The following is a 108,072-nucleotide window of genomic DNA, read 5'->3' as shown; positions in this document are numbered from 1 at the left end:
GCCGGCGCGCGTCGGCCCCGGCGGGCGCCCCGGCCCCGCAGGCCGAGTCCGCTCAGCCCGAGGCGCCGGACGCGACGGCACGGGAGGAGACCGAGCGCCCGGCCCAGCCCGCGCCGGCCGCCGAAGCCCCGGCCGCCGAAGCCCCCGTTGCCGAGGTGCCGGTCACCGAGGCCGCTGTCAGCGAGGTGCCCGTCGCCGAGGCGCCCGTCGAGGACGCCGCGCCCAAGGGCGGCCGTACGCGGCGCAGGGCGACCCGCAAGGTGTCCGCGCCCGCCGGTTCGCCGGCCGGTGCGGAGGCCGCCGTGGTGACGGTCCCGGAGACCGCCGCACCGGTGGAGCAGCCCGAGCCGCAGGCCGCTCAGCCCGAGCAGCCCGAGCCCGAGCCCGAGCCGGCCGCCGCGGAGCCGGCGCCCCCGGCCCGGCCGCGCCGCCGTGCCGTGCGCAAGGCCACCGCGCCCACCGCCGACGCGGAGGCCGCCGTCGTGGTCGTGCCGTCCACGGAGGCCCCGGCCGCCACGGAGGCCCCGGCCGCCGAGGAGACCCCGGCCGCCGCCGAGGAGGCCGCCCCGGCCAAGAAGACCGCCCGCAAGGCGGCCAAGAAGGCCCCGGCGAAGAAGGCCGCCGCCAAGAAGACGACGGCCACCAAGACGGCCGCCACGAAGAAGACGGCGGCGAAGAAGACGACGACGGCCAAGAAGGCGGCGAAGACCACCAAGTCGACGACCAAGTCGGCCGCCAAGAAGACCACGTCGAAGAAGACCGCGGCGGCCGAGCAGCCGGCACCGTCGGTGTCGGCCACCACGGAGGACTGAGCCGGAGCGGACCGGGCCGGACGGAACGGGGCGGACGGAACGGGGCGGGGCGGCGGCGGACCTTGAGGGTCCGTGGCCGCTCCGCCCCGGCGTCGGCCGCCCGCACCCGGTTTGACCGGCGGATGCCGCCCCCGTAACCTTGGGCGTCGGCGTGTCCATAGACTCGCCACATCCCCGTAAACCTCATCCTCCCGGGCGTCCGGCGCCCAGGAGAGGCGGCCCGTCATGTCGGGCGGCTGGCCTGCGGGGGTGCCGTTCTCCGAGCGAAAGAGAGATCCGCGTGTACGCCATCGTGCGCAGCGGTGGCCGTCAGCACAAGGTTGCTGTCGGTGACATCGTTGAGGTTGACAAGATTTCCACTGCCAAGGTTGGCGACACGGTCGAGCTCTCGACCCTGCTCGTTGTCGACGGCGAGGCTGTGACCAGCGACCCGTGGGTGCTGGCCGGCATCAAGGTCCAGGCCGAGGTCGTGGACCACCACAAGGGCCAGAAGATCGACATTCTGCGCTACAAGAACAAGACCGGCTACCGCCGTCGTCAGGGCCACCGCCAGCAGTACACGGCGATCAAGGTCACTGAGATCCCCGCGGCTGCGAAGTAAGGGACTGAGGAGAGATGGCACACAAGAAGGGCGCATCGTCCACCCGGAACGGTCGCGACTCCAATGCCCAGCGGCTCGGCGTGAAGCGCTTCGGCGGTCAGGTCGTCAACGCGGGTGAGATCATCGTCCGCCAGCGCGGCACCCACTTCCACCCGGGCGCCGGTGTCGGCCGCGGTGGCGACGACACGCTGTTCGCGCTCCAGGCCGGTTCGGTGCAGTTCGGCACCGCCCGTGGCCGCAAGGTCGTGAACATCGTCCCGGTCGCCTGACCGGAGACTTTCGCGAGGCGGACCTCACTTCCCTGCGGGGAAGTGGGTCCGCCTTTCGCGTGTTGGACCAGGAAACACCCGTACGTAACTGGAGGCACATCCCATGACCACCTTCGTGGACCGCGTCGAGCTGCATGTCGCCGCGGGTAACGGAGGCCACGGCTGTGCCTCCGTGCACCGGGAGAAGTTCAAGCCGCTGGGCGGTCCGGACGGCGGCAACGGCGGCCGGGGCGGCGACGTCATCCTCACCGTCGACCAGTCCGTGACCACCCTGCTCGACTACCACCACTCCCCGCACCGCAAGGCCACCAATGGCAAGCCCGGCGAGGGCGGCAACCGGTCCGGCAAGGACGGGCAGGACCTGGTGCTGCCGGTCCCGGACGGCACGGTGGTGCTGGACAAGGCGGGCAACGTGCTGGCCGACCTGGTCGGGCACGGCACGTCGTTCGTCGCCGCCCAGGGCGGGCGCGGCGGGCTCGGCAACGCGGCGCTGGCCTCCGCGCGGCGCAAGGCGCCCGGGTTCGCGCTGCTCGGCGAGCCCGGGGACCTCCAGGACATCGTCCTGGAGCTGAAGACCGTCGCCGACGTGGCGCTCGTCGGCTACCCCAGCGCGGGCAAGTCGTCGCTGATCTCGGTGCTGAGCGCCGCCAAGCCGAAGATCGCGGACTATCCGTTCACCACCCTGGTGCCGAACCTCGGTGTCGTCACCGCCGGGTCGACGGTGTACACGATCGCGGACGTGCCGGGGCTGATCCCGGGCGCCAGCCAGGGCCGCGGGCTCGGTCTGGAGTTCCTGCGGCACGTGGAGCGGTGCAGCGTGCTGGTGCACGTGCTGGACACCGCCACGCTGGAGTCCGACCGCGACCCGCTCTCCGACCTCGACATCATCGAGGAGGAGCTGCGGCAGTACGGCGGCCTCGGCGACCGGCCGCGGGTCGTCGTCCTCAACAAGACCGACGTACCGGACGGCAAGGACCTCGCCGAGATGGTGCGGCCCGAGCTGGAGGAGCGCGGCTACCGCGTCTTCGAGGTGTCGGCGGTGGCGCACATCGGGCTGCGCGAGCTGTCGTTCGCGCTCGCCGAGCTGGTGGCCGGGGCGCGGGCCGCCCGGCCGAAGGAGGAGGCGACCCGGATCGTCATCCGGCCCAAGGCCGTCGACGACAGCGGTTTCACGGTGGTCCAGGAGGAGGACGGGCTGTTCCGGGTGCGCGGCGAGAAGCCGGAGCGCTGGGTGCGGCAGACCGACTTCAACAACGACGAGGCGGTCGGCTACCTCGCCGACCGGCTCAACCGGCTCGGCGTCGAGGAGCGGCTGATGAAGGCCGGCGCCCGCTCCGGCGACGGCGTCGCCATCGGCCCCGAGGACAACGCCGTCGTCTTCGACTGGGAGCCGTCGGTGATGGCCGGGGCGGAGATGCTCGGCCGGCGCGGTGAGGACCACCGCCTGGAGGAACCCCGTCCCGCCGCCCAGCGCCGCCGCGACCGGCAGGCCGAACGGGACGAGGCGGACCAGGCGTTCGAGGGCTTCGACCCGTTCTGACCGGTCCAGAGGTGAGCGTGGTGAACGCGACCTGAACTCGCACCACCTTCCAGGACAACCACCCCGTCGACCGGTGAGTCGTACTGGGCAGCGTGGGACGGCTCTTCGATCCGTCCCACGGCCGACTGCCGTCCGACTCACCGGAGATGACGTGCCCCAACGCCTCGACGCAGCGAAGTCCGCCCGAGCCCTGACGATCGCCCTCGCGCTCCTCGCCGCGACCACGGCCATGTCGCCGCTCGCCCAGGCCCGGCCCGCCGGGGCGGTGGAACCGGCGCAGGACTTCAACGGCGACGGCTACGAGGACCTGGCCGTCGCCGCTCCGTTCGGCACCGTGAACGGCATCACCAAGGCCGGTTATGTCGCTGTCCTGTACGGCTCGGCGTCGGGTACGTCGACCTCGGCGAAGAAGGTTTACTCGCAGGCCACCGTCGGCATACCCGGCTCCCCCGAGAAGGGCGACGCGTTCGGGTCCCACCTGGACACCGCCGACCTCGACGGCGACGGCTACACCGATCTGCTGGTGCTGACGGCGGAGGAGGAGTGGACCTCCGGCGGCGCGGAACGGCTGGCCAGCCGGACCGTGCTGTGGGGCGGCCCCGGGGGCCTCACCTCGGCGACGACCCTGCCGGCCGCCGGTGACCGCGCCTACCAGGACGGTCCGCTCGCCACCGGTGACTTCGACGGCGACGGCCAGGACGACCTGATCCGCGAGGGGATGCTGGAGGCCGGCCCCTTCGGCCGGGACGGCACCCCCGCCGCCACCCGGGGGACCGCGCTCACCGGTCCCGTCAACGAGATCGTGACCGACCTCGCCGCCGGCGACGCGGACGGCGACGGCCGCACCGATCTCGTCGCGCGCGTCACCGTGTACGAGGAGAGCGAGGAAGCGGGCAGCTACCAGGAACTGCACTACCTGCGCGGCGGTGCCGACCCGCTCGCGTCGGCCACCGTCCTCGCCAACGGAGACGGCGACCCCGCCAACGCGACCGGCTCCGCGCTCACCCTCGGCGACGTGAACGGCGACGGCCGGGCCGACCTGCTCCTGGGTTACCAGAACATCCGGATCTCCTACGGCACCGCGAACGGCCCGGACACCGCCCGCATCCAGGTCATCGACCAGGACACCCCCGGCGTGCCCGGCACCCAGGAGCCCGAGGACACCTTCGGCAGCCACCTGACCGTGGGTGACGTGAACGGCGACGGCTACGGCGACATCCTGTCGGGCAACCCCGCCGAGGGCGTCGGCACCGTCCAGCCGTCCGGTTCCGTCGCCGTGATCCCCGGCGGACCCGGCGGACCCACGGGCGTCGGCGGCAAGGTCTTCCACCAGGACACCGCGGGGGTGCCCGGCGCGGCCGAGAAGGCCGACGCGTTCGGCTCCGCCCTCGACCTGGTCGACGGCAACGGCGACGGCCGCGCGGAGCCGGTGGTGGGGGCGCCCGGGGAGAACAGCGGGGCCGGCGCGGTGTGGGTCTTCCCCGCGACCGCCGCCGGTGCCACCGCCACCGGCTCCTTCGTCTTCGGCCCCGGCACCCTCGGCATGCCGACCGACGGGGGCTGGCTCGGCGACAGCTTCCCGAACTGACCGGCCCCCGCCTCACCCCAACACCCGTCCTTGAAAGCTTCGTTGCGACCGTCTCCCGTTCACCGTGAGGTCCCCGCGTCGCAACGGGACCCCGCCTGTCCACGTACTTGTCATGCACGCGAACGACTTGGTTCAGCGACCCGACCACCCCGGAGCGTGAGCTTCCTGGGTGTCCACGCGGCTCGCGACACCAGGGAGTTCAGCCATGACCGGAGCAGCATCCACCGACCGACGCCGTTTCCTGGCCGGCGGCGCCGCCGTGCTCGGCGCCGCGGCCACCGCCCAGCTGTGGCTGCCCGGCACCGCGCAGGCGGCCGAGATCCCGCTGTCCGAGGACGTGTTCAGCCTCGGCGTCGCCTCCGGCGACCCGCTCCCGGACGGCGTCGTGCTGTGGACCCGTCTCGCCCCGGACCCGCTGAACGGCGGCGGCATGCCCGACCGCAACGTGTCCGTGCAGTGGCAGGTCGCCTCCGACGCGCGCTTCCGCGACATCGTGCGGGCCGGCTTCACGGTGGCCCGGCCCGCCCTCGGGTACAGCGTCCACGTGGACGTACGCGGGCTGCGCCCGGGACGTACGTACTGGTTCCGGTTCCGGGCCGGCGGGCAGCTCTCGCCCACCGGCCGCACCCGCACCGCGCCCGCCGCGACCGCCACCGGCGCCCTGCGGGTCGCGCTGGCCTCCTGCCAGAACTGGCAGCACGGCTACTTCACCCCGTACGCCGACATGCTCGAACAGGACCCGGACGTCGTGCTGTTCGTCGGGGACTACATCTACGAGTCCACCCCGTCGGCCACCGCCGTACGCGAGCACGAGGGCAGCGGTGAGCCCTACACCCTCACCCAGTACCGCAACCGCTACGCCCAGTACCGCAGCGACCCCGACCTCGCCGCGATGCACGCAGGCGCGCCGTTCGTCGTCACCTTCGACGACCACGAGGTCGACAACGACTACGCCGGCCAGGTCCCGCAGGACCCCGACAAGCAGACCCACGACGCCTTCGTGGACCGCGTCACCGCCGCCTACCAGGCGTACTACGAGCACATGCCGGTCCGTGCCACCGCGGTCCCCAGCGGCCCGCACATCCAGATGTACCGCCGCCTGGAGTTCGGCCGCCTGGCCCGGCTGAACGTGCTGGACACCCGGCAGTTCCGCAGCGACCAGGCCACCACCCAGGCCGGCGCCCAGGACCCGTCGATGACCATGCTGGGGGCCGAGCAGAAGCGGTGGCTGCTGAAGGGGCTGCGCGGCTCGCCCGCCCGCTGGAACCTGATCGCCTCCCAGATCATGATGGCCGAGACCGACCTCAAGGTCGGCGAGGGCAAGCTCTGGTACTACGACGCCTGGGACGGCTACCAGGTCGAGCGCAACGCCCTGCTGAAGGAGTTCCAGCAGGTCCGCAACCCGGTGGTGCTCACCGGCGACCGCCACCTCACCATGGTCAGCGACCTGCGCACCGACTACGCCGACCCCCACTCCCCGGTCGTCGGCGCCGAGTTCGTCGGCACCTCCGTCTCCAGCAACGGCGACCAGGACCAGGCCGCCTTCCGCGCCCAGTTCGACCCGCTGAAGAACGACAACCCGCACTGGAAGCTGGTCGACGCACACCGCGGCTACCACCTCTTCGACATCCGCAAGGACGGCATCGACGCCCGGGTGCGGACGGTGGACACGGTGCTCAAGCCCACCGCGACGGCTACCACCCTGGCCCGGCTGCGGGTGACGGCGGGCCACCCCGGCGTCTCCCTGGCGTGATCCGTGCCACAGCGTGACGCAGCTCTTAGCCAACGCTCAGAAAGACCTCTTACCGTCTCCTAACCATGGAGACGGACTGTACGAGAGATGACGTCCCGGCCAACAGCGGGGTGTCCCCGTTCCCCGCCGGGACCCGACTGCTGCACATAGGCCCGCACAAGACCGGGACCACCTCGATCCAGGGCGCGCTGTTCGCCGCCAAGGACGCCATGAAGGCGCACGGCGTGGAGTTCCCGGCGGACAGCCGGCACCCGATGTCGGCGGCCCTGGCGGTCTGCGAGCGCCCCGGCATGCTGGGCAACAGCAAGCCCAAGGAGCGGCACTGGGAGACGTTGGTCTCCCAGGTCGCCGCCACCGGCCGGCGCACCTCCGTGGTGAGCAGCGAGTTCTTCGCCGACGCCCCCGACGACGAGACCGTCGAGCGGATCGTGCGGGAACTGGGCGGCGACCGGACGCACGTCATGGTCACGCTGCGCCCGCTGGCCAGGATCATGCCCTCGCAGTGGCAGCAGTACGTGCAGAACGGCCTGCGGATGGGCTACGAGAGCTGGCTGGAGCACATGCTCAGGAAGCCGCCGTACGAGAAGCCCAACCCCAGCTTCTGGCGGCGGCACCGGCACGACCGGCTGGTCGAGCGGTGGGTCCGGGTGGTCGGTCCCGAGCGGCTCACCGTCGTCGTGGTCGACGACCGCGACCGCGGCGGACTGATGCGCACCTTCGAGACGCTGCTCGGCCTGCCCGACGGGCTGCTCCAGCCGGTGCCGGACACGGCGAACCGGTCGCTCACCCTCGCCGAGACCGAAATGCTGCGGAAACTCAATGTGGAATTCCGCGGCAATGAACTTCCCGAGGAGCTGTATTCCTCGCTGGTCCGCTACGGCGCCGTCATGCATATGAAGAACGCGTGCGCCCCGGGCCCGGACGACGTGAAGATCCACACCCCGCGCTGGGCCGCCGAGGCCGCCGCGGAGATCGGCGCGGAGATGGCGGACCGGATCGCCGCCATGGGCGTACGGGTGCTGGGCGACCCGGCGTTGCTGTCCGCCGTGCCCAAGCCCCCGCAGGCGGCCGGCAGCAAGCCGCGGATCGACCCCGAGGTGGCCGCCCAGGCCCTCTACGGGGCGCTCGCAGCGGCCGCCGCGGCACCCGTGCGCAACACCGCGCCGGTCAAGTCGCGTACGGTGCACCAGACGTCCTCCAGGGACCTGGTGCGGGTGCTCGGACACCGGGCGCTGAAGAAACTGCGCCGGCACTGAGGCGTTCCTCACAGCACGCACACGGACCCAGCGGTGCAAGGTGAATGACAGGTTGCGCGCACATATGCGTCAGAGGTCGCTCACCTTGCACTGCGGTAACCACAAGTGGGACCATTTCGAAGTTCCCTGTCGCCCCAAGGTAGGTCACCTGTGTCCCAGCACATAGCCAAGCCCCGTACCACCGCAGTGATCCTGGCCGGTGGCACCGGTCAGCGGGTGGGTCTGTCGATCCCCAAGCAGCTGCTGAAGATCGCCGGCAAGGCAGTCATCGAGCACACCCTGACCACCTTCGAGAACGCCGACTCCATCGACGACATCATCGTCCTGATGGCGCCCGGGTACGTGCCCGACATCGAGAAGATCGTCGCCAAGGCCGGCTTCACCAAGGTCAAGAAGATCATCGAGGGCGGCTCGACCCGGAACGAGACCACCGAGCGCGCCATCGCCGCGCTCGGCGAGGGGCTGGGCGACGGCGAGGACCGCAACGTCCTCTTCCACGACGCGGTGCGCCCCCTGCTGTCGCAGCGGGTCATCGACGACTGCGTGAGCGCCCTGGAGCGCTACCAGGCCGTCGACGTGGCCATCCCGTCCGCCGACACCATCATCGTGACCCGCACCCACGGCTCGGACGGCGAGTTCATCACCGACGTCCCGGACCGCTCCCGGCTGCGCCGCGGCCAGACGCCCCAGGCGTTCAAGCTGTCCACCATCCGCCGGGCCTACGAGGTCGCGGCCGGCGACCCGAACTTCCAGGCCACCGACGACTGCTCGGTCGTGCTCAAGTACCTGCCGGACGTGCCGATCCACGTCGTGGCGGGTGACGAGTACAACATGAAGGTCACCCAGCCGGTCGACGTCTTCATCGCCGACAAGCTCTTCCAGCTGGCCTCCGGCGCCGCCCCCGAGCAGGTCGGCGAGGACGCCTACCGCGAGCTGCTCACCGGGAAGACCATGGTCGTCTTCGGCGGCTCCTACGGCATCGGCAAGGACATCGCCGAACTGGCCGAGTCCTACGGCGCGAAGGTCTACGCGCTCGGCCGCTCCACCACCGGCACCCACGTGGAGAACCCGGAGGAGGTCGACGACGCGCTGTCCAAGGCGTACGCCGAGACCGGGCGGATCGACTACGTCGTCAACACCGCCGGCGTGCTGCGCATCGGCAAGCTCGCCGAGACCGACAACGCCACCATCGAGGAGGCGCTGAAGGTCAACTACCTGGCCCCGGTGCAGATCGCCCGGTCCTCGTACAAGTACCTGGCCGAGACCCGCGGCCAGCTGCTGCTGTACACCTCCAGCAGCTACACCCGCGGCCGCGCCGAGTACAGCCTGTACTCCTCCACCAAGGCCGCGATGGTCAACCTCACCCAGGCGCTGTCCGACGAGTGGGCCGGCGACGGCATCCGCGTGAACTGCGTCAACCCCGAGCGGACCGCGACGCCGATGCGCACCAAGGCGTTCGGCCAGGAGCCCGCGGGCAGCCTGCTCTCCTCCGACGCGGTGGCCCGCGCCTCCCTCGACGTCCTGCTGTCCGAGCTGACCGGTCACGTCATCGACGTACGCCAGCAGGACCCGACGGCCGGCGCGGCCAAGGCGTCCGGCTTCGAGCAGGCGCTGGCCGCCGTGCTGGACCGTCAGGACGGCGTGTAATAATCGACGGCAAATAGATTTCTGTAATTCAGGCCTCTGTGGTCGCTCGTTAATGTGGTACATGCCGTTAACGCAGCGAAGGCAGGGGCCTGAATCAGTACCTTCACGACCTCCACGAAGCGTCCAGACCCTTCACCAAGCAGGTTCTCCGTGATATCCACCGCTATTCGCGTGGCCCGGGTGGGCAGCGCGGCCGAGCTGGCCGCGGCGGTCCTCATGATTCTGGGCTTCCCCGGTCTCATGGTGGCCGCGCTCGTCCCGAGCGTTCCCGCCTTCGCGGCCGCGGCCGCCGTGACGTACCTGGCGGACCACTTCCTGCACCGCAGGAACAGTTACCTGATCAACCGGCTCAGCAAGGTCCGGGCCGGTCTGTCGATCCGGTTCCTGATCCGGCAGCTGCTGCTGGTCCTCCTGCTGGCCCGGCTGTCCCTCGCGGACAATCTGATCTATTACGGGGCCATCGCCTGCTTCATCGCCTTCTTCGGTCTCCAGGCCCCGCACGGCGCCCTGGTCACCCTGATCCGCAACCGCCGCCGGTTGCCGGTCGCCACCCGCAACGTCGACCTGGTCTCGCGGATCCGCATCCCCGACGCCCCGCCGCGCGGGCTGCTGCACCGCTCCGCCGAGAAGATCCTGCACCTCGACCTGTTCGCCGTCGTCGGCATACTGGTCGCCGCCGAGCTGGACAGCTCCGCGGCCGGCTACACCGGCATCGCGGTCACCCTGGTGCTGGGCGCGCTGTACGTGCTGGCCCTGCTGCCCTACGTACGCGGCCGCAAGGTCCCGCCGAACGCCGAGAAGGTGCTGGCCGCCGTCGACGACTGGCTCGGCGAGTACCGGCCCGAGACGGTGCTGTACTTCTCCGGCTCCAAGGACTCCGCGTACCAGGTCAACATGTGGCTGGAGACCATGGAGCAGCTGGCGACCCGGCCGCTGGTCGTCCTGCGCGAGCGGGTCATCCTGCAGAACCTGGCGCCCACCACGGTCCCGGTGATCTGTGTGCCCGGCGGGGTGCACCTGATGAACATGGACCTGTCCACGGTGCGCGTCGCGCTGTACGCCGCCAACGTCGGCAAGAACATCCACCTGCTGCGCGTCCCCACCATGAAGCACGTCTTCATCGGCCACGGCGACAGCGACAAGCTGGCCAGCGTCAACCCGTTCAGCAAGGTCTACGACGAGGTGTGGACCGCCGGGCGCGCGGGCCGCGACCGGTACGCCATCGCCGACGTCGGGGTCCGCGACGACGACATCGTCGAGGTCGGCCGCCCGCAGCTGGCCCCCATCCAGGGCTGGCACGGGGTCCCCGAGGGACGGATGCCGACCGTGCTGTACGCGCCGACCTGGGAGGGCTGGGACGGCGCCCCCGGCAACACCTCCCTCGTGCTGGCCGGCGAGAACATCGTGCGCCGTCTGGTGACCGCCGACCCGCCGGTCCGGGTGCTGTACAAGCCGCACCCGTTCACCGGCACGGTCAGCAAGGAGGCCGGCGCCGCCCACCGGCGGATCACCGCGCTGGTCGAGCAGGCCGCCGCCGAGCGCGCCGCCGACGCCCGCTTCACCGTGGACGCCGCCGTCCAGGCGAAGGCCAAGGCGGAACTGGCCCGTATCGAGGCCCGGCTCGCCGAGCTGGCCGGCGGCTCCGACAAGGGCGACGAGGCCGAGGCCAGCCGGGACGGCGTGGTCGACGCCCGCAAGCACGCGGAGGTCGCCCGGCTGCGCGCCGAGTGGAACGACGCCTACTGGGCGGCGATCCCCAACTGGGAGCACCGGGTCATCACCGGCGCCGAGCCGCGCCTGTACGACTGCTTCAACGTCTCCGACGCGATGGTCTCCGACATCTCCAGCGTGGTCTCCGACTTCATCGCCAGCGGCAAGCCGTACGCGGTCACCGACTCGGCGGAGCTGGGCGCGGAGGAGTTCAAGCGGCAGAACACCGCGGTGCGCGCCGCGGTGATCCTCGACAACACCGCCGCCGGGCTCGGCGCGCTGCTGGCCGCGGTCGCCGACCCGGCCGGGGACCCGCTGGCCGCGGACCGCGGGGAGCTCAAGCGCTACCTGCTCGGTCCGGACGAGCCGACCTCCATCGAGCAGTTCAACGACGCGGTCGCCGACCTCGCGGTGAAGGCGGAGACGCGCAACGCCGGCCAGGAGTCCCGGATCGTGGCCGGCGGCCCCGACGTGGAACTGGCGGACGCGCTGCCCACCGCGCGGGCCAACACCGCGGGCGAGGCGGACGGCATCAACGCCGGCTGACCCCTGGCACCCCGCACCGGACGGCCCGGCCCCTCGTGGGCCGGGCCGTCCGCGTTGCCGAAACCATGACGTCCATCACAAGGACTCATGGGTGACGCAACCACTTCCCCCGGTCACCCGTCTAACCGGTGACCAAAGAGGTAACGCAGCATCAACGCGGGGAAAAATCCCATGACCAGGGGGAACAAGTGACCGTGCCGCAGCCTGATGTCACTGTGATCATCGGCGCGTACGAAGCGATGCCGTATCTGGTCGAGTGCCTGGCGTCCGTCGAGGCACAGACCATCGACCCGACGCGCGTCGAGGTCATCACGGTGGACGACGGCTCCACCGACGGCACCGGGGACTACCTGGAGCAGTTCGCCGCCCGCGCCCCCATGCCGGTCACGGTGATCCGGCAGGAGAACTCCGGCGGCCCCAGCGGCCCGCGCAACGTGGGCCTGGCCAGGGCCACCGGACGCTACGTGTTCTTCCTCGACGCCGACGACCGGCTCGGCCCCGAGGCGCTGGACCGGATGGTCGCGCTGGCCGACCGGGCCGGCACGGACGTGGTCGTCGGCCGCATCGAGGGGATCAACCGCAAGGCCCCCAAGTCGGTGTGGCGCACGTCGCTGGAGCGCACGGACGTCTTCTCCTCCAACATCAAGTTCACGCTCACCGCCCAGAAGCTGTTCCGCCGCGCGCTGCTGGAACGGCACGGCATGCGCTTCGACGAGTCCCTGTTCAGCGGCGAGGACGCGCTGTTCACGATGGAGGCGTACCTGCGGGCCGACGGTGTCTCCGTGCTCGCCGACTACACCTGCTATTACCTGGTGGGCCGCGACGACGGCAAGCACGTGACGAAGACCTCCACCTACCCCGGGCGGTTCGGCCACGCGCGCGCCCTGATGGATCTGATCGCCGAGCTGGTGCCCGCCGGCGCCCGGCGCGACCAGCTCATGGTCCGCCCCTTCGGCGTCACGCTGCTGGCCCAGTTCGGCCCGCGCTGGCTGAAGGACACCGAAAAGGTCCGGCAGCACAAGCTCGACCTGGCGAAGCCCCTGCTGGACGCCTACTGGACCCCGGGCATCGCCGACCGGCTGAAGGTCAACGAGCGGCTGCGCATGCACCTGGTGGCCACCCGGCAGACCGAACTCCTGGACGACATCGTGGAGTTCATCCGGGCCAAGAAGCAGGCGGCCGCCCTCCTTGAGAAGGGCGGGCGGCACCTCTACTTGGTCTACCCGCACTTCCGGGACCGGAAGGCGGGCATCCCCGACGAGCTGTACCGGGCCCGCGGCCGCGAGGCCCGCCCCTTCCTCGGCTACGTGGAACAGCCGGCCGGCTCCCTGCTCCGCCGCGCCCTGCACCGCGCCCGCCGGACCCTCCCGCCCTCCCGCGACCCCAAGAGCGGCGACCGGCCGGCGGCGGCGTGACGGGCGCGGGAGCCTGTCGCGGCTGACCCGGTGATTCCGCGGTCGGGGCCCGGAGTTCCCGGGGCGACTCGCCCCGGGCGGGGCGGCTGCTGCCGGCCGCCTCGCCCGACGTCGTCGGCGGGGGCCGGCTCTTGGCGGTGTGACGAGGTGGATACATACCGGAGCCCGCTGCCACGGACCGGGCGGGCGGGCCTCCCCGGCCGCCCGCGGCGTCAGCGGTGCCGGCCGGCCCTCGGCGGGGTGCCGGGGGCGGCGGCCCCGGGTGTCGGCGGCTGCTTCTCCTGCCGCTGACCGGGCAGGTCCGCCGTCAGCCGGCCGGCCGTGCGGGTGCGGTGGTCGCGGGCCGACTCCGCCAGGGCCCGTACGGCCGCGCCGAAGCGCTGCTGGGCGGGCGGCTCCGCCGGGCCCAGCAGCCGCAGCGCCAGCGCCGCGCGGGCCGCGGCGAAGGTGTCCCGCTCCGGCTGCCGCACCGCCGCGAGCAGCGCCGGGACCCCGGCCGCGTCCGGCGTCAGCACGGTCGCCGCCGCCACCGTCGGGAACGCCACCCGGAACGCCTCCTGGGACAGCCCGCTGGTGTTGGCCACCGCGTACGGCTTCCCGCTCGCCAGGAAGTCGCTGATCACGCTCGACACATCGCTGATCAGCAGATCGGCCTGGTCGAAGCAGGAGTACAGCGCGGGCCGCGCCTCGGTGACGATCCGGTGCTCGCCCTCCGGCAGCGCCGCCCAGTACGCCGCGTTCCAGCCGGCCGCCGCCTCGGCCACCGCCGCGGCCCGCCCCGGCTCCGGCGCCGCCTGCGCGAGCATCCGCTCCACCTGGTCCGCCCCGGCCCGCGGCACCGACCTGGTCAGCCGCTCCAACCGGGCCGCGTGCTCGGCCAGTTCCGCCGAGTGGGCCGGCCGTGCCGCCGACCGCCCCCGGTCCGCCGCCCGGATCAGCTCCCGGATGCGCAGATCGGCGGCCCCGGCCCGCGGGTCCACCGTCCCGGTCAGCGGATGCGGCTTGTACACCAGCCGGACGCCCGGATCGGCGAGCAGCGCCCGGACCAGGTTCTCCCCGGCCGCGATCACCGAGGTGTTGCCGGGGTTGCCGTCCCAGCCCTCCCAGGTCGGCGCGTACAGCACGGTCGTGTACCGGCCGGCCGGCGGCCCCGCGTACGGGCGTACCGCGTCCAGCTGCGGGCGGCCGATCTCCACGACGTCCTTGTCCTCGACGCCGACCTCGGCCAGCGCGTACCGCTCGCGCGCCGCCGGGCCGGCCACCCACACCTCGTCGTACGCCTTGGCGTAGGGGTTGCAGGAGGACAGCTTGTCGCTCTCGCCGTGGTTGACGAAGGCGTGCTTGATGGTCGGGATGCGCAGCACCTGCGAGGTCTTGCCGGAGTTCGAGGGGTGGATGAGGACCTGGAGCGTGGAGTGCTCAAGGCGCATCAGCGTGGACACCTTCGGCAGGCACACCACCGGTACGTCGGTGGCCGCGATCTTCTGCACCATGAACCGCTCCCGCAGCACCACCACCGGCCGGCCACCGAGCCGGGCCAGCGGCTCCAGCCACATGTTCGCCTGGTACGCGGAGTCCTTGGAACCGGAGAAGTACAGCCCGACCGTCGGTTCGTACTCCGCCAGCCACGCGTCGAACCAGTCGAGCACCTCCTGCTCACCGGCGGGCCGGCGGCCCGGCAGCAGCCGCAGCAGCAGGGCACCGAGCCCGGCCACCGAGCACAGCAGCGACACGGCCAGGCCCGCCGCCCCGCACAGCGGCGCGTCGGTCGCCACGGTGGCCAGCAGCCCGCCGGTGGCCGGCAGCCCGAAGACCAGCAGCCGGTGCCCGGGGCGGCGCAGCAGGACCGGCGGCGCCGGGGACAGCCGCAGCGCCGAGGCGTCGATGTTGCGGGTCACCACCGGCAGCGCCCGGCTGCGCCGGACCAGTACGGAGACCGCCTGGATCGCGCAGTGCAGCACGTAACAGGCCAGCAGACCGGCCACCAGCGGGGCGTACACCGTCTCGCGGGGCTGCTCGCCGAGCCGCAGCAGGCCCACCACGAGCAGCAGGTCGCGCAGCACGTGCCGGACCGTGACGTCCGCGTGCGACTTGGTCAGCAGCGACAGCATGCCGCGCTGCCAGCGGTACACCGCGCCCTCGGCGGCCAGCGAGGCGGCGGTGGCGAGGAGCAGCAGCGGCACGTTCGGCAGCAGCGCGCCGAGCGCCTGTGCGGTGAAGGCCGCCGCCAGAGCGGCCAGAACGAGCAGTTTGGCGGTGAACGGGCGGCGGCGGGGCCGCGCCACGAGCCACCGGCGGGACGAGGGTTCGGGCACTGCGGTCACTCCAGGGTCGTCGCGAAGCGGGCTCCCCGGTTAACGCGCGCCCACCTTCCGACGACACGCGCGTGTCGTCGGAACCCTGGAGTGAGGGCCGTGCTATGCACCCCGCCGACGGTCCGGCGGGGTGCGTCCAACAGGCCCTAACGGCCCGACTGGAAGGCGCGGCCCACCACGCGGCGGGCCCGGCGGATCACCGAACTGTCGGTCGGTGCGGGCTTCCGCGTCGCGGCAGCCGTCGCGGCCTTCGCCTGCGCCTTGGCCTTGCTCTTCGCCTGGCTCAGCTCCCGCTTCAGCTTGTTGTTCTCGGAGGTGAGCGCGGCGACCCGGCCGTACAGGAAGCCCACCCGCTCGGTGACGGAGGCGGGCTCGCCGAGCCACGGCCGGACGCCGGGCGGGAAGGACAGCGAGCGCAGCTTCTTCTCGAAGGCCACGCCGCCGTCGCCGTGCGTGAAGGTGTTCTCCAGGCCGTTCTTGTCGAGGAACCCGGTGAACCGGTCGAAGCGCTCGGCGTGGTTGCCGACCAGGCCGCTGAAGTCGGCCTCCTCGTACAGCCGGGCGGGGTCGAGGTCGGCGGGGAGCTTGTCTATGCGCTGGTGCGGTATCTCGAAGTACCGGCACAGCTCCAGCGTCCGCGAGTCGGCGGTCAGCACGGTCGCGGGCGTTCCGGCGAGCAGGGCGGCGATGTTGCCGTGGATGCGGGAGCCGAAGGAGAAGTCGTAGCCGCGCAGGTCGTCGATCCAGGTGACCGGGTCGATGTAGACCCGGACCTTGTCCTCGGCGTACATCGGGTGGTCCGGGTGCGACGGCATCCCGGTGACCTTGGCGTTCGAGTCGGACATGTCCCGCCAGTGCAACTGCCGCGCGTCGCTGAGGTTCTGGCAGATGAAGGTCAGGTTCGGGTAGCGCTCGTGGGTGCGCCGGATGATCTGGTCCAGGCCCTGGCCCTTGACGGCGGAGTGCGAGCCGTTGATGGCGATGCGGGAGGCGGTGGTCACCTCGGACACCCGCTTCTCCACGCGCAGTTCCCGGCCGTGCATGAACAGCGAGGGGCAGCCGATCACCTCGACGTCCCGGAAGCCCATGTTCCGCAGGTACTGCTCGGTGAACTCGCCGCGCACGCCGATCGACGCACTCCGGTCGAGCACCGCCGAGACGAACGAGCGGACGCTCGCCTCCAAGGGCTTCAGCCGGGCCGGATCCTGGTCGAGGCCGGCCTGGGCGCCGACGCCCAGCACCACCACGGGGATCCGCAGCTTGCGGATGAACTGGGTCATCCGCTGGAGCACGGGCTCGAACGACGGGCGGAAGGCGTTGGCGAGGGGCACCACGAAGGCGTCGTACTCCTCGTTGATCCGGGCCGCCGCGGTCACGTCGATCTTGTTCTTGTTGGAGAACACCTCGACGTTGGGCGTCTGGAGGATCTTGTGCGAGGCGTCGCTGAAGATCAGGTTGCCTGCGTTGGTGAGGATGACGTCCCGGTGGAGGGCCTGCTCGACGGGGACGACATCGAAGGGGCTCTTGCCGGAACGAAGCAGGATGCGTTTCGTGCGGGGCGCCGCGGAGTCTGATGGTGACACGGTGTTCACAGTATGTTTGTCAGCCTTTTGATTTCTACTGGCATTCGGCACAACTTTCTGGCCAAGTGCGTTGCGTGAGCGAACGGTCACGGGATGTCTGTCCGCAGCGTGGACCGCCGCACGGCGCCGGACCGGGTTCGCGTAGATTGCTGGAAAGGTCGGACGCGAGGGGAAAGAGTACAGGTGGCTGGGGCAAGGCAGGCCGTGGGTGCGGCCCGCAGGATCGTGGTCAAGGTCGGCTCCTCGTCGCTGACCACGGCGGCCGGCGGCCTGGACGCCGACCGGGTCGACGCGCTGGTCGACGTACTCGCCAAGGTGCGCGGCACGGCGGGGGAGCGGGAGATCGTGCTCGTCTCCTCCGGCGCCATCGCCGCCGGCCTCGCGCCGCTCGGTCTGACCCGGCGCCCCAAGGACCTGGCCCGCCAGCAGGCCGCCGCCAGCGTCGGCCAGGGCCTGCTGGTCGCCCGCTACACCGCCTCCTTCGCCCGCTACGGCGTCCGGGTCGGCCAAGTCCTGCTCACCTCCTACGACATGAGCCGCCGCTCGCAGCACCGCAACGCCGCCCGCACCCTGGACAAGCTGCTCGCGATGGGCGCGTTCCCGGTCGTCAACGAGAACGACACCGTCGCCACCGACGAGATCCGCTTCGGCGACAACGACCGGCTCGCCGCCCTCGTCGCCCACCTGGTCCGCGCCGACCTGCTGGTGCTGCTCTCCGACATCGACGGCGTCTACGACGGCGACCCGAGCCGCCCCGGCACCGCCCGCATCGCCGAGGTCGCCGGACCCGCCGACCTGGCCGGCATCGAGATCGGCAGCGCGGGCAAGGCCGGGGTCGGCACCGGCGGCATGGTCACCAAGGTCGAGGCGGCCCGGATCGCCGCCGCGGCCGGCATCCCGGTGGTGCTCACCAGTACCGTGCGCGCCGCCGACGCGCTCACCGGCCAGGACACCGGCACCTACTTCCCCCCCACCGGCAAGCGCTCCACCCACCGCCTGCTGTGGCTCCAGCACGCCTCCGCGCCGCAGGGCGCGCTCACCCTGGACGACGGGGCGGTGCGCGCGGTGGTCGAGGGCCGCAAGTCGCTGCTGCCCGCCGGGATCGCCGCCGTCGAGGGCGAGTTCGGCGCGGGCGACCCGGTCGAACTGCGGGACGGCACGGGGCGCGCGGTCGCCCGCGGCCTGGTCTCCTTCGACGCCAAGGAGATCCCCCGGCTGATCGGCCGCTCCACCCGGGAGCTGGCCCGCGACCTCGGACCCGCGTACGAACGTGAGGTCGTACACAGGGACGATCTGGTGATCCTGCACCCGTAATGGGTCGAAACGTCCCCGCACCGGTGGTGGACGTTCCGCAAAATCGCCCCGCGATGCCGTGCGGCCTGCTCAACTTTGTCCAAGGGGCTCGCCGCAGGGACAAAAGCGGCGACAAACAGCCGCAAGCGGTGACATACAGGCGACATGCAGGCGACAAGCAGCGACAAGAGTCCGGGCCGACCGCGCCGGGGCGACGCGCGAGCGAGAAGGAGGCCGTCGTGAGACGAGTGCGCCCGGGGGCGGCGGCGTCCCGCGGCGGTGCCGGTTCCCGCGCGGCCGGCGAGGAACGCGCCCTGACCAGCGTCGCGGCCGGCGACCGCTTCCCCGACCAGGGGTCCGAGGAGGTGCCGCGCCTGTGGCACGTCACCCTCAGCGTCTCCGGCGCCCGCACCCCGCTGCCCGAGGTGCGCCGCGCCCTGGAACAGCTCGCCCACGACCACCCCTTCCTGCTGACCAGCCGCTACGCCGACGACCACGCCGAGATCCGGTACTGGGAGGAGGCCCGCGACCTGCACGACGCCGCGGCCGTCGCGCTGCGGCTGTGGGGCGAGCACCGGCAGACCGCGGGCCTGCCGCCCTGGGAGATCGTCGGCCTGGAGGTCATCGACCGCGTCACCTACCACCAGCGCATCGCGGCGGGCTACGGACCGGCCCCGGCCACACCGGTCGGAGTGCATCCCTTCTGACCGCGGAGTGCATCCCGGCCCCGCCGTACCACCCCCCGAACCCCCCGTCTCGGGGTGTGGGACACGCCCTGAACGGGCCCGCCCCGCGCACTACCCTTCCCCCATGACCACGCTCTCGCCGTACGACTCGATGACCCCGGTCACCCAGGCCGCCTACCGGGCCAAGGCCGCCGCCGCCGACCTCGCGCCGCTGCCGCGGGCCGTCAAGGACGACGCGCTGCTCGCCGTCGCCGACGCCCTGGAGGTCCGGACCAGCGAGATCGTCGAGGCCAACGCGCAGGACGTGGCCAAGGCCCGCGAGGCCGGCACCCCCGAGGCCATCATCGACCGGCTGACCCTCACCCCGGAGCGGGTGCGGGCCATCGCCTCCGACGTACGGGACGTCGTCGCGCTGCCCGACCCGGTCGGCGAGGTGGTCCGCGGCAACACCCTGCCCAACGGCATCGACCTGCGCCAGGTCCGGGTCCCGCTCGGCGTGGTCGGCATCATCTACGAGGGCCGGCCCAACGTCACCGTCGACGCCGCCGCCCTCTGCCTGAAGTCCGGCAACGCGGTCCTGCTGCGCGGCTCGTCCTCCGCCTACCGGTCGAACACCGCCCTGGTCCGGGTGATCCGCGACGCGGTCGGCGGCGCCGGCCTGCCCGCCGACGCCGTCCAGCTGGTCCCCGGCGAGAACCGGGACAGCGTGCGCGAGCTGATGCGGGCCCGCGGCCTGGTCGACGTACTGATCCCGCGCGGCGGCGCCTCGCTGATCAACACCGTCGTCCAGGAGTCCACCGTCCCCGTCATCGAGACCGGCACCGGCAACTGCCACGTCTACGTCGACGCCGCCGCCGACCTCGACATGGCCGTCGACATCCTGGTCAACTCCAAGGCCCAGCGGGTCGGCGTCTGCAACGCCGCCGAGACCCTGCTGGTCCACCAGGACATCGCCGCCGACTTCCTGCCCCGCGCCCTGGACGCCCTCGCCGACGCCGGCGTCACCGTGCACGCCGACGAACGGGTGCTGGCGTACGCCAAGGACTCCCGGGCGACGATCGTCGAGGCCACGCCGGAGGACTGGGAGACCGAGTACCTCTCCTACGACATCGCCGCCGCCGTCGTCGACTCCCTCGACCGGGCCGTCGAACACATCCGGCTGTGGACCTCCGGCCACACCGAGGCGATCGTCACCACCTCGCAGCAGGCCGCCCGCCGCTTCACCCAGCTGGTCGACTCCACCACCGTCGCCGTGAACGCCTCCACCCGCTTCACCGACGGCGGCCAGTTCGGCTTCGGCGCCGAGATCGGCATCTCCACCCAGAAGCTGCACGCCCGCGGCCCGATGGGCCTGCCGGAACTGACCAGCACCAAGTACATCGTCACCGGCGACGGACACGTACGGCGCTGAACCGTCGTCTCGCCGGCGGATGAGACCGGATGAATTTCCACACCGTCTGCCCAAAATGACCCCCCAGGTCTACTCTGGAACGGTGCCGGAGGACGTGGGGGGCACGCCGTTCCCTGACGGCTGGGAGCCCGACGACGACCACGACCGCGGGGTGTCGGACGAAGAGTTCGCCTCCGTGGTCTTCGACGAGGACTTCGTCCGGGCGGCCCGGGTCCACGAGCCGACCGCGGTCGAACGGCTGCTGGCCGCGGCCCAGGCCAGAGCGGAGGCCTCCGAGGCGGAGGCCGCCCGCCGCGCCCGCACCAGGGGCGAGCGCTACGACGACGGCTACGGCGAGCCCGGCCACGACCCGGCCGACCCCGACTACGACGACCCCGACGAGGACGTCGACCCCCTCGACCGCCCCTACGGCGCCCCCGCGAGCTACGGCAAGCAGGTCCGCTGGCACCGCCCGGTCGCCTGGATGCTCGCTCTCGTGATGGGCATCGGCATGGTCGCGCTGGCCTTCTCCGCCGTCTACCGGGGCGCCGCCGCGGACCGCGACCGGGACCAGGGACCGCCGCCCGCCTCCACCGGCCCCGAGCAGAGCGGCGCCGCCACCCCCTCGGCCTCCGCCGACTACTCCCAGCCGGCCGTCCCGGTCATCCCGCGCACGCCCTGAGCGGCGCTCGGGCAAGTTGTCCTGTACCACGGCGTTTACCCGGGGGTCCGGAGACCTACCCTGAAGATATGGGAGGGCCCTCAGACCCGCCCGAGGGGACACCCGAGGGCGCCCCCGGAGGCGGCGACGACGAATACCGGTCCGTCGTCTTCGACGAATCGTTCGTCCGCGCTGCCCACCTCCAGGAGTTCTCCGCCCAGGAACGCATCGCCGACCACGCGCCCGCCGTGCGCCGCCGCCCGCCGCTGCGCCGCGGCGGACTGTCCCGGCAGGCCCTGATCCTGGTCGTGCTGATCGCCGTCGCCTTCGGTACCGCCGTCTACATGGGCGTCCGCCACCCCTACCAGAGCCCGGCCGCGCGGCAGCCCGCCGAGCAGGTGCGGATGACCGTCGTCCCGCTCGCCCCGCGCGGCAAGGTGCCCGGCGGCGCCGACGCCGGGCAGCTGTTCGCGCACAGCCCCGCCGCGCAGTTCCGGGCCGGCGCCGCGGGCGTCACCCTGCCGCCCTACCGCAGCACCGCCCACTTCGCCGACGAGCAGGTCAGGAACGCCCTGCTCACCGCCAAGGAGTACGTCGTACGCTCGGCGCTCGATCCCGCGGTGCTGGTCGGCGGCGAGACCCGCGCGGTGCGGATACTGCTCGACCCCGACCAGACCGGCCAGTTCGACGAGAGCATCGCCGAGCCCGCCGCCGACGGCCGGCACGCGGCCACCGGATGGCTGATCCGCTTCGACCCGGCCCGGGTGGAGCTGGCCGGCACCGAGATCCGGGTCCGGGGCTCGCTGCGGGCCCAGGAGAGCGACTCGGCCACCCTGGAGGTGGTCGCCACCCACACCGTCGTCTACCCGCTGCGGCCCACCGGCGACAGCCGCGCCGAGGTGTCGCTGTTCACCGTCCGGCGCGAGCTGCGCTTCCGCTTCGACCGGGACGACCTGCGGCTGCACCAGGCCCGGCTCACCCTCACCTCGGTCCAGGCCGGCCCGCTGTCCTGCGCCGAGGACTCGGCCGGGTACCTGCGCCCGCTGCTCGCCGGACAGACCGCCAAGGAGGGCGGCCCGGCCGGCACCGACCCGTACGCCACGGGCGACGCCACCGCCCTGTGCGGCACCCTGGCCGAGAGCGCACAGCCGAAGGCGTGACCGGCCTGACCGGCCTGACCGGTCGCGGGTCCCCGGGGTCAGTCGCGCGGTTCGCGCGGGCCGTCCGGTGATCCGCCCGAGGAGTCCTCCGGGCCCGCCGAGCCCCCAGACCCCTCGGAGCCCCCGGAACCCTCAGCCCCCTTGGCCGGCCCCGGCTGCCCGGCGCCGAATCCGCCGAAGCCCCGCCGCACCCGGCCGCCGAGGTCCCCGGCGCCGCCCGCGATGTCGTTGACCAGCTTCATCAGCGGGTCCTTGGAGGTGCGCACATGCGTGGCGTAGCTGGACGCCGACTCCCGCCAGGAGTCCCGTACCGAGGTGTCCTTGTCCTCGTCGCGCCGCGGGTAGTGGCCGTCCATGATCCGCTGGTAGTCCCGGGACGCCGCCCACTTCTTCAGCTCGGCGGCGCGCACGGTGGTGAAGGGGTGGGAGCGCGGCAGCACGTTCATGATCTTCAGGACCGAGTCGCGCAGGTCGCCGCCGGCCTCGTACTCCTCGGCCTGCTCCAGGAACGCGTCCACGTTCATCTCGTGCAGGTGGTTGCCGCCCGCGATCTTCATCAGGCCGCGCATCGACGCCGTGAGGTCCTGCCCCACCAGCAGCCCCGCGCGGTCGGCGGACAGCTCCGACTTGCGGAACCACTCGCGCAGCGCGGTCACGATCGCCATGATCGCCAGGTTGCCCAGCGGGATCCAGGCGACCCGGACCGCCAGCGAGGTCAGGAACAGCAGGATGGTCCGGTAGACCGAGTGCCCGGACAGCGCGTGCCCGACCTCGTGCCCGACGACCGCCCGCATCTCCTCCTCGTCGAGCAGCTCGACCAGCCCCGTGGTGATCACGATGATCGGCTCGTCCAGGCCGATGCACATCGCGTTCGGTGTCGGGTCCTGGTTGACGTACATCGGGGGGACCTTCTCCAGGTCCAGGATGTAGCAGGCGTCCCGCAGCATGTCGTTCAGATGGGCGAACTGCCGGTCCGAGACGCGCACCGAGTCGGACAGGAACAGCAGCCGCAGACTGCGCTCCGGCAGCAGCCCGCTGAGCGCCTTGAACACCGTGTCGAACCCGCTCAGCTTGCGCAGCGCCACCAGGGCGCTGCGGTCGGCCGGATGCTCGTACGCGCGCGAGGAGATCCCCGGGAAGCGCCTGCGTGACCTGCCGGGCACCTGCTCGTGCCCGTTGCTCTGGTGGCCGTCGGCCATGTCTTCCCCCAGGTACGTCCTAGTGACCTTTGCGAACCCTTGTGCGGTCCTTTGTGCCCCCGAAGCAGAGCCCAGCCTAGGCGGAGATACCGTGGACGGGCAGTACACCGAAGGAGTCCGTGTCATGGAGCATGTCCCCCACCCCGCCTGGCTCGCCGGGGCCGCCGCCGAGCAGCCCGGGTCGAGTCACCTGCTCCAGATCGTGCTGATCGTGATGGTGCTGGGCTGTGTGCTCACCGCGTGGTTCCTGCTGCGCGGCTACAAATCGAAGGACGACTGAGGCGGCCGGAAGGTTCCCCGGGCGGCCCGGACCCTCTCCAACGGCGGAGTCGGCGTGATCGCGCGCGGGGTGCCCGCATACGATGAGTCCACGTCTTTATCCCGCCCACACGCGATAGGTCCTGCCGAAGATGAGCTTCCACAGCACCGCTGCCCAGTTGGTCACCCTTGCCGCCGAGGGCGAGGAGCACGGCGGCAACCACGAGAGCCTCAGCCCCTACCTCACCGGCGGCGGCGCCTTCGTCATCCTGCTGCTGCTGCTGTGGATCACCACGCGCTTCAACCGGGACCGCTGAGCGGCGTCTCGGGGGAACTGGCGGCCGAGACGTATCGCCGGGGCCGGTAGGGTCTGCACGCATGGGAGAGCAGGACATGCCTACCGGTCCGGTGAACGGCCCGGAGAGCGGCACGCCAAGCGGCACACCGCACCGCCCGGGGCCCGGCAACGGCCCGTCGACACCGGGCAGACGGCGGCTCGGCGTCATGGGCGGCACCTTCGACCCGATCCACCACGGGCACCTCGTCGCGGCCAGTGAGGTCGCCACGCAGTTCCACCTCGACGAGGTGGTGTTCGTGCCCACCGGGCAGCCCTGGCAAAAGAGCCACCGCGCGGTCTCCGCCGCCGAGGACCGGTACCTGATGACGGTCATCGCCACCGTCGAGAACCCGCAGTTCTCGGTGAGCCGCATCGACATCGACCGGGGCGGTCCCACGTACACCGTGGACACCCTGCGCGACCTGCGCTCGCTCAACCCGGACACGGACCTGTTCTTCATCACCGGCGCCGACGCCCTCGCCCAGATCCTCACCTGGCGCGACAGCGAGGAACTCTTCTCTCTGGCCCACTTCATCGGCGTCACCCGTCCCGGCCACACCCTGACGGACGCGGGCCTGCCCAAGGGCGGCGTCTCCCTGATCGAGGTCCCCGCCCTCGCCATCTCGTCCACGGACTGCCGGGCGCGGGTCGCCAAGGGCGATCCGGTCTGGTACCTGGTGCCCGACGGAGTCGTGCGCTACATCGACAAGCGTCAGCTGTACCGCGGCGAGTGAGCCGAGAGGGGCACCGGTGAACGACCGATACGACGCGGGACACGGCGGCGGCCAGGACGGCCCGTACGAAGTCGTCGGCTACGACGAGTACGGCCGGCCGGTCTACCGCCAGGCCCCGGCACCGCAGCAGACGTACGACCCCTACGCGCAACAGGGGCAGCAGGGTCAGCAGGGCTACGGCTACGACCCGTACGGCACCGGCGGCCGGCAGCAGCCCGCCGCCCCGTACGACCCCTACGGGAACGGCAACGGCTACGACACGGGCCGGCAGGACCCCGTTCCCCCGCAGAGCCCCTACGACCCGTACGACACGGGCCGGCAGGCTCCCGTCGCCCCGCAAACCCCCTACGACGCCCACGACCCCTACGCCGCCGCCGGCGGGCAGCCCCGGGTCGCCGAGCAGACCGCCCGCATCCCGCAGCAGGCGGGCCCGCGCGAGGAGCCGGAGGGCCCCGGCGCGGCGGAGCCGGAGTACCGCACCGAGCAGTTCGCCTTCGTCGAGGAGCCGGACGGCGACTCCGAGGACGTCATCGACTGGATGCAGTTCACGGAGAACCGCACCGAGCGCCGCGAGGAGGCCCGGCGCCGGGCACGCGCGCGTGCCGTCGCCCTGGTGGTCGTCCTCGCCCTCGTCGCCGCGGGCGGCGTCGGCTACCTCTGGTACGCCGGAAAGCTCCCCGGCCTGTCCTCGTCGGACTCGAAGACCGGCGGTACGACGGCGGCGGGCGCCCAGAAGCGCGACGTGATCGCCCTCCACCTGCACGACACGGACGGCGGCTCCACCTCCACGGCGCTGCTCGTGAACAACACCACCACCAAGACCGCCACCACCGTGCTGCTGCCCAACTCGCTGGCGCTGTCCGGCGACGACGGCTCCGTCACCACGCTGGCCAAGTCGGTCGACGACGACGGCCCCGACGCCACCCAGGACGCGCTGGACTCCGTGCTCGGCACCGACATCGAGGGCACCTGGCGGCTGGACACCCCCTACCTCCAGAACCTCGTCGACCTGGTCGGCAACATCGAGGTCGACGCGGACACCGACGTCCCCGACCCGGACGCCAAGGACGCCAAGGACGCCGCTGTTCTGGTCCACAAGGGCGAGGGGCAGACCCTCAGCGGCAAGATGGCCGTCGCCTACGCCACCTACCAGGCGTCCGGGGAGCCGCAGTCCGCCCAGCTGGAGCGGTTCGGGCAGGTCATGCACGGGGTGCTGCGCAAGCTGTCGTCCGACGCGCAGGCGGCGACGACCACCGTGCAGACGCTGGGGATGATCCTCGACCCGCCGCTGACCGACAAGGACCTCGGTTCGTTCCTCGCCTCGCTCGCCGACCTCGCCAAGGGCGGCGACCACAAGACGGCCCTGCTGCCCGTCCAGGACGACGGCACGCTCAGCGCCGAGGACAGCTCCGGAGTCGTCAAGGACGTGCTCGGCGGCACCGCCAAGAGCCCCGACGAGGGCGCGGCGGTCAGTGTCTCCGTGCAGAACGCCAGCGGCGACAAGGACAACACCGCCAAGGTCCGGGTCACCCTGGTCAACGGCGGCTTCACCTTCGTGGAGGGTGGCACCGCCTCCACCGCCCGGGCCACCTCGCAGGTGCGCTACGCGGACGCCGCCGACAAGGAGAACGCCACCGAGGTCGCCAAGACCCTCGGCCTGCCGACCAGCACGGTCGCCAAGGGCGAGGTGTCCGGCAACGCGCGGGTGTCGGTGATCCTCGGCCAGGACTACGAGCCCGCGTCGTGACCGGACGGTGAGCGCACGGGGCGCGGTCGGCGGTCGTGAGACCCTTGGTGTCAAACGACCGTCGACCGAAAGCCTGGTAGTGACCGCGACCGACCGCTCCCTGGAGCTCATCAACACCGCCGCCCAGGCGGCCGCCGACAAGCTGGCGCACGACGTCATCGCCTATGACGTCAGTGACGTGCTGTCCATCACGGACGCCTTCCTGCTGGCCTCCGCCCCCAACGACCGACAGGTCAAGTCGATCGTCGACGAGATCGAGGAACGCCTCAGCAAGGAGCTCGGCGCCAAGCCGGTGCGCCGCGAGGGTGACCGCGAGGCCCGCTGGGTCCTGCTCGACTACGTCGACATCGTCGTCCACGTCCAGCACAGCGAGGAGCGAGTCTTCTACGCCCTGGAGCGGCTGTGGAAGGACTGCCCCGAGCTGGAGCTGCCCGCCGACGCGAAGGCGACCCGCGGCAAGGCCGAGGAGCACGCCCGGACGCAGGCCGCCGAGCCGGGCCTCGACGGGGACCGGTGATGAGCGCCACCGGTGAGGTGACCGACCGGGGGGCCGGCCGGGGGCGCCGCGTCATCCTGTGGCGGCACGGCCAGACACTGTGGAACGTGGAGCGCCGCTTCCAGGGCACCACGGACGTCGAGCTGACCGGGACCGGCGTCGCCCAGGCCCGCCGGGCGGCCCGGCTGCTGGCCGGCCTCCAGCCCGACGCGATCGTCGCCTCGGACCTGCGGCGGGCCGCCGACACGGCCGCCGAGCTGGCCGCGCTGACCGGCCTGGAGGTCGCCCACGACGAGGGCCTGCGCGAGACGTACGCGGGTGTCTGGCAGGGGCTGACGCACGAGGAGATCATCGCCCGGCACGGCGCGGAGTACGCGGCGTGGAAGCGCGGCGAGCCGGTCCGGCGCGGCGGCGGCGAACTGGAGACCGAGGTCGCCGACCGCGCCGCCCCCGTGGTGCTGCGGTACGCCGACAAGCTGCCCGCGGACGGCACGCTCGTCGTGGTCAGCCACGGCGGCACGATCCGCACCACCATCGGCCGCCTCCTCGGCCTGGACGCGCACAGCTGGGAGGCCCTGGGCGGTCTGACCAACTGCTGCTGGTCCGTCCTCGGCGAGGGCGCGCGCGGCTGGCGGCTGCTCGAGCACAACGCCGGCAGTCTGCCGGAGCCGGTGCTCGGCGACGACGACTGAGCGGCGTCCCGGCCTGGATTTCACTTTCCGGCAGGTCGCAGGCTAAAGTTCTTCTTGTTCGCCCCGCCGAGCGGGAAGAACACCGGCCCGGGGCTATAGCTCAGTTGGTAGAGCGCCTGCATGGCATGCAGGAGGTCAGGAGTTCAATTCTCCTTAGCTCCACAGAAGGATCGCATCACAGGATCCCGGTGAATCCCGTCCCGCAAGGGGCGGGATTTTTCGTTGCTTCCTTGAGCGCCAGGAGCCCCTCGGACGTATAGCCCGGTGGAGATCCGCGCCGGTCACCGTGTCCGTACCGGTACTGAGGCGTCGCTGACCGTGTCGGTCCGGCCGTGGCAGAATCAAACGGCCCGGAGGGGGCGCGGCCCGACGGGAGGGAGGCTGGAGCTGATCCATGGGGGCACACAGGCGGAAGTGCGACTGGTGCGGCAGCGGCACCCCGATCGTCCGCGACATGGAACCGGTCAACCCGGAGTACCAGTACTGGTGCGAGGAGTGCGCGCGGGCGCTGATCATAAAAGGCGACCCCATCGAGACGTACCGCGAACTCGAGGGCGAGCCGATCTACGGGCGCCTGCTGGAGGAACACTGCACGCTCAAGCGGTTCTACTCCTTCGTGACCGCGTGACCGCGTGACCGCGTGCGACGGGCAAAAGGGGCATGCCGGGCGGAGCGGAAGCGATTTGGTGTTGGGCCCGGGTGACCGTGTAATGTTGGCGTCGCCGCCAGGGAAACCCGGCGGAGCGAAGCGGTAAAGCGCGGGGCTATAGCTCAGTTGGTAGAGCGCCTGCATGGCATGCAGGAGGTCAGGAGTTCAATTCTCCTTAGCTCCACAATCACAGGAACCCCCCGGATCGATGATCCGGGGGGTTTCTTCGTCAGTCAGTCAGCCGGCCGGCCGGCTCAGCGGCCCAGCGCGCGGCGGCCGCGGCCCTGCGAGAGCACCGGCAGGTTGGTCCGGGCGGGCGCCTGGGCGCGGGTGTCCTCCTCGATGCGCAGGGCGAGCGCCGGACAGCGGCGCACCGCGCGCAGCGCCTTGGCCTCCGCGTAGCGCGGCACCGCCGCCTGCGCCACGGTCGGAAAACCGTCCGCGCCGAGTTGGAAGACCTCCGGCAGGATGTCCGCGCACAGCCCGTGGCCGCGGCACAGCGTCCAGTCGACGTAGATCTTCTGGCGGCTGGGGCCGGTCTCCTCGGACGCGCCGCCGCCCGGGACGCCCGTCGGGGCCCGGCCCCCCTCGAAGAGCGGCAGGACGCCCGCCACGGGCCGTCCGCAGCCGTTGCCGAGGACATGGGCGGCCAGGTCGTCGGTGAACGCCTTGACGGTCGACTCCAGGAACATCGCCGAGCCGTCCGGGTGCGAACACGCGCCGCGCCGCTTGACGTTCTGCGCGACCTGCTTGACCGCCTCCAGGGCGGCCGGGCCGCCGCCGTTCAGGATGTCCTCCAGACCGCGCGCGGCGGCCGGCAGCCCCAGGTAGCAGGGACCGCACTGGCCGGCGCTCTCCTCCGCCAGCCACTGTGCCACCCTGAGCGACTCGCCCAGCGGGCACGTCTCCTGACCGATCGGCAGGATGGCGCCGGCGCCGAGCGAACCGCCCACCGCGTCCAGCGAGTTGCGGGAGACGATCGCCTCGTCGACGGTGGCCGAGTCGATCCACTTGCCGTGGTAGCCGCCGGTCAGCACCCCCTGGGGGACCGGCGGGGCGCCGGCCAACTGGAGGACGTAGCGCAGCGGTACGCCGGTGGGGACCTCGATCACCATGGGGCGGGCGACCGCCCCGGAGACGGTGAGCATCACGGTGCCCGGCTCGTCGTACAGGCCGGTGTTGCCGTAGCGCTCCGGGCCGATGCGGGCGGCGATGGCGAGCTGGGCGAAGGTCTCGGCGTTCGACAGGAGGGTCGGGGCGCCGCCCACGCCGCTCTTCGACGCGCTGATCTTGCGGCCGGGCGGGATCGCCGGGCCGCCGTCGATGGAGCGGATCAGCGAGGCGGCGGCGCCGGTGACCATCCGCACCGGATTGCGCTGCACGCGCGCGCGGAGGGCGGAGCGGCGGCCGTTGCTGAGGCCGCGTTCGGCGAGCGCGGCCTCCATGGAGCGCTGGGTGGACTCCCGGGTGACGCCGATGACCAGGGTGCGCGCGCCCATCGCCTCGGCGCACAGCAGCGCGCCGTCCAGGATCAGGTGCGGGGCCCGGTTGATCAGGACGGTGTCCTTGCGGCAGGCCGGTTCGTCCTCGCTGCCGTTGACGACGACGACCGGGCGGACGCCGCGCTTGATCGCCGCCTCGGCGACCGAGCGCAGCTTCTTGTGGAAGGGGAAACCGGCGCCGCCGCGGCCCCGGAGATTGATCGCCTCGGCGAGTTTGGCGAGCTGTTCACCACCAAGGGGTTCAAGCGGGCCGTGCACCTTCAGGTGCATGGGCAGATCCAAACGTTCGACAAGGTCGAAGCCCGACGTGAGCTGCGGAAGTCCGACGACGCGGACTTCGGGGACGTCGGGCAGGGCCTCGTTCACTAGATGCCTCCGGAAGGCGTGTTCCAGGGTTCACCCGGCCCCGGTGCGTCGAAGTCGTAGGACGCGCCGGGGGCCGGTTCGGGGGCGGGACCGCTCGTGTACGTGTCATCCGGGTAGTACGGGCCGGGCACGGTGTTCGTCTCACCGGTGTCGTACACGTCACTCGACCGGTAGCCGTAGGGGTCCGGATTGCCATAGGCCGGGATGGTGTGTCCGGTGTCGGTCAGCGGGTCGTACGCCGACGGCGGGGCCTCGCCGACCGGCGGCGGGGACGGGACCGGCCAGCCGCCCGGGGGCATCGCACCGGCGGGCGCCGCGGCCGGCCGGATGTCCGGCGGCAGGTCCATGGGGGCGGTGCGGTCGGGCGCGGCGGGCTGCGGCCGGCCGTGCTGGGGGGTGGAGACGGCGCGGTAGGCGGCGGCGAACCCGTTCACGGGCTCCCGGGCGGCGGCGGACGCGGGCGCGTAGGGCGCGGAGGTGGTTGTGTACGGCGCGGTGGCTTCGTACGGCGCGGTGGCTTCGTACGGTGCGGCGGCGGGGGCATACGGCGCGGCGGCGGCCTCGTACGACTGCGGGTGGGCGGCCGTGCGCTGCCGGGGGACGCCCGCCGTCTCGTACCCCGGCAGGGTGGCGTTGGACGCCGCGCGGGCGCCGTCCTTGGCCGGTTCCTCGCGCTCCGCCCGGCGGCCGCCCTGGTCGAGGAGGGTCGCGACGCGGTCGGCGATCCGGCGCTTGACCGGGCCCGGGGCGGCGCGCAGCGCGAGGGCCGCCATGACGCCGGCCAGGGACAGGCCGTACAGGACCATGAAGACCGGCTTGGCGGCGCGGCCCGCGTACAGGCCGTGCAGCAGGGCAGCGCTCCAGGCCGGGTAGGCCAGCATGTGCATGGCCCGCCAGCGGGCGGCGACCGGGGCGGGGGAGGCGAAGCGGTTGCGCAGGGCGCCGGTGACGCCCACGAAGATCATGAGCAGTCCGGCCAGGGTGCCCAGGCCGATGAGGAAGGCCCGGCCGCCGAACTGCTCGTCGTCGGTGAGGAGCAGGCCGAACGGGATCACCGCGGCGACCCAGGTGGTGTGCGCCAGCGCCAGCTTGACCCCGACGTGCACCAGCAGGAAGACGATCGAGGCGACGGCGGTGCCGCGGTGCACCGCCTGGGCCAGGATGCGCTGGCGGGCCACGAGCAGGATCCGGTCCTGGGCGACCAGACCCCAGATCACCGAGCAACTGAGGCAGACCAGCGCCAGGACGCCGGCGCCGAAATCGAGGAACTCCGCGAACGAGTCGTCCGCCGTGGCGGCGAGGGATGGGTTCATGGGGGCACTCCGAGCGGTTCGGGGAAGCGGTCCCGGTGCCGCACTCTAAGTGGCGCCATACCTGTGAGTACCAGGTTTGAGTTATTGCGTCGTTACCAAATGGCTGTGCGCTCGTTGTGATGCCCCTTAGTGACTGTTACGCGAAGTAAACCTCGGCCGGTGTCCGGGCCCGGCAGCCCGTCGCGGCCCGATCGGGGACTGCGGTACCCTGACGCCATGCGTGCCGTACGCCTTCTGCTTAGCGAGCCGCGCTGATCAGTACCGACCGCCGGTGCTCCGGAGAGGTCGGAATCGGCGCGGCGTCCCCTCCTGTGCGAGGGGCTTTTTCATTTCTGTCCTGAATGAGAACCGCAGCCGTGGGCGAAGACGATCGATGGAGCTTTGAGGATCATGAGCGAGACGAACCCCGCCGTCACCGCCGAGGTGGTGGCGCCGCACCGCTACACGGCTGCCCTGGCGGCCGAGATCGAGGCACGCTGGCAGGACTTCTGGGACGCCGAGGGCACCTACGCCGCCCCCAACCCGACGGGTGACCTGGCGGGCGACCCGGCCGTGGTCGACCGGCCCAAGAAGTTCATCATGGACATGTTCCCGTACCCGTCCGGCGCGGGCCTGCACGTCGGCCACCCGCTGGGGTACATCGCCACCGACGTCTTCGCCCGCTTCCAGCGGATGACCGGTCACAACGTCCTGCACACCCTGGGCTTCGACGCCTTCGGCCTGCCCGCCGAGCAGTACGCGGTGCAGACCGGCACGCACCCGCGCGTGTCCACCGAGGCCAACATGGAGAACATGCGGGTCCAGCTGCGTCGGCTGGGCCTGGGCCACGACAAGCGCCGGTCGTTCGCCACGATCGACCCGGACTACTACAAGTGGACCCAGTGGATCTTCCTGCAGATCTTCAACTCCTGGTACGACGAGGAGGCGGGCCGGGCCCGGCCGATCGACGAACTGGTCGCCGCCTTCGAGTCCGGCGCGCGCGAGGTGCCCGGGGGGCGCGCCTGGAGCGAACTGACCGCCGCCGAGCGCGCCGACGTCCTGGGTGAGTACCGGCTGGCCTACGCCTCCGACGCGCCGGTCAACTGGTGCCCCGGCCTGGGCACGGTGCTGGCCAACGAGGAGGTCACCGCCGACGGCCGCTCCGAGCGCGGCAACTTCCCGGTCTTCAAGTCCAAGCTGCGTCAGTGGAACATGCGCATCACCGCCTACGCGGACCGGCTGCTGGACGACCTGGAGGAGCTGGACTGGCCCGAGGCCATCAAGCTGCAACAGCGCAACTGGATCGGCCGCTCCGAGGGCGCCCGCGTCGACTTCCCCGTCGACGGCGAGCACATCACCGTCTTCACCACCCGCCAGGACACCCTGTTCGGCGCCACCTACATGGTGCTGGCGCCGGAACACCCCCTGGTGGAGAAGGTCACGCCGGCCGCCTGGCCCGAGGGCACCCACGAGGTGTGGACCGGCGGTCACGCCACCCCGGCCGATGCGGTCGCCGCCTACCGCGCGCAGGCCGCCGCCAAGTCCGACGTGGAGCGCCAGGCCGAGGCCAAGGACAAGACCGGTGTCTTCACCGGCGCGTACGCCACCAACCCGGTCAACGGCGAGCAGATCCCCGTCTTCATCGCCGACTACGTCCTGATGGGCTACGGCACCGGCGCGATCATGGCCGTCCCCGCGCACGACACCCGTGACTTCGCCTTCGCGCGCGCCTTCGAGCTGCCGATGCGCTGTGTCGTCGAGCCCTCCGACGGCCGCTCCACCGACACCACGACGTGGGACGACGCCTTCGCCTCGTACGACGCCAAGATCGTGAACTCGGCCGGTGCGGACGTCTCCCTGGACGGCCTGGGCGTGGTGGACGCCAAGGCGCGGATCACCGAGTGGCTGACCGAGCAGGGCATCGGCGAGGGCACCGTCAACTTCCGGCTGCGCGACTGGCTGTTCAGCCGCCAGCGCTACTGGGGCGAGCCCTTCCCGATCGTCTACGACGAGGACGGCATCGCCCACCCGCTGCCCGAGTCGATGCTGCCGCTGGAGCTGCCCGAGGTCGAGGACTACTCCCCGCGCACCTTCGACCCGGACGACGCCGACACCCGGCCGGAGACGCCGCTGTCCCGCAACGAGGACTGGGTGAACGTCACCCTGGACCTGGGCGACGGCCGCGGCCCGCGCAGGTACCGGCGCGAGACCAACACCATGCCCAACTGGGCCGGTTCCTGCTGGTACGAGCTGCGCTACCTGGACCCGCACAACTCCGAGCAGCTGGTCGACCCGGAGATCGAGCGGTACTGGATGGGCCCGCGCGAGGGCCAGCCGCACGGCGGCGTCGACCTGTACGTCGGCGGCGCCGAGCACGCCGTGCTGCACCTGCTGTACGCGCGCTTCTGGTCCAAGGTGCTGTTCGACCTGGGGCACATCTCCTCGGCCGAGCCGTTCCACAAGCTGTTCAACCAGGGCATGATCCAGGCGTACGTCTACCGGGACGCGCGCGGCATCGCCGTACCGGCCGCCGAGGTGGAGGAGCGCGACGGCGCCTACTTCTACCAGGGCGAGAAGGTGTCGCGACTGCTGGGCAAGATGGGCAAGTCGCTGAAGAACGCGGTCACGCCCGACGAGATCTGCGCCGAGTACGGTGCCGACACCCTGCGCCTGTACGAGATGGCGATGGGCCCGCTGGACGTGTCCCGGCCGTGGGACACCCGCGCGGTGGTCGGCCAGTTCCGGCTGCTGCAGCGGCTGTGGCGCAACGTCGTGGACGAGGCGAGCGGCGAGGTGACGGTCCTCGACGCGGAGCCGGACGTGGACACGCTGCGGGCGCTGCACAAGGCGATCGACGGGGTGCGCGGCGACCTGGCGGGCATGCGCTTCAACACCGCCATCGCCAAGGTCACCGAGCTGAACAACCACCTGACCAAGGTGGGCGGCCCGGTGGCGCGGCCGGTCGCCGAGGCCCTGGTGCTGATGATCGCGCCGCTGGCCCCGCACGTCGCCGAGGAACTGTGGCGCAAGCTGGGGCACTCGGACTCGGTGGTGCACCAGGACTTCCCGGTGGCCGATCCGGCGTACGTGGTCGACGAGACGGTGACCTGCGTCGTCCAGGTCAAGGGCAAGGTCAAGGCGCGGCTGGAGGTCGCCCCGGACATCTCCGAGGCGGACCTGGAGAAGGTGGCGCTGGCCGACGAGAAGGTGGTGGCGGCACTCGGTGGCGCCGGGATCCGCAAGGTCGTCGTGCGGGCGCCCAAGCTGGTCAACATCGTGCCGGCGTGAGCGACGCCGGGTGACGGACAGGGGACAGGGGCCGGCATAGGGGTGGTCCCCTACGGGCAGGTTCGGGGTTTTTCTGGAACTCCGGGCCTGCCCGTGGCGTTTACCGTTGAAGAGTGGCGCGGTGCGAGCCGTGCCGCGTCCGCGGGGCCCGAGGAGGAGATCTTGGAAGCAGTGATCGCAGTCGTCGCCCTGCTCTTCGTGCTCATGATCGTCCTTGGTGCCTACGCCACGGTGAAGGCGGTCGGCGCCGCCAAGCGCGGCGTGGACCGCGGCATCACCCAGGCGCGGCGCACGGTGGAGGAGCACACGCTGCGCGCCAAGTCCCTGGTCCAGCCGGGTTCCGCCGGTGAGGTCGCCCGGCTGCGGCTGTCGCTGCGCACGTCCATGCGGGCCACGCAGGACGCGCTGCACGCGGGCGTGGCCGAGGACGAGTCCCTCAAGGAGTCCCTGGGCCTGTTCGAGCGGCTCAGCGCGCACGGCCACGAGCTCGACGGCGAGCTGCGCCGACTGGAGACCGAGCCCGACCGGGCCACCCTCGCCCAGCGCCTCCCCGGACTGCGCGAGCGCACCGAGCGCGTCACACGGGCGGCCGACTCGCTGCGCTGGGCGGCCCGTGACCGGGCCCGCCGGTTCGCCGACGACGACCTGGACTCGCTGAGCGCGCAGATCGACGTCGAGGCGGGGGCCCTGCGGCACTGGACCCGGACGGAGCCCGCGTCGCCGCCGCCTCCGTGGCCCGAGGCGGGTGCCGCTGCCGCCGACAACGACGCCGACGCTGCCGGCGCGCGGCGAACCGGGCGGCCGGCCTCCGCCGGGGAACCGACGCGACCGGCGCGGCCGGCGCTCGACCCGACCGGGCCGCGTCCGGCGTATCCCTGGCAGAAGAAGCCGCGGCCGGAGAGCACGACTTGATCGTGCGGACGCGAATGAACGGGGGCCCGGATGCGGAGGCGGGTGCGGAGGCGGGTGCGGTGCCGGTGACCGGGGCCGGACTGCCGGATGGGCGCTACGGCAGGTAACCTCCAGCTCATGTCCCGCCATGTCGCGATCGTCACCGATTCAACGGCCTACCTGCCGCCCCGGACGATGCAGCGTCACGGCATCACCGCGGTGCCCCTGACCGTGGTCCTGGGCGACCGCGCGCTGGAAGAGGGCACCGAGATCTCGACCCGCTCACTGGCCCAGGCGTTGCAGAAGCGACGGCCGGTCACGACCTCCCGCCCCAGTCCGGAGACGTTCGCCGAGACCTACCGCGCGGCGGCCGGCTCCGGCGCCACCGGCATCGTCTCGCTGCACCTGTCCGCCGAGCTCTCGGGCACCTACGACGCGGCGGTGGTCGCGGCACGCGAGGCGCCGGTCCCGGTACGGGTCGTGGACACCGGCATGATCGCGATGGCGCTGGGCTTCTGCGCGGTCGCCGCGGCCGAGGCGGCGGAGAGCGGCGGCACGGTGGACGAGGCCGTCACGGCGGCGGAGAAACGGGCGGCGGGCACCTCCGCCTACTTCTACGTCGACACCCTCGACTATCTGCGCCGCGGCGGCCGGATCGGGGCCGCGCAGGCGCTGTTCGGGTCGGCACTGGCGGTGAAGCCGCTGCTGCGGCTGGACGGCGGCCGGATCGAGCCGTTGGAGAAGGTGCGCACGGCCTCCAGGGCCATCGCCCGCCTGGAGGAGATCGCCGCCGACCGGGCGGGCGGCGCCGAGGTCGACATCGCCGTCCACCATCTCGCCGCCCACGACCGTGCCGCGGCCCTGGCGGACCGGCTGCGGCTCCGGGTGCCGGCCCTGGCCGACCTGCATGTCAGTGAGGTGGGGGCGGTGATCGGGGCGCATACGGGGCCCGGGCTGCTGGGGGTTGTCGTCTCGTCGCGGTGAGGTGGGCGTGAGGCGTGTTTGAGGTGTGCGTGAGGTCTGTCCGAGGTCATCTGAGGTCTGTCTGATGCCTGCCTGGGGGCATGTCACTCGTGTGGGTGACGGAGATATCCACAAGCGGGGCGGTGGTCCACAGAAACCGACCATGATCAGCGCGAGTGTGCCGGATCGTCCGATCCTCTTCGCATGGCACTTCGATCGCATTCTCGCGCAATGGCCCCGACCAGCGGTCCGGGCCGCCGCCCCGCCTCCGACGGCCGCTTCCGCCACCGACGACCGGCGCGGGTCGACGGCCGGGTACGGCACCCGGGCCGGGTACGGCACCAGGTCCGCCGGGCCCCGGCGGAGGAACTCCGGGAGCGGGCGGAGGCGCTGTTCGGCGAACGGGGCGGCGTGCCGCGGCGGGAGTCGGGAAAGGCACCGCCCGGGCGGCCGGAGGCGGGGCCTCCAGCGGACGACCTCGGGGCGGTCGGGGCGGAGGGCGACGTGGACTCCCGGGGTGGTGCGGGCGGTGCGGGCGTTCGGGCTGATGCAGATGTCGGGACCGCCCGTGGCGTGGGTTCCCGGTGGGAGCGTGCTCGGCTGGCGTTGCGGGAGCGGATGCCGCTGTGGCTCCAGACCAGGTGCGGGCTGGAGCGGCGCGGTGCGCTGGCGCTGACCGTGGTGCTCGTCGCCGCCGCGGGCCTGGCGGCACAGCACTTCTGGGCCGGCCGGACCCAGCCGGTACGCGCACCCGACGTGGTGCGGGCGGCGGCGACGCCGTACGGCGGGGACAGCGAACCCGCGGGAGCGGCCGGGGCCACCGGCACGCCGTCGGGGGCGGATACGGCGGCGACCGGTGCGCCGGGCGCCACCCCGGGCGCCGAGATCGTGGTGGACGTCAGCGGCGAGGTCCGCGAACCCGGTGTCCACCGTCTGCCGCCGGGTTCACGGGTGGCGGACGCCCTGCGCGCGGCCGGTGGCGTACGCCCCGGCACTGACACCGACGCGCTCAATCGAGCGAGGTTCCTGGTGGACGGCGAACAGGTCGTCGTGGGCCCACCGCCCAAGGGCGCCGGGGTGGGGGCGAACCCGGTCGGCGGGACCGGGACCGGGACCGGGACGGGGAGCGGGACCGGGATCGGTAGTGGGCCGGCCGGCGGAGTACCGGGAGCGGCGCCTGCCGCCCCTCTCTCCCTCAACACGGCCACCGTCGACCAACTCGACACGCTGCCCGGGGTCGGCCCCGTCCTCGCCGGGCACATCGTCGAGTACCGGACCCGGAACGGCGGTTTCCGCTCCGTGGACGAACTGCGCGAGGTCAACGGCATCGGCGAACGCCGCTTCGCCGACCTGCGCGATCTCGTACGGCCATGACGGGCCCGACCGGGCCGGTCCACGCGGCGGACGACCGGCAGGGCGGAAACCCGGCTCGCGCGGCGGACGACCGGCAAGGCGCGAACCCGACTCGCGCGGCGGACGCCGGGAACTACACCCGCCCGTCGGCCGAGTCGGCCCCGCCGCCCAGCACGGCGGCCCGGGCGGCCGTGCACGCCGCCTCCGGGAAGCGGCTCGGCGCCGCCCGACCCCGGCAGGAGGAACCGGCGGACCTGCGCCTGGTGCCGCCCGCGCTCGGGGCCTGGGCCGCGGCGGCGCTGTTCCTGGACCTGTCCACCGGGTGGACCGTCTGCGCGGTGGCCGGCTGTGCCGTCGTCGCCGGGATCCTGCTGCTGACGCGCCGCGAAGCCGGGGGAGGACACGGCCCCGCGGTCGCCGCGCTGCTGCTCTGCGTCGCCGCGTCCGCCGCCTCGGCCGGACTGCACGGCGCCGACCCGCGCCGGGGCCCGGTACCGGAACTGGCCCGGCGGTACGCCACCGTGACCGCCGACGTGGAGCTGACCTCGGCCCCGCGCCTGACCCGCCCCCGCGTCCAGGGCGACCACGCGGCGCCGCCCGCCGTGCTGGTCGACGCCGACGTCCGCCGCGTGCGGCGGGCGGACGGGACGGCGGTGGCGACCCGGACACCGGTACGGATGATCGTCGACGTGGCCGGGGGGCCGCCGGCCCGAGCTCCCGGTGGGCCGGGGACGGCCGGCGACCGGGCCCGGGCCTCGCCCTGGCTCGGGCTGCTGCCCACCACGCGGGTGCGGGTCACGGCCCGGTCGGCGCCCGCGGCGATGGGCGGCGACCGCATCGCCGCCCTGTGGCGGGTACGGGGCGGGGCGGCGCCGGACGTGGTGGCCGGACCGTCGGGCCCGCAGCGGGTCGCGGGACGGCTGCGCGCCGGACTGCGGGCCGCCACCGACGATCTCCCGGCGGACGCCCGGGCGTTGCTGCCGGGACTGGTCGTCGGCGACACCTCAAGGATCACCCCGGACCTGGACGAGGCGTTCAAGGAGACCGATCTCGCGCACACTTTGGCTGTCAGCGGCGCCAACTTCACCATCCTGCTCGCCCTGCTGCTGGGCCCGCCCGGCCTGGCGCAGCGCAGTGAACGCCGGGGCCTGGCACCCCGCATCGGCGTCCCGCTGCGGACCACCGCGCTGCTCGGCGCGGCGCTGGCCCTCGGTTTCACCGTCGTGTGCGGACCGGACCCGAGCGTGCTGCGGGCCGCGGCCTGCGGGGGCGTCACGCTGCTCGCCCTGGCCACCGGCCGCCGCAGATCCCTGCTCCCGGCGCTCGCCACGGCGGTACTGCTGCTGGTGCTGTACGACCCGTGGCTGGCCCGGAGTTACGGCTTCCTGCTCTCGGTGCTGGCCACCGGCGCGCTGCTCACGCTGGCGCCTCGCTGGAGCACCGCTCTGCGCGGCCGAGGGGTGCCGCCCCGGCTCGCCGAGGCGCTGGCCGCCGCTGCCGCCGCCCAGGCGGTGTGCGCGCCCGTTGTCACGGTGCTGTCGGCGCGGGTGAGCCTGGTGGCGGTGCCGTGCAATCTGCTGGCGGAGTTCGCCGTCGCGCCGGCCACTGTCCTGGGCTTCGGCGCGCTGATGACCGCTCCGCTGGCACTGCCGGTGGCCGAGGCGCTGGCGTGGTGCGCGGGCTGGCCGGCCGGCTGGCTCGCCGGGGTGGCCCGGACCGGGGCGGCGCTGCCCGGCGCGGGGGTGGACTGGCCCGGGAGCTGGACCGGGGCGGCGCTGCTCGCGCTGGTCACGGGCGGTGCGCTGCTTGTGGGACGCCGGCTGATACGGCATCCCTGGTGGTGCGGTGTCTGTGTGCTGGCGCTGGCGGTCGCGGTGCTGCGGCCCGCGCCGCTGACCCGGGTGGTCACGGGCTGGCCGCCGCCGGACTGGCGGCTGGTGATGTGCGACGTCGGGCAGGGTGACGCGATGGTGCTCGCGGCGGGCGCGGGCACGGGCGTGGTGGTGGACGCCGGGCCCGATCCGGTCCTCGTCGACCGCTGTCTGCGCTCGCTCGGCATCACCAAGGTCCCGCTCGTCGTGCTGACCCACTTCCACGCCGACCACGTGGCGGGTCTGCCCGGTGTGCTGCGGGGCCGGTCGGTGGGTGCCATCGAGACGACCGGCTTCGAGGAACCGGTGGATCAGGTGGACTTCGTCCGTGGACAGGCGGCGGCCCGCAGCGTCCCGGTGCGGCACGCGGTCGCCGGGGAGCGGCGCCGGACCGGGGCGTTGTCCTGGGAGGTGGTGTGGCCGCCACCGCCCGCGGCGAGTCAGCGCCTCGGCGTGGAGGGGCCGAACGACGCCAGCGTGACTCTGCTGGTCAGGACGGCCGGCCTGCGGCTGCTCCTGCTCGGGGACCTGGAACCGCCCGCCCAGCGGGCGCTGGCCCGGTCACCGGCGGCCGCCGCGCTGGCGGAGGTGGACGTGCTCAAGGTGGCCCATCACGGCTCGGCCCACCAGGACCCCGGGCTGCTGCGCCGGGCCGCTCCGCGAGTGGCGTTGGTCTCCTGCGGTGCGGACAACACGTACGGCCACCCCGCCCCCGGCACGCTCGCGGGCCTGCGCGCCCAGGGCGCCGCGGTGCTGCGGACGGACCGGGACGGCGCGCTCGCGGTCACGGGCACGGGGGAGGAGGGCCTGCGGGTGACGGGGAGTTGAGGGACGGTTGGCCGGGCGACCCGGCTGTGCGGCAGCTGTGCGAAACCCGTACTGGAGCCGTTAATTCGGGCCACAACGGGGCCACTCGTGTGCAGTGCCTGCACATGCGCCGCATTGATGTGATGTGGCTCCGTGTTGCCTGGAAAGCCTCAACGGTGATCGAATGCATCTTCGGTAAGGGATGGTTCGCGTCGGGCAGAGGGTGTCGTAGATGATCGGCCGCTTGTTGGGAAGCCGCGCGAAGCGGGTTCGACGGACGGGACCCCTGGCGGCGGTGCAGATGCCACCGAGTGCCGGAGTGCTGAGCTGCAGGGTGCTGGACCCGGTCAACGAACCTGTGGCGCACGCCGAGTTGACGGTGAGCGACAGCGCGGGGCGCAAGATCGTCAGTGGCGGCACGGATCCCTGGGGGTCGTTCGTCACGGCGGTGCCGGCGGGGGAGTACCGGCTCGCGGTGTCCGCCGAGGGCTTCACCCCGTACCGGGCCTCCGCGACGGTGGTCGAGGACTCGCTGGCCTCGCTCGGTGATGTGACCTTGCAGGTCGCGGCGCCACCGGAGCTGCCGAAGGCGGGGGACTGGGAGATCGAGCCGGCGCATTCCTCGATCGGTTTCACCGCGCGGCACATCGGACTGGCCCGTATCCACGGACGGTTCAACTCCTTCGCGGGGGCGGTGCGGATCGCCGACGAGATGGAGCAGTCGGCGATGCACGTGGTGATTGACGCGGCGTCCATTGACACCAACGTGCGGATGCGCGACGACCATCTGCGGTCGGCCGACTTCCTGGACGTGCAGCGGTATCCGACGCTGGAGTTCTACAGCGACCGGTTCGCGCACCGGGGCGGGAACCGGTGGGCGGTCACCGGTGGACTGTCGCTGCACGGTGTGACCCGGACGGTCACCCTGGACGCCGAGTACCTCGGGCTGGGCAACGGCATGGAGGGCGAGACGCGGGCGGCCTGCCGGGCCAGCACGGAACTGCACCGCGACGACTTCACGGTGAGCTGGCAGACGATGCTGGCCCGCGGCATCGCCGTGGTCGGACCGAGCATCGTCATCGACCTCGACATACAGATCGTCCCCAAGGGCTGACCCTGCGGCCCGGCGGTCGGGGTGGCCGGGCGGCCCGGCGGCCGGACAGCCGGCCGGTGTCGGACAATGTCCGGCGTGAGTGACGTGAGACATGTGCTGGTGCTGCCCGACCGGGACGCGGCCGAGGAGGCGGCGGAGGCGCTCGGGGAGCGGTTCGGCATCACCGAGGAACCGCGGCTCGTCCGGGACGCGCTGGCCGGGGAGGACGACGCCGAGGACGCCCAGTGGCTCGTCGTCCTGCGGGACGAGCAGCGCCGGCTGGACGCCGGGGAGCTGGACGAGTTCGCCGCTCAGTGGGACGGCTGGCGGGAGGAGCCGTAGCCGTCCGGTACGGACGGTCGCGGCGGACGCGTTGTCAGTGCCGCGTGCGATGCTTGTCGCGATGGCCAGGAAGACTGCGAACGACGACCCTCTCGCCCCCGTGACGCTTGCCGTGGGCCAGGAGGACCTGCTGCTCGACCGTGCCGTGCGGGAGGTGGTGGCCGCCGCGAAGGCCGCCGACGCCGACACGGACGTACGCGATCTCGCTTCGGACCAGTTGCAGCCCGGCACGCTCGCCGAGCTGACCAGTCCGTCGCTCTTCGCCGAGCGCAAGGTCGTGGTCGTCCGCAACGCGCAGGACCTGTCCGCCGACACGGTCAAGGACGTCAAGGGCTATCTCGGCGCGCCGGTGGAGGAGATCACCCTGGTCCTGCTGCACGCGGGCGGGGCCAAGGGCAAGGGGTTGCTGGACGCGGCGCGCAAGGCCGGGGCGCGGGAGGTGGCGTGCCCGAAGATGACGAAGCCGGCGGACCGGCTGGCCTTCGTGCGCGGTGAGTTCCGTACCACCGGGCGGTCGGCGACGCCCGAGGCGTGCCAGGCGCTGGTGGACGCGATCGGGAGCGATCTGCGGGAGCTGGCGTCGGCGGTGTCCCAGCTGGTCGCGGACGTCGAGGGGACCATCGACGAGGCGGTCGTCGGGCGCTATTACACCGGGCGGGCCGAGGCGTCCAGCTTCACGGTCGCGGACCGGGCGGTGGAGGGACGGACCGCGGAGGCGCTGGAGGCGCTGCGGTGGTCGCTGGCCACGGGGGTGGCGCCGGTGCTGATCACCAGTGCGCTGGCGCAAGGGGTGCGGGCGATCGGGAAGCTGTCCTCGGCGCGGGGCGGGCGCCCGGCGGACCTCGCCCGGGAGCTGGGCATGCCGCCGTGGAAGATCGACCGGGTGCGGCAGCAGATGCGCGGGTGGACGCCGGACGGAGTGGCGGTGGCGCTGCGGGCGGTGGCCGACGCGGACGCGGGGGTCAAGGGCGGGGGGGACGACGCCGGATACGCGTTGGAGAAGGCGGTCGTGGTGATCGCGCGGGCGGCGCGGTCGCGGGGGCGGTAGGTTCCGCCGGGGCGAGTTTTCGGCGCAGGGCGCCGCCCCCCGACAGAGCCCCGCAGACACACCAAAACCCCGCCCGACTGGAAACCAGAACGGGCGGGGCCTCGGGTCACGCTTCAGGGTGAGCCCACACCCGCGTGGCGAACGCAGGCCGCGTGTGGGCTCGGGGTGCCGGGCGGGAGCGGATGAGAGAGGGCCCGCTCTGGGTCCTTCCGGCGGTCAGACCAGATATCAGACCAGATAAAGGGTTCAGCCCTTGACGGCGGCGACCTTCTGCGCCAGCGCCGACTTCTTGTTGGCGGCCTGGTTCTTGTGGATGACGCCCTTGGAGACGGCCTTGTCGAGCTGACGCGCGGCGACGCGCTGGTACTCGGTGGCCTTCTCGACGTCACCCGCGGCAGCGGCCTCGCGGGCCTTGCGGATCGCGGTCTTCAGGGAGGACTTGACGGCCTTGTTGCGCAGCCGGGCCTTCTCGTTGGTCTTGATCCGCTTGATCTGGGACTTGATGTTCGCCACGAATGAGCCTCTACAGGTTCAGGTACGGGGCCCGAAGGTCCCGTGCCGGTGATTTTCCAGAAGTCGTGTCTCGCGCTGAGAGGGCAAGAGACACAGCTCCCCACACTACCAGCGGCCCGGCCACGTCCCCAAACCCGCCCCCGACCCCTCCCAGACCGCCCCGCGGTCCCCGCCCGTGGGACGATGGAAGCTACGTATCGATCCGACCCGAGACCGCAGACACTGCGGACGCCTCAAGAATCAGGACCCTGCGTGCCCGCGATCCCCAGCCATGTGCCCGAGCCGAGCCGTACCGACCCGGCGCTGATCCGCAACTTCTGCATCATCGCGCACATCGACCACGGCAAGTCCACGCTCGCCGACCGGATGCTCCAGCTGACCGGTGTGGTCGAGCAGCGGCAGATGCGCGCCCAGTACCTCGACCGCATGGACATCGAGCGCGAGCGCGGCATCACGATCAAGTCTCAGGCGGTGCGTCTGCCGTGGGCTCCCACCCACGACAAGAACGACACGCACATCCTCAACATGATCGACACCCCGGGGCACGTCGACTTCACCTACGAGGTGTCCAGGTCGCTCGCCGCCTGCGAGGGGACGATCCTGCTGGTCGACGCCGCCCAGGGCATCGAGGCCCAGACCCTCGCCAACCTCTACCTGGCGATGGAGAACGACCTCACGATCATCCCCGTACTGAACAAGATCGACCTGCCGGCCGCGCAGCCCGAGAAGTTCGCCGAGGAGCTGGCCAACCTGGTCGGCTGCGACCCCGCCGACGTGCTGAAGGTCTCCGCGAAGACCGGGCTCGGGGTCGAGGCGCTGCTCGACAAGGTGGTCGCCGAGATCCCCGCCCCGGTCGGCGTCGCCGACGCCCCCGCCCGCGCGATGATCTTCGACTCGGTCTACGACTCCTACCGGGGCGTCGTGACGTACGTCCGGGTCATCGACGGCCGGCTCAGCAAGCGTGAGCGGATCCGGATGATGTCCACGAACGCCACCCACGAGCTGCTGGAGATCGGCACCAACTCGCCCGAGATGCTCGGCGCCGACGGCCTCGGCGTCGGCGAGGTGGGCTATCTCATCACCGGCGTGAAGGACGTCCGCCAGTCCAAGGTCGGTGACACCGTCACCAGCCAGCACAAGGGCGCCACGGACGCGCTCGGCGGGTACAAGGACCCGAAGCCGATGGTGTTCTCCGGGCTGTATCCGCTGGACGGGTCGGACTACCCGGAGCTGCGCGAGGCGCTGGACAAGCTCCAGCTCAACGACGCCGCCCTGGTCTACGAGCCGGAGACGTCCGCCGCCCTCGGCTTCGGCTTCCGCGTCGGTTTCCTCGGCCTGCTGCACCTGGACGTGATCCGGGAGCGGCTGGAGCGCGAGTTCGGCCTCGACCTGATCGCGACCGCGCCGAACGTGGTCTACCGGGTGGTCATGGAGGACGGCACCGAGCACACCGTCACCAACCCGAGCGAGTTCCCCGAGGGGAAGATCAACGAGGTCTACGAGCCGGTCGTGCGGGCCACGATCCTCGCGCCGACCGAGTTCATCGGCTCGATCATGGAGCTGTGCCAGACCCGGCGCGGCACCCTGCTCGGCATGGACTACCTCTCCGAGGACCGCGTCGAGATCCGCTACACCCTGCCCCTCGCGGAGATCGTCTTCGACTTCTTCGACCAGCTGAAGTCCAAGACCCGCGGCTACGCCTCGCTGGACTACGAGCCCACCGGTGAGCAGACGTCCTCCCTGGTCAAGGTCGACATCCTGCTGCACGGCGACAAGGTGGACGCCTTCTCGGCGGTCACTCACAAGGACGCGGCGTACGCGTACGGCGTGCGGCTCGTCGCCAAGCTGCGCGAGCTGATCCCGCGGCAGGCCTTCGAGGTGCCGATCCAGGCGGCCATCGGCTCCCGGGTCATCGCCCGCGAGACCATCCGCGCCATCCGCAAGGACGTCCTCGCCAAGTGCTACGGCGGTGACATCTCCCGCAAGCGGAAGCTGCTGGAGAAGCAGAAGGAAGGCAAGAAGCGGATGAAGATGGTGGGTTCCGTGGAGGTTCCCCAGGAGGCCTTCATCGCCGTCCTCTCCAGCGATGACAGCGCGGGATCGGGCAAGGGCAAGAAGTAACCGCGGAAACGGACACAAGGGGCCCGTCGCACGAAAGTGCGACGGGCCTTTGTGTATGTGTGTGACCGTTGTCTGAAGGAAATGACAGGGTGCGGGCCCTTACATACCAGCCGGTCGGGCCTTACTCTGATCCCTGCTCGATAGTTACTCGCGAGTTAACAACGGCTCGCGAGCGAGAAGCAGCCGTGAAGCCAGCCGCAGAGAGCCAGCCGCACCGTCGCGGGCCCGGAGGATGTCGTGAGCGACACACAGACACTGATCGAGAACCGTCCGCCGTCCGTGGCGGGGCTCTTCCTGGAGCGCGTGGCGGCCACGCCGGACGCCGAGGCCTACCGCTACCCCGTACCGCCCGCCTCGGGCGTGGGACCGGACGACTGGAAGTCGCTGACCTGGGCCCAGGCCGCCGAGCGGGTGCACGCCATCGCGGCCGGTCTGATCGAGCTGGGGGTGGAGCCGGAGCAGCGGGTGGCGCTGGCGTCGGCCACCCGGCTGGAGTGGATCCTCGTCGACCTCGGCATCATGTGCGCCGGGGCGGCGACCACCACCGTCTATCCGCAGACCAACGCCGACGAATCGGCGTACATCCTGGCCGACTCCGAGAGCCGGGTGCTGATCGCGGAGGACGCCGCCCAGCTCGCCAAGGCGCGGGAGAAGCACGGCGAGCTGCCCGACCTGACCCACGCCGTGGTGATCGACCCGGCCGGCGCGGACACCGCCGAGGACTGGATCCTCACCCTGGACGAGCTGGAGCGCCGGGGCGCGGCCCGGCTGGAGAAGGACCCGGACCTGATCACGAAGCGGGTCGGCGCGCTCACCAAGGACCAGCTCGCCACCCTGATCTACACCTCCGGCACCACCGGCCGCCCCAAGGGTGTGCGGCTGCCGCACGACTGCTGGTCGTACATGGCCAAGGCGACCACCGCGACCGGGCTGATCAGCGGCGAGGACGTGCAGTACCTGTGGCTGCCGCTCGCCCACGTCTTCGGCAAGGTGCTCACCTCCGGGCAGATCGAGGCCGGGCACGTGACCGCCGTCGACGGCCGGGTCGACAAGATCATCGAGAATCTGCCGGTGGTGCGGCCGACGTACATGGCGGCCGTGCCGCGCATCTTCGAGAAGGTCTACAACGGGGTCGCGGCCAAGGCGAAGGCCGGCGGCGCCGCCAAGTACAAGATCTTCCAGTGGGCCGCCGAGGTCGCCCGCGAGTACGCCAAGGTCACCCAGGACAACTTCCGCCGCACCGGCACCGCGAGCGCCCCCTTCGGCCTCAGCGCCAAGCACAAGGTGGCCGACGGTCTCGTCTACGCCAAGATCCGCGAGGCGTTCGGCGGCAACCTGCGTGCCTGCGTCTCCGGCAGCGCCGCCCTCGCGCCCGACATCGGCTACTTCTTCTCCGGCGCCGGCGTGCACATTCTGGAGGGCTACGGCCTCACCGAGTCCTCCGCCGCCTCCTTCGTCAACCCCGGCGAGGCGTACCGCACCGGCACGGTCGGCAAGCCGCTGCCCGGCACCGAGGTGCGGATCGCGGACGACGGGGAGATCCTGCTGCGCGGCCCCGGCATCATGCAGGGCTACCACAAGCTGCCCGAGAAGACCGCCGAGGTCCTTGAGCCGGACGGCTGGTTCCACACCGGCGACATCGGTGAGCTCTCGCCCGACGGCTATCTGCGGATCACCGACCGCAAGAAGGACCTGATCAAGACCTCCGGCGGCAAGTACATCGCGCCCGCCGAGGTCGAGGGCCAGTTCAAGGCGGTGTGCCCGTACGTCTCCAACATCCTCGTGCACGGCGCCGACCGGAACTTCTGCACCGCCCTGATCGCCCTCGACGAGCCCGCGCTCATGGAGTGGGCGAAGGAGAACGGGCTGGCGGGCAAGGCGTACGCGGAGGTCGTCGCGGCCCCGGCGACGGTCGCCATGGTCGAGGGCTACGTGGATCAGCTCAACCAGGGTCTCCAGCGCTGGCAGACCATCAAGAAGTTCCGGCTGCTGCCGCGCGACCTCGACATCGAGCACGGGGAGATCACCCCGAGCCTGAAGCTGAAGCGGCCGGTGGTGGAGCGGGAGTACAAGAACCTGATCGAGGAGATGTACGCGGGGACTCGCGAGGCCTGAGACGGGACGCGCGAGGCCTGGGACGGGACCCGCGAGGCCTGAGGCGGGACGCGTGAGGCCTGGGACGGGACCCGTGCGGCATGAGGCGGGACCCGCGAGGCCTGAGACGGGACCCGTGCGGCATGAGGCGGGACCCGTGCGGCATGAGGCGGGACCCGTGCGCCATGAGGCGGGACCCGTGCGCCATGAGGCGGGACCCGCGAGGCCTGAGACGGGACGCGCGGCCTGAGACGGGACGCGCGGCTTGATGGGACGCGCGGCCTGATGGACGTGCGGCCTGAGACAAGCCCGGTGCGGGGACTCGGCCGTCCCCGCACCGGCGGTCTCACGGCCGGTGTCCGCCCCGTCCTATCAGGTGCCGCAGTGCCCGCAGGTGCCGGCGCAGTTCCGGTACGTCCGGCGGGGTGTCCCCGTCCAGGTGGGCCTCCAGTTCGGCCAGCCGGGCCTCGAGCGCCTCGTAGCCGGTGCGTTCGCGCGCGAGCATCCGTTCCAGCTGCCGGTTCTTGCGGTGCAGGTCGAGGAAGACGCTGACCTTGGCGCGCAGCACCCAGGGGTCGAAGGGCTTGGCGAGATAGTCGGCGGCCCCGGTGGCGTAGCCGCGGAACGCGTAGCCGGAGTCGTCCTCGGTGCCGGTCAGGAAGATGATCGGGACGTCTTTCGTCTGGTCGAGCCGTTTGATGTTGGCGGCCGTCTCGAAGCCGTCCATGCCCGGCATCCGGACGTCGAGCAGGATCAGCGCGAACCGGCGGCGCAGCAGCGCCTTCATCGCCTCCTCGCCGGACCGGGCCCGCACCAGGGGTTCGTTGAGGGACCCCAGGACGGCCTCCAGGGCGATCAGGTTGTCCTCCATGTCGTCGACCAGGAGGATTCCGGCGCGTTCGTCGGTCGTTGCCTCGGCGCTCATGGTGACTGGACCTCACTAGGTTCTGTCCGGTGTGCGGCGCCGTCCGCGCCCTCGGGGTCCAGCAGGGCGCAGACGACGGTGAGCAACTGGTCGACGTCGACCGGCTTGGGGACGTAGTCGTTGGCGCCGCGGCCGATGGACTTCTCCCGGTCGCCGGGCATCGCCTTCGCGGTGAGCGCCACGATCGGCAGCGCGGCCCAGCGCGGGGTGCGGCGGATGGCGGCTATCGTCTCGTACCCGTCCATCTCGGGCATCATGATGTCCATCAGGACCAGGGCGACATCGGGATGCCGGTCCAGGGCCTCCATGCCCTCCCGGCCGTTCTCCGCGTACAGCACGGGCATGCCGACCCGGCCCAGGACGTGGGTGAGGGCGAAGACGTTGCGGATGTCGTCGTCCACGATCAGTACCCGCCGCCCGGCCAGCACCCGGCCCGCCCGGCCCGAGGTCCAGGTCTCCAGTTTGGCCGGCGCCGGCCAGCTGTCGTCCGCCTCCGGTCCGGCCGGGAGCGGCTCGACGGCCGTGGCGGCACCCTCGGGGAGGTGCCGCCGCGACAGTGCCGCGGCGCGGTCGGTGCGGTCGGCGGGGGCCGCGGTGGTGCCGGCGGCGGCGTCGGTGGCCGGGTGTCCGGGGGTGACGACCGGGACGTACAGGGTGAAGGTCGAGCCCCGGCCCGGTTCGCTCTCGGCGACGATCCGGCCGCCGAGCAGCCGCGCTATCTCCCGGCTGATGGACAGCCCGAGGCCGGTGCCGCCGTACTTGCGGTTGGTGGTGCCGTCGGCCTGCTGGAACGCCTCGAAGATCACCGGGAGTTTCTCCGGCGCGATGCCTATGCCGGTGTCCGAGACGGTGAAGGCGATCACCTCGCCGGCGTCCGCGATCCGGTGCGTGTCGACGTCGGCCGTCCGGGCCACCCGCAGCTCGACCTTGCCGGCCGCGGTGAACTTGATCGCGTTGGAGAGCAGGTTGCGCAGGATCTGCTGCAGCCGCTGCTCGTCCGAGTGCATCTCGCGCGGTACGTCCTCGCCGACCGCCACCTCGAAGGCGAGCCGCCGGTCCAGGGTGAGCGGGCGGAACGTGGCGTGCACGTAGTCGAGCAGCTTGATCAGCGGCAGCCGCTTGGGCCGTACGTCCATCCGGCCGGCCTCGATCTTCGACAGGTCCAGGATGTCGTTGATCAGCTGGAGCAGGTCGGAGCCGGAGCGGTGGATCGTCGTCGCGAACTGCACCTCCTGCTCGGACAGATGGCCGTCCGGGTTGTCGGAGAGCAGCCGGGCCAGGATCAGCAGCGAGTTCAGCGGGGTGCGCAGCTCGTGCGACATGTTGGCCAGGAACTCCGACTTGTACTGGGAGCTGGTGGCCAGCAGGGCGGCCTTCTCGCCCAGTTCGGCGTTGGAGCGGCGCAGCTCCGCCTGCTGCTTCTGGAGTTCGTCGGAGCGCTCCTGGAGCTGCATGGCCAGCCGCTGGGACTCGCCGAGCAGGGACTCGGTGCGGGAGTTGGCGATGATCGTGTTGATCGCCACACCGATCGTGTTGACGAACTGGTCGAAGAAGGCCAGATGGACGTCGGAGAAGCGGGAGAAGGAGGCCAGTTCGACCACACCGAGCAGTTCGTCCTCGAACAGGATCGGAATGATCACGATGGTGGTCGGCGCGGCCTCCCCGAGCCCGCTGTTGATCTTGATGTAGTCGGGCGGCGCGCCCTCCACCAGGATCCGCTTCTTCTCCCGGGCCGCCTGCGCCACCAGCCCGTGCACCGGCAGCGCCCCGGTCTCCACGGTCGCCCCCTGCGCCGCCCCGTACCCGGCGACGAACGCCAGCCCCTTGGCCGGTACGGTCGTCCGCAGCGCCGCGCTGACCTCCTCCGGGTCGGCCAGGTAGAACGCCCCGTACTGGGCGTTCACCAGCGGTGTCAGCTCGCGCAGGATCAGGTCCGCGACCTCCATCAGGTCCCGGTGGCCCTGCATCAGCGAGGCGAGCCGGGCCAGGTTCGACTCCAGCCAGTCCTTGGCGCGGGTGGTCTCGCGCAGGTTGGCCACCATCAGGTTGATGTTGTCCTTCAGCTCCGCGACCTCGCCCCGGGTCTCCACCGTGATCGACCGGGACATGTCGCCCTGCGCCACCGCCGAGGCGACCTCGGCGATCGCGCGGACCTGGGTGGTCAGGTTGGACGCCAGTTCGTTCACGTTGGTCGTCAGCCGCTTCCAGGTGCCGTACACGCCCTCCACCCGGGCCTGTCCGCCGAGCTGCCCCTCGCTGCCGACCTCCCGGGCCACCCGGGTCACCTCGGAGGAGAACGACGACAGCGTGTCCACCATCGTGTTGATGGTCGTCTTCAGCTCCAGGATCTCGCCGCGCGCGTCCACGTCGATCTTCCGGGACAGGTCGCCCTGCGCCACGGCGGTCGCCACCTGGGCGATGTTGCGGACCTGGGAGGTGAGGTTGTCGGCCATGAAGTTGACGTTGTCGGTGAGGTCCCGCCACACCCCCGACGCGCCCCGCACCTGGGCCCGCCCGCCGAGCCGCCCGTCGGTGCCCACCTCGCGGGCCACCCGGGTCACCTCGTCGGCGAACGCCCGCAGCTGCTCCACCATCGTGTTGACGGTGTCCTTCAGCTCCAGGATCTCACCGCGGGCGTCGACCGTGATCTTCTTCGACAGGTCCCCGTTGGCGACGGCCGTCGTCACCTGCGCGATGTTGCGCACCTGCGAGGTGAGATTCAGCGCCATGAAGTTGACGTTGTCGGTGAGGTCTTTCCAGACCCCCGACACCCCTCTGACCTGCGCCTGCCCGCCGAGGTTGCCTTCCGTGCCGACCTCGCGGGCGACCCGGGTCACTTCGTCGGCGAAGGCGGAGAGCTGGTCGACCATGGTGTTGATGGTCGACTTCAGCTCCAGGATCTCGCCCTTCGCCTCCACGGTGATCTTCTTGCCGAGGTCGCCCTGCGCGACCGCCGTGGACACGGCGGCGATGTTGCGGACCTGGGAGGTGAGGTTGTCGGCCATGAAGTTGACGTTGTCGGTGAGGTCTTTCCAGACCCCGGACACCCCTCTGACCTGCGCCCGGCCGCCGAGGTTGCCTTCCGTGCCGACCTCGCGGGCGACCCGGGTCACCTCGTCGGCGAAGGCGGAGAGCTGGTCGACCATGGTGTTGATGGTCGACTTCAGCTCCAGGATCTCGCCCTGCGCGTCGACCGTGATCTTCTGGCTCAGGTCGCCGTTGGCGACGGCGGTCGTCACCTGCGCGATGTTCCGTACCTGGGAAGTGAGGTTGGACGCCATGAAGTTGACGTTGTCGGTGAGGTCCTTCCAGACCCCGGAGACCCCTCTGACCTGCGCCTGACCGCCCAGTTGCCCCTTGGTGCCGACCTCGCGGGCGACCCGGGTCACTTCGTCGGCGAAGGCGGACAGCTGGTCGACCATGGTGTTGACGGTCAGCTTCAGCTCCAGCAGCTCGCCGGTCGCCTCGACCGTCACCGTGCGGGTCAGGTCGCCGCGGGCCACCGCCGTGGTCACCGCCGCGATGTCCCGCACCTGCGCGGTCAGCCGGGACGCCATCGTGTTGACGGCCTCGGTCACATCCCGCCAACTGCCCGACAGCCCCCGCACCTTGGCCCGGCCGCCGAGTCGCCCCTCGGTGCCGACCTCGCGGGCCACCCGCGTCACCTCGCCGGTGAACAGCGACAACTGGTCCACCATCGTGTTGACGGCCCGGCCCAGATGCCGCAGGTCGCCGCGCAGCTGCCGGGTGCCGTCGTGCAGATCGACCCGCTGGGTCAGATCACCGCCGGCCACCGCGTCCAGCACCCGGGTGGCGTTGGCCGCCGGGGCCACCAGGGCGTCCAGCAACTGGTTGACGTCGCTCACCCGGGACGCCCAGCAGCCCTGCCCCGGGCTGGCCGACAGCCGCTCGTCCAGCCGGCCGTGCCGCACCAGTTCCCGTCCGACCCGCCGTACCTCGGTGTTGAAGTGCAGGTTCCGGGCCATGATCTGGTTGTGGACCGCGATCAGCTCCGCGACGATCCCGTGGCCCGGCTCCGCGACCTCGGTGACACTGCCGTCCCGGGTGGCGATCATGGCGGCGAGCAGGGGGCGCAGCTCGGAGACCCGGACCCGGTCGTCCACCGGTTCCTCTAATCCTTCGGGGCGCACACCGGGGCGCGCAGTGGAGCGCACATATGTAGCACGGTTCTCACTCATGGCGGCCCACTTCGGTGACTCGACGCTTATGAGCGGGGTCAGTCTGTCACTCTGTCGGCATCGACTGCGGCGTATTCGTACGAACTGCCCGGGGAGCTGTACATGGGGGCCATTCCGACGCAACGGGAGACCGCCTCCCGTGCCACCGGGGGGTCCGCGCACCCGTCGGAGACGTCCGCGCAGGTCTGCGCCGACCTGCCCGGCACGTCCCTCGCGCCGGGCGCGGCCCGCGCGCTGGTACGGGTGGCGCTCACCGACTGGACCGAGGCGGCCCTGCCCGGCACCGAGTACCTGACCGACCGGCACGCCGACGACGCGCTGCTGGTCATCAGCGAACTGGCCACCAACGCCGTGGTGCACGCCGGCACCGACGTCGGGGTGGCCTTCCGGCTGGAGCCGACGGGCACGCTCGTCGTCGAGATCTCCGACCGCCACCCCGCCCGCGCGCCCCGCAGCACCGACGCGGAGTCCTCGTCCGAGACACCCGAGTACGGCCGCGGGCTGCGGCTCGTCGCCGCGCTCTCCGAGGCCTGGGGGATCACGTACCGCACCGGCGTCAAGACCGTCTGGGCCCGGCTGCCCCCGGACGGCGACGCGGTCGCCGTCGCCGAGCGGATCGAGGCGTACGCCGAGGACCGCGCCCTGGAACGGGGCCTGCGGGTCGCGGAGATCCTCGGTGCGAGCGTGAGCGTGAGCGTGAGCGCGGGCGCGGGGCCGGCGCTCACGGCCGCGGCCGTGGACCGGGAGCCGAGGGGGCCGTGGGACTCGGCGAAACAGTGGGTGCGACGGGTCGCCGGCGGCACCCCGACGGAGCGGCGCGGCGCGGGGGAGGACGACCGGACGGAGGCCACGCCCGAGATCGGCCGGGCAGAGGCCACACCCGAAACCGGCCGGGCAGAGGGGACGGAGCGGGCCGAAGGGACTGAGCGGGCCCAGGACACGGAGCGGGCTCAGGACGACACGAAGCGGGTACAGGAGGCCGAACGGGCACAGGAGGCCGTACGGACACAGGAGGCCGTACGGGCCCAGGACACGGAAGGTGCCGGTGCCGGCCGGCGGGCCGTCCGGGACCGGCAGTGGCTGGGGCGTGGCGCGCTGTCCTTCCTCGCCGAGGCGTCCGACCTGCTGGCCGGGCAGCTCGACGAGGACAAGATCGCTTCCCTGGCCGGTCAGCTCGTCGTGCCCCGGCTCGCCGACTGGTGCGCGGTCTGGCTGGAGGACGAGTCGCTGGGCCGCGCCGACTGGGGCGACGGCGTCACCTCGGTCGGCGTCCGGCTGGCCCGGGTCTGGCACGGCAGCGAGAACCGCATCGAGGAGTTGCGGCAGGCCCTGGAGAAGGACCCGCCGCGCCCGCCCGACCCGTGGCGGTCCGGGCCGGTCGTCCACCCCTGGCCGGGCGACGCGCTCGGCCCGCGCGGCACCTGGGGCGCGGCGCTGGCCTACCGGCTCGTCGCGGGCGGTCGGCCGCTGGGCACCCTGGTCATCGGCCGGGCCGGCACCGTGCGCTTCCCCGACGAGATCACCGGCCTGGTCGAGGATCTCGGCCGCCGCGTCGCGCTCGCCATCGGCACCGCCCGCCAGTACGCCCGGCAGGCCACCATCAGCGCCGTCCTCCAGCGCGGCCTGCTGCCCGGCGCCGTCGCCGAGATCCCCGGGATGCGCAGCGCCCTGGTCTACGAACCCCGGGACAAGGGCGGCCCCAGCGGCGACTTCTACGACCTCTTCCCGGCCGGCGACGGCCGCTGGTGCTTCGCCGTCGGCGACGTCCAGGGCAAGGGGCCGGAGGCCGCCGTGGTCATCGGCCTGGCCCGGCCCTGGCTGCGGCTGCTGGCCCGCGAGGGGTACGGCGTCGCCGGTGTCCTGGACCGCCTCAACCAGCTCCTCCTGGACGACGCCATCGAGGCCGCGGACGCCGCGGCGCGGGCACTGGTGGCGGCCGGGGGCCGGCCGATCGGCCCGGGCGAGGGCCCGCAGACCCGCTTCCTGTCCCTCCTCTACGGCGAACTGGTCCCGTTCCACGGCGGAGTGCACTGCACCCTCGCCTCCGCCGGACACCCGCTGCCGCTGCTGCTGGCCCCCGACGGCGCCGTCCGCGCGGTCGCCGAGCCGCAGATGCTGCTCGGGGTCGTGGAGGACGAGACGTACGTCAGCGAGGACTTCGACCTGTGCGCCGGCGACAGCCTGCTGTGCGTCACGGACGGCGTCACCGAGCGGCGCAACGGCTCCCGCCAGTTCGACGACGAGGACGGCCTCGCCGCCGCGCTCGCCGGGTGCGCGGGCCTGGACGCCCAGCTGATCGCCGAGCGGGTCAGACGCCTGGTGCACGAGTTCGGCGACGGCCCGCCGGAGGACGACCTGGCACTGCTGGTCCTCCAGGCGGAGTGATCGCCATACCCCGTTCACAGCGGCGGACGCTACGATCCGGGCCGCGCCGAGCGGGGGAGCCGCCATGCCGGACAGCACGGACAGCACGGACAGCACGGACAGAGCCGGCATCGACCGGGAGTACCGCCGGCTGCGCACGCCCCTGATGACCTGGGTGACCCTCGGGTCCGGCTCGCTGGCCGTGCTGATGGCGGGCGAGGACGCCGCCACGAGCTCCGGGTCGCTCCCCCACGCCGTGCTGTTCGCGCTCTTCCTCACCACGGTGGCGCTCCTCAACTGGCGCGCCCACACCACCGTCACCGCCACCGGCATCACCGTGCCCGGCCCGCTGCGCACCCGCACCTGGGCCTGGTCGGAGATCCACACCATCCGGGCGGAGGGCCCGATGAAGGGCAGTTCGGCCCGCTCGGCGCACCTGTACCGCACCGACGGCGGCCGCAGCGCGCTGCCGCAGTTCGACCACGAGCAGCTCCCCGACCCGGTCGCGGAGGTGGACGACCTGCTCGCCACCGCCGTACGGCTCGGCCTGCTGCCGGCCGAGCCGCGCCCCGGTGCGGCGGCGCGGGTCGCGCGCGGGGAACGGCGGCGGAAGGCCGGGCGGCGGGCGGGGTGCTGCGGGATCGCCGGCTACGCCGCCCTGCTGCTCCACGACTTCTACGCGATCTTCACGGACGGCCGGACGGCCGGCACGGTCACCGAGTACGGCGTCACCGCGCTCACCATCGCCCTCGCGTACCTCCTCCTGGACCGCCTCGGCGAGCTGCGGCACACCCGCCGTACCGCCTAGGGCGCCCTGGCCCGGCCGGGCACCCCGCCCGGTGCGGGACAATGGAGCCCATGCCCTCCGCACTTCCCGACGGCGAGCCCGTCCCCGCCGACGGTGCGCTGCCCGCGTCCGCGTTCGCCGGGGCCGCGCACCGCCCCCTCGGCTTCTACCTGCACGTGCCGTACTGCGCGACCCGCTGCGGCTACTGCGACTTCAACACCTACACCGCCACCGAGCTGCGCGGCACCGGCGGCGTCCTCGCCTCCCGCGACAACTACGCCGACACCCTCACCGACGAGGTCCGCCTCGCCCGCAAGGTGCTCGGCGACGACCCCCGCGAGGTCCGCACGGTCTTCGTCGGCGGCGGCACCCCCACCCTGCTGGCCGCCGCCGACCTGGTACGGATGCTGGACGCGATCCGCGACGAGTTCGGTCTCGCGCCGGACGCGGAGATCACCACCGAGGCCAACCCGGAGTCCGTCGACCCGGCGTACCTGGCCACCCTCCGCGAGGGCGGCTTCAACCGGATCTCCTTCGGCATGCAGAGCGCCAGACAGCACGTACTGAAGATCCTAGACCGCACCCACACCCCGGGCCGCCCCGAGGCCTGTGTCGCCGAGGCCCGCGCGGCCGGCTTCGAGCACGTCAACCTCGACCTGATCTACGGCACCCCCGGCGAGTCCGACGACGACTGGCGGGCCTCCCTGGACGCCGCGCTCGGCGCCGGCCCCGACCACGTCTCCGCGTACGCGCTGATCGTCGAGGAGGGCACCCAGCTGGCCCGCCGGATCCGCCGCGGCGAGGTCCCGACGACCGACGACGACGTGCACGCCGACCGGTACCTGATCGCCGAGGAGACCCTCGCCGCGGCCGGCTTCGACTGGTACGAGGTGTCCAACTGGGCCACCTCCGACGCCGCCCGCTGCCTGCACAACGAGCTGTACTGGCGGGGCGCCGACTGGTGGGGCGCGGGCCCCGGCGCCCACTCCCACGTGGGCGGCGTGCGCTGGTGGAACGTCAAGCACCCCGGCGCGTACGCGGGAGCGCTGGCGGCGGGCCGTTCCCCGGGCGCCGGGCGGGAACTCCTCACCGACGAGGACCGCCGCGTCGAGCGGGTCCTGCTGGAACTGCGGCTGCGCGAGGGCGTCCCGCTTTCCCTCCTGCGACCGGAGGGCCTCGCGGCCGCCCGCCGGGCGCTGTCGGAGGGACTGCTCCAGGCGGGGCCGTACGACGCGGGCCGCGCGGTGCTCACCCTGCGCGGGCGGCTGCTGGCGGACGGGGTGGTCAGGGACTTGGTGGACTGATCACTCGGGTGGGTGAATCACGTCGGAATGCCAGTTCGGCCCCTAACCTGGTTCGTAGGCTGCCGCCAAAAGGGCGCGGCGGATGTGGAGGGCCACGGAGATGACAGCTGTGGACGAACGTGGAGTCGCGGAGTTCTTCGCGGGGTTCGAGCCTCCCGAGGGGCTCAAGGTCGAGTTGCTCCGGGGGGAAATCGTGATGATGGCCGGCCCTGATCTGGTGCACAACCGGATCGTCACTTCCCTGATGGACCAAATCCCGCACCGGCGCTGGGAGCGGCTTCAGACTCAGGACGTCGATGTCGTTGACGAGGCCAGCGAGCCCGTGCCCGATCTGGTGGTCATGGAGGTTGGCGTCGGCCCGGCATCGGGTCGTCTTCTACCGTCCCAAGTGATCACGTTGGCCGTGGAAGTGGTCTCGAAGACCAGCGTGGACCGGGACTATGGCGTCAAGCGTCTGATCTACGCTGCCGGTGAAGTGCCCGCGTACCTGATCATCGACCCCATCATGGCCCAGTGCGTGCTGTACTCGGAACCGGTCGGACGAGGCGAGGGAGCCGACTATCAGGTGCAGCGGATCACCAGGTTCGGGACGCCGCTGCCGCTGGAACAGTTGGGCGTTGAACTGGACACCACCCTGTTCGGCACCTACAAGGGCGTCAAGCCACATCACCGCCCGTGACGAAGTCGATCAGCTCCTCCACCCGCCCCAGCAGCTCCGGCTCCAGGTCCCGGTACGACCCCACCCGGGCCAGGATCGCCTGCCACACCGCCCCGGTGTTCTCGTCCGGCCAGCCCAGCGCCCGGCACACCCCGGTCTTCCAGTCCTGACCGCGTTCCACCCGGGGCCAGCCGGGGATGCCCAGCGCGGCCGGCTTCACGGCCTCCCAGATGTCGATGTAGGGGTGGCCGACCACCAGCGCGTGTTCGCTGGTCACCGACTCGGCGATGCGCCACTCCTTCGACCTCGGCACCAGGTGGTCCACCAGCACCCCCAGCCGGGCGTCCGGGCCCGGCGCGAAGTCGTCGACGATCGACGGCAGGTCGTCCACGCCCCCCAGGTACTCCACGACCACACCCTCCACGCGCAGGTCGTCGCCCCACACCTTCTCGACCAGCTCGGCGTCGTGCCGGCCCTCGACGTAGATCCGCCCGGCCCGCGCCACCCGTGCTCGCGCGCCGGGCACGGCGACCGAACCGGACGCCGTACGGGACGGCCGTACCGGACCCGGCGACGACGGCCTGACCAGCGTCACCACCCGGCCCTCCAGCAGGAACCCGCGCGGCTCCAGCGGGAACACCCGGCGCTTGCCGAAGCGGTCCTCCAGCGTCACCGTGCCCGCCTCGCAGCCGGTCACCGCGCCGCAGAACCCGGTGCCGGGTTCCTCGACGACGAGTCCGGGATCGGCGGGGACCTCGGGAACGGGCTGCGGCTTCTTCCACGGGGGAGTGAGATCGGCGGAGTACTGGCGCATTCCGCCGACGATACGAGGAACGCCACCGACGCGATCAGCGCGACACGCCGAACCGCGCCGCCAGCGCGTCCCGCTGGGCCCGCACGAACTCCGCGTCCACCACCGCCCCGTGACCGGGCACGTACCGGGCGTCCTCGCCGCCCAGCGCGAGCAGCCGGTCCAGGGCGTCCGGCCAGTGCCCGGGGAGCGCGTCCGGCCCGGCCTGCGGCTGGCCGGACTCCTCCACCAGGTCCCCGCAGAAGACCACCTCCGGACTGCCCGGCACCAGCACCACCAGGTCATGGGCGGTGTGCCCGGGGCCCACGTTCGCCAGCAGCACCTGCCGGCCACCGCCCAGGTCGAGCGTCCACTCGCCGCTCACCTGGTGCCGGACGGTCGCCAGCGCGTCCACCGCCTCCGCCGCCCGGCGCCGGTCAAGGCCGTTGGCCGTCGCGTCCGCCCGCAGCGCCGCCCGCCCCTCGCCGAGCACCGCGTCGACGCCCACCGCGCCGTACACCTCGGCCCCCGCGAACGCCGCCGCGCCGAAGACGTGGTCGAAGTGCGCGTGGGTCAGCGCGAGATGCGTCACACGGTGGCCGGCCAGCCGCTCCGCCTCGGTGCGCAGCCGCGCGCCCTCGCCCAGGCTCGACCCGGCGTCGATCACCAGCGCCGCGTCCCCGCCGACCACCAGCCCGGCCGTGCAGTCCCACACCGGCAGCCGGCGCCGCCCCACCCCGGCCGCCAGCCGCTCCCATCCCAGCTCTTCCCAAGTCACCGTCATGGCGGCGACGCTAGCGGTGCCGGCCCGCCGCGGACGGCAGCGCGGGCCCGGCCTTGCCGGGGGTGTACCCCACGGCCGTACACTGGGCCGGGGAAGTCTGGCACTCGCACGCTCTGAGTGCCAGGGCAGACAGCGGGCGGACGTGATCGGGAGGTGCGCGCGATGCTCAGCGAACGCAGGCTGCAGGTGCTGCGCGCCATCGTCCAGGACTACGTCGGCACCGAGGAGCCGGTCGGCTCCAAGGCCCTCACCGAGCGGCACAGCCTCGGCGTCTCCCCGGCCACCGTGCGCAACGACATGGCGGCGCTGGAGGAGGAGGGGTTCATCGCCCAGCCGCACACCAGCGCCGGGCGCATCCCCACCGACAAGGGCTACCGGCTCTTCGTCGACAAGCTCGCCGGGGTCAAGCCCATGACCGCGCCCGAGCGGCGCGCCATCCAGAACTTCCTGGAGGGCGCGGTCGACCTCGACGACGTGGTGGCCCGGACGGTACGGCTGCTCGCGCAGCTCACCCGGCAGGTGGCGGTCGTGCAGTACCCGTCGCTGACCCGCTCCACCGTGCGGCACGTGGAGCTGCTGCCGCTCGCGCCCGCGCGCCTGATGCTCGTGCTGATCACGGACACCGGGCGGGTCGAGCAGCGCATGGTGGACTGTCCGGCGCCGTTCGGCGAGACCTCGGTGGCGGATCTGCGGGCCCGGCTCAACAGCCGGGTCGCGGGACGCCGGTTCACGGACGTGCCGACGCTCGTCGAGGACCTCCCCGACGCCTTCGGCGCGGAGGACCGCGGTACGGTCGCCACGGTGCTCTCCACCCTGCTGGAGACGCTGGTCGAGGAGAACGAGGAGCGGCTGATGATCGGCGGCACCGCCAATCTCACCCGCTTCGGCCATGACTTCCCCCTGGTGATCCGGCCGGTGCTGGAGGCGCTTGAGGAGCAGGTGGTGCTTCTCAAGCTGCTCGGCGAGGCGAAGGATCCGGGCGTGACCGTGCGAATCGGTCATGAGAACGCCCATGAGGGACTCAACTCCACGTCCGTCGTGTCGGTGGGCTACGGTTCGGGCGGCGAGGCGGTTGCCAAGCTCGGCGTGGTCGGACCGACCCGCATGGACTACCCGGGAACGATGGGAGCGGTACGCGCAGTGGCACGGTACGTCGGACAGATCCTGGCGGAGTCATAAGTGGCCACGGACTACTACGCCGTACTCGGCGTGCGCCGCGACGCGTCCCAGGACGAGATCAAGAAGGCGTTCAGGAGGCTCGCCCGCGAGCTGCACCCGGACGTCAACCCCGATCCGAAGACGCAGGAGCGGTTCAAGGAGATCAACGCCGCCTACGAGGTGCTCTCGGACCCGCAGAAGAAGCAGGTCTACGACCTCGGTGGCGACCCGCTGTCCCAGTCGGGCGGTGGCGCCGGCGGCTTCGGACAGGGTGGCTTCGGGAACTTCTCGGACATCATGGACGCGTTCTTCGGCACGGCGTCGCAGCGCGGGCCGCGCTCGCGCACCCGCCGCGGCCAGGACGCGATGATCCGGATCGAGGTCGAGCTGGACGAGGCGGCCTTCGGCACGACCAAGGACATCCAGGTCGACACGGCCGTGGTCTGCAACACCTGCAACGGCGAGGGCGCGGCGCCGGGCACCAGTGCCCAGACCTGCGACATGTGCCGCGGCCGCGGTGAGGTCTCCCAGGTCACCCGGTCCTTCCTGGGCCAGGTCATGACCTCGCGGCCCTGCCCCCAGTGCCAGGGCTTCGGCACGGTGGTGCCCACGCCGTGCCCGGAGTGCGCCGGCGACGGCCGCATCCGCTCCCGGCGCACGCTGACGGTGAAGATCCCGGCCGGTGTGGACAACGGCACCCGCATCCAGCTCGCGGGCGAGGGCGAGGTCGGCCCCGGCGGCGGCCCGGCCGGTGACCTGTACGTCGAGATCCACGAGCTGCCGCACTCCCAGTTCCAGCGCCGCGGCGACGACCTGCACTGCACGGTCACCCTCCCGATGACGGCGGCGGCCCTCGGCACCAAGGTGCCGCTGGAGACGCTGGACGGCCTGGAGGAGGTCGACATCCGGCCGGGCACCCAGTCCGGCCAGTCGATCCCGCTGCACGCCCGCGGCGTGACCCACCTGCGCGGCGGCGGCCGGGGCGACCTCATCGTGCACGTCGAGGTCCAGACCCCGACCAAGCTCGACCCCGACCAGGAACGTCTGCTGCGCGAATTCGCCAAGTCCCGCGGCGAGGAACGGCCCCAGGGGCAGTTCCAGCCGGGGCAGCAGGGGCTGTTCTCGCGGTTGAAGGATGCCTTCAACGGGCGGTGAGCCGAGGGCGGCCGAGGGCCTCGGTGCGGTCGGCCGGAGGTCTGCCGGGGGTCCGGGGGTCGTCCCCCGGGCAGACGCCGTCAGCCGGGGCAGCAGGGGCTGTTCTCGCGGTTGAAGGATGCCTTCAACGGGCGGTGAGCCGAGGGCGGCCGAGGGCCTCGGTGCGGTCGGCCGGAGGTCTGCCGGGGGTCCGGGGGTCGTCCCCCGGGCAGACGCCGTCAGCCGGGGCAGCAGGGGCTGTTCTCGCGGTTGAAGGATGCCTTCAACGGGCGGTGAGCCGGGTTCGCGGGGGGCGGTGAGTCCGCCCCCGCGGCGACCGTGAACCGGTCCCTGGTGGTCCGGTCCGGGCACGGAAGGTCGGATTCGGTCCTGTCCAACGGACATGGCACCATGCGGTCATGTCCTCCGCGCTGACCGATCTCTTCCCGTATCCGATCGTGCAGGCTCCGATGGCGGGCGGCGTCTCCGTGCCCCGGCTGGCCGCCGCCGTCTGCGAGGCGGGCGGGCTCGGCTTCCTGGCCGCCGGGTACAAGACGCCCGACGGGATGTACCAGGAGATCAAGCAGCTGCGGAGCCTGACCGGCCGCCCGTTCGGGGTCAACCTCTTCCTGCCGCAGCCGGAGACCGCCGACCCCGCGGCCATCGGCGTCTACGCCCATCAGCTGGCCGGCGAGGCCGCCTGGTACGAGACGGAACTGGGCGACCCGGACAGCGGCCGCGACGACGGCTACGAGACGAAACTCGCCGTCCTCCTCGACAACCCCGTACCGGTGGTGTCGTTCCACTTCGGCGTCCCCACCCGCGAGGCGGTCGACGCCCTGCACCGGGTGGGCACCTTCGCCGCGGTCACCGCCACCACCGCCGAGGAGGCCCGCGCGGTCGAGGAGTGCGGCGCCGACGCGGTGATCGCGCAGGGCGTCGAGGCCGGCGGCCACCAGGGCACCCACCGGGACGTCCCGGAGACGGACGGCTCCGGGATCGGCCTGCTGTCGCTGGTCGCCCAGACCCGCGAGACGGTGAGCCTGCCGGTCATCGCGGCCGGCGGCCTGATGCGCGGCGGCCAGATCGCCGCGGTCCTCGCGGCCGGCGCCAGCGCGGCCCAGCTCGGCACCGCCTTCCTCGCCACCGCCGAGTCCGGCGCGCACGCCCTGCACAAGCTGGCGCTGACCAACCCGCTGTTCGTCCGCACCGAACTGACCCGCGCCTTCTCCGGGCGCCCCGCCCGCGGCCTGGTCAACCGCTTCCTGCGCGAGCACGGCCCCTACGCCCCCGCCGCCTACCCGGACGTCCACCACCTCACCGCGCCGCTGCGCAAGGCGGCGGCCAAGGCGGGCGACGTACAGGGCCTGGCCCTGTGGGCCGGGCAGGGCCACCGGCTGGCCCGCGACCTGAGCGCCGGGCAGCTGGTCGAGGTGCTGGTGGCCGAACTCACCGCCGCCGGGACGGCGTTGTCGCACTACACGACCGGAGGTACGGGCCGATGACGGCACCGGTGTTCGTGGCCGGCTCCCTCGACGACCTGCCCGGCGGGGAGTTCGTCCTCGACGGCCCCGAGGGGCGGCACGCCGTCTCCGTGAAGCGGCTGCGGCCCGGCGAGGACGTGGTCCTCACCGATGGGCGCGGCCACTGGGCCCAGGGCGTCGTCAAGGCCGCCGAGGGCAAGGACCGGCTGGTCGTCATGGGCCTGCACGCCGTGGTCGAGGAACCCGCCCCGCAGCCCCGGATCACCGTCGTCCAGGCGCTGCCCAAGGGCGACCGGGGCGAACTCGCCGTGGAGACGATGACCGAGGTCGGCGTCGACGCGATCGTGCCGTGGGCGGCGGCGCGCTGCGTCACCCAGTGGAAGGGCGACCGGGGCCTGAAGGCGCTGGCCAAGTGGCGGGCGACGGCCCGGGAGGCCGGCAAGCAGTCCCGCCGGGACCGGTTCCCCGAGGTCGCGGACGCGGCGACGACCAAGCAGGTCGCCGCCCTGCTGGCCGCCGCCGACTTCGCCGCCGTGCTCCACGAGAGCGGCGACCTCCCGCTGGCCACCGCCGAACTCCCCGCCGAGGGCGACATCGTGCTGGTCGTCGGCCCCGAAGGCGGCGTCGCCCCCGCGGAGTTGGACCTCTTCGCAGGGGCCGGCGCCCGCCCGTACCTGCTCGGCCCGACCGTCCTGCGCACCTCGACGGCCGGCACGGCCGCCGCCGCCCTGCTGCTGGGCCGCACCGGCCGCTGGGGCTGACGCGCACGGAGTCACCCCGCGTGGTGCGGAGCGCGGCGGGGTGGTGCGGAGTGTCCGTATGCGCTCTACCGCCCGGCGCGGGACGGTGGCAGGCTGAAGCGGCATGGGGGCATTGAGGCGTGTTCGGCGGAGGCAGCGCGGGGTGCTGGCGGCCGGAGCGGTCGTCGTCGCCGTAGGTGGCGTCGTCGCGTGCGATCCCGCCGGGCTGAACTCCGCGTCGGTGGCGTACACCACCGACCAGACGGTCACCCGTGAGCTGGAGCGACGGGACGCGAACGTGCGGTGGATGACCTGCAACGCGTCCTACGACGGCTCCGGCGCGAGTGCCACGGCGAGCGAGGAGACGGTCGCCGAGGTGAGCTGCGAGGGACAGACCGACGACGGCAAGGACATCACCGTGGACGGCCATGTCACCCGCGTCGTCGAGGGCGCCTGCGTGCGCGGCGAACTCACCGCGAAGGTGGACGGCAAGGAGCGGTTCCGGGTCAGCGGGCTGGGCGACTGCGACGCCACCCCCACCCCGCCGGTGAACGACCCGACGAGCGGCTCCAGTACGTACGAGCCCGGCGGCCCCACCGTCACCGTGACCGTCACCAGGACCGTGTACTGCCAGACCCGCCCCGAGTGCTGGCCCGAGGGCAAGTGATCCAAACCGCTGTCCGGCGCCGCCGCCGCTGCTTAGGGTGAGGGGGTGACTCAGCCCGCAGCCCCTGCCTACCTCCGGTTTCCGCATCCGCACGGCGAGTTGACCGCCTTCACCGCCGAGGACGACGTGTGGCTCGCGCCCCTCGACGGGGGACGGGCCTGGCGGGTCAGCGCCGACAACACCCCCGTCAGCCAGCCGCGTATCTCGCCGGACGGCACCACCGTGGCCTGGACCTCCACCCGGGACGGCGCCCCCGAGGTGCACGTCGCGCCGGTCGACGGCGGCCCGTCCCGGCGCCTCACCCACTGGGGCAGCCACAAGACCCAGGTGCGCGGCTGGCTGCCGGACGGCCGGGTGCTGGCCATCAGCACCTACGGCCAGGCCAGCCTGCGCCGCAGCTGGGCCCGCGCCATCCCGCTGGACGGCGGCCCCGCCGAGACCCTGCCCTACGGCCCGGTCGGCGACGTCGCGTTCGGCCCGCACACCGTGCTGCTGTCCGCGCCGATGGGCCGGGAGGCCGCCTGGTGGAAGCGGTACCGGGGCGGCACGGCCGGCAAGCTGTGGATCGACCGGGACGGCGACGGCGAGTTCGTCCGCGTCCACCAGGACCTCGACGGCAACATCGAGTACCCGTTCTGGGTCGGCGACCGGCTCGCCTTCCTCTGCGACCACGAGGGCACCGGCGCCCTCTACTCCTCCCTCGCCGACGGCTCCGACCTGCGCCGGCACACCCCCCTCGGGGGTTTCTACGCCCGGCACGCGGCCACCGACGGCACCCGGGTCGTCTACTCCAGCGCCGGGGAGCTGTGGACGCTGGACGACCTGGACGGCGCCGAGCCGCGCCGCCTGGACATCCGGCTCGGCGGCTCCCGCGCCGACCTCCAGCCCTTCCCGGTCAACGCCGCCCGCTGGTTCGGCTCCGCCGCCCCCGACCACACCGGCCGGGGCAGCGCCGTCGCCGTCCGCGGCGGCGTGCACTGGGTCACCCACCGCGCCGGACCCGCCCGCGCGCTGGCCGCCACCCCCGGCGTCCGGGCCCGGCTGCCGCGCGCCTTCCGCGCCGACGGCGAGCAGTGGGCGGTGTGGGTGACCGACGCCGAGGGCGAGGACGCCCTGGAGTTCGCGCCCGCCACCGGCCTGCTGCCCGGCGCCACCCCGCGCCGGCTCGCCGCCGGACAGCTCGGCCGGGTCCTCGCCCTGGCGATGGCCCCCGACGGCAGCAAGGCCGCCGTCGCCGCCCACGACGGCCGGGTACTGCTGGTCGACCGGGCCACCGGCGAGGTCCGCGAGGTCGACCGCAGCGAGGACGGCGACGCCCGCGGCCTGGTCTTCTCCCCCGACTCCAACTGGCTCGCCTGGTCCCACCCCGGCCCCCGCCCGCTGTCCCAGCTCAAACTCGCCAACACCACCGACCTCACGGTCACCGAGGCGACCCCGCTGCGCTTCCAGGACTACGCCCCCGCCTTCACCCTCGACGGCAAGCACCTGGCGTTCCTGTCCACCCGCTCCTTCGACCCGGTCTACGACGAACACGTCTTCGACCTGGGCTTCGTCGAGGGCACCCGCCCGCACCTGATCACGCTGGCCGCGACCACCCCGTCGCCGTTCGGCCCGCAGCGGCACGGCCGCCCCTTCGAGGCCGCCGACAAGGACGAGACCCCCGACAGCGAGGGCGCCCCCACCACCCGCGTCGACCTCGACGGCCTCGCCGACCGGATCGTGCCCTTCCCGGTCGAGGCCGCCCGCTACTCCGGCCTGCGCGCCGCCAAGGACGGCGTGCTGTGGCTGCGCCACCCGGTCACCGGCGTCCTCGGCGCCTCCCGGGCCACCCCCGAGGACCCCGACCCGGGCACCGGGCTGGAGCGCTACGACCTCGCCCAGCAGCGCGTCGAGCACCTCGCCTCGGACGCCGACCGCTTCACCGTCAGCGGCGACGGCAAACGCGTCCTGCTGTGGACCGACGGCCGCCTCAAGGTCGTCCCCAGCGACCGCCGCGCCTCGGGCGACGACGACAGCGACACCAACATCACCGTCGACCTCTCCCGCGTCCTGGCGACCGTCGACCCGGCGGCCGAGTGGCGGCAGATGTACGAGGAGACCGGCCGCGTCATGCGGGACCACTTCTGGCGGCCCGACATGAGCGGCGTCGACTGGGACGGCGTACTCGACCGCTACCGCCCCGTCCTCGACCGCGTCGCCACCCACGACGACCTGGTCGACCTGCTCTGGGAGGTGCAGGGCGAACTGGGCACCTCGCACGCCTACGTCGTCCCGCGCGGCGGCCACGGCCACGGCGCCCGGCAGGGCCTGCTCGGCGCCGACCTGTCCCGGCACCAGGACGGCGCCTGGCGCGTCGACCGCGTGCTGCCCTCGGAGACCTCCGACCCGCACGCCCGCTCCCCGCTCGCCGCCCCCGGCGTCGCGATCCGCGCCGGGGACGCGATCGTCGCGGTGGCCGGCCGCCCGGTCGACCCGGTCACCGGCCCCGGCCCGCTCCTGGTCGGCACGGCCGGCAAACCCGTCGAGCTGACCGTCCTGCCGGCCGGCGGCGGCGAACCCCGGCACGCCGTCGTCGTCCCCGTCGCCGACGAGGAACCCCTGCGCTACCACGCCTGGGTCGCCGACCGCCGGGCCCGCGTCCACGAACTCTCCGCCGGCCGGCTCGGCTACCTGCACGTCCCCGACATGCAGGCCCCCGGCTGGGCCCAGATCCACCGCGACCTGGCCGTCGAAGTCGCCCGCGAGGGACTGGTCGTCGACGTCCGCGAGAACCGCGGCGGCCACACCTCCCAGCTCGTCGTCGAGAAACTGGCCCGCCGCATCGTCGGCTGGGGCGTGCCGCGCGGCATGCGGCCCTACAGCTATCCGCAGGACGCCCCGCGCGGCCCGGTCGTCGCCATCGCCAACGAGTTCTCCGGCTCCGACGGCGACATCGTCAACGCCGCGATCAAGGCCCTCGGCCTCGGCCCCGTCGTCGGCACCCGCACCTGGGGCGGCGTCGTGGGCATCGACTCCCGCTACCACCTGGTCGACGGCACCCTGGTCACCCAGCCGAAGTACGCCTTCTGGCTGGAGGGTTACGAGTGGGGCGTGGAGAACCACGGCGTGGACCCGGACGTGGAGGTGGAACAACGCCCCCAGGACCACGCGGCGGGCCGGGACCCCCAGTTGGAGGAGGCGGTACGGCTCGCGCTTGAGGCGCTGGAAACGGTACCGGCGAAAACACCGCCGACTCTGCCCACCTAGGGGCGCGGGGCGGTGTTCATTTGCGGCTCCGCCGCGTGGGCGCGACCAGCCACGACCAACCCGCACCCGGCGACGATACGATCCCCCTATCCCACCGACCCGAAGGGAACCACATGCCAGGGGACCCCCAGGAAGACTGCCTCTTCTGCAAGATCGTCGCCGGCCAGATCCCGGCCACGATCGTCCGCGAGACAGAGACGACCGTCGCCTTCCGCGACATAAACCCCCAGGCCCCCACGCACGTCCTGGTCATCCCCAAGGCCCACTACAAGGACGCCGCCGCCCTCGCCGCCGGCGCCCCCGAGCTGGCGGCGGACGTGCTCCGCGAGACCAAGGCCGTCGCCGACGACGAGAAACTCGACAGCTACCGCATCGTCTTCAACACCGGCGCCGGCGCCGGCCAGACCGTCTGGCACACCCACGCCCACGTGCTGGGCGGCCGCGGCCTCCAGTGGCCGCCCGGATAGGCACCCGTGTCCCTACGTGAACTGGTGATCCTCGGCACCGCCAGCCAGGTCCCCACCCGCCACCGCAACCACAACGGCTACGTCCTGCGCTGGGACAGCGACGGCATCCTGTTCGACCCCGGCGAGGGCACCCAGCGCCAGATGGTGCGCGCCGGGGTCGCCGCGCACGACCTGAACCGTATCTGCGTCACCCACTTCCACGGCGACCACAGCCTGGGCCTGGCCGGCGTGATCCAGCGGATCAACCTCGACCGGGTCCCGCACCAGGTCACCGCCCACTACCCGCGCTCCGGGCAGCGCTTCTTCGACCGCCTCCGGTACGCCACCGCCTACCGCGAGACGGTCGCGCTCACCGAGGCCCCGGTCGACACCGACGGGGTGCTGGCCCGCACCCCCGGCTACACCCTCACCGCGCACCGCCTCTCCCACCCCGTCGAGTCCTACGGCTACCGCCTCACCGAGCCGGACGGCCGCCGCATGCTGCCCGACCGGCTCGCCGCGCACGGCATCAAGGGACCGGACGTCGGCCGCCTCCAGCGCGACGGCGCCCTGAACGGGGTGACCCTGGACGAGGTCAGCGAGGCCCGCCCCGGCCAGCGGTTCGCGTTCATCATGGACACCCGGCTCTGCGACGGCGTGCACGCCCTCGCCGCCGGCTGCGACCTGCTGGTCATCGAGTCGACCTTCCTCGACGAGGACCAGAGACTCGCCGAGGAGCACGGCCACCTCACCGCCGGCCAGGCGGCCCGGGTGGCCCGCGAGGCCGGCGTCCGGCACCTCGTCCTCACCCACTTCAGCCAGCGCTACTCCGACCGTGGGGGCACCTCCCGCTCGAGCGGAGCCGAGAGTGGGGGAGAGTTCGCCCGGCAGGCGCGGGCCGCCGGATACACGGGCGAGCTGACCGTGGCCCACGACCTGCTCCGGGTGCCGGTTCCGAAACGTCGGTAAAGTCCCCGTACCATGCACTGATGCCCCTGCCCAAAGCTGAACTGCACCTGCACATCGAAGGCACCCTGGAGCCCGAGCTGGCCTTCGAGCTGGCCGCCCGCAACGGGGTCGCCCTGCGCTACCCGGACACCGAGGCGCTGCGCGAGGCGTACCGCTTCGCCGACCTCCAGTCCTTCCTGAACCTGTACTACGAACTGATGGCGGTGCTGCGCACCGAGCGGGACTTCGAGGATCTCGCCAACGCCTACCTGGCCCGCGCCGCCGCGCAGGGCGTGCGGCACGCCGAGATCTTCTTCGACCCGCAGGCGCACACCGCCCGGGGCGTCCCGCTGGGCACGGTCGTCGAGGGACTGTGGCGGGCACTGGGCAGCAGCGAGCACCACCACGGCGTCTCCACCCGGCTGATCCTCTGCTTCCTGCGCGACCAGCCCGCCGACGCGGCCCTTCAGACGCTGACCGCCGCCCGGCCCTACCTGGACCGGATCACCGGTATCGGCCTGGACTCCGCCGAGGTCGGCCACCCGCCGGCCAAGTTCCGCGAGGTCTACGCCCAGGCCGCGGCCCTCGGCCTGCGCCGGGTCGCGCACGCCGGCGAGGAGGGCCCGCCGGCCTACATCACCGAGGCGCTGGACGTGCTCGGCGTCGAGCGGATCGACCACGGCCTGCGCTGCGCCGAGGACCCGGCGCTGGTGGAGCGGCTGGTGCGGGACCGCGTACCGCTCACCCTCTGCCCGCTGTCCAACGTCCGGCTGCGCACCGTCGAGACCCTCGCCGACCACCCACTGCCCGCACTGCTCGACGCCGGGCTGCTGTGCACGGTCAACTCCGACGACCCGGCCTACTTCGGCGGCTACGCGGGCGACAACTTCGACGCCGTACGCGACACCCTCGGCCTCACCGAGGACCGGCTGCGCGAACTGGCCCGCAACTCCTTCCTCGCCTCCTTCCTGGACGACGACGAGGAGCTGCGGGCGCGGTACCTCGCCGAGGTGGACGCGTACGTCTTCCCGTAGGACCGGTTACGGCGGCCCCGGCTGCCGGGGGCCCGCCGTGCCGTAGGCGTCCTGGACCGGGACGGCCGCGCCGTCCACCGGGATCTCCACCACCGGCTGTTCCTGGGCGCCGACCTCCGGCACCGCGCCGCTCGGCGTGCCGGTGTGGGCGGCGACCAGGGCGGCCGGGTGACCGCCGCGCCGGCGCACCGCGCCGGGCAGCAGCGGGCGCCCGCCGGCGTGCAGGGCCACCGCCGTCATCGGTACGGCGATCAGCAGCAGCCCGGCGCCGAGCACCAGGCCCATGCCCGCGAACCCGGCCTGCGCGGCCAGCACGCTGCCGGTCAGCGGTCCGGCCGCGGTGCCCAGCGAGGACGCCGACCCTATGAGCACCGCCCACCGGCCGCGCGGGTCGAGCGAGGCGGCGAGGCCGATCAGGTAGGACAGCACCACCGGGTAGAGGGTGTTCCAGGCGATCTCCCCGGCGGTGAAGGACAGCGGCCCGGTCGCGGACGCGGTCAGCGCGATGCACCCGGCGATCAGCACCGTCCCGGCGCCGACCGGCACCGCGCGCCCGAGCCGGGAGCCGAGCGCCCCGGCGGCCAGCACCCCGATCAGCCCCGCGCCGAGCGCCGCCGCGAGCACCGCGCCGAGCGCGGCCTCCCCGAGGTGCGCCTGTTCCAGGCCGATCCGGCTGCTCACGCCCCACAGGCAGTTCTGCGCCAGCGACCAGCACACCATCGCGGCGGCGAGCACCAGGCCGGAGCGGCGGTGGGGGAGCGGAGCCCGGGTGTGACCGGCCGTCACGTCCCGGGCCGGGCCGGGCAGCCGCGCGGTCAGCGGCCAGGCGCCGAGCGCGGTCAGCGCGATCGCGGCGAGCGGTGTGCCGTGGCCGGGACCGAGCCGCGGTACGGCCAGATACACCGCCGCGGCCAGCGCCGACACGGTGAGCAGGCCCAGCGTGGAGGTGCGGTGCGGGTCCTTCTCGGCCGCGATGCGGGTCGCGGCGACGGTGGTGGCGGCGCCCGAGCCGAGCCCGCCGGCGACGACGCCGGCCACGACGGCCGGGACGCAGGTGGTGAGCGCGGCGGCGCCGTAGCCGGCGGCGGCCAGGGCGAGACCGGTCCGGGCCAGGGTGCGCGGGCCGGCGCGTTCCACCCGGGCGGCGAACAGCAGACCGGCGGTCGCGGAGCCGAGCAGCAGGGCGCTGCCGACCGCGCCGGCCTGGGTGGCGGTCAGATCCAGTCCCGAGCCGAGCCGGCCGACGGCGGTGGGGAGCAGGTACGGGGGGAGGTACCCGGCCGTGAAGAGGGCGACCAGGGGCCACGAAGGGGTGCGGGCAGACACGGGCGTTCCCAGGGCATGCGAAAGGGAGTGGGCAAAAAAGGGAAGGGCGACGACCGTCGACGGACGGGAGCGCGGGGCAATTTGTATCAAGAACGAAGGCGCGCGAGCGAAACCGAAAAGTATGATGAAGATCACTTGCCGGTTTGGCATTTGTAGTACCGGGTATCAGTGCGCGCCGCTCCCCGTCGTCCCGTGCGACAGTGGACGGGCTGTCGGTGCCGTGATGCAGACTGGCCTGGATCCGCACCGTGTCTGGATCCGCACCATGTCAGGGGAGCGCACACCGTGACCGCGTCCATCGCGCCCTTCGAAGGGCCTTTCGGAGAGGGGCACCACCGGCAGCACCCGGGGGCCGACCCGCTGGCCGCCCTGCGCGCCCCCGGCGACCCGCCCGTGGACGTCTACCTCACCGGCACCGTCTTCCTCGACATCGTCTTCACCGGCCTCGACTCCGCCCCGGTGCGCGGCACCGAGTCCTGGGCCCGCGGCATGGGCTCCAGCCCCGGCGGCGTCGCCAACATGGCCACCGCCCTGGCCCGCCTCGGCCTGCGCACCTCACTGGCCGCCGCGTTCGGCGACGACCACTACGGCGACTACTGCTGGGACGCGCTGGAACAGGGCGAGGGCATCGACCTGTCCCCCTCCCGCACCGTCCCCGGCTGGCACTCGCCGGTCACCGTCTCGATGGCCTACGAGGGCGAACGCACCATGGTCTCGCACGGCCACGAGGCCCCCGCCGAGGAACAGCCCGCCCCCGGCTGCCCGCCCCGCGCCCGAGCCGCCGTCGCCTCCCTCATCCCCGGCGTCCGGGCCCCCTGGATCGCCCGCGCCGCCGCGCACGGCACCCGCGTCTTCGCCGACGTCGGCTGGGACGACACCGGCGCCTGGGACCTGGCCGCGCTGCCCGACCTCGCGCACTGCGAGGCGTTCCTGCCCAACGCCGAGGAGGCGATGCGCTACACCGGCACCGACTGCCCGCGCGCCGCCGCGCACGCCCTCACCGAGCACGTACCGCTGGCCGTGGTCACCCTCGGCGCGGACGGCGCCTACGCGGTGGACCGGCGCACCGGGGAGACCGCCGACGTCCCCGCCATCGCCGTGCAGGCCCTGGACCCGACCGGCGCCGGGGACGTCTTCGTCGCCGGGTTCGTCACCGGCACCCTGGCCGGCTGGCCGCTCGCCGACCGCCTCGCCTTCGCCGGACTGACCGCCGCCCTCTCCGTCCAGGAGTTCGGCGGCTCGCTGTCCGCGCCCGGCTGGTCCGAGGTCGCCGCCTGGTGGCGCGAGGTGCGGTCGCTCGACGGCCAGGACCCGGCCGCCCTGTCCCGGTACGCCTTCCTGGGCGCCCTGCTCCCCGACGACCCCTGCCACACGGCCCGGCCCTGGCCGCTGCGCCGCGCGGTCCCGACGATCGGTTTCCGCACCCCGCAGTGAGCGGATCGGAGTGATACGAAAAGTCTTACGGCGTTGTCGGTGCCCCGTCGTACCCTGGGAGTCGTGAGGCCGCCCTCAGCTACGCGGCCGTGACGAGGAGGAACCGCAGGCCTTCAGCGCCGGCCCATGACTCAGACACCCACAGCTCACACCCCCGCGCAGCGGCAGACGAGGGCACGGTTCACCGTCCCCGCCCAGCACCCCATGGTGACCGTCCTGGGGTCCGGCGACTCCCTCCTGCGCGTGATCGAGAAGGCCTTCCCGGCGGCCGACATCCACGTCCGGGGCAACGAGATCAACGCGAGTGGCGAACCGGCGGACGTCGCCCTCATCCAGCGCGTGTTCGACGAGATGATGCTCGTGCTCCGCACCGGGCAGCCGATGACGGAGGACGCAGTGGAACGCTCGATCGCCATGCTCAAGGCGAGCGAGAACGGGGAGAGCGACGGCCAGGAGACCCCGGCCGAGGTGCTCACGCAGAACATCCTGTCCTCGCGCGGCCGCACCATCCGCCCCAAGACGCTGAACCAGAAGCGGTACGTCGACGCCATCGACAAGCACACCATCGTCTTCGGCATCGGCCCGGCGGGCACCGGCAAGACCTACCTGGCGATGGCCAAGGCGGTCCAGGCCCTCCAGTCCAAGCAGGTCAACCGCATCATCCTGACCCGCCCCGCGGTCGAGGCCGGCGAGCGCCTCGGCTTCCTGCCCGGCACCCTCTACGAGAAGATCGACCCCTACCTGCGCCCGCTCTACGACGCGCTGCACGACATGATGGACCCGGACGCGATCCCCCGCCTGATGGCAGCGGGCACGATCGAGGTGGCGCCGCTCGCATACATGCGCGGCCGGACCCTTAATGATGCTTTCATCATTCTGGACGAGGCCCAGAACACCAGCCCCGAGCAGATGAAGATGTTCCTCACCCGGCTCGGCTTCGACTCGAAGATCGTGATCACGGGTGACGTGACCCAGGTCGACCTGCCGGGCGGCACCAAGTCCGGGCTGCGCCAGGTGCAGGACATCCTGGACGGGGTGGACGACGTGCACTTCTCCCGGCTCTCCTCCCAGGACGTGGTCCGGCACAAGCTGGTGGGCCGTATCGTCGACGCCTACGAGAAGTACGACAGCTCCCAGGGGAAGTAGACCAGCACGACCATGTCGATCGACGTCAACAACGAATCCGGAACCGAGGTCGACGAGCAGGCGATCCTCGACATCGCCCGCTACGCGCTCGCGCGGATGCGCATCCACCCGCTCTCCGAGCTGTCGGTGATCGTCGTGGACGCCGACGCCATGGAGCAGCTGCACATCCAGTGGATGGACCTGCCGGGCCCCACCGATGTCATGTCGTTCCCGATGGACGAACTGCGGCCGCCGGCCAAGGACGACGACGAGCCGCCGCAGGGGCTGCTCGGCGACATCGTGCTGTGCCCCGAGGTCGCCGCCAAGCAGGGCGCCGACGCGGAGACCCGGCACACCATGGACGAGGAGCTCCAGCTGCTCACCGTCCACGGGGTGCTGCACCTGCTCGGCTACGACCACGAGGAGCCGGACGAGAAGGCCGAGATGTTCGGCCTGCAGGCGGCCATCGTGGACGGCTGGCGTGCGGAGAAGGGCCTGACCGGCCCGTCCCCGGCCCCGACCGTCTCATGAGCCTGCCGCTCGTCGCGGGCGCGGTCGCCCTGGTCGTCGTCGCCTGGCTCGCCGCCAGCGCCGAGGCCGGACTCGCCCGCGTCTCCAGCTTCCGCGCCGAGGAGGCGGTCCGCTCCGGGCGGCGCGGCAGCGCCAAACTGGCCAAGGTCGCCGCCGACCCGACCCGCTATCTCAACGTGGCGCTGCTGGTCCGGGTCGCCTGCGAGATGGCCGCCGCGGCACTGGTCACGTACGGCTGCCTCAACGAGGTCAGCAACACCACCGAGGCACTGCTGATCGCCATCGCCGTGATGGTGCTGGTGAGTTACGTCGCCGTCGGGGTCTCGCCGCGCACCATCGGCCGCCAGCACCCGCTGAACACGGCCACCGCGGCGGCGTACGTCCTGGTGCCGCTGGCCCGGATCATGGGCCCGATCCCGCCGCTGCTGATCCTCATCGGCAACGCGCTCACCCCCGGCAAGGGCTTCCGCCGCGGCCCGTTCGCCTCCGAGGCCGAACTGCGCGCCCTGGTCGACCTGGCCGAGAAGGAGTCCCTGATCGAGGCCGAGGAGCGTCGCATGGTGCACTCGGTCTTCGAGCTGGGCGACACCCTGGTGCGCGAGGTCATGGTGCCGCGCACCGACCTCGTGGTCATCGAGCGCTACAAGACCATCCGGCAGGCCCTCACCCTCGCCCTGCGCTCCGGTTTCTCCCGCATCCCGGTCACCGGCGACAGCGAGGACGACATCGTCGGCATCGTGTACCTGAAGGACCTGGCCCGCAAGACGCACATCAGCCGGGACGCGGAGAGCGAGCTGGTCTCCACGGCGATGCGCCCGGCGTACTTCGTGCCCGACACCAAGAACGCCGGCGACCTGCTGCGCGACATGCAGAAGGACCGCACCCACGTCGCCGTCGTCATCGACGAGTACGGCGGCACGGCCGGCATCGTCACCATCGAGGACATCCTGGAGGAGATCGTCGGCGAGATCACCGACGAGTACGACCGCGAACTCCCGCCGGTCCAGGAGCTCGGCGAGGACCGCTACCGGGTCACCGCCCGGCTCGACATCGGCGACCTGGGCGAGCTGTACGGCCTGGAGTCGTTCGACGACGAGGACGTGGAGACGGTCGGCGGGCTGCTGGCCAAGGCGCTGGGCCGGGTGCCGATCGCGGGCGCCTCGTCCGTGGTCGAACTGCCCGACGGCCGCTCCCTGCGGCTGACCGCGGAGGCCGCCGCGGGCCGCCGGAACAAGATCGTCACGGTTCTGGCGGAGCCGGAATGAACGGACCGGAACTGCGCGCCCTGTGCCGGTCCTTCAACGCGGCGGTGGAGGACTTCCCCTTCGGCCCCGAGTTCTCGGTTTTCAAGGTGCTGGGCAAGATGTTCGCCCTCACCGACCTGGACGCCCGCCCGCTCACCGTCAACCTCAAGTGCGACCCGGACGACGCGGTCCGGCTGCGCACCGAGCACCCGGACTGGATCATCCCCGGCTGGCACATGAACAAGCGGCACTGGAACACGGTCACGGCCGACGGGGGACTCCCGGACCGCATGGTCCGGGAGCTGGTCGAGGACTCCTACGACCTGGTCGTCGCCGGCCTACCGCGCCCCGACCGCCTCCGCCTCGACCGCCCCTAGGTTCGCCCGTCCTCCTTCGTGCACTTGTCGGTGTCGGCTTCGCTGCCCCGGTCCTCGTCGTCGATGTCCGCCAGCAGGACGCCGCGTGACTCGGCGACTCGCAGTGCGTCGAACAGGCACTCGCTCAGCCGGGCCGCCGCGAAGCGCAGCTCCGCCGTGGACGCCTTCGGGTCGCCCAGCAGATCGCGAGCGGCGCCGAGCACGTGGCTGCCGGCCTTGAGCTGGGCTTCTTCCATCTCGTCCGCGAGCTGTGAGAGGCGGCTCTCCGAGTCGTCCGTACGGAGGTAGGCACGCTTGTCGTCGGACCACGGGAGAAGCCGGAGGGCCTTCATTCGGCTGTCTCCGTGGGCAGAGTCCGGCCCTTGCTCATTGTAATTTGGTGCACGTCGTCAACCTTCGTACAGGTTGGTGGCCATGCCCCCGGGCCGTCGCCACGGTTGCGGGGGTCCTTGCAGGAAGACCCTTTAGCAGGAACCTGCTCCAGGCCATGCGGTGGCCCTATAGGCCCGCCCTATATTTGAGGTATGGGGGAATTCCGCGTGGACTTGTGGTCGCATCCGCAGTTGCTCGCAGCGGTCGCCGCTGAGGACTGGGGCGCCGTGTTCCGTACCTACCGGAAGCTCACAGGGCTGAGCCAGACGAAGCTCGGGGAACGCGCCGGTCTCGCCCAGCCAGAGGTGTCCGACATCGAGCGGGGCCGGCGACACGTCACGTCCGTGGAGGTGCGTCAGCGCATCGTGGGAGGGCTGGACATTCCGGTGTGCCGCCAGGCCACCGAGAGGTCCCCGATTCCTGTGCCCGGCCTCGCGTTGCCCGACATGAGACCGGACGGCGGCCTGTTGGCTCGGGTGACGAGCGTGGTGGACGGCCGACAGCGCGTGGATGTCCCCACACTCGACTGGCTTGACCGGCTGCTGGCGGAGCACCGCCGGGCCGAGGACGAGATCGGGTCACGGCCGCTCGTCGGCCTGATGCGCCAGCAGATCCGGACGGTCGTGGACCTGTACGGCAGCGCGCGCGGCCCGCTGGGTGACCGGGTGGTGCGTCTGGCCTCCGAGCACGCGCAGTTCCTGGCATGGATGGCTCAGGACCAGGGGCAGACGGCAGCCGCGCTGGCCTGGTACGACCGCAGCCACGAGTGGGCGCTGGAGGCCGGGGACGCCGACATGGCCGCCACGACGCTCAGTATGAAGGCGCACATGGCCTGGTCCGGTGGCCGCGGAGACCGATGCGTGCGGCTGGCGGAGGCCGCCCGCTGGTCGACGCCCGGCACGTCCCTCGGCGTTCAGGGCATGGCCGCTCAGATGGCCGCCCGGGGCCACGCGCTCAACGGCGACGCCCATGAGGCCGAGCGATTGCTGAATGAAGCCCAAGAACTCATCAGCCGCGCGGCCAAGCACCCGGAGGACGAGCCACCATGGATGTATTTCTACGGCGAGACGTGGTTCATCCTGCAACGAGGCATGGCTGCCGTGCACTTGAGGGACTGGCGGGCGGCCGTCGATCACTTCGCGGTCGGCTTGGAAGCATTGCCGGACGACTACCGGCGTGACCGAACCTGGTACCGGGCATGCCACGCGCACGCCCTCGCCGAGGCGAGTGAAGCCGAGGAAGCAGTCGCGGTCGCCACGGCGACCGTGGCGGACGCAGCCGACATCGGCCGCCCCCACTCGTGGAACGAACTCCACACCGTGGCCGCCGTCCTTCTGCGGCGCGGTACCAAGGAGGGACGCGGGCTCCTGGCCGCGCTCCGCGCCAACGACTGACATCGGACTGGGGCACGACGCGGCTCCCACAAAGGAGTTGCCCGCAGTGGGGGACCTGTGCGAACCTCCTGCCTCATCTCTTCGAAAGGGCTGGTCATGACGCTAGGCATGGTTCTCGGTGACTCCTCCTCCCGCGCTTCGACGCGGGAGCGGTAGCCCGGCCCGCCCTGACCGCTCCTCTCCTCGTCGAAGTGCTCTTCGTGCCCCCGCACGTTCGATCACGAGGAGTACACCGTGGACACGATCCACTGGACCGAGACGAACACGCTCCGTTCCGCCCCCTGGCATTCCGAGAGCGCGACACCGCCGCCTGGCCGCGTCGTCGGCGCGGACGACCGTATGAAGGCCGCGGTCGCCCACCGTCTGGTCTGCGAAGGCACCGCCCTGTTGTGGCGGGGCGGCTTCCCCGACGCACGTCAATTGCTGCGGGCGATGGGCCGCCGTATCGACCGGAAACCGGCCCGGCAGGGGGAGAGCCCGGCGGACTCCTTCCATCTGCACCGCAGGGCCCGCGGCCACCGCGCCCGCGTGCTGGGCGGGCTTCTCGTCCTGCTCGAAGACGACTACCGCGTGAACCTGCGCAGAGCTCCCGACGTGCGCCAGGCATGCACCGAGGCGTACGGTCCGCCGTGCGGGCCACTGGCCGTCCCGCTCACCGAGCTGCTCGGTGTGATCGGAGCACATCAGTGGCGTACGAAGGGCGTGTGGGTACCGGCCCTCGATGCTCGCGTCCATCCGCATTACGGCGTGTTCTCCCCGGTCCGGGGCGAGTACGTCGACCTCGTCGCCCACGCACCGCTTCCCGCCGCACCAGCGGGCCGCCGCGCGGGTCTCCGTACCGCGTTCGACCTCGGTACGGGAACGGGAGTGCTCGCCGCCGTCCTGGTCAGGCGGGGGTTCGACCGGGTCGTGGCCACTGACGCCAGCCCGCGTGCCCTGGCCTGCGCCCGCGACAACGTCCGCCGGCTCCGCTGCACCGGGCACATCGACGTCGTGGGCCCCGGCCTGTTTCCCGACGGCCGTGCGCACCTCGTCGTCTGCAATCCGCCCTGGATCCCGGCCCGGCCCACCTCCGCACTGGAGCGAGCCGTCTACGACCCGGGCTGTGCCATGCTCCACGGCTTCCTGAACGGGCTCACCGCCCACCTCGAACCGGGCGGCGAGGGATGGCTGATCCTCTCGGACCTGGCCGAGCGCCTCGGCCTCCGCACGCGCGGCGACCTCCTGGCCCGCATCGAGGCGGCCGGCCTGCGCGTGCTGGACCGGACCGACATCCGGCCGCGGCACTCACGGGTGCGGGACACTGCCGATCCCCTGCACGCCGCCAGAGCCGCAGAGGTCACCTCGCTCTGGCGGCTGGTACCCGCCCGGCCCGATCAGGGCTTTCGTATGCTCACTCCATGACCGACAGCGCGCTCGCCCCCGAGGACAAGAAGATCGTCACCCTGGCCCGTTCCGCGCGGGCCCGCAACCAGGTGCCCGAGGGTGCCGCCGTGCGCGACGAGACCGGCCGTACCTACGTCGCCGGCACCGTGGCCCTGGACTCCCTGAACCTCAGCGCGCTGCGTACGGCGGTGGCGATGGCGGTGGCCTCCGGCGCGGCCTCGCTGGAGGCGGCGGCGGTGGTGACCGGCGCCGCGTCCCTGCCCGACGAGGACCTGGCGGCCGTCCGGGACCTGGGCGGTCCGAAGACGCCGGTGCTGGTGGCCGGGCCCGACGGCGAGGTCCGGGAGACCGTCACCGCCGGCTGATTCACCAGGATCTAGAGCGCGTCCGGGCCGCGTTCGCCGGTGCGGACCCGGACGACCGTCTCGACCGGCACCGCCCACACCTTGCCGTCGCCGATCTTGCCGGTCCGCGCGGCCCGCACGACCGCGTCGAGCACCGCCTCGGCGTCCGCGTCCTCGACGACCACCTCGATGCGGACCTTCGGTACCAGGTCGACCTGGTACTCGGCGCCGCGGTAGACCTCGGTGTGGCCGCGCTGCCGGCCGTAGCCGCTGGCCTCGGTGACGGTCAGGCCCTGGACGCCCAGGTCCCGCAGGGCGGTCTTGACCTCGTCGAGGCGGTGCGGCTTGACGATGGCGGTGATGAGCTTCATGCCGGGGGCTTGACCTTCTGAGCGGTGGGGAGAGCGGACGCGCCGACCGGGGCGCCGTGGCCCAGGACCCCGTGATCGTAGGCCGTCTCCGCGTGCACCGTAAGGTCCAGGCCGGTCTGCTCCTGCTCCGGGCTCGCCCGCAGGCCCATCGTCCGGTCCAGCAGCCGGCCGATGCCGTACGTCATTGCGAAGGCGTACGCGGCCACGGCGACCACCGCCAGCAGCTGCTTGCCGAGCTGGGCGAGGCCGCCGCCGTACAGCAGACCCTCGGCGCCGCCGGTCATCGCGGACGTGGCGAAGACGCCGATCAGCAGCGTGCCGATGATCCCGCCGACCAGGTGGACCCCGACGACGTCCAGCGAGTCGTCGTAGTTCAGCCTGAACTTCCAGCTCACCGCCCAGGAGCAGACGCCGCCCGCGGCCAGCCCCACCACCAGCGCGCCCAGCAGCGACACCGAGCCGCAGGACGGGGTGACGGCGACCAGGCCGGCCACCGCGCCGGAGGCCGCGCCCAGCGTGGTGGGGTGGCCGTCGCGCCGCTGCTCGACGAAGAGCCAGCCCAGCAGACCCGTACAGCCGGCCGCGAGGGTGTTGAGGAAGGCGGCGGCCGCCAGGCCGTTCGCGCCGAGCGCGGAGCCCGCGTTGAAGCCGAACCAGCCGAACCAGAGCAGCCCGGCGCCCAGCACCACCATCGGCAGGTTGTGCGGACGCATCGCGTCCCGCTTGAAACCGAGCCGCGGGCCGAGCACCAGGCACAGCGCCAGTCCGGAGGCGCCGGAGGTGATCTCGACCGGCAGCCCGCCCGCGAAGTCGAGGGCGCCCAGCCTGTCCATGATCCAGCCGCCGGGGCCCCACACCCAGTGCGCGACGGGAACGTATACGAGCAGCGCCCAGACGGGGACGAAGACCAGCCACGCGCCGAACTTCGCCCGATCCGCGACCGCCCCGCTGACCAGAGCGGCGGTGATGATCGCGAAGGTGAGCTGGAAGGTGGCGAACAGGACGGTGGGGACCGTGCCCCGGGCGCTGTCCGGGCCCAGGCCCGCCATCCCGGCGTGCTCCAGGCCGCCGATCAGCCCGCCGCCGGCGTCGGCGCCGAAGGCCAGCGAGTAGCCGCACGCCAGCCACACCACCGTCACCAGCGCGATCGACACGAAGCTCATCATCAGCATGTTGAGCACGCTCTTCGCGCGGACCATGCCGCCGTAGAACAGGGCCAGGCCCGGCGTCATCAGCAGGACCAGGGCGGTGGCGGCGAGCAGCCAGGCGGTGTCACCGGTGTCCACGGTGGCGGCGGCGAGGGGCACGGTCGGTCTCCAACGGGTCTCCGACGGGGTGGGGGCTCGTCCGAGCGTCACCGCCTCGCGTTTCCGCTCGCGCACAGCGGTGTTTCCGTAGCGTTTCGTTGCGTGCGGGTTTCGCAAAGCTCACCCCGCGCGGGCCTGTCGGGGGCACGCCAGGACACTGGTACGGCGGGGCCCTGTGGATCAGGGACAATGGGCGCCATGAGCGTTCGTACCCAGTCATCCGAAGAACCGGCCGAGGCTGTTCACCGGGCCGGCTTCGCCTGCTTCGTGGGCCGTCCCAACGCGGGCAAGTCCACCCTCACGAACGCTCTGGTCGGGCAGAAGGTGGCGATCACCTCCAACCGTCCGCAGACCACCCGGCACACCGTGCGGGGCATCGTGCACCGGCCCGACGCCCAGCTGATCCTGGTCGACACCCCGGGACTGCACAAGCCGCGCACCCTGCTCGGCGAGCGGCTCAACGACGTGGTGCGCACCACCTGGGCCGAGGTCGACGTGATCGGCTTCTGTCTGCCCGCCAACGAGAAGCTCGGCCCCGGCGACCGGTTCATCGCCAAGGAACTCGCCGGGATCAAGAAGACCCCGAAGGTCGCCGTCGTCACCAAGACCGACCTGGTGGACGGCAAGACGCTGGCCGAGCAGCTCATCGCCGTCGACCAGCTCGGACAGGAGCTGGGCATCGGCTGGGCCGAGATCGTCCCGGTGTCCGCCACCGCCGGGCAGCAGGTCGACCTGCTCGCCGACCTCCTCGTCCCGCTCATGCCCGAGGGCCCCACCCTCTACCCCGAGGGCGACCTCACCGACGAGCCCGAGCAGGTCATGGTCGCCGAGCTGATCCGGGAGGCCGCGCTGGAGGGCGTCCGCGACGAGCTGCCGCACTCCATCGCCGTGGTCGTCGAGGAGATGCTGCCGCGCGAGGACCGTCCGGCCGACAAGCCGCTGCTCGACATCCACGCCAACGTCTTCATCGAGCGGCCCAGCCAGAAGGGGATCATCATCGGTCCCAAGGGCAAGCGGCTGAAGGACGTCGGCATCAAGTCCCGCAAACAGATCGAGGCGCTGCTGGGCACGCCGGTCTTCCTGGACCTGCATGTGAAGGTGGCGAAGGACTGGCAGCGGGATCCCAAGCAGTTGCGACGGCTGGGTTTCTGACCGTCACCGCTGCTCCCGCAACACCTCCCGGAACCATCTGTACGACGCTTTGGGCGTCCGCCGCTGCGTCGTGAAGTCGACGTGCACCAGGCCGAACCGGTGCGCGTACCCCTCCGCCCACTCGAAGTTGTCCAGCAGCGACCACACGAAGTAGCCGCGTACGTCCACCCCGGCGGTCAGCGCCTCGTGCAGGGCGCGCAGGTGGCCGTCGAGGTAGGCGATGCGGGCCTGGTCGTCGAGGCCGTCGTAGGCGCAGCCGTTCTCGGTGATCACGATCGGCGGGAGGCGGTCGCCGTAGCGGGCGCGGAAGCCGGTGAGCAGCTCGGTCAGCGCCTTGGGGACCACCGGCCAGCCGGAGTCGGTCACCGGGCGGCCCGGGATCTCCCGGCGGGAGAAGGGGAGTTCGGCGCCGAACTGGTCCGTACCGTCCGGGGCGCCCACCCGGGCCGGCGCGTAGTAGTTCACGCCGTAGAAGTCCAGCGGCTCGGCGATCACCTCCAGGTCCGCGTCGACGTCCCCCGGCATCAGCTCACCGACGCCGTCCGGGTAGCGGCCGAGCAGCAGCGGGTCGGCGAACATCCGGTTCAGCAGGGTGTCGTAGAGGTCGGCCGCCTCCCGGTCGGCGGGCTGCTCGGAGGCCGGCCAGGTCGGGCCGTGCGAGTTGGCGATGCCGATGCCGGTCGCGCCGGCCGCGCGCAGCGCCCGGACCGCCAGGCCGTGCGCGAGGAGTTGGTGGTGGGCCACCGGCAGCGCGTCGAACAGCAGCCGCTCACCCGGCGCGTGCACCCCCAGGGCGTGGCCCAGCAGGGTGTGTTCGGCGGGCTCGTTGAGCGTGATCCAGCTGCCCACCCGGTCGCCGAGCCGGTCCGCGACCCGGGCCACGTACCCGGCGAACCGGTCCGCCGTGGCCCGCTGCCGCCAGTCGAGGCCGAGCGGCAGGTCCCAGTGGAAGAGGGTCGGCACCGGGCGCACGCCCGCCGCGCACAGCTCGTCCGTCAGCCGGTCGTAGAAGTCCAGTCCGCCGGGGGAGTTCACCCGCGGCCAGGACACCGAGAAGCGGTACGCGTCCACGCCCAGACCGGCCAGCAGCGCCACGTCCTCCCGGTACCGGCGGCAGTGGTCGCAGGCCACCGCCGCCGTCGAACCGTCCCGGACCCGCCCCGGCCGGTCACTGAACGCGTCCCACACCGACCGCTCGCGGGTCTCGACGGCCCCCTCGATCTGGTGCGCCGAGGTCGACACACCCCACCGGAAACCGGCCGGGAACGCGGGTATCGGGCCACTCACGCGCCCTCCTTGAGCACCCGGGAGATCAGCCGCCGCTGTTCCTCGGTCAGCCGGGGATCGGCCGCGTACACCGTCCGGCCGTCCACGGTGATCTGGTAGCTGAACCCGTCCGGCACCCCGACGGGCGGGGTGGTCCGGGCGGTCTCCACCGCCCGCTCGGCCAGCGCGTGCCACTCCTGCGCGTCCGGCCGCCCGGCGGTGTCCACCTCCGCGCGCCGCTCGATGCCCGCGAAGCCTCCTGTACGCCGCACCTGAATCCGCATGGCTCTGTGTCTAGTGCCTCCCGGCCGGATACGGAACTAGGAGGTGGGCACCCCGACCTGTTCCCACGCCTTGCTCACCGCGTCCAGTTCCTCCCCGTCGTCGCCGTACCGCTCCCGGGCCGCCGCCAGGGTCAGCCCGGCGAACTCCTCGAACGTCGCGTCCGAGCCCAGCCGGCCGCCGGTCAGCGCGTCGTACCAGACCTGCCCGGCGCGCTCCCACGCCTTGCCGCCCAGCGCCTTGGCGAACAGGTAGAAGGCGTGGTTGGGGATGCCGGAGTTGATGTGCACACCGCCGTTGTCCTGGCCGGTCTGCACGTAGTCGTCCATCGTCGCGGGCTGCGGGTCCTTGCCGAGCACGTCGTCGTCGTAGGCCGTGCCCGGGGCCTTCAGCGAGCGCAGCGCGGTGCCGGTGACGTCCGGGCCGAGCAGGCCCTCGCCGATCAGCCAGTCGGCCTGCTCGGCGGTCTGGTCCTTGGAGTACTGCTTGATGAGGGAGCCGAAGACGTCCGAGACCGACTCGTTCAGGGCGCCGCTCTGGTTGAAGTAGGCCAGGTTGGCCGTGTACTGGGTGACGCCGTGGACGAGTTCGTGGCCGATGACGTCGAGGGAGACGGTGAAGTCGAGGAAGATCTCGCCGTCCCCGTCGCCGAACACCATCTGCTCGCCGTTCCAGAACGCGTTGCCGTAGTCGTGGTCGTAGTGCACGGAGGCGTCCAGCGGCAGTCCGTTGCCGTCGATCGAGTTGCGCCCGTACGCCTTGAAGAGCATCTCGTAGGTGGTGCCGAGGCCCGCGTAGGCGCGGTTGACGGTGGCGTCCTTGCCGGGTTTGTCGCCCTCGCCGCGCACCTTGGTGCCCGGCAGGTCGGTGCCGTGCCGCAGGTCGTAGATGGTGCGGTGCGGCTTGCCGGCCGCGGCGCCCGCGGGCGCGGCCACGGTGCGCGCGCCGACCACCGTGGTCAGGCGGCGCTGGGTACGCTCGGCTGCGTCGCGCCGCAGGGTGCGGCGGGCCCGGTCGGCGACCGTGCTGTTCTCGGCCCGGGAGAGCCGGTCGAGAAGGTGCGGCGGGACGATGGTGCAGAAGACGGGCTGGAAGCCCCCGTTGGTGTTCATGCATCGAACCATCGCACTGCGTAGCGCCCCTGTCACTACCTGCAATCATGATTGGTGAAACTGAGGCACCGGTGAGTGACCCCGGCGTCCCTCAAGTGGTATGCGGCACTTTTTGTCCCGGTTCTCCCACCGGTCCCGCATACTGATACGGACCCGCGTATCCGGCCCGGCTGGGCTACGCTGCACAGCACCATGCGTTTCGGGCTGCTTCTCCTTAGCTGCCGCGGCGAGGGCCTGTAGTCGAGGCCGACTCCCTCCCCGCGGAGCTGAGTGTTGCGTCGTCGGCCGTCCTTCCGGACTCGCGGATCACCGCGACTCGCGGAAACCGCGGACACATCGAGGAGCCCTCGCCACCATGGTCAATCGCCAGCAGCCCAGTTCCATGCCGGTCCAGAAGTACCGCGGCTACGAGCAGGTCGACATCACCGACCGCACCTGGCCGGGCCAGCGGATCACCACCGCCCCCCGCTGGCTCTCCACCGATCTGCGCGACGGCAACCAGGCCCTGATCGACCCCATGTCGCCCGCCCGCAAGCGCGCGATGTTCGATCTGCTGGTCAAGATGGGCTACAAGGAGATCGAGGTCGGCTTCCCGGCCTCCGGCCAGACCGACTACGAATTCGTGCGGTCCATCATCGAGGACCCGGACGCCATCCCCGACGACGTCACCATCTCCGTACTGACGCAGGCCCGCGAGGACCTGATCGAGCGGACCGTGGAGTCGCTGAAGGGCGCCAGGCGGGCCACCGTCCACCTGTACAACGCGACCGCGCCGGTCTTCCGCCGGGTCGTCTTCCGCGGCTCCAAGGACGACATCAAGCAGATCGCCGTGGACGGCACCCGGCTGGTCATGGAGTACGCGGAGAAGCTGCTGGGCCCGGAGACGGTCTTCGGCTACCAGTACAGCCCGGAGATCTTCACCGACACCGAGCTGGACTTCGCGCTGGAGGTCTGCGAGGCGGTGATGGACGTCTACCAGCCCGGCCCGGACCGCGAGATCATCCTCAACCTGCCGGCCACCGTGGAGCGTTCCACCCCGGCCACGCACGCCGACCGCTTCGAGTGGATGCACCGCCACCTGTCCCGCCGCGAGCACGTGGTGCTCTCCGTCCACCCGCACAACGACCGGGGTACGGCGGTGGCGGCGGCCGAGCTGGCCGTGATGGCCGGTGCCGACCGCGTCGAGGGCTGCCTGTTCGGCCAGGGCGAGCGCACCGGCAACGTCGACCTGGTCACCCTGGGGATGAACCTGTTCTCCCAGGGCGTCGACCCGCAGATCGACTTCTCCGACATCGACGAGATCCGTCGTACCTGGGAGTACTGCAACCAGATGGAGGTCCACCCGCGCCACCCGTACGCGGGCGACCTGGTCTACACGTCCTTCTCCGGCTCCCACCAGGACGCCATCAAGAAGGGCTTCGACGCGATGGAGGCCGACGCGGCGGCGCGCGGGGTCACCGTGGACGACCTGGAGTGGGCCGTCCCGTACCTGCCCATCGACCCCAAGGACGTCGGCCGGTCCTACGAGGCGGTCATCCGGGTCAACTCGCAGTCCGGCAAGGGCGGGATCGCCTACGTGCTGAAGAACGACCACAAGCTGGACCTGCCGCGCCGGATGCAGATCGAGTTCTCGAAGACCATCCAGGCCAAGACGGACGCCGAGGGCGGCGAGATCACCCCGTCGGCGATCTGGGAGGTCTTCCAGGACGAGTACCTGCCCAACCCGGACAACGCCTGGGGCCGCATCCAGGTCCGCACCGGCCAGACCACCACCGACCGGGACGGGGTGGACACCCTCACCGTCGAGGCCGTCGTCGACGGCGCCGACACCGTGCTGACCGGCTCCGGAAACGGTCCGATCTCGGCCTTCTTCGACGCCCTCCAGGCGGTCGGCATCGACGTACGGCTGCTGGACTACCAGGAGCACACGATGAGCGAGGGCGCCTCCGCGCAGGCCGCCTCCTACATCGAGTGCGCCATCGGCGACAAGGTTCTGTGGGGGATCGGAATCGACGCGAACACGACGCGTGCCTCGCTGAAGGCGGTCGTCTCCGCCGTCAACCGCGCGGCTCGCTGACCAGCCGGACCGGTGAACCGCCGCCCCGTTCGCCCCGCTATGGGGGCGGGCGGGGCGGCGTCATATACCGGCCACATGCCTGTGCAGGTCACGGAAAGGTCTCGTACGGGGTACTGACTCCACGGCGGCGATGTGGCTAACATCACGCCAGCACGGCGATGTTGCCGTGCGGTTACGGAGGTGCGACGTGCTGCCTGGACGGGGACGGAACGGCCGAGCTGCCCGGCCGCCGCGCATCCTGGGGACCCGCACCGCGTGGACGGCCGTCGGCGACGGCGAGTTCTTCTGCCCCGGCTGCGGCGGGGACCGCAACTACCGGCGCCTCACCGGCCGCCGCCGCCTCGCGCTGCTGGGCCTGCCGGTGCTGCCCCGCGGCGACACCGGCCCGGTCGTCGAGTGCGCGGCCTGCCGGCGCCACTTCGGCACCGACGTCCTGGACCACCCCACCACCACCCGCTTCTCCGCGATGCTCCGCGACGCCGTGCACACCGTCGCCCTCGCGGTGCTGGCGGCCGGCGGCACCGGCTCCCGGACGGCGCTGACGGCGGCGGCCGAGGCGGTGCGCGCGGCGGGCTACGAGGACTGCACCGAGGAGCGGCTGGAGGCGCTGGTGACGGCGCTCGCGGCGGACACCGGGCGGATCCAGGGCGAGCCCTGCGGGCCCGGCCTCGCCATAGAGCTGCACGAGGCGCTGGACCCGCTGGCCCCGCACCTCGCCGCGGCCGGCCGGGAGTCGATCCTGCTCCAGGGCGCCCGGATCGCCCTCGCCGACGGCCCCTACCGCCCCGCCGAGCGGGACGCCCTGGCCACGGTGGGCGCGGCCCTGACCATCTGCTCGGGCGACGTGACCCGGCTGCTGGCGGCGGCGGCCCGGACGCCTTCCTGACCCCGCCGCACCGGGGCCGGCCTCACTCCTGCGGGACCAGGTCCAGCCGCAGCACCCGCCGGTGCATGCCGGGCCCGAAGTAGTCCGGCCGCATGCCCTTGTCGGGCGGCTCGGGACGGAACCCCAGCGAGCGGTAGAGGAGGATCGCGGCCCGGTTGCCGGGCTCCACGGTGAGCCGGACCCGTTCCACCCCGGCGCCGCGCAGCCGCACCAGGACCTCCCGCATCAGCTCCCGCCCCAGCCCGTGCCGCCGGCGGTCCTGGGTCACGCACAGGCCCAGGATCCAGCTGTCCCGGTCCAGCGCGGTCGTGCCGGCCAGCACATAGCCGCGCAGCAGGCCCCGGCCGTCGTCCAGGACCAGGAAGTGCTCGGCGTACATGTCGTACAGCTGGCGCAGCAGGAAACCGGGGTAGGCGACCTCTTGGAAGACCTCCTTGTCCAGGCGCCGCAATTCGGGCAGGTCGGTCTCCCGCGCCGTGCGCAGCAGCAGGGTCCCCGGCTCCGGCGCGGACCGTGGGTCCGGGATGCGGACGGGTGCCCTGAGCTGCTCGTGGCGATTGAGGAAACGTTCCAGCGGTTCGGCGGTCATGCCACCCCCCGATCGGTGAATCTCGGACGGAAGTCAACTTCAGGGCTGCGCCATTCACCCCTCGGGAAAACCAGCTTTGTGTGGCGTGCGGTGACGGCTTCTGGCTAGAGTGTGCTGCCAACTCCCGCCGTGCAAGGGCGAGTTCGAGTGTGCGACGGTGCGCCGGACGTGCGCCCGGCAGAAGGGGACTGGCGTATTCCGTGCTGGCCGTGTCGTTATGGGTGGCCTACCGTGCGGAATAACGAGTGCCGTTTTCGTCCGCCGATGTCCACGGGAGATCAGGTACGCGGCACGCGGTTTTGTCGGAAGACGAATGGAAAGCGGCAGGGTGACTATGGATCGCAACGCCGACGCGCCTTGGTCGAAGTTCGATCCGGAGGCATATGTCGACGTCAATTATCGAACCCCGCTCGATGTCGATCTGCTGATCCTGCGGGCGATGCGAGACCATTTCAGCCGCTGTTTCAGGGGGGCCGTCCCGCAATCGGTTCAGGGCGTCGATGTCGGCGCGGGTGCGAACATGTATCCGGCGCTGGCCATGCTTCCGTGGTGCGAGAAGATCGTACTGCTCGAATACGCGCAGCCGAACGTGGAATATCTGGAACGGCAGACCGCCGAAGGCGGCCTGGATTCGACCTGGGACGCCTTCTGGAAGGTGCTGCGGGAAAACCCGGCCTACCACGACGTCGACCCGGCCGGCCGGGTCGCCGACATCGTCCGTGTCGAGCGCCGCAACCTCTTCGACCTGGACGGACAGCAGCGCTACGACCTGGGGACGATGTTCTTCGTCGCCGACTCGATGTCCGAGTGCCCCGAGGAGTTCCGGCGCGGCGTGCGCTGTTTCCTGAACACCCTGTCGCCGGGCGCCCCGTTCGCCGCCGCGTTCATGAAGGAATCGGTCGGATACCAGGTCGGGGACCAGCACTTCCCGGCCTACCGGGTGAACGAGGAGCGGGCCCGGGACAGCCTGGCGGAGTTCACCGACGAACTGGAGATCCACGATCTCCACCAGGTGGTGCGAAAGGGACACGAGGGAATGCTGCTCGTGCTCGGCCGACGCAATTCCGTGGTTGCCGTTCCCTAGAACCCGGGGAACGGGGACCATGTCTGCACAGGACCAGGCAATGAGATCTGTACGAGGGGTGCGGGGATGCAGATCAAGCCACGCCAGCATCTGCTGGACGTCTGGCGGGCGGTGGCCCGTTACTCGTTCGACAACGGGAAATACCTCTCGGGGGAGACCGGCGGACTGAGCAGCGTCGCGGACGCCGAGCGGCTGCTCTGCCTGCTGTACCCGGCCACCGAGGTGCCCGCCTTCCGGCTGGACCAGCCGGACACCACCGACCGGGAGGTGCTGCGCGTCCTGGAGGACGTCGGCGGCCGGCTGGAGATCCCGTCCAACCTGATCACCGCCCTGACCCAGTACATGCGCACCCACACCGGACCGGACGACAGCCCCACCTTCGCCGGCGGCTACTACTTCAAACCGGCCCGGCCGGACATCGAACTCACCCGCGAGCAGTCCCAGCTGGGCGTGGTCGACTCCTACTCCATGTCCGTCACCCTCTGCCTGGCCACCCTCGGGTTCCTCAAGGTCTACGAGTCCACCACCACCCGGCCCGAGATCCGCGCCGCCATCGGCGACCTGCGCGAGGCCACCAACACCCGGCTCACCGCCGCGATGATCAGCCTGCTGCGCTCCTTCACGGTGAACGTCTTCGACGCCGAGTCCGAGCAGGGCAAGCGGCTGATCCAGGTCATCGGGCAGAACAGACAGTCCGACCGCGTCGTGCTCCAGCAGTTCGCCCGCCGGCTGCGGCCGCTGCGCGCCACGATCATCGAGAGCCTCACCCGCGGCATCCAGGTCGACGAGTCCATCCGCGACGAGAGCCAGCTCTTCGAGTGCGGCTGGGCCTGGGGCGTGGTGCGGGACGCGCCGGAGATCACCGACCTGGAGATCCCGGTCCCCGGCCAGCCCGCCGGCATCGCCGACCGGCTGCCCTACGTGTACTTCACCGTCGTCGCCCTGGACGGCATCCAGGACCTGTTCTCCAACCGCACCCTCACCCTCGGCCTGCTCGACGAGGACCAGCAGAAACTCGCCGAGATGCTGCGGCTGCGCTGGGAGCTGAGCCAGCAGTACTGGTCGGCGGTGGCCCGCTTCGGCGCCGACCGCTGGCCGCTGGAGGACCTGCCCTGGCAGACCACCGGACTCCAGCTGGAGTCGGAGTACTTCTCGCTGACCGTCGCGGCCATCCTGGTGCACGACCTGGTCCGCCGGAACGCCACCGACGACGACCTCACCCGCACCGTCGGCATCATGGAGCGGCTCGCCGACCGCGGCCGGGTCAACAGCCGGATGACCAAGGACGACCCCACCATCCGGCTGCACCACCCCGGCGTCACCATGCCGCTCGCCGGGTCCGAGCACTCCGGCGGCGTCCTCCAGTGGCGGATGACGGACTACTCCGCCCAGCTCCTCAAGCGGATCATCCAGCTCGCCATCCTCTCCCAGAACATCAACTCCCAGGGCCGGCTGCTGCGGCTGGCCGAGCAGACCTTCGAGCACCTGTGGCACCGGCGGATCCGGGCCGACGACGGCGCCGACCTCTGGGACGACGTACGCGCCGTCTACCCGGACGCGCACGACGTGGACCGGCGGCTGTCCTGGAGCGTCACCGAGCGCGTCACCGAGTGCCTGGTCGCCGCCCGCAACCTGTACGAGCAGCAGCCCATCCCCAGCAACGAACTGGCCCAGCTCGCCCAGGAACTGCTCAGCGAGGCCACCCACCTGTTCGGCAAGGAACAGCTCCAGGCCGCCACCGGCGTCGGCGGCAACCGGGGCCGGGCGATGCGCAGCATCGAAAGCCGCCTGGACCGGGCCCGCACCCTGGTCGACAAACAGCCCGCCACCGCCTTCGCACTGGTCCTGCCGGTGCTCCAGGAACTCGACACCCTGGCCCAGGCCAGGGACGCCGGCGTGAAGGAGGGGTGATTCCGTGCTCGTCTTCGCCGCCTCCGACAAGGGAGGCACCGGCCGCTCGGTGACCAGTGCCAACCTGGCCTACCAGCGCGCGCTGAACGGGGACCACGTGGCCTACGTGGACTTCGACTTCGGCTCGCCGACCGCCGCCGCGGTCTTCGACGTGCCCAGCGCCGTGCGCGGCACCGCCGACCGCGGCCTGCACTCCTACCTGGAGGGCCTCACCCCGGACCCCGCCATGATCGACGTGTGGCGGCAGACCGAGCACCCGCAACTGCACGCCTGGCCCAACCAGTCCGGCCGCCTGGTGCTGTTCCCCGGTGACCTCGGCGGCGGCGAGTTCGCCACCGACGAGGACGCCCTGGAACGCTGCGTCGACCTGCTGCTGCGACTCAACGGCGAATTCGACGTGATCATGGTCGATCTGAGCGCCGGCCGCAGCTACGCCGTCGACATGGCGCTGGCCGCCACCGCCCACCCCCGGATGCGCAACGTGCCCTTCCGCTGGCTGGTCTTCCACCGCTGGACCCGGCAGCACGTGATCGCCGCCTCCGGACTGGTCCACCGCGAGCACGGCATCATCAGGGGCGGCGTCGAGCGCGGCCACGACGAACAGGCGCTGCGGGCCGCCGTCCGGTTCGTCCGGGCCGCCGTCCCCGACCCGGAGTCGGCCCTCTGGTCGCAGGGCTCGCCCGCGCAGGCCGCCTGGATGCAGTCCTGCGACGAGGCACTGCGCCGGCTCGCCGCCGAGCACGCCATCGGCGACAGCGTCGTCCTCGGCGTCGTACCGCTGGAGCCCATCCTCCAGTGGCGGGAGCAGCTGATCACCGAGGAGGACGTGCTCGCCACGCAGATAGCGAACAAGGAGACACTGGAGGCGCTGGAGGAGATCGCCCGGCGGCTGACCGACGACTCGTACTGGGGGCTGCCGTGACGGAGCCCGACACCGGGCCGGTCTTCCGGGAGACCACCGCCGATCCCCGCACCCAGGCGGTCGGGCTGTCCCACCTCTCGCTGGAACTGGGCCACCTGTACCTGGAGGACTTCGAGGCCGGACCCGAGCGGCTGCGGGACCACTTCGCCCGGGTGGCGCCCTGGGCCCAGGCGGCCCGTGCCGTCGCCGCCGCGGCCACCGGCCCCAAACGCGCCCGGATCAGCACCTGCTTCCTGATCGACGACTACTTCGCCCGGTTCTCCAGCCCCGCCGAACTCGTCCCGCGCATCGTCGACGAGGCCGCCCGGGCCGGACTGACCGTCGACTACCTGGCCCGCGAGTCCGGCTGCGCCGTCACCGGCAAGGTGCCGGTCGCCGAGGCGGTGGCCGCCCGCATCGTCGAGTCCCCGCCGCCCGGCAGCTACGGAGCGCGCCCGCCCGCCACCCAGACCGGCTGGCTGGCCAACGGCGAGCGCAGCCCGGTGATGCGGGCCGCGCAGGCGATGAAACCGGCCACCGTCTGGCAGCCGCCCAAGGAGACCGCCGCCCGCCGGCACTCCGTCTTCCTCGACGTCGAACTGTGGAGCGACGGCGCCGACGGCCAGCGGCTGTGGTCCTGCCCGTTCCTCGCCGCCGTCTGGCAGCTCGCCCGCCTCGGACTGCTGCGCAACGAGGGCGAGGCCGTCTTCGTCCCCCAGCAGCGGCCCGCCGCCGGCTTCCCCGACGACTGGGACGAACTGCCCGCCCTGATCCGGCTCAACCCGCGCGCCGACCCCTTCGCCGCCTACCGCACCGCCTCCGTACTGCCCAGCCGGTTCCTGCCCGTCGAGCACGCCGTACGCGTCGTCCTCGACCAACTCGACGTCGACCACGGCGCGCTGGAGCAGGTCGCCAGGCGCTCCGCCGCCGAGCACGCCACCGTCCCCGACTCGGTCGCCGACCGTGTCTCCTATGTCTTCTACGCGGGGCCCTGACATGGCGCCGGCCGAGCCGACCGCACCGGACGCCGTACTCGCCTGCGGCGAGATCCGCACCCGCCTGCTGCCCACCCGGCAGGCGCTCGACATCCGCAGCGCCGCCCAGTTCCTCGCCCTGCGCGCCGACGAACGCGTCCTGCTGTCCGAACGGCCGGGCCTCTACGCGCGTTCCCCCGAGACCCTCACCGGCGTCGACTGCCCGCTGCCCAGCGCCAACGGCTCCCGGGTCCGCGCGGTCGGCACCGTCGCCGCCCGCGCCGCGCTCACCGAGGGCCGGGTCCTGCAGACCTCCGCCTACTTCCGGCTGCCGCCCACCGGACCCGACCGGCGCCGGCCCTGGGGCCACTACCTGGTACGGCCCGGCACGGTCGAACCGTTCGGCCGGGCGCGGCCCGAGGCCGTCGCCGAGGGCGTGCTCGGCGGCGGCCGCCACGGCGACCTGGACGTCGGCCTGATCGCCGACGGACTGCTCACCCGGTTGCTGCGCCACCCCCTCCTCGACCAGCGTCCGCCGCTGCGCTCCCGCCCCACCCGGCTGCGCTGGGCGGCCCTGCCCGCCGCGCCCGGCGAGGGCCCCGCCCTCGAACGGTTCACCCTCGCCGAGGACGAACTGCGCACCGTGCGCCTGCGGGTGCCGCCGGGCACGCCGGCCGACCGGATCGCCGGGCTCTGCGACGACCTCGCCCTGCACGACTGGCTGCTGACCACCGTCGTCCACCTGCTGGACGGCGTACGGCTCGGGACACCGGAGCCGCCCGCCCGGCCCCGGCCCGGCGCCGACGACCGGCCCGCCGTCGTCCTGGCGCTGCGCCCCGCCGTGGACCACCTGCTGCACCTGTGGATGCCCCGGGCCCGGGTGGCCGCCGAACTGGCCCCGCTGTGGCAGACGCTGGAGGACCGCCCCGGCTTCACCCGGCAGTGGCAGGCACTGGTGCAGCGCATCCGCGACCAGCTCACCCTGCACGCGATCCCCGCCCGGTACCGGGAGGTGGAACTCGCCCCCTGACGCCGCACCGCCCAACCGCCCCCAGCACATCACCGCACGTCGATCCGAGCGCATCCCGACGGGGGGAGAAGCGAGATGAGCACGGCACAGTCACCGCAACCACCGGACCCCGCACCGCCGCCCGCCACCCTGGCGGCCCGGGTGCGGAGCATCGGCCAGCGACATCCCGGCACCGGCCTGTGGCCCCGCCGGCTGGCGGCCGGCCTGGTCGTCGGCGCCCTCGCCTGGGGCGTCGCCGCACTGCTCGGCCCCGAGACCGAGGTGGCGCGGCAGTTCGCCGCCGCACTGCTGTGCGCCGCCGCCGCGGTCGCCGTCCAGCACGTCCTCGCCCTGGACCGGCGAGTACAGGACCAGGACCGGCGCACCCGCGGCGCGCTGGCCGAGACCGCCGCCGCCCTCGAGGACGGCCTGCGGCGCCACGACGACGAACTCCGCACCGGCCTGGCCCGCTGCACCGAGGACCTGCGGCACCTGGTCGACACCCGGCTGCCCGGCGCCGGCCGGGACGAGGACGCCGCCCGCGACCTGGAGGTCCGCACCGACGCCGACGGGGTGCCGGACCTGGCGCACAGCTTCGCCGACGTGCTGGCCCCCGGTCCGGCGATCCTCGGCACGTTCGTCCGCATGGAGATGAAACGGGTGGTCGGCCATCTGTCGGACCTGACCAACCTGACCGCGGAGTGCCCCGGCGAGAACCACGACTGGATGCTCACCCTCACCCGCGCCGCCCAGCACGCCATCTGCGCCATCAGCACCTCCGTGGACCGTGAGTTCTGGAACAGCGAGCCCGCCAGCCGCTACCTCCAGGCCCAGAAGGAGGTGATCGAGGAGCGGGGCGTCCCGGTGAGCCGGCTCTTCCTGCTCCAGAGCGCCCGCGAACTCGACGACAAGCTGCTGCGCCTGTGCGACGAACAGGAACTGCTGCGCATCGAGGTCCGCGTCGCCGTCCTGCCCGAACTCCCGCAGCACCTCCAGCGCGGCACCACCGACGACTTCATCGTCTACGACGAGGAGGTCACCTTCGAGATCGAGCAGGACCTGCGCGAGGTCAACGTCCGCACCCGGCTCAACGCCCGCCAGGACCACGTACAGGACCGGATGAAGCGGTTCCGGGAACTGTGGGAGGCGGGCATGAACCTCCGGGAACTGGAGGTCCGCGTCGACGACGAGGAGGACGGCACCTGGATGGTCGACCAGGGGTAGCCGACCAGGGGTAACCGACCAGGGGCGCTCAGGGGCAGTACGTGTCGCCGGCCGGCCGCTCGCCGGTCGCCAGGAAGCGGGAGACCGCGGCGTCCCCGCAGGCGTTGCCGTTGGCCAGGTAGGCGTCGTGGCCGGTGGAGTTCACGGTGACCATGACCGCGCGCCGGCCGAGGGCGGCGCGCAGCCGGTGCGCGCCGGCGAGCGGGGTGGCGACGTCCCGTTCGTTCTGTATCAGCAGGACGTTCGACGGCCCCCGGTCCGTGATCCGGACCGGTGCCCGCTTCGGCGGGTACGGCCAGGCGGCGCACGGCATCGCGCCTCGCGGCATGCCCGCGGTGAGCGGGTACTTGACCCGGCTCTCGGCGACGTCCTCCTGGTACGCGGCGGCCGTCCGGGGCCAGGCGACGTCGTTGCATATGGTCGAGGCGGCGACCGCGGTGACGTTCTGAAGCACCTCCTCGGGCGGGGCGGCCGGCGCGGGCGGCACCGTGCCCCGGCGGGCGGCGTTCATCAGCTCGGCCAGCACCGGGTACCTGGCGGGGGCGTACAGGCTGTCCAGCATCGTCTGCCGCAGCACGTTGCCGTTCAGCTCCGCCGGATTGGCGCCCGGCCACGGGATCGGCTCGCGGTCCAGGCGGGCGGCCAGCTCCAGGAACAGCGGCCGGACCTCGGCGGCCGTCCGCGCCACCCGGTACGGCCCCGGCCGGGACGCCCAGGCGGCGAAGTCCGGGAAGACGTCCTCCACCCCCTGCTCGTGCCCGGCCAGCCAGGCGCGGGCCACCCGCTCCGGGTCGGGGTCGTCGTTGCTGTCCAGGACGATCCGGTCGGTGCGGTGCGGGAACAGCTCGTGGTAGACCGCGCCGACGTACGTCCCGTACGACACCCCCCACGCGGAGATCCGGCGCTCGCCGAGCGCGGCCCGCAGCAGGTCGAGGTCCCGGACCTCGTCGACCGTGCTCAGGTGCTCGACCAGCTCCCCGCCGTTGCGGGCACAGGCGGCCGCCATGCGAGCGGCGGTGGCCAGATTGCCGTCGATCGAGCCGTCCGGGGCGGGCCAGGGGCGGGTGACGGACGGTGCCAGGTCGGCGGGGTCCAGGCCGCAGTCGGCGGCGGTGGAGGGCGCGATGCCGCGTGGCGCGAAGCCGATCAGGTCGTAGGCGTCCCGTACCTCCTGGGGCAGCTTCTGGCCCTTTCCGGAAGGGTCGTTGAGGCTGGAGCCGCCCGGTCCGCCCGGGATCAGTAACAGGGAGCCGCGCCGGGCGGCGCGTCTCTCGCTCGGGACCCGGGAGACGGCCATGTCGATCGTCCCGCCGCCGGGGTCGGCGTGGTCCAGGGGGACGCGCAGGGTGGCGCACTGCTGCCGGGGGTCGACACCCGGCCCCTCGGGACACGCGGTCCAGGCGAGCGGGGCGGTGGTGGCGGCCGGGGCCGCGGCGGCGGGCACGGCCGTCATGGCCGTCACCGGCACGGTCAGGCCGAGCAGGACGGCACCGGCGCCCACGAGGGCGGCGGCGCGGCGGCCCCGCGGGGCGGCCGCGGTCCGCGACCCATGCGTAGGGCCCGTCGCGTGCGCTGTGCGCGCAGGGCCCGTCGTATGCGCGGTGTGCGCAGTACCCGTCGTAGGTGCGGTGTGCGTTGTGCGTGTGGTCTGTGGCATACGAGCAGCGTCGCCGAGACGGGCCGCCGGACCCATCCGGGAAGCACCCGATTCGCCTGGGGGTTTACCCCCGCGGCCGTCTCGGGGACGTCCCCGAGACCCGCCCCTCGCACCCGATCGGGTCCTTCACTCGAACACCGTCCGCCCTGCGCGTCACATGCTCGAACGGCAGGTTCCCCCCGTACCCGACGACGATCCCGAACTCCCCTGCCTCCCACCGCACTTGCGGGACGCGGGCGGCTCCTGGGACGGGTGCGGAAACGTCACCTTGGGGAGGCGGGGCGCGAAACCGAAAAACAGAGGAGACGGGGGACTCGGTCGGACAACGGTGATCGGCCCGCAGCGAACGGGGCCGAGGAGCGGAGGACGCGGTGCTGGAACCCGTCGGTGCGTACGTCGTGGACACCCGGAACGGAAGGGTGGGGATCGTCATGGGGCACGAGGGACCGTACGTCCAGCTGCGGCCGTGCGGCGGCGGACGGGAGTGGGACGCCGAGCCGGGCGCGGTGCGCCGGGCCACGCCCGCCGAGCGGATCGGCGCGGGCACGGCGTACGCCAACGCCCGCAGCCGCGGCGAGGTGCCTTGAAACGTGGGCGACAATGGGTGCCATGAGTCTGTTCCGCGACGACGGCATCGTGCTGCGCACCCAGAAGCTGGGTGAGGCGGACCGGATCATCACGCTGCTCACCCGCGGTCACGGCCGGGTACGCGCCGTGGCGCGCGGCGTGCGGCGCACCAAGTCCAAGTTCGGCGCCCGGCTGGAGCCGTTCTCCCACGTCGACGTGCAGTTCTTCGCCAAGGGCAGCGAGCTGGTCGGCCGCGGGCTGCCGCTGTGCACGCAGAGCGAGACCATCGCGCCCTACGGCGGCGGCATCGTCACCGACTACGGCCGGTACACCGCCGGGACGGCCATGCTGGAGACGGCGGAGCGGTTCACCGACCACGAGGGCGAACCGGCCGTGCAGCAGTACCTGCTCCTGGTCGGGGCGCTGCGCACGCTGGCCCGGGGCGAGCACGCCCCCGGTCTGGTCCTGGACGCGTTCCTGCTGCGCTCCCTCGCCGTCAACGGGTACGCGCCGACCTTCGGCAACTGCGCGAAGTGCGGCATGCCGGGTCCGAACCGGTTCTTCTCGGTCGGGTCGGGCGGCTCGGTCTGCGTCGACTGCCGGGTGCCCGGCTCCGTCGTACCCTCGCCGCAGGCCCTGGAACTGCTCGGCGCGCTGCTTGCGGGAGACTGGGCCACGGCGGACGCGGCCGAGCCGCGGCACGTCCGGGAGGGCAGCGGACTGGTCTCCGCCTACCTGCACTGGCATCTGGAGCGGGGACTGCGCTCCCTGCGGTACGTCGAGAAGTAGCGAGACCCGGGACAAGAAGTAGGAGATGTAGCGATATGGCCGTACGCGGGATTCTGGGGCGTCAGCGCCGGGAGTACCGGACACCCGAGCCGCACCCGTCCGGCGCCCGGCCGCCGAAGCTCCCCGGGGAACTGGTCCCGGAGCACGTGGCCATCGTCATGGACGGCAACGGCCGCTGGGCCAAGCAGCGCGGGCTGCCCCGCACCGAGGGCCACAAGGTCGGCGCCGAGCAGGTCATGGACGTGCTCCAGGGGGCCATCGAGATGGGCGTGGGGAGCATCTCCCTGTACGCCTTCTCCACCGAGAACTGGAAGCGCTCGCCCGACGAGGTGCGCTTCTTGATGAACTTCAACCGGGACTTCATCCGCAAGTCCCGCGACACCCTGGACGGACTCGGCGTCCGGGTGCGCTGGGTGGGCCGGATGCCCAAGCTGTGGAAGTCGGTCGCCAAGGAGCTCCAGATCGCCCAGGAGCAGACCAAGGGCAACGACCGGCTCACGCTGTACTTCTGCATGAACTACGGCGGCCGGGCCGAGCTCGCGGACGCCGCGAAGGCGATCGCCGAGGAGGTGGCGGCCGGGCGGCTGGACCCGTCCAAGGTCAACGAGAAGACGATCGCGAAGTACCTCTACTACCCGGACATGCCGGACGTCGACCTGTTTCTGCGGCCCAGTGGGGAGCAGCGCACGTCCAACTACCTGCTGTGGCAGAGCGCGTACGCCGAGATGGTCTTCCAGGACGTGCTGTGGCCGGACTTCGACCGGCGCGACCTGTGGCGGGCGTGCCTGGAGTTCGCCTCCCGGGACCGGCGGTTCGGCGGGGCGATCCCCAACGAGGTGCCGCGGGCTGAGGGGTAGTCGGTCGGGTGCGGGTGTGTGGGGGCTGGTCGCGCAGTTCCCCGCGCCCCTGAAGCTTGCGGCTGCGCCGCGCGCTTCAGGGGCGCGGGGACCCCGCTCAACCCGCGGCGCACTCCGCGCAGGTGCCGAAGATCTCCACCGTGTGGGCCACGTTGACGTAGCCGTGCTCCGCGGCGATCGCCTCCGCCCACTTCTCCACGGCGGGGCCCTCCACCTCGACGGCCTTGCCGCAGGAGCGGCAGACCAGGTGGTGATGGTGGTCGCCGCTGGAGCAGCGGCGGTAGACGGACTCGCCGTCGGCGGTGCGCAGCACGTCGACCTCGCCGGCGTCGGCGAGGGACTGGAGGGTGCGGTAGACCGTGGTCAGCCCGACCGAGTCGCCCTTGTGCTTGAGCATGTCGTGGAGTTCCTGCGCGCTGCGGAACTCCTCGACCTCCTGGAGAGCCGCCGACACTGCGGCGCGCTGCCGTGTGGCGCGGCCCTTCACGGGTGGTCCAGCGGTGGTCACCGGGTTGCCTCCTCACGTCTGCGCTGCCGGGGCCATTGTGCCAGCCCCGGCAGCCGTGGGCCGGACGCCGGTCAGACGCCGGCCTCGTCGCCGGCCGCCCGCCCCGCCGGGACGCGGCACTCGGCCGGGTCGGCGGCGCCCCGCGCGGCGGCGGCCGCCCGCGCGCGTCGCCTGGCCAGCGGGGTGGCGAGCGTGCTCAGCACGATGAACGCGGCGATGGTCAGCAGCACGATCGTCGCGCCGGGCGGCACGTCCTGGTAGTACGAGGTGACCGTGCCGCCCAGGGTGACCGCGACGCCGATCGCGACGGCGATGGCGAAGGTGGCGGCGAAGCTGCGGCTGAGCGCCTGCGCGGCGGCCACCGGCACCACCATCAGCGCGGACACCAGCAGCAGGCCGACCACCCGCATGGCGACGGTCACGGTGATCGCGGAGGTGACGGCGGTCAGCAGGTTCAGCGCGCGCACCGGCAGCCCGGTGACCCGGGCGAACTCCTCGTCCTGGCTGACCGCGAAGAGCTGGCGGCGCAGCCCCAGGGTGACCAGCACCACGAAGGCGGCCAGACAGCAGATCGCGGTGACGTCCGACTCGCTCACCGTCGACAGGGAGCCGAAGAGGTACGAGGTCAGGTTGGCGTTGGAGCCGCCCGGCGCCAGGTTGATGAACATCACGCCGCCGGCCATGCCGCCGTAGAACAGCATGGCGAGGGCGATGTCGCCGCGGGTGCGGCCGTACCAGCGGATCAGTTCCATCAGTACCGCGCCCAGCACGGAGACCAGGGTGGCCATCCACACCGGGGACCAGGAGAGCAGGAAGCCGAGGCCGACGCCGGTCATCGCGACGTGGCCGATGCCGTCGCCCATCAGGGCCTGGCGGCGCTGGACCAGGTAGATGCCGATCGCGGGGGCGGTGATGCCGACCAGGACGGCGGCCAGCAGGGCCCGCTGCATGAAGGCGTAGTTCAGGATGTCCATCGGCTATCAGCTCAGCAGTCCGGTGCGGATCGGTTCGGCGCCCGCGGCGTCGTGCGGGTGTACGTGGTCGTGGCCGGGCAGGGCGTGCTGGCCGACCGCCTCGGGGGGCGGGCCGTCGTGCAGCACGCAGCCGTCGCGGAGCACGATCGCCCGGTCGATGAGGGGTTCCAGGGGGCCGAGTTCGTGCAGCACCAGCAGCACGGTCGTACCGGCCGCCACCTGCCGCTCCAGGGTCTCGGCGAGCACCCGCTGGCTGGCCAGGTCGACGCCGGCCATCGGCTCGTCCATGATCAGCAGCTCGGGTTCGGCGGCCAGCGCGCGGGCGATCAGCACGCGCTGGTGCTGGCCGCCGGAGAGGGCGTCGACCGAGTCCTTGGCGCGCTCGGCCATGCCGACCAGGTCCAGGGCGCGGCGCACCGCCGCGTGGTCGGCCTTGCGCAGCACCCCGAAGCGGGTCCGGGACAGCCGTCCGGAGGAGACCACCTCGGTCACTGTCGCGGGCACGCCGCCCGCGGCCGTGGTGCGCTGCGGCACGTAGCCGACCCTGGCCCAGTCGCGGAACCGGCGCCGCGGGGTGCCGAACAGCTCGACCTCGCCGGCCGCCACCGGCACCTGGCCGATGACGGCGCGCACGGCCGTCGACTTGCCGGAGCCGTTCGCGCCGAGCAGCGCGACGACCTCACCGCGGCGCACGGTGAGGTCGATGCCGCGCAGGACGAGGCGCGAGCCCAGTTCGGCGCGGACTCCGCGCAGGGATATGACGGGCTCGTCGCTCACGAGGGCCTCCGTACGGTCAAAAGCTGTCACTTGGCGCCGAGGGCGGTCTTCAGCGCTTCGAGGTTGGACTGCATGACCTCGATGTAGTCCTCGCCCTCGGACTTCTTCGTGATGCCTTCGAGCGGGTCGAGGACATCGGTCTTCAGGTTCGCGTCCTTGGCGAGGGTCTTCGCGGTCTTGTCCGACACCAGTGTCTCGTAGAACACGGTGGTCACGCCGTCGGCCTTGGCCTCCTCCTGGAGCTCCTTGATCCGGGCCGGGCTGGGCTCGCTCTCCGGGTCGAGCCCGGCGATGGCCTCCTGGGTCAGGCCGTAGCGCTCGGCGAGGTAGCCGAAGGCGGCGTGGTTGGTGAAGAAGACCTTGGTGTCGGTGGTCTTCAGACCGTTCTCGTACGCCGTGTTCAGACCGTCGAGCTTCGTCGTCAGCGTCGCGACGTTCTTCTTGTAGTCGGTGGCGTGGTCCGGGTCGGCCTTCTCGAAGGCGGTGGCGACGCCCTTGGCGACCTCGGCGTACTTCACCGGGTCCAGCCAGACGTGCGGGTCGAGGGTGGACTCCTCTTCCTCCTCGGAGCCGGACTCCTCGTCCCCGTGCTCGTGCTCGACGTCGCCGTGGTCCTCCAGCTTGGTCAGCGAGGCCGCGTCGATCTTGGTCTTGACGCCGGACTGGGCGACCGCCTCGTCCACGGCGGGCTGCAGCGACTTCAGGTAGAGCACCGCGTCCGCCTCGCCCAGCTCGGCGGTCTGCTTGGTGCTCAGCTCCAGGTCGTGCGGCTCCTGGCCGGGCTCGGTGAGGGTGGTGACGTTCACATGGTCCCCGCCGATCTGCTCGGCGAGGTACTGCATCGGATAGAACGACGCGACGACGTCGAACTTGTCGCTGCCCCCGCCGCCGCTCGCCTCCGCGCTGTCGCTGGAGCAGGCGGAGAGGGTGCCGAGGCCGAGCGCGGTGACCGCGGCGACCGCTATGCCGGATATGGGACGTCGTCGTACGTTCATGACACTCATTTTCAACAAATCTGGAAACGGTTGTCAACAAGGACCCGATTTGGTTACGGGCCGGGCGGCGCCGGTAACCTGAAGCATTCGCTGGAAGCATCTCGCTTCGTCGCCCGTCGTCGTAATGAAGAGAGCACCGTGGCCGCCGACAAGATCGACACCATCGTCAGCCTGAGCAAGCGCCGTGGCTTCGTTTTCCCCTGTAGTGAGATCTACGGCGGCCAGCGTGCCGCCTGGGACTACGGTCCGCTGGGTGTCGAGCTCAAGGAGAACCTCAAGCGCCAGTGGTGGCGCTACATGGTGACCTCGCGCGAGGACGTCGTCGGTATCGACTCGTCCGTGATCCTCGCCCCCGAGGTCTGGGTCGCCTCCGGTCACGTCGCCACCTTCACGGACCCGCTGACCGAGTGCACCGCCTGCCACAAGCGGTTCCGCGCGGACCACCTGGAAGAGGCGTACGAGGAGAAGAAGGGCCGCGCCCCGGAGAACGGCCTGACCGACATCAACTGCCCCAACTGCGGCAACAAGGGCCAGTTCACCGAGCCCAAGCAGTTCTCCGGCCTGCTCTCCACCCACCTCGGCCCGACCCAGGACAGCGGCTCCGTCGCCTACCTGCGGCCCGAGACCGCGCAGGGCATCTTCACCAACTTCGGCCAGGTGCAGACCACTTCGCGGCGCAAGCCGCCGTTCGGCATCGCCCAGATGGGCAAGTCCTTCCGCAACGAGATCACGCCCGGCAACTTCATCTTCCGCACCCGCGAGTTCGAGCAGATGGAGATGGAGTTCTTCGTCAAGCCGGGCGAGGACGAGAAGTGGCAGGAGTACTGGATGGAGCAGCGCTGGAACTGGTACACCGGCCTCGGCCTGCGCGAGGAGAACATGCGGTGGTACGACCACCCGGCGGAGAAGCTCTCGCACTACTCCAAGCGCACCGCGGACATCGAGTACCGCTTCCAGTTCGGCGGCAGCGAGTGGGGTGAGCTGGAGGGCGTCGCCAACCGCACCGACTACGACCTCGGCGCCCACTCCAAGGCTTCCGGCCAGGACCTCTCCTACTTCGACCAGGAGGCCGGCGAGCGCTGGACGCCGTACGTCATCGAGCCGGCCGCCGGTGTCGGCCGCGCGATGCTGGCGTTCCTGCTCGACGCCTACATCGAGGACGAGGCGCCCAACGCCAAGGGCAAGATGGAGAAGCGGACCGTGCTGCGGCTCGACCCGCGCCTCGCCCCGGTGAAGGTCGCCGTGCTGCCGCTGTCCCGCAACCCGGAGCTGTCCCCGAAGGCCAAGGGCCTCGCCCAGGCGCTGCGGCAGAACTGGAACATCGACTTCGACGACGCCGGCGCGATCGGCCGCCGCTACCGCCGCCAGGACGAGATCGGCACGCCGTACTGCGTGACGGTCGACTTCGACACCCTCGAGGACAACGCGGTGACGGTGCGCGAGCGGGACTCGATGAAGCAGGAGCGGGTGTCGCTGGACCAGATCGAGGGGTACCTCGCCGGGCGGCTGGTGGGCTGCTGAGGTCCTTCCTTCCGTTTTCGACGGCCCCTGTGCCGGACCTTCGGGTCCGGGGCGGGGGTCGTCGGCGTTCCGGGAGCCGACCGCCGAATGAATGACAGTTGACAGCTGACAGATATTGAAATCTGTCAGCTGTCATGTCATCGTGGAGGCATGACGATGCCAACGCGCTCCCTCGGAACCACCGGACCCCAGGTCTCCGCCCTCGGCCTCGGCTGCATGGGCATGTCCGCGCTCTACGGAGAGGCGGACCGGACCGAGTCCATCGCCACCATCCATGCTGCCCTCGACGCCGGGGTCACGCTGCTCGACACCGGCGACTTCTACGCCATGGGCCACAACGAGATGCTGATCGGCGAGGCCCTGCGCGCCGCCCCCGCCGCCGCCCGGGAGCGGGCGCTGGTCAGCGTGAAGTTCGGCGCGCTGCGCGACCCGGACGGCGGCTGGTCCGGCTACGACGGGCGGCCCGCCGCCGTGAAGAACTTCGCCGCCTACTCGCTCCAGCGGCTCGGCGTCGACCACATCGACGTCTACCGCATCGCCCGCCTCGACCCCGACGTGCCGATCGAGGAGACGGTCGGCGCCATCGCGGAACTGGTGCAGAAGGGGTACGTACGCCACATCGGGCTCAGCGAGGTCGGGGCCGGCACCATCCGGCGGGCCGCCGCCACCGCGCCGATCAGCGACCTTCAGATCGAGTACTCGCTCATCTCGCGCGGCATCGAGGACGAGATCCTGCCGGCCGTCAGGGAACTGGGCATCGGTGTCACGGCGTACGGCGTGCTCTCGCGCGGGCTGATATCCGGGCACTTCACCGCGGACCGGCAGCTCGCCGCCACCGACTTCCGCGCCCACTCGCCGCGCTTCCAGGGCGACAACCTCCGGCACAACCTGGACCTCGTCGAGGCGCTGCGGAAGATCGCCGCGGGCAGGGGCGTGAGCGTCGCCCAGGTCGCCATCGCCTGGGTGCTCTCCCGGGGCGCGGACATCGTGCCGCTGATCGGTGCCCGGACCCGTGAGCGGCTCGGCGAGGCGCTGGGCGCGGTGGACGTCACGCTGGACGCCGCCGACCTGGCCGCCGTCGAGGAGGCCGTGCCCGCCGGCGCCGCCGCCGGGGCGCGCTACCCGGCGGCCCAGATGGCCCACGTCGAACGCTGATCGGCGCCCGGTACGGTCTAGGCCATGGCACCGACCTCCGAGACCCTGACCGCCGAGCGCATCCTCGAAGCCACCGAGGAGGTGCTGCGCCGGCACGGCCCGGCCAAGGCCACCGTGGTGGACGTGGCCCGCGCGCTCGGCGTCAGCCACGGCAGCGTCTACCGGCACTTCCGGACCAAGGCGGCGCTGCGCGAGGCGGTCACCAAGCGGTGGCTGGACCGTACCTCCGAGGCACTGGCCGGGATCGCCGACGCCGACGCCGACCCGGAGACCCGGCTGCGGGACTGGGCGCGGGCGCTGTTCGAGGCCAAGCGCCGCAAGGCGGGCGACGATCCCGAACTGTTCGCCACGTACTCGGTGCTGGTCGGGGAGAACGGCACGGTGGTCGGGGACCACCTCGACGACCTGACCACCCAGCTGACCCGGATCGTGCGGGACGGGACGGAGGCGGGAGTCTTCACCGCCGGTGACCCGGAGACGGCCGCCGACGCGTTCTTCCGGGCCACCGTCCACTTCCACGACCCCTGCCACGCGGGGGAGTGGAGGCGGCCGGGGATCGAGGACGAGTTCGAGGCGGTGGTGGGGTTGTTGGTGCGGGGGCTGCGGATCTAGGGCGGATGGCTGTCCGAGGTGCGGGAACCCGGCGCGTACCGGAAGGTGATGTTGCCAAGGGCGAGCACGCGCGTGGAGGACGGTCATGGCTGAGCAGAAGTCGGCGGCACAGGGTCTCCCGGGGCCACTCGGCGCCGCCGTCACGGCGCTGGCACGGGTGCCGGGTGCCGGGACGGTCGGCAAGGTGGCCGGCGGGGTGCTGGACCGGATCGGCGCGGTGTCGCCACGCGGGCGGCGGCTGGCCGTCTACACCGGCGCGGGGGTGGCGGGGATCGCCGGGCTCGTGGAGTGGCCGGTGGCGGCCGCGGGAGCGGCGGTGGCTTGGCTGACACAGCCTCGGGAGCGGGATCGGGAACGGGCTCCGGACAGGGCTCAGGATCGGGGTCGGGGGGCGGTGGGCTCGGATGCGGGCTCGGATACGGCTGTGGGGGTCGGGGGCGGTGCGTCGGGGGCGGTGACGGCGGCTCGGGGCGGGGCGCGGTCGGGGGCCGCAGGTGAAGAGGGAACGGCGGCTGGTGCCCGTAAGGCGGCGGCCGGTGTACGGAAGACGGCGGCGCGATCGGCCACGACGGCGGCGGGGGCCGGGAAGACGGGGGCGGGGGCTCGTAAGACGGCGGGAGTCGGCAAGGCGGGGGCCGGGGCCCGTAAAACGGCGGGGACGGCCGGGAAGACGGCGCCGGGGACGGCCGGGGCGAGGACGCAGAGGGGCACCGGGACCGCCGGGACCGCCGGGACCGCCGGGACTGCTGGGTCGGGTAAGCCGGCCGCCGGGGCTCGGAAGACGGCTGCCGCCGGGACGGCCAAGTCGGCGGTCGCCGCGCGGAAGTCGGCCGCTGGGACGGCCAAGTCGGCGGTCGCCGCGCGGAAGTCGGCCGCCGGGACGGCCAAGTCGGCCGTCGCGGGTCGGAAGACGACCGCTGCGGCAGCCAAGAGGACCGCCGGGGCTGGCAAGACGACGTCCGGGGCTCGGAAGACGGTCCGGAAGACGGCCTCCGCCCCGGCGAAGACGCCTGCTGTCCCGGCCAAGACGACCTCCGCCCCGACGAGCGCGGCCTCCGCCCCGGTCAAGAAGGCGACCGCCGGTACCAAGCGGACCACTCCCGTCCGACCTGCCCCCACCCGAACCACCCCCACCGAAAGCGGAATGACCACAGGCACCCGGGCGAAGAACACCGCTGTGGCGAAGGGGGCCGGGGCTGTGGCGCGGAGTGGGGCCGCGGTGAAGAGCGGGTCGGCGGCCAAGCGGGCCGGCGCCGGGAAACCGGGCCGGAAGGCGACGGGGACGGGCCGGAAGGCGGGCTGAGGGCCGTGGTGATGGGGGCTGGACTTCTGACCCGTACCTCCGGGGCCGCGGCCGGGCTCGTGCTGGCCGGGCCCCGGCTGCTCGCGCGCGGGGCCGCGCCCGCGGCGGGCCTCGCGGCCGGCGCCGTGGC

At 72.3% G+C, this 108,072-nt stretch carries 90 protein-coding genes, 2 tRNA genes and 1 pseudogene; 70 read left to right on the top strand and 23 right to left on the bottom strand.

What is annotated here, in order from left to right; all coding sequences use genetic code 11:
- The 10 genes and pseudogenes from ACTT8P_RS07545 to ACTT8P_RS07500 form a co-directional block, all read left to right on the top strand.
- Positions 1-812: pseudogene (locus ACTT8P_RS07545) on the top strand (Rne/Rng family ribonuclease); the annotation flags it as partial.
- A 280-nt stretch (positions 813-1,092) separates the two neighbouring features.
- Positions 1,093-1,413: a 50S ribosomal protein L21 gene (gene rplU / locus ACTT8P_RS07540; RefSeq protein ID WP_030217740.1), complete on the top strand. Its 321-nt coding sequence runs from the start codon at positions 1,093-1,095 to the stop codon at positions 1,411-1,413.
- 14 nt (positions 1,414-1,427) lie between these two features.
- On the top strand, positions 1,428-1,682 hold the full coding sequence (gene rpmA / locus ACTT8P_RS07535; protein ID WP_215169040.1) for a 50S ribosomal protein L27: 255 nt from the start codon (positions 1,428-1,430) through the stop codon (positions 1,680-1,682).
- Between the two features lie 103 nt (positions 1,683-1,785).
- Positions 1,786-3,222, top strand: coding sequence for a GTPase ObgE (gene obgE, locus ACTT8P_RS07530; RefSeq protein ID WP_442830749.1), 1,437 nt, complete (start codon positions 1,786-1,788; stop codon positions 3,220-3,222).
- A gap of 151 nt (positions 3,223-3,373) precedes the next feature.
- Complete coding sequence (locus ACTT8P_RS07525; RefSeq protein WP_442830748.1) at positions 3,374-4,810, top strand: FG-GAP and VCBS repeat-containing protein; 1,437 nt, start codon at positions 3,374-3,376, stop codon at positions 4,808-4,810.
- A 205-nt stretch (positions 4,811-5,015) separates the two neighbouring features.
- The gene (locus ACTT8P_RS07520) at positions 5,016-6,563 is read left to right on the top strand and encodes an alkaline phosphatase D family protein (RefSeq protein WP_442830747.1); all 1,548 of its coding nucleotides are present in this window, start codon (positions 5,016-5,018) and stop codon (positions 6,561-6,563) included.
- A gap of 65 nt (positions 6,564-6,628) precedes the next feature.
- Positions 6,629-7,819 carry a hypothetical protein gene (locus tag ACTT8P_RS07515; RefSeq protein ID WP_442830746.1) on the top strand — a complete coding sequence of 397 codons (1,191 nt, stop codon included), beginning with the start codon at positions 6,629-6,631 and terminating at the stop codon, positions 7,817-7,819.
- A 150-nt stretch (positions 7,820-7,969) separates the two neighbouring features.
- Positions 7,970-9,466: a D-ribitol-5-phosphate cytidylyltransferase gene (locus ACTT8P_RS07510; protein ID WP_442830745.1), complete on the top strand. Its 1,497-nt coding sequence runs from the start codon at positions 7,970-7,972 to the stop codon at positions 9,464-9,466.
- Between the two features lie 180 nt (positions 9,467-9,646).
- Positions 9,647-11,722 (top strand): hypothetical protein, encoded by a 2,076-nt coding sequence (locus tag ACTT8P_RS07505; protein ID WP_442830753.1) that lies wholly within the window; start codon positions 9,647-9,649, stop codon positions 11,720-11,722.
- A gap of 188 nt (positions 11,723-11,910) precedes the next feature.
- The gene (locus ACTT8P_RS07500) at positions 11,911-13,137 is read left to right on the top strand and encodes a glycosyltransferase family 2 protein (RefSeq protein ID WP_442830744.1); all 1,227 of its coding nucleotides are present in this window, start codon (positions 11,911-11,913) and stop codon (positions 13,135-13,137) included.
- A gap of 212 nt (positions 13,138-13,349) precedes the next feature.
- On the opposite strand, the gene ACTT8P_RS07495 is transcribed toward ACTT8P_RS07500, so the two are convergent.
- Complete coding sequence (locus ACTT8P_RS07495; protein WP_442830743.1) at positions 13,350-15,452, bottom strand: hypothetical protein; 2,103 nt, start codon at positions 15,450-15,452, stop codon at positions 13,350-13,352.
- A 146-nt stretch (positions 15,453-15,598) separates the two neighbouring features.
- Entirely contained in the window at positions 15,599-17,035 is a 1,437-nt protein-coding gene (locus ACTT8P_RS07490; RefSeq protein ID WP_442830742.1) for a polysaccharide pyruvyl transferase family protein, read from the bottom strand.
- A 183-nt stretch (positions 17,036-17,218) separates the two neighbouring features.
- Here ACTT8P_RS07490 and proB point away from each other — a divergent pair, with 183 nt between their 5' ends.
- The 5 genes from proB to ACTT8P_RS07465 all read left to right on the top strand — a co-directional run bounded on the left by proB (position 17,219) and on the right by ACTT8P_RS07465 (position 22,225).
- Entirely contained in the window at positions 17,219-18,349 is a 1,131-nt protein-coding gene (gene proB / locus ACTT8P_RS07485) for a glutamate 5-kinase (protein ID WP_442830741.1), read from the top strand.
- A 218-nt stretch (positions 18,350-18,567) separates the two neighbouring features.
- Positions 18,568-19,035: a hypothetical protein gene (locus ACTT8P_RS07480; protein WP_442830740.1), complete on the top strand. Its 468-nt coding sequence runs from the start codon at positions 18,568-18,570 to the stop codon at positions 19,033-19,035.
- A 103-nt stretch (positions 19,036-19,138) separates the two neighbouring features.
- Positions 19,139-20,425: a glutamate-5-semialdehyde dehydrogenase gene (locus tag ACTT8P_RS07475; protein ID WP_442830739.1), complete on the top strand. Its 1,287-nt coding sequence runs from the start codon at positions 19,139-19,141 to the stop codon at positions 20,423-20,425.
- Positions 20,426-20,507: 82 nt separating this feature from the next.
- Positions 20,508-21,086, top strand: coding sequence for an SCO2584 family spore wall biosynthesis protein (locus ACTT8P_RS07470; RefSeq protein ID WP_442830738.1), 579 nt, complete (start codon positions 20,508-20,510; stop codon positions 21,084-21,086).
- A 68-nt stretch (positions 21,087-21,154) separates the two neighbouring features.
- Complete coding sequence (locus ACTT8P_RS07465; protein WP_442830737.1) at positions 21,155-22,225, top strand: SCO2583 family membrane protein; 1,071 nt, start codon at positions 21,155-21,157, stop codon at positions 22,223-22,225.
- Positions 22,226-22,263: 38 nt separating this feature from the next.
- Here ACTT8P_RS07465 and ACTT8P_RS07460 read toward each other — a convergent pair whose 3' ends face one another.
- Positions 22,264-23,424: a M48 family metallopeptidase gene (locus ACTT8P_RS07460; protein ID WP_442830736.1), complete on the bottom strand. Its 1,161-nt coding sequence runs from the start codon at positions 23,422-23,424 to the stop codon at positions 22,264-22,266.
- 124 nt (positions 23,425-23,548) lie between these two features.
- On the opposite strand from ACTT8P_RS07460, the gene ACTT8P_RS07455 reads away from it, so the two are divergent.
- The 9 genes from ACTT8P_RS07455 (at position 23,549) to ACTT8P_RS07415 (ending at position 28,521) form a co-directional block, all read left to right on the top strand.
- Entirely contained in the window at positions 23,549-23,704 is a 156-nt protein-coding gene (locus ACTT8P_RS07455) for a hypothetical protein (RefSeq protein WP_442830735.1), read from the top strand.
- 130 nt (positions 23,705-23,834) lie between these two features.
- Positions 23,835-23,999 (top strand): hypothetical protein, encoded by a 165-nt coding sequence (locus tag ACTT8P_RS07450; protein ID WP_169808000.1) that lies wholly within the window; start codon positions 23,835-23,837, stop codon positions 23,997-23,999.
- 61 nt (positions 24,000-24,060) lie between these two features.
- Positions 24,061-24,753 carry a nicotinate-nucleotide adenylyltransferase gene (gene nadD / locus ACTT8P_RS07445; RefSeq protein WP_442830734.1) on the top strand — a complete coding sequence of 231 codons (693 nt, stop codon included), beginning with the start codon at positions 24,061-24,063 and terminating at the stop codon, positions 24,751-24,753.
- A gap of 16 nt (positions 24,754-24,769) precedes the next feature.
- Entirely contained in the window at positions 24,770-26,500 is a 1,731-nt protein-coding gene (locus ACTT8P_RS07440; RefSeq protein ID WP_442830733.1) for a LytR C-terminal domain-containing protein, read from the top strand.
- 79 nt (positions 26,501-26,579) lie between these two features.
- Complete coding sequence (gene rsfS / locus ACTT8P_RS07435; protein ID WP_442830732.1) at positions 26,580-27,017, top strand: ribosome silencing factor; 438 nt, start codon at positions 26,580-26,582, stop codon at positions 27,015-27,017.
- The gene (locus tag ACTT8P_RS07430) at positions 27,017-27,688 is read left to right on the top strand and encodes a histidine phosphatase family protein (RefSeq protein WP_442830731.1); all 672 of its coding nucleotides are present in this window, start codon (positions 27,017-27,019) and stop codon (positions 27,686-27,688) included. The genes rsfS and ACTT8P_RS07430 overlap by 1 nt, the downstream gene beginning before the upstream one ends.
- A gap of 89 nt (positions 27,689-27,777) precedes the next feature.
- A tRNA-Ala gene (locus tag ACTT8P_RS07425) sits at positions 27,778-27,850 on the top strand.
- Positions 27,851-28,082: 232 nt separating this feature from the next.
- The gene (locus tag ACTT8P_RS07420; protein ID WP_053750770.1) at positions 28,083-28,316 is read left to right on the top strand and encodes a hypothetical protein; all 234 of its coding nucleotides are present in this window, start codon (positions 28,083-28,085) and stop codon (positions 28,314-28,316) included.
- Positions 28,317-28,448: 132 nt separating this feature from the next.
- A tRNA-Ala gene (locus ACTT8P_RS07415) sits at positions 28,449-28,521 on the top strand.
- A gap of 70 nt (positions 28,522-28,591) precedes the next feature.
- Here the strand turns inward: ACTT8P_RS07415 and ACTT8P_RS07410 are convergent.
- Both ACTT8P_RS07410 and ACTT8P_RS07405 read right to left on the bottom strand, forming a co-directional pair.
- Positions 28,592-30,205 carry an NADH-ubiquinone oxidoreductase-F iron-sulfur binding region domain-containing protein gene (locus ACTT8P_RS07410; RefSeq protein ID WP_442830730.1) on the bottom strand — a complete coding sequence of 538 codons (1,614 nt, stop codon included), beginning with the start codon at positions 30,203-30,205 and terminating at the stop codon, positions 28,592-28,594.
- Positions 30,205-31,518: a cytochrome b/b6 domain-containing protein gene (locus ACTT8P_RS07405; protein ID WP_442830729.1), complete on the bottom strand. Its 1,314-nt coding sequence runs from the start codon at positions 31,516-31,518 to the stop codon at positions 30,205-30,207. Before ACTT8P_RS07405 ends, ACTT8P_RS07410 begins: the two co-directional genes overlap by 1 nt.
- Positions 31,519-31,908: 390 nt before the next feature.
- Here ACTT8P_RS07405 and leuS point away from each other — a divergent pair, with 390 nt between their 5' ends.
- The 8 genes from leuS to holA all read left to right on the top strand — a co-directional run bounded on the left by leuS (position 31,909) and on the right by holA (position 43,153).
- Positions 31,909-34,785, top strand: coding sequence for a leucine--tRNA ligase (leuS, locus tag ACTT8P_RS07400; RefSeq protein WP_442830728.1), 2,877 nt, complete (start codon positions 31,909-31,911; stop codon positions 34,783-34,785).
- Positions 34,786-34,947: 162 nt separating this feature from the next.
- Positions 34,948-35,697, top strand: a complete 750-nt coding sequence (locus ACTT8P_RS07395) for a hypothetical protein (protein WP_442830727.1) — start codon at positions 34,948-34,950, stop codon at positions 35,695-35,697.
- Between the two features lie 117 nt (positions 35,698-35,814).
- On the top strand, positions 35,815-36,660 hold the full coding sequence (locus ACTT8P_RS07390) for a DegV family protein (protein WP_442830726.1): 846 nt from the start codon (positions 35,815-35,817) through the stop codon (positions 36,658-36,660).
- A gap of 183 nt (positions 36,661-36,843) precedes the next feature.
- Positions 36,844-38,013: a helix-hairpin-helix domain-containing protein gene (locus ACTT8P_RS07385; protein WP_442830725.1), complete on the top strand. Its 1,170-nt coding sequence runs from the start codon at positions 36,844-36,846 to the stop codon at positions 38,011-38,013.
- Positions 38,010-40,691, top strand: a complete 2,682-nt coding sequence (locus ACTT8P_RS07380) for a ComEC/Rec2 family competence protein (protein ID WP_442830724.1) — start codon at positions 38,010-38,012, stop codon at positions 40,689-40,691. The genes ACTT8P_RS07385 and ACTT8P_RS07380 overlap by 4 nt, the downstream gene beginning before the upstream one ends.
- A 211-nt stretch (positions 40,692-40,902) precedes the next feature.
- Positions 40,903-41,784: a YceI family protein gene (locus ACTT8P_RS07375; RefSeq protein ID WP_442830723.1), complete on the top strand. Its 882-nt coding sequence runs from the start codon at positions 40,903-40,905 to the stop codon at positions 41,782-41,784.
- 75 nt (positions 41,785-41,859) lie between these two features.
- Positions 41,860-42,105, top strand: a complete 246-nt coding sequence (locus tag ACTT8P_RS07370; protein ID WP_442830722.1) for a hypothetical protein — start codon at positions 41,860-41,862, stop codon at positions 42,103-42,105.
- Positions 42,106-42,166: 61 nt separating this feature from the next.
- Complete coding sequence (holA, locus tag ACTT8P_RS07365) at positions 42,167-43,153, top strand: DNA polymerase III subunit delta (protein ID WP_442830721.1); 987 nt, start codon at positions 42,167-42,169, stop codon at positions 43,151-43,153.
- A 246-nt stretch (positions 43,154-43,399) separates the two neighbouring features.
- Here holA and rpsT read toward each other — a convergent pair whose 3' ends face one another.
- A complete protein-coding gene (gene rpsT, locus ACTT8P_RS07360; RefSeq protein WP_332887458.1) occupies positions 43,400-43,666 on the bottom strand; it encodes a 30S ribosomal protein S20 in 267 nt (88 codons plus the stop codon).
- A gap of 252 nt (positions 43,667-43,918) precedes the next feature.
- Between rpsT and lepA the strand changes: the two genes are divergently transcribed.
- Both lepA and ACTT8P_RS07350 read left to right on the top strand, forming a co-directional pair.
- On the top strand, positions 43,919-45,787 hold the full coding sequence (lepA, locus tag ACTT8P_RS07355; protein ID WP_442830720.1) for a translation elongation factor 4: 1,869 nt from the start codon (positions 43,919-43,921) through the stop codon (positions 45,785-45,787).
- 237 nt (positions 45,788-46,024) lie between these two features.
- Positions 46,025-47,902 carry an AMP-dependent synthetase/ligase gene (locus tag ACTT8P_RS07350; protein ID WP_442830719.1) on the top strand — a complete coding sequence of 626 codons (1,878 nt, stop codon included), beginning with the start codon at positions 46,025-46,027 and terminating at the stop codon, positions 47,900-47,902.
- 325 nt (positions 47,903-48,227) lie between these two features.
- Here ACTT8P_RS07350 and ACTT8P_RS07345 read toward each other — a convergent pair whose 3' ends face one another.
- Positions 48,228-48,806, bottom strand: a complete 579-nt coding sequence (locus ACTT8P_RS07345; RefSeq protein ID WP_442830718.1) for a response regulator — start codon at positions 48,804-48,806, stop codon at positions 48,228-48,230.
- Complete coding sequence (locus tag ACTT8P_RS07340; RefSeq protein WP_442830752.1) at positions 48,803-52,882, bottom strand: HAMP domain-containing protein; 4,080 nt, start codon at positions 52,880-52,882, stop codon at positions 48,803-48,805. Before ACTT8P_RS07340 ends, ACTT8P_RS07345 begins: the two co-directional genes overlap by 4 nt.
- A gap of 225 nt (positions 52,883-53,107) precedes the next feature.
- Here ACTT8P_RS07340 and ACTT8P_RS07335 point away from each other — a divergent pair, with 225 nt between their 5' ends.
- The 4 genes from ACTT8P_RS07335 to ACTT8P_RS07320 all read left to right on the top strand — a co-directional run bounded on the left by ACTT8P_RS07335 (position 53,108) and on the right by ACTT8P_RS07320 (position 58,139).
- A complete protein-coding gene (locus ACTT8P_RS07335; protein WP_442830717.1) occupies positions 53,108-55,390 on the top strand; it encodes a SpoIIE family protein phosphatase in 2,283 nt (760 codons plus the stop codon).
- A 64-nt stretch (positions 55,391-55,454) separates the two neighbouring features.
- Positions 55,455-56,177 (top strand): PH domain-containing protein, encoded by a 723-nt coding sequence (locus ACTT8P_RS07330; RefSeq protein WP_442830716.1) that lies wholly within the window; start codon positions 55,455-55,457, stop codon positions 56,175-56,177.
- A gap of 50 nt (positions 56,178-56,227) precedes the next feature.
- Positions 56,228-57,460: a radical SAM family heme chaperone HemW gene (gene hemW / locus ACTT8P_RS07325; RefSeq protein WP_442830715.1), complete on the top strand. Its 1,233-nt coding sequence runs from the start codon at positions 56,228-56,230 to the stop codon at positions 57,458-57,460.
- Positions 57,461-57,560: 100 nt separating this feature from the next.
- Positions 57,561-58,139: a Uma2 family endonuclease gene (locus ACTT8P_RS07320; RefSeq protein WP_442830714.1), complete on the top strand. Its 579-nt coding sequence runs from the start codon at positions 57,561-57,563 to the stop codon at positions 58,137-58,139.
- Here the strand turns inward: ACTT8P_RS07320 and ACTT8P_RS07315 are convergent.
- Positions 58,117-58,932, bottom strand: coding sequence for a DUF3097 domain-containing protein (locus tag ACTT8P_RS07315; RefSeq protein ID WP_442830713.1), 816 nt, complete (start codon positions 58,930-58,932; stop codon positions 58,117-58,119). The two genes, ACTT8P_RS07320 and ACTT8P_RS07315, sit on opposite strands and share 23 nt — an antisense overlap.
- A gap of 34 nt (positions 58,933-58,966) precedes the next feature.
- On the bottom strand, positions 58,967-59,692 hold the full coding sequence (locus ACTT8P_RS07310) for an MBL fold metallo-hydrolase (RefSeq protein WP_442830712.1): 726 nt from the start codon (positions 59,690-59,692) through the stop codon (positions 58,967-58,969).
- A gap of 162 nt (positions 59,693-59,854) precedes the next feature.
- Between ACTT8P_RS07310 and hrcA the strand changes: the two genes are divergently transcribed.
- The 9 genes from hrcA (at position 59,855) to ACTT8P_RS07265 (ending at position 70,549) form a co-directional block, all read left to right on the top strand.
- The gene (gene hrcA, locus ACTT8P_RS07305) at positions 59,855-60,871 is read left to right on the top strand and encodes a heat-inducible transcriptional repressor HrcA (RefSeq protein WP_442830711.1); all 1,017 of its coding nucleotides are present in this window, start codon (positions 59,855-59,857) and stop codon (positions 60,869-60,871) included.
- Positions 60,872-62,005 (top strand): molecular chaperone DnaJ, encoded by a 1,134-nt coding sequence (dnaJ, locus tag ACTT8P_RS07300; RefSeq protein ID WP_442830710.1) that lies wholly within the window; start codon positions 60,872-60,874, stop codon positions 62,003-62,005.
- A 398-nt stretch (positions 62,006-62,403) separates the two neighbouring features.
- Positions 62,404-63,489, top strand: a complete 1,086-nt coding sequence (locus tag ACTT8P_RS07295; RefSeq protein WP_442830709.1) for a nitronate monooxygenase — start codon at positions 62,404-62,406, stop codon at positions 63,487-63,489.
- Entirely contained in the window at positions 63,486-64,229 is a 744-nt protein-coding gene (locus tag ACTT8P_RS07290) for a 16S rRNA (uracil(1498)-N(3))-methyltransferase (protein WP_442830708.1), read from the top strand. Before ACTT8P_RS07295 ends, ACTT8P_RS07290 begins: the two co-directional genes overlap by 4 nt.
- 103 nt (positions 64,230-64,332) lie before the next feature.
- Entirely contained in the window at positions 64,333-64,875 is a 543-nt protein-coding gene (locus ACTT8P_RS07285; protein WP_442830707.1) for a hypothetical protein, read from the top strand.
- Positions 64,876-64,920: 45 nt separating this feature from the next.
- On the top strand, positions 64,921-68,121 hold the full coding sequence (locus tag ACTT8P_RS07280) for a S41 family peptidase (protein ID WP_442830706.1): 3,201 nt from the start codon (positions 64,921-64,923) through the stop codon (positions 68,119-68,121).
- A gap of 113 nt (positions 68,122-68,234) precedes the next feature.
- The gene (locus tag ACTT8P_RS07275; RefSeq protein ID WP_442830705.1) at positions 68,235-68,588 is read left to right on the top strand and encodes a histidine triad nucleotide-binding protein; all 354 of its coding nucleotides are present in this window, start codon (positions 68,235-68,237) and stop codon (positions 68,586-68,588) included.
- A gap of 6 nt (positions 68,589-68,594) precedes the next feature.
- Positions 68,595-69,536, top strand: a complete 942-nt coding sequence (locus ACTT8P_RS07270; protein ID WP_442830704.1) for a ribonuclease Z — start codon at positions 68,595-68,597, stop codon at positions 69,534-69,536.
- 20 nt (positions 69,537-69,556) lie between these two features.
- Entirely contained in the window at positions 69,557-70,549 is a 993-nt protein-coding gene (locus ACTT8P_RS07265) for an adenosine deaminase (RefSeq protein ID WP_442830703.1), read from the top strand.
- 6 nt (positions 70,550-70,555) lie between these two features.
- Here ACTT8P_RS07265 and ACTT8P_RS07260 read toward each other — a convergent pair whose 3' ends face one another.
- Positions 70,556-71,875 (bottom strand): MFS transporter, encoded by a 1,320-nt coding sequence (locus ACTT8P_RS07260; protein ID WP_442830702.1) that lies wholly within the window; start codon positions 71,873-71,875, stop codon positions 70,556-70,558.
- A gap of 285 nt (positions 71,876-72,160) precedes the next feature.
- Here ACTT8P_RS07260 and ACTT8P_RS07255 point away from each other — a divergent pair, with 285 nt between their 5' ends.
- The 5 genes from ACTT8P_RS07255 (at position 72,161) to ACTT8P_RS07235 (ending at position 76,586) form a co-directional block, all read left to right on the top strand.
- Positions 72,161-73,309 (top strand): carbohydrate kinase family protein, encoded by a 1,149-nt coding sequence (locus ACTT8P_RS07255; RefSeq protein WP_442830701.1) that lies wholly within the window; start codon positions 72,161-72,163, stop codon positions 73,307-73,309.
- A 126-nt stretch (positions 73,310-73,435) separates the two neighbouring features.
- Positions 73,436-74,455: a PhoH family protein gene (locus ACTT8P_RS07250; RefSeq protein WP_442830700.1), complete on the top strand. Its 1,020-nt coding sequence runs from the start codon at positions 73,436-73,438 to the stop codon at positions 74,453-74,455.
- 12 nt (positions 74,456-74,467) lie between these two features.
- Positions 74,468-74,965: an rRNA maturation RNase YbeY gene (ybeY, locus tag ACTT8P_RS07245; protein ID WP_442830699.1), complete on the top strand. Its 498-nt coding sequence runs from the start codon at positions 74,468-74,470 to the stop codon at positions 74,963-74,965.
- Positions 74,962-76,230: a hemolysin family protein gene (locus ACTT8P_RS07240; RefSeq protein ID WP_442830698.1), complete on the top strand. Its 1,269-nt coding sequence runs from the start codon at positions 74,962-74,964 to the stop codon at positions 76,228-76,230. The genes ybeY and ACTT8P_RS07240 overlap by 4 nt, the downstream gene beginning before the upstream one ends.
- Positions 76,227-76,586 (top strand): MmcQ/YjbR family DNA-binding protein, encoded by a 360-nt coding sequence (locus ACTT8P_RS07235; protein ID WP_442830697.1) that lies wholly within the window; start codon positions 76,227-76,229, stop codon positions 76,584-76,586. The genes ACTT8P_RS07240 and ACTT8P_RS07235 overlap by 4 nt, the downstream gene beginning before the upstream one ends.
- On the opposite strand, the gene ACTT8P_RS07230 is transcribed toward ACTT8P_RS07235, so the two are convergent.
- Positions 76,583-76,918 carry a hypothetical protein gene (locus ACTT8P_RS07230; RefSeq protein ID WP_442830696.1) on the bottom strand — a complete coding sequence of 112 codons (336 nt, stop codon included), beginning with the start codon at positions 76,916-76,918 and terminating at the stop codon, positions 76,583-76,585. The two genes, ACTT8P_RS07235 and ACTT8P_RS07230, sit on opposite strands and share 4 nt — an antisense overlap.
- A 192-nt stretch (positions 76,919-77,110) precedes the next feature.
- On the opposite strand from ACTT8P_RS07230, the gene ACTT8P_RS07225 reads away from it, so the two are divergent.
- The 3 genes from ACTT8P_RS07225 (at position 77,111) to ACTT8P_RS07215 (ending at position 80,103) form a co-directional block, all read left to right on the top strand.
- Positions 77,111-78,352 (top strand): helix-turn-helix domain-containing protein, encoded by a 1,242-nt coding sequence (locus ACTT8P_RS07225; RefSeq protein WP_442830695.1) that lies wholly within the window; start codon positions 77,111-77,113, stop codon positions 78,350-78,352.
- 234 nt (positions 78,353-78,586) lie between these two features.
- Complete coding sequence (locus ACTT8P_RS07220; RefSeq protein WP_442830694.1) at positions 78,587-79,756, top strand: methyltransferase; 1,170 nt, start codon at positions 78,587-78,589, stop codon at positions 79,754-79,756.
- The gene (locus ACTT8P_RS07215) at positions 79,753-80,103 is read left to right on the top strand and encodes a cytidine deaminase (RefSeq protein ID WP_442830693.1); all 351 of its coding nucleotides are present in this window, start codon (positions 79,753-79,755) and stop codon (positions 80,101-80,103) included. Before ACTT8P_RS07220 ends, ACTT8P_RS07215 begins: the two co-directional genes overlap by 4 nt.
- 11 nt (positions 80,104-80,114) lie before the next feature.
- Here the strand turns inward: ACTT8P_RS07215 and ACTT8P_RS07210 are convergent, their stop codons facing one another.
- Entirely contained in the window at positions 80,115-80,453 is a 339-nt protein-coding gene (locus ACTT8P_RS07210) for a P-II family nitrogen regulator (RefSeq protein ID WP_442830692.1), read from the bottom strand.
- Positions 80,450-81,760, bottom strand: coding sequence for an ammonium transporter (locus ACTT8P_RS07205; RefSeq protein ID WP_442830691.1), 1,311 nt, complete (start codon positions 81,758-81,760; stop codon positions 80,450-80,452). The genes ACTT8P_RS07210 and ACTT8P_RS07205 overlap by 4 nt, the downstream gene beginning before the upstream one ends.
- Positions 81,761-81,958: 198 nt before the next feature.
- Between ACTT8P_RS07205 and era the strand changes: the two genes are divergently transcribed.
- Positions 81,959-82,912, top strand: coding sequence for a GTPase Era (era, locus tag ACTT8P_RS07200; protein ID WP_442830690.1), 954 nt, complete (start codon positions 81,959-81,961; stop codon positions 82,910-82,912).
- Positions 82,913-82,915: 3 nt separating this feature from the next.
- Here era and ACTT8P_RS07195 read toward each other — a convergent pair whose 3' ends face one another.
- The 3 genes from ACTT8P_RS07195 to ACTT8P_RS07185 are packed head-to-tail and all read right to left on the bottom strand — an operon-like array spanning position 82,916 to position 85,572.
- Positions 82,916-84,199, bottom strand: coding sequence for a GH1 family beta-glucosidase (locus ACTT8P_RS07195; protein ID WP_442830689.1), 1,284 nt, complete (start codon positions 84,197-84,199; stop codon positions 82,916-82,918).
- Positions 84,196-84,462 (bottom strand): protealysin inhibitor emfourin, encoded by a 267-nt coding sequence (locus ACTT8P_RS07190; RefSeq protein WP_442830688.1) that lies wholly within the window; start codon positions 84,460-84,462, stop codon positions 84,196-84,198. The genes ACTT8P_RS07195 and ACTT8P_RS07190 overlap by 4 nt, the downstream gene beginning before the upstream one ends.
- A gap of 36 nt (positions 84,463-84,498) precedes the next feature.
- Positions 84,499-85,572: a M4 family metallopeptidase gene (locus tag ACTT8P_RS07185; protein ID WP_442830687.1), complete on the bottom strand. Its 1,074-nt coding sequence runs from the start codon at positions 85,570-85,572 to the stop codon at positions 84,499-84,501.
- A gap of 355 nt (positions 85,573-85,927) precedes the next feature.
- Between ACTT8P_RS07185 and leuA the strand changes: the two genes are divergently transcribed.
- Positions 85,928-87,649: a 2-isopropylmalate synthase gene (gene leuA, locus ACTT8P_RS07180; RefSeq protein WP_442830686.1), complete on the top strand. Its 1,722-nt coding sequence runs from the start codon at positions 85,928-85,930 to the stop codon at positions 87,647-87,649.
- 187 nt (positions 87,650-87,836) lie between these two features.
- On the top strand, positions 87,837-88,535 hold the full coding sequence (locus ACTT8P_RS07175) for a TerB family tellurite resistance protein (RefSeq protein WP_442830685.1): 699 nt from the start codon (positions 87,837-87,839) through the stop codon (positions 88,533-88,535).
- Between the two features lie 22 nt (positions 88,536-88,557).
- Here the strand turns inward: ACTT8P_RS07175 and ACTT8P_RS07170 are convergent, their stop codons facing one another.
- The gene (locus ACTT8P_RS07170; protein ID WP_442830684.1) at positions 88,558-89,124 is read right to left on the bottom strand and encodes a GNAT family N-acetyltransferase; all 567 of its coding nucleotides are present in this window, start codon (positions 89,122-89,124) and stop codon (positions 88,558-88,560) included.
- 334 nt (positions 89,125-89,458) lie between these two features.
- On the opposite strand from ACTT8P_RS07170, the gene ACTT8P_RS07165 reads away from it, so the two are divergent.
- The 6 genes from ACTT8P_RS07165 (at position 89,459) to ACTT8P_RS07140 (ending at position 96,227) form a co-directional block, all read left to right on the top strand.
- Positions 89,459-90,208: an SCO2525 family SAM-dependent methyltransferase gene (locus ACTT8P_RS07165; protein ID WP_442830683.1), complete on the top strand. Its 750-nt coding sequence runs from the start codon at positions 89,459-89,461 to the stop codon at positions 90,206-90,208.
- Positions 90,209-90,274: 66 nt separating this feature from the next.
- Positions 90,275-92,119, top strand: a complete 1,845-nt coding sequence (locus ACTT8P_RS07160; RefSeq protein ID WP_442830682.1) for an SCO2524 family protein — start codon at positions 90,275-90,277, stop codon at positions 92,117-92,119.
- Positions 92,120-92,123: 4 nt separating this feature from the next.
- Positions 92,124-93,041 (top strand): SCO2523 family variant P-loop protein, encoded by a 918-nt coding sequence (locus ACTT8P_RS07155; protein WP_442830681.1) that lies wholly within the window; start codon positions 92,124-92,126, stop codon positions 93,039-93,041.
- Entirely contained in the window at positions 93,038-94,015 is a 978-nt protein-coding gene (locus tag ACTT8P_RS07150; protein ID WP_442830680.1) for an SCO2522 family protein, read from the top strand. Before ACTT8P_RS07155 ends, ACTT8P_RS07150 begins: the two co-directional genes overlap by 4 nt.
- Position 94,016: 1 nt before the next feature.
- Positions 94,017-95,024: an SCO2521 family protein gene (locus ACTT8P_RS07145; protein ID WP_442830751.1), complete on the top strand. Its 1,008-nt coding sequence runs from the start codon at positions 94,017-94,019 to the stop codon at positions 95,022-95,024.
- Positions 95,025-95,099: 75 nt separating this feature from the next.
- Entirely contained in the window at positions 95,100-96,227 is a 1,128-nt protein-coding gene (locus tag ACTT8P_RS07140; RefSeq protein WP_442830679.1) for a hypothetical protein, read from the top strand.
- Positions 96,228-96,255: 28 nt separating this feature from the next.
- On the opposite strand, the gene ACTT8P_RS07135 is transcribed toward ACTT8P_RS07140, so the two are convergent.
- A complete protein-coding gene (locus ACTT8P_RS07135) occupies positions 96,256-97,680 on the bottom strand; it encodes an alpha/beta hydrolase (protein WP_442830750.1) in 1,425 nt (474 codons plus the stop codon).
- Between the two features lie 575 nt (positions 97,681-98,255).
- On the opposite strand from ACTT8P_RS07135, the gene ACTT8P_RS07130 reads away from it, so the two are divergent.
- Genes ACTT8P_RS07130 through ACTT8P_RS07120 form a run of 3 tightly spaced genes read left to right on the top strand, consistent with a single transcriptional unit; the run spans position 98,256 to position 100,097 of the window.
- Entirely contained in the window at positions 98,256-98,471 is a 216-nt protein-coding gene (locus ACTT8P_RS07130; RefSeq protein ID WP_442830678.1) for a hypothetical protein, read from the top strand.
- A 22-nt stretch (positions 98,472-98,493) separates the two neighbouring features.
- Positions 98,494-99,240 carry a DNA repair protein RecO gene (gene recO, locus ACTT8P_RS07125; RefSeq protein ID WP_361167588.1) on the top strand — a complete coding sequence of 249 codons (747 nt, stop codon included), beginning with the start codon at positions 98,494-98,496 and terminating at the stop codon, positions 99,238-99,240.
- A 35-nt stretch (positions 99,241-99,275) separates the two neighbouring features.
- On the top strand, positions 99,276-100,097 hold the full coding sequence (locus ACTT8P_RS07120) for an isoprenyl transferase (protein WP_361167591.1): 822 nt from the start codon (positions 99,276-99,278) through the stop codon (positions 100,095-100,097).
- 97 nt (positions 100,098-100,194) lie between these two features.
- Here the strand turns inward: ACTT8P_RS07120 and ACTT8P_RS07115 are convergent, their stop codons facing one another.
- The 4 genes from ACTT8P_RS07115 to ACTT8P_RS07100 all read right to left on the bottom strand — a co-directional run bounded on the left by ACTT8P_RS07115 (position 100,195) and on the right by ACTT8P_RS07100 (position 103,351).
- Positions 100,195-100,605 carry a Fur family transcriptional regulator gene (locus tag ACTT8P_RS07115; RefSeq protein ID WP_361167594.1) on the bottom strand — a complete coding sequence of 137 codons (411 nt, stop codon included), beginning with the start codon at positions 100,603-100,605 and terminating at the stop codon, positions 100,195-100,197.
- A gap of 71 nt (positions 100,606-100,676) precedes the next feature.
- Entirely contained in the window at positions 100,677-101,579 is a 903-nt protein-coding gene (locus ACTT8P_RS07110; RefSeq protein ID WP_442830677.1) for a metal ABC transporter permease, read from the bottom strand.
- Between the two features lie 6 nt (positions 101,580-101,585).
- Positions 101,586-102,356, bottom strand: a complete 771-nt coding sequence (locus ACTT8P_RS07105) for a metal ABC transporter ATP-binding protein (protein WP_442830676.1) — start codon at positions 102,354-102,356, stop codon at positions 101,586-101,588.
- Positions 102,357-102,382: 26 nt separating this feature from the next.
- A complete protein-coding gene (locus tag ACTT8P_RS07100; protein ID WP_442830675.1) occupies positions 102,383-103,351 on the bottom strand; it encodes a zinc ABC transporter substrate-binding protein in 969 nt (322 codons plus the stop codon).
- Between the two features lie 138 nt (positions 103,352-103,489).
- Here ACTT8P_RS07100 and ACTT8P_RS07095 point away from each other — a divergent pair, with 138 nt between their 5' ends.
- The 3 genes from ACTT8P_RS07095 to ACTT8P_RS07085 all read left to right on the top strand — a co-directional run bounded on the left by ACTT8P_RS07095 (position 103,490) and on the right by ACTT8P_RS07085 (position 106,639).
- Positions 103,490-104,872: a glycine--tRNA ligase gene (locus ACTT8P_RS07095; protein WP_442830674.1), complete on the top strand. Its 1,383-nt coding sequence runs from the start codon at positions 103,490-103,492 to the stop codon at positions 104,870-104,872.
- A 150-nt stretch (positions 104,873-105,022) separates the two neighbouring features.
- Positions 105,023-106,027: an aldo/keto reductase gene (locus ACTT8P_RS07090; RefSeq protein WP_442830673.1), complete on the top strand. Its 1,005-nt coding sequence runs from the start codon at positions 105,023-105,025 to the stop codon at positions 106,025-106,027.
- 24 nt (positions 106,028-106,051) lie between these two features.
- Positions 106,052-106,639, top strand: a complete 588-nt coding sequence (locus tag ACTT8P_RS07085) for a TetR family transcriptional regulator (protein WP_442830672.1) — start codon at positions 106,052-106,054, stop codon at positions 106,637-106,639.
- Positions 106,640-108,072: the final 1,433 nt, after the last annotated feature.

The sequence above is a fragment of the Streptomyces sp. JW3 genome (genome assembly GCF_052216785.1).
In the GTDB taxonomy this organism is placed as follows: Bacteria; Actinomycetota; Actinomycetes; order Streptomycetales; family Streptomycetaceae; genus Streptomyces.
Note: the sequence above shows the minus strand (reverse complement) of the source record. Positions and strands in the feature narration are given on the sequence as shown.

Excerpts from the sequence above, each read along its gene's own strand:
- rpmA (WP_215169040.1), top strand. The coding sequence starts at position 1,428 with ATGGCACACAAGAAGGGCGCATCGTCCACCCGGAACGGTCGCGACTCC.
- obgE (WP_442830749.1), top strand. The coding sequence starts at position 1,786 with ATGACCACCTTCGTGGACCGCGTCGAGCTGCATGTCGCCGCGGGTAAC.
- ACTT8P_RS07520 (WP_442830747.1), top strand. The coding sequence starts at position 5,016 with ATGACCGGAGCAGCATCCACCGACCGACGCCGTTTCCTGGCCGGCGGC.
- ACTT8P_RS07515 (WP_442830746.1), top strand. The coding sequence starts at position 6,629 with ATGGAGACGGACTGTACGAGAGATGACGTCCCGGCCAACAGCGGGGTG.
- ACTT8P_RS07475 (WP_442830739.1), top strand. The coding sequence starts at position 19,139 with ATGACCACGCTCTCGCCGTACGACTCGATGACCCCGGTCACCCAGGCC.
- ACTT8P_RS07465 (WP_442830737.1), top strand. The coding sequence starts at position 21,155 with ATGGGAGGGCCCTCAGACCCGCCCGAGGGGACACCCGAGGGCGCCCCC.
- ACTT8P_RS07460 (WP_442830736.1), bottom strand. The coding sequence starts at position 23,424 with ATGGCCGACGGCCACCAGAGCAACGGGCACGAGCAGGTGCCCGGCAGG.
- ACTT8P_RS07455 (WP_442830735.1), top strand. The coding sequence starts at position 23,549 with ATGGAGCATGTCCCCCACCCCGCCTGGCTCGCCGGGGCCGCCGCCGAG.
- ACTT8P_RS07450 (WP_169808000.1), top strand. The coding sequence starts at position 23,835 with ATGAGCTTCCACAGCACCGCTGCCCAGTTGGTCACCCTTGCCGCCGAG.
- nadD (WP_442830734.1), top strand. The coding sequence starts at position 24,061 with ATGGGAGAGCAGGACATGCCTACCGGTCCGGTGAACGGCCCGGAGAGC.
- ACTT8P_RS07430 (WP_442830731.1), top strand. The coding sequence starts at position 27,017 with ATGAGCGCCACCGGTGAGGTGACCGACCGGGGGGCCGGCCGGGGGCGC.
- ACTT8P_RS07420 (WP_053750770.1), top strand. The coding sequence starts at position 28,083 with ATGGGGGCACACAGGCGGAAGTGCGACTGGTGCGGCAGCGGCACCCCG.
- ACTT8P_RS07405 (WP_442830729.1), bottom strand. The coding sequence starts at position 31,518 with ATGAACCCATCCCTCGCCGCCACGGCGGACGACTCGTTCGCGGAGTTC.
- leuS (WP_442830728.1), top strand. The coding sequence starts at position 31,909 with ATGAGCGAGACGAACCCCGCCGTCACCGCCGAGGTGGTGGCGCCGCAC.
- ACTT8P_RS07390 (WP_442830726.1), top strand. The coding sequence starts at position 35,815 with ATGTCCCGCCATGTCGCGATCGTCACCGATTCAACGGCCTACCTGCCG.
- ACTT8P_RS07385 (WP_442830725.1), top strand. The coding sequence starts at position 36,844 with ATGGCACTTCGATCGCATTCTCGCGCAATGGCCCCGACCAGCGGTCCG.
- ACTT8P_RS07380 (WP_442830724.1), top strand. The coding sequence starts at position 38,010 with ATGACGGGCCCGACCGGGCCGGTCCACGCGGCGGACGACCGGCAGGGC.
- ACTT8P_RS07375 (WP_442830723.1), top strand. The coding sequence starts at position 40,903 with ATGATCGGCCGCTTGTTGGGAAGCCGCGCGAAGCGGGTTCGACGGACG.
- holA (WP_442830721.1), top strand. The coding sequence starts at position 42,167 with ATGGCCAGGAAGACTGCGAACGACGACCCTCTCGCCCCCGTGACGCTT.
- ACTT8P_RS07345 (WP_442830718.1), bottom strand. The coding sequence starts at position 48,806 with ATGAGCGCCGAGGCAACGACCGACGAACGCGCCGGAATCCTCCTGGTC.
- ACTT8P_RS07340 (WP_442830752.1), bottom strand. The coding sequence starts at position 52,882 with ATGATCGCCACCCGGGACGGCAGTGTCACCGAGGTCGCGGAGCCGGGC.
- ACTT8P_RS07335 (WP_442830717.1), top strand. The coding sequence starts at position 53,108 with ATGGGGGCCATTCCGACGCAACGGGAGACCGCCTCCCGTGCCACCGGG.
- ACTT8P_RS07330 (WP_442830716.1), top strand. The coding sequence starts at position 55,455 with ATGCCGGACAGCACGGACAGCACGGACAGCACGGACAGAGCCGGCATC.
- hemW (WP_442830715.1), top strand. The coding sequence starts at position 56,228 with ATGCCCTCCGCACTTCCCGACGGCGAGCCCGTCCCCGCCGACGGTGCG.
- ACTT8P_RS07320 (WP_442830714.1), top strand. The coding sequence starts at position 57,561 with ATGACAGCTGTGGACGAACGTGGAGTCGCGGAGTTCTTCGCGGGGTTC.
- ACTT8P_RS07315 (WP_442830713.1), bottom strand. The coding sequence starts at position 58,932 with ATGCGCCAGTACTCCGCCGATCTCACTCCCCCGTGGAAGAAGCCGCAG.
- ACTT8P_RS07310 (WP_442830712.1), bottom strand. The coding sequence starts at position 59,692 with ATGACGGTGACTTGGGAAGAGCTGGGATGGGAGCGGCTGGCGGCCGGG.
- hrcA (WP_442830711.1), top strand. The coding sequence starts at position 59,855 with ATGCTCAGCGAACGCAGGCTGCAGGTGCTGCGCGCCATCGTCCAGGAC.
- ACTT8P_RS07295 (WP_442830709.1), top strand. The coding sequence starts at position 62,404 with ATGTCCTCCGCGCTGACCGATCTCTTCCCGTATCCGATCGTGCAGGCT.
- ACTT8P_RS07290 (WP_442830708.1), top strand. The coding sequence starts at position 63,486 with ATGACGGCACCGGTGTTCGTGGCCGGCTCCCTCGACGACCTGCCCGGC.
- ACTT8P_RS07285 (WP_442830707.1), top strand. The coding sequence starts at position 64,333 with ATGGGGGCATTGAGGCGTGTTCGGCGGAGGCAGCGCGGGGTGCTGGCG.
- ACTT8P_RS07275 (WP_442830705.1), top strand. The coding sequence starts at position 68,235 with ATGCCAGGGGACCCCCAGGAAGACTGCCTCTTCTGCAAGATCGTCGCC.
- ACTT8P_RS07265 (WP_442830703.1), top strand. The coding sequence starts at position 69,557 with ATGCCCCTGCCCAAAGCTGAACTGCACCTGCACATCGAAGGCACCCTG.
- ACTT8P_RS07250 (WP_442830700.1), top strand. The coding sequence starts at position 73,436 with ATGACTCAGACACCCACAGCTCACACCCCCGCGCAGCGGCAGACGAGG.
- ybeY (WP_442830699.1), top strand. The coding sequence starts at position 74,468 with ATGTCGATCGACGTCAACAACGAATCCGGAACCGAGGTCGACGAGCAG.
- ACTT8P_RS07240 (WP_442830698.1), top strand. The coding sequence starts at position 74,962 with ATGAGCCTGCCGCTCGTCGCGGGCGCGGTCGCCCTGGTCGTCGTCGCC.
- ACTT8P_RS07235 (WP_442830697.1), top strand. The coding sequence starts at position 76,227 with ATGAACGGACCGGAACTGCGCGCCCTGTGCCGGTCCTTCAACGCGGCG.
- ACTT8P_RS07230 (WP_442830696.1), bottom strand. The coding sequence starts at position 76,918 with ATGAAGGCCCTCCGGCTTCTCCCGTGGTCCGACGACAAGCGTGCCTAC.
- ACTT8P_RS07225 (WP_442830695.1), top strand. The coding sequence starts at position 77,111 with ATGGGGGAATTCCGCGTGGACTTGTGGTCGCATCCGCAGTTGCTCGCA.
- ACTT8P_RS07215 (WP_442830693.1), top strand. The coding sequence starts at position 79,753 with ATGACCGACAGCGCGCTCGCCCCCGAGGACAAGAAGATCGTCACCCTG.
- ACTT8P_RS07210 (WP_442830692.1), bottom strand. The coding sequence starts at position 80,453 with ATGAAGCTCATCACCGCCATCGTCAAGCCGCACCGCCTCGACGAGGTC.
- era (WP_442830690.1), top strand. The coding sequence starts at position 81,959 with ATGAGCGTTCGTACCCAGTCATCCGAAGAACCGGCCGAGGCTGTTCAC.
- ACTT8P_RS07190 (WP_442830688.1), bottom strand. The coding sequence starts at position 84,462 with ATGCGGATTCAGGTGCGGCGTACAGGAGGCTTCGCGGGCATCGAGCGG.
- ACTT8P_RS07185 (WP_442830687.1), bottom strand. The coding sequence starts at position 85,572 with ATGAACACCAACGGGGGCTTCCAGCCCGTCTTCTGCACCATCGTCCCG.
- leuA (WP_442830686.1), top strand. The coding sequence starts at position 85,928 with ATGGTCAATCGCCAGCAGCCCAGTTCCATGCCGGTCCAGAAGTACCGC.
- ACTT8P_RS07170 (WP_442830684.1), bottom strand. The coding sequence starts at position 89,124 with ATGACCGCCGAACCGCTGGAACGTTTCCTCAATCGCCACGAGCAGCTC.
- ACTT8P_RS07165 (WP_442830683.1), top strand. The coding sequence starts at position 89,459 with ATGGATCGCAACGCCGACGCGCCTTGGTCGAAGTTCGATCCGGAGGCA.
- ACTT8P_RS07160 (WP_442830682.1), top strand. The coding sequence starts at position 90,275 with ATGCAGATCAAGCCACGCCAGCATCTGCTGGACGTCTGGCGGGCGGTG.
- ACTT8P_RS07145 (WP_442830751.1), top strand. The coding sequence starts at position 94,017 with ATGGCGCCGGCCGAGCCGACCGCACCGGACGCCGTACTCGCCTGCGGC.
- ACTT8P_RS07140 (WP_442830679.1), top strand. The coding sequence starts at position 95,100 with ATGAGCACGGCACAGTCACCGCAACCACCGGACCCCGCACCGCCGCCC.
- ACTT8P_RS07135 (WP_442830750.1), bottom strand. The coding sequence starts at position 97,680 with ATGACGGCCGTGCCCGCCGCCGCGGCCCCGGCCGCCACCACCGCCCCG.
- recO (WP_361167588.1), top strand. The coding sequence starts at position 98,494 with ATGAGTCTGTTCCGCGACGACGGCATCGTGCTGCGCACCCAGAAGCTG.
- ACTT8P_RS07120 (WP_361167591.1), top strand. The coding sequence starts at position 99,276 with ATGGCCGTACGCGGGATTCTGGGGCGTCAGCGCCGGGAGTACCGGACA.
- ACTT8P_RS07110 (WP_442830677.1), bottom strand. The coding sequence starts at position 101,579 with ATGGACATCCTGAACTACGCCTTCATGCAGCGGGCCCTGCTGGCCGCC.
- ACTT8P_RS07100 (WP_442830675.1), bottom strand. The coding sequence starts at position 103,351 with ATGAACGTACGACGACGTCCCATATCCGGCATAGCGGTCGCCGCGGTC.
- ACTT8P_RS07090 (WP_442830673.1), top strand. The coding sequence starts at position 105,023 with ATGACGATGCCAACGCGCTCCCTCGGAACCACCGGACCCCAGGTCTCC.
- ACTT8P_RS07085 (WP_442830672.1), top strand. The coding sequence starts at position 106,052 with ATGGCACCGACCTCCGAGACCCTGACCGCCGAGCGCATCCTCGAAGCC.